Origin of the sequence: Rhizobium sp. BK591 (assembly GCF_014195045.1) — a bacterium.
GTDB classification, from domain to species: Bacteria; Pseudomonadota; Alphaproteobacteria; order Rhizobiales; family Rhizobiaceae; genus Rhizobium; species Rhizobium anhuiense.
On sequence record NZ_JACIAZ010000004.1, the window covers coordinates 387622 to 499440 of the forward strand.

The following is a 111819-nucleotide window of genomic DNA, read 5'->3' on the forward strand; positions in this document are numbered from 1 at the left end:
GGCATCGCAATGTTTACCAAGGGCCTGCGGGCTGAGGCCGAGGCAGAGTTCGAGCTCGCCCTCGAACGAGATCCGACCTCTTTCGAGGCGAACTTCTTCTACGGGCGCAATTGTCACGCGCAGGGCCAGTTCGAAAAGGCGCGCGGCCTCTACGAGCGCACTATCGCCTTGAAGCCAGATGATTATCGGGCCTGGGACCAGCTGCGAGCGGTCCATATATCCCTTGGGCACCATCAAGAAGCAGTTCAGTCGGCGCGAGAGTGCCTTCGGCTGATAGAAGGAGAGATTGCCGCACATCCAGACGAGCCGATCCTTATGTGCTATGGCGGCTGTTTGCTGGCGGATCTGGGCGAGATGGAGCGTGGAGCGTCGTGGGCGTCCCGTGCCGCCGCAATCGCTGGGGACGACCTCAGAGTGCTCTATAATCTCGCTTGTTGCTATGCGAAGCTCGGCAAACCTGCTGAGGCCATTGCCTGCCTTGAACGGCAGGCGTCCGGATCGCCTACCTATGTCGCGTCGGTCGTGGCGTGGATGAAGAAGGACAGCGATCTAGATCCTCTCCGGAACCATCCGCGCTACCTGGCTCTCGCCGACCGGATGGAAGCTCAGCTAGCAGAGCCTCCTGGCCTCATTCCTTGATCGGGATTCCGGCTTCGATCGCAGCGTCGATAAACGCCTGTCGCGCCTCCTGATCGATTGGCTTTCGCTGGCCGCTGCCACCGTGAAGGTCAGGCTGCGGATTCATTCCAACGTTTTCATCGACCATCTCTGCTTCGTGAAAGGCATCGAGGGCTGGCGGATCGTCGCCAAGGTCTGGCATCTGGAAACGGTGAGGGTATCGTTGCCCGCTTCACAAGATCAGGCCTTGCCGGGAAGCTGATGGCGCCCCGGCGACGCCTAGAATTCCTGAACGAATTCACACGCCAGCAAGGTTTTGCCTGGCAGGGCATTGCCTTGGCGGGCAACGATGGAGACCTTTCCGGGTCCGGCCATTCCCGGTTCCGGCTGCAGATCTGCCGGCAGTTCGCGCGAATAGCCCTTGGTAGATGCACCCAGCAGGTCCGAGGTCTCCCGCTTCAAGCCGTATTTTGCGGCCAGATCGTCGGCGCGTTCGCCTTCGACCAAAATTCCAACCGCGTTGCTTGCAAAGAAAACCTCGTTCGATTTGAAGCCGTCGCGGCCGATTTGGTTCGGGAGTTTGTAGATCGCCGCACCCAGAGACGACGTGTCTGGTTTGGCCAAAGCCTCCACGACGTCATAGATCTTCATTGCCGATGTCATCGTATAGGGTGGCTTGCAAAGGGCTGCGTCAAAGAACTTGTCATTGGCCGACTCGGCCAGAACCTGTCCGGCCTGAAATGCCGCAAAAGCGACGCACACAGAGAAGGCGGCGGAGCGAATGAATTGAGCGTTGGGCATGGAATATTCCTGAGAGCGCTATGGCGGTTAGCATTCGTTGTAATGCATCGGGATGCTTAGGGGATTCGAAGCAATTGTGCTACCTTAAGTTTAGCCCCTCGACATTTTCTGAAGGGCTGCCAAATGTTGAGCGAAAGGGCGCTGTCGATGGCGAACGGACAATTCGGCTTGCCCGGCTCGGAGTCCGGACAGTTTGGTAGGGCGAAAATGTAAATGACGTCACGAATGCAGGAGCACGTCGTCGAATTTCAGAGCCTCGCCGGCAGTGTGTCATCGATTTCATCAGGCAATCCAAACTCTCTTCTCAAGGCCACGGCCGGCCTGCTGGATGACGCCGATCTGCAGAGCATTGCGCGCGCCGACTACGGCAATGACAGCGAAGAACATCTCGCCCGGCTCGTCGATATCGCCCGGCTGTGCGAATTGCCGTCGCCATTGCAATGGCATCCCCGCGAGGTTCTGGAACTGACCCGGTGGTCTGAACCCGGGCAGCAGGGTCCCGGCATGGTGGCGAACCTATCCAGGCAATGCGCGTTTGCGTGCACGGTTCTGCTCGTCTCCTATGGCGACCCGCGCAACGCGGGTGCTTCTTATGGCGGCAACCAGACACTCATAAACTTGATCGGCAGCCTGGAAGCCCTCGGCTTGGATGTCGAGGATGACGTTCTGTCGCTGTTATTCTGGCTGATTCCGCGCCTGCCGGAACATGAAGCGGGAGAGATCCCCTTCTTCGGCTGGCCATGCTGTGGTTCGCGCTTGGCCGTCCGCACCAATGGAACGACGCAGCGCTTCTCGGTCTCTGCGAGTGGATCATGGTCGCCGAAGAGGCCGCCAGGCGCCGCAGATCCCCCGGCATGGATGCAAGCGGAGCGTGGCTGGTTTCGGGAACCGGCTATGACACCCATTGCGACCGGTGGCGGAAATTGGGGCGGAGGCTGGCGGATCGGCTCGACATGCGTCACGGCCCTGAGGTCAGAGAGGCTGTCCAATTGATCGGAGCAATGCTGGCATGACTGCGTCTAATGAGGAACTGGCCCAGCAATTGTACAAACAGAAGCGTTATAAGGAAGCCTTGCCTCTGCTGGAGGAGGCGGCAAATGCCGGATCTGCCTGGGCTCATGGAGTGTTGGGTTGGATGTATTGGTATGGCCATGCTGTTCGAAAGGATAAAGATCAATCGCTTCACCACTACCAGCTGGCCTATGACGGTGGAAACGAGTCCGCTGCTCATCCTCTTGGGCTCAACCATTTCGACGCTGGACGCGCCGAACTCGCGCTGGAATGGTTCCGGAGAGACCGGCATCACCCGATATCGTCGCTCTATTGGCAATACAGGACGATCGAGGCGCATCCCCATTTGGCGCGGCATGCCGACGAAGCCGATGACATTCTGTTGGCTGCAGCCAATAGCGGCCACCTGTTCGCGAAACGTGATGTGGCTTTTCGAATGATGAAAGGGCACAAGCGTTTTGGCACACGACGCCAGGGTGTGTTTCTATGGTTGGGTCTCTATCCCGATCTGTTCCGTCTGGCCCGTGCCGATTCCTATGATGAACGGCTCCGCTAAAGCATGTCGCACAAAACTGCGGAGAGAGAGATTGTAGTGACGTCTTTCGAAGACAGGAGAACCCATGATCGCAGCCTATATCGATGAAATCATCATGTTTTGCGCCGGCTTGTGGATGGCGTCCGTCGGCTTTGGTTATCTGCCCTTTCCCGGCAATCCGGCCAGCCGGCTGCCGGTGGTTCGTCACTTCAAGTGGATGGGTCCTTTGCTACTCGCGATCGCCATCATTCTAGCCGCAGCCTCATAGTCTCACCCGCAATGAACAATATGTTGGCCTGCCCGTCCTGCGGATTGGATGAAACCGAATCGATCGTCCATGGCGGTTCGTACATTCTTCGATGCGCCGCCTGCGGCGAAGCAATCGTCGCGACATCGTTCATGGCGATGCTCGACTCGGATCACCGGTGTTCAGCCTTTGTCGATCCGGGTCCGGGAAAACACCCTGCGCCAGATATGCTCGTCGCCGATGGACCGCTCCGGCAGATCGCAACGGCAATCAGCGCTGCGGCGAGGGATGGAACTTTGATACGTCTGATCCCCGAAGCAAAGGATTGAAGCCCCGCGTCGTTCCCCCGTTCATTTTGCCATCGGCGATTGACCCGGCGGCTGAAGTGAGGGGCAGCTGACCAGGGCGCGGCCGATGATGCCGCCGGGAAGGCAGACTGCACAGGTGGCGCCTTCATGGGCGTAGCCGGACGACAATCTTGGCGCCGGGAGCCTTCAGCTGTTCCGCCAGCGCTTCCAAATCTTTCCGATCCGTTCCCGACAGAACAATGCGGCCATCCATGATCGGCTCCCTCATCCAGGGTTCCATGACGACATTGTCGTTGATCAGCATCTGCGTTTGTCGCCCCAATGCCGCCTGGGTGAAATCGCGGAATGCGGCAGCGCTTTCCGGGGTGAGCATGATATTCAGTCCGTGGTCGTAGGACACGGGGGACAGAGCTACCTCCGCACTCTTCACCGCAAGCGAGACAGGTGCGATTGCCTTGGCCCCGTCATCATCTGCGGCAGCGGCCGTATCTTGTGATGCCGTTGGCGGCGCAGGAGGTGTCGAAAGCTCATCCAGGATGCCCGGCCCGGTCTTGGCCGATGGCAGCGGCTCGATGCCCAAATCAGGCGTCTGCAAGTCTTTTGCCGTCAGCACGGCAGGCAGCGGCAGCTTGGCCGGCATGTCCTCGCGTTGGATATGGGTGTATGTGCGAAACGTTGCGTCTCCCGTGGTAACGGTCACGATCTCCGACGCTTCGAGCGTCGAGCCATCGTTCAGGGACACCACGAGTTCGACGCTTCGGTTCTTGCTGGCGCGTTTGACGGAAGCCAGCTGATCGGCCGTCAGGCTCTTTGCCCGCTCGGCAAAGCTGCTCATCAAATTTGCGATCACCGGCTGCTGCGACTGGCTGAACGCTGCGGCATCGGCTTCCTCCGACAGCGAAAGGGTTGCCGTGCCTGCGGTTGCGTCGGTCGATTTCAGGGTCCAGGTCGAGGTCACCGGGACATTGACGCCGCCATAGTCCTCGTCTCGGGATGCCACCGAGGCCTGTCCCATTTCCATCGTCTCCGCCTGGTAGGATTGCCCTGTGGCAAGCAGTTGCGCTTCCGGCGCCAGGGCGGCAACGATCTGCAGAGGGTTCGCCTCCAGCTTGGCGATAATGTCATAGACCCCGCTTTCCCGCGCCGCGGAGGCGCCGGCTGAGGGAGCGCCGCCAGCAGCCATCTCCCGCATATGCGCCACGATCTGATCGGCATCGGAGAGAGTGCGCGGGTTGCCGTTCAGGTCGGTTTCGAATTCGAGCGTGGCGGTGCCATAGGCTGTCAGAGAATTCCGATAGAGCAGGTTCATCTGATAGCTATCGGCAAGGCCAGCGGTGCCTGCCGGCAAATCGGCGCTGAGGGACCAGCGGACCCGCATGCCGTCTTCATCCCGCGACAGCACCGTCATACGCTGGCGAAACGCGCCGCGCATCGTCATGGCCGAGGCGCCTGGCTTGTCGAACCAGAACGACATATCGGTCTCAGTCGCTTTTTGAACGCGGTAGCTGCGCTCGACGCCCGTCGCCGGCGCGTAGCCCGGGATCTCGATGCCGCCGGCGGACCAGGCCGGATGGGAGAGTGTGAGGCACAGGCAAAACCAGGCAAATCTCTTCCAATGCAGTGATGTCATGCGGGCAGGGCCTCTGAACATTAAAGGTTGTGGGGCGCCGTTCGGCCGCCGACCGCGAGCATATTTGCTGATGAAGAGGACGGGTAGTGCCGAGGCTGCGATAATCGTCCTGCGCGAAACTGCTTGAGGTTTTCAAGATCGAGATCGGGAGAAGGTCAAGTACTTCTCATCGGCCGTTCCAGTCTCTGCCCCAAGACAGCGAAGCGAAAGGCCCCCAAGACAGCGAATCGAAAAACTATTGCTCGTCCGGATGGTCTTTCATATAGGCTTCCCTTTCTTCGTTCCCGAACAAGGATGAGTAATAGCCGCTGCAAACCAGGTATGAGCACTCATCCGGGTTGCCCGTTTGCCATCCCGGCTGGCAGAGGACGACGCGACGGAATTTGGCGTTGCAAAGCCCGTGGTTTGCCAGGAGCCGTGGATCGTTTCCGAAATACGCGCTTATGGCGTCCTGGTGAGTCCATGCGGGAACGATTTTCCAATCAGCGGCGCCGCCCTCAGCGCTCACATTGCCGGTCGCACAGAACGACCAATTCGAGATCACGACCGGCTGATCGCAGGGAAAGGCCTGGACGGCGCTTGCCAGCAAGATCGAAAACAAGACCAGCAATCGCTTGCCGCAAACCACCACGCTCTTTTTTCCCATGCCGATCATTCGCATCGCGCTCCTACCCTTCGAGATTCAGCGCCCTGATCCTAGCAGACGCAACCGAACGATGTAAGACCGAAACTAAGAATATTTTCCTAGTTCATGGATCGTTCTTGCGCTAGGTTGCCGTGATTGCAACCATGGAATGCCGGATGTCGAGCAAATTTTTCCTTATCGGCGAGTTGGTCGCCGGGACGAGCCTGGGCCGTCGCCCGCTTTATGAACAGAATTCCCGGTCTCGCAGGGTGAGTAGATTGCCGAAGGATCGACCGGCAACGCGGGCGAGGGGCTGATGGTCAAATTCAACCCTCGCGACAAAAGCCGAACCAGTCAGGGAAAGACGCGGGCGATGGTGCGCAAGCATACTGCTCCGCCAAGCGGCACGGATAACGGGTGCCTTCGCTGGCAATGGTTCACCATTCAGTTGCTGGAATCTGCGGCCTTCACGACACTGAGTGCGAATGCCTGCCGCGCCTTCTTCCGCATCGTCATCGAGCACACGTCGCACGCCGCCTTGGAAAACGGCAAGCTTGTCGTGACGCATCCGCAGTTCGTTTCCTACGGCGTGACCGGCGAATATGTGGCCGATGCGCTCGACGAGCTCGAATATAAGGGGCTGATAAAAGTTCGCCGCGGCCGGGCGGGCAGCGGGGTCGCGCATCCCAACCGGTTCACGCTCACCTTTGTCGGTGATCATGAAGGCGCGCCGCCCACAGACGAGTGGAAGCGGTGCACGGCCGAAAGATGCCGGAAATGGTCCGAGACCGACCGCAAGATTGCCGCTGACAAACGCGGTCGCGTCGGCAGGAAGAAAAAAACGCCACTTCGGGATCCCGAAATTCCCCCGCTTCGGGATTCCGAAATTCCCCCGCTTCGGGATTCCGAAATTCGCCGCGCTTCGTGAGCTGTCGGCATCAGGAAATATGGAATGATTTCAATAGCGCAGCCAATTTCGGGATTCCGCAGTGCTATATAGATTTTGGTGGGGAGTTACTGTCGAAGGCACTTGGCGACGATCAGGAACTCCGTCTCCCGTCCCCCGATCCTTCCGGCCGAAACTGCGCGCAGCAGAAGGCCGAAAGCCTCATAGAGCCAATAAAGCGGGGGAATTCTGTCCTTGAGCGCATGCACCTGGGTCGACACATATTCGCCGACGAAGACGATATCCATGCCGAGTTCCTTCAATGTCTGGGCAATCTCCGAATGGGATGCCTCGGCGGCGTGCTCGACGCGAAACGGCGCATAGCCCGGCTTCCCCGCGTTTTTCTGCCGCAGCACGTAGCGATAGAACAGGACATGGCTCCACCAGGGTGTGAGGTCGGTGAAGATCCCCTTGGCGGAACTGAGGATCGGACCTTTGACGAACACCAGACCGCCGGGAGACAAGGTATCATGGGCTCTCAACAAGGCGGAGCGCGGGTTTTCCAAATGCTCGAGAACGTCCCAGAACACGCAGGCGTCGAAGCGGCGATCTCCATAGTCGATGGTTTGAGCATCGCCGAGGATCCTTTCCGCGGCGTCCTTGTTCTTCTCGAGCTGCTCCTTGGAGATGTCCAGGACCGTATATCGCGCGCCTTTTAGTGGGATATGCGTGCGAGAGCCGCCCCCAACCTCAAGGATATCCGTGTTGATCTTGCTGGAAAACGCTGATTGTGCATGTGACAGTGCGTCGTTTACCCACGGCGAAGCCATAATCTTCCTCCCCCGGAGAGATTAGTGTCTACTATTGTAAGTAAGCATCAATGTAATAATTTAGCAATATTTTAAACATATTCGGGGCGCCCGCCATTCTTGGCCCGCATGCCCGAAATAGACAAGCGGCGGCTTTTGTCTGAAAGGGTGATTTGCCTAGTTTCGCGCAACCTTCCTGATGTATCCGCAGCTCTGATGATCTCAGAGGCGCTTCGGCCGGAGGAATGCATGATGGTGGGAATTTTTCGGGCTCTGGCTGCCCTGGCGATGATGACGGCGCTTGCCGGCTGTGTCGACCATGCCAATGATCCCGTGCTCCTGGCAGTCGGCGTGCCGGTCAACCCGCCTTCTGTTGCGCACGGCATTTGCATGACCGACGGCAACGCCATGTATGACGAGGCGCGGAAGCAGTATCAGCTGCGCGCCCAGCTGACCGGTTATGCCGGGGCCGATGAACTTGAGGCGGAAACCACGGCGCGCGCCGCCGCCCATCGTCAATATGTCGCCTGCCTCTCCGGCCAGGGCTACCGGACATTATACGCGAATTGAGAACAGAGAATTCACGGTGCAGCCCGGCTGCTCTTTGAGCTCCTCTTCTGATCGCGACTTTTCACGTTTTTCGGCGATTTAGTCACGCCGGATCGCCTGCAATCACGAGTTTTGGAATTGCATGTGAGCCACGGAACTCCGCCGGTGGGGAAGGCATTCTCCCGAGATAAATCCAGTAAGGAGGGTTTATCATGAAAATGCTCAGACTTGCCCCTTCCACCGCCGCGCTCGCCACCCTTCTCGCCATCGCCTCGATTGCATCAGTGCAGGCGGCTCCCGTCCAGACGGCTTTCCCGCCCGGTATTTCGGAGGTAAAAACGGTGCAATATAAACCACATGCCGGATCCTGGCATGGTTATCAGGGCTTCCGCACCGAACGCCCCGGCACCCGCCGCCATTCCGATGGCTATTGGTATCCGCTGGCCGCCTTCGGCGTCGAAGCCGGCACCACGGGCTCCATTATCCGCGAGCCGGTGAACAGGCCGGCAGCACCGGAAATGTGCAACCCTACGTTTTCTGGATCGATCGGCCCCGGCAGCATGCCGTGTGATAACGGCTATTGAGCCGGCACAGGAAAGAGGCGGCGACGAGCCGCCTTTTTCTTGCTCGGCGTGCCGCTCACATATCCGTGACCTCTGTTTCGGCGTCGCCGCTCGCGGGGCGAGGGGACGTGCCCCGCGAAAGGTTAGTGGGAACGGAGAGGTCGCGGCATGGTCCCTTCGCCCCGTTTGCGGGGGTCCGAAGGACGGGTCGAGACCCGTGGCTCGACCCCGGTCGGCGCCGGCAGGCGGATGAGGGGCGGGACCCCAGCCCACGACATGGCCTTCCGCAACGGTCACGCCCATACCTTGCATCAAATGCAAAAATGCAATAAGTACAGAATCAAACAATATTGGATGCTGGCGCTGCAATAAGCCGCATCGAAGAGCGATTGACCTGTCTGCCTTGGAATTGCCATGCTCGCCGCGATGGTCGCTTTTCATAATCAATCGAATTTCAGACAGGTGGGATAGTCATGACCGCAAAGGCCGCATGCTCCGATTTCCTGCATTTTTTCCGCTCATGGATCAGCAACCCGCTTCGCGTCGCGGCCATCGCGCCGTCGGGCGATTCGCTGGCCAGGATCATGACCAGTGAAATTGCCGCACTTGACGGGCCGATCATCGAGCTCGGCCCGGGCACCGGCGTCTTCACCCGCGCGCTTTTGGCGCGCGGCGTCAGTGAGGCGGATCTGACGCTGATTGAATACGGTCCGGAGTTCATAAACTCTCTGCAGGCGCGTTTCCCCACGGCGCGTGTGTTGCAGATGGACGCGGCCCAGCTCGCTCATGCCGATATTTTCGACGGCGAACCGGTTGGCGCTGTCGTCAGCGGCCTGCCGCTGCTCTCCATGTCGCCGCGCAAGATCGCCTCGATCATGGCGGGCGCCTTCGCCTATATGCGGCCGGGCGGGGCGGTCTATCAATTTACCTACGGTCCGCGCTGCCCGGTGCCGCGGCCGATCCTCGACCGTCTCGGCCTGAAGGCGGTGCGCATCGGCGGCACGGTCCGCAACCTGCCGCCGGCCTCCGTTTACAGGATTTCGCGCCGTAAGCCGCTGGAACTATCGCGCGAGCGCTTCAACTATCGCAACAGCGAGACCGAAATCGACGATGTCGCCGCTTTTTCCAACGAAACCGGCGGCTGAATTGTGATGCCGGGCAGGAATGGCTGAGAGCAAGCGGACGGAGACGGGGGAGGGCCGGCGGGTACGCAAGCGGCGGCAGACGCGCGAGCGCATCGAAAACGCGGCGATGGCCCTCTTTCTCCAGCGCGGCTTCGACGCCACGACGATCGAAGACATCACCGAGGCGGCTGATGTCTCCAAGCGCAGTTTCTTCGACTATTTCCCCTCCAAGGAAGAGGTGGTTTTCGCCTGGCAGGATAGCTTTGCCGATCGGCTGATGGCGGAAATCGCCGCAAGGCCTGTAGAGGAATCCTCCGTCGAGGCGGTCGAGGCCGCGATCACCACAACCGTCATCGCTTCCGTCGACGAGCGTGGCCTGGCGCTCGGCGAACTCATCCGTTGCACGCCGGCGCTGAAAGCCCGCGACCAGCTGAAATACGCCAAGCTCGAACAGAAGCTCGCCGAGGCGCTGCTGCTGCGCAGGGGAAATGACTCGGAGCAGCGGTCGCGGATGCGCGTCCTGGCGGCAATCGTCATCGGCGCGCTGCGCGTCGGCGGCGAACTCTGGCAGCAGCGCCCGGCAGGCGCCTCGCCGCAGGATTTCGCGCATGAGATCTTCGCCGAGCTTTGGAAAATGCTGGCGGAGTTCGGCGACCAGGCGAAGACCAGGCTTTGACGTAGGGCGCCTCGCAGTCGCCTGTACGCGCTGCGCGTCCGTCCGACGGCAATGTTTTCATCGCCGTCACTGTTATCCCTGCAGTGCCATCCTATATGTGCAAGCGTCGCAGCGACCACATTCTCATTCATCATCTCGATGGGCGGGTCATCACCATGCCGGCATTCCTTTCGATCAGGGCGCATTCGCGCTCGAAGGCATCCCAAAAGCCCAGGCATCTCCGACCGTTTCATCGACTTTCAGTGATCTATTGACCCAAGAGAGGAAAGACCATGTCCAGTTACAACGCAGCCAAGTCAGGCACCTTCAAGATCGGCGGCGAGATCGAGGTCAACCGTCTCGGATACGGCGCCATGCGCGTGACCGGTGACGGAATCTGGGGCGAGCCCGCCGATCATGCCGAATCTATCCGCACGCTGAAGCGGCTGCCGGAGCTTGGCGTCAACTTCATCGATACGGCCGATTCCTACGGCCCCGATATTTCCGAATGGCTGATCAAGGAGGCACTGCATCCCTATGCCGCCAAGTCCGTCGTCGCCACCAAGGGCGGGCTCACCCGCCACGGCCCGAACATCTGGCTGCCCGTCGGACGTCCGGAATATCTGATCCAGCAGGCGCATAAGAGCCTGCGTAATCTCGGTGTCGAGCAGATCGATCTCTGGCAGTTGCACCGCATCGATCCGAAAGTGCCGGCCAAGGAACAGTTCGACGCGATCAAATCGCTGCTCGATGCCGGCCTCATCCGCCATGCGGGGCTGAGCGAAGTGTCGGTTGCCGACATCGAAGCGGCGTCGAAGCACTTCAAGGTCGCGACCGTCCAGAACCGCTACAATCTCGTCGACCGCACCAGCGAGGACGTGCTCGATTATTGCGCCAAGCACAATATCGGTTTCATCCCGTGGTATCCGCTCGCCGCCGGCGATCTCGCCAAGCCGGGTTCGCTGCTCGATACGATCGCCAGAAAGCACAATGCCGCCCCCAGCCAGATCGCGCTCGCCTGGGTGCTGAAGCGCAGCCCGGTCATGCTGCCGATCCCCGGCACCTCAAAGGTCAAGCATCTCGAGGAAAACGTTGCGGCGGTTGATATCACGCTGTCGGACGAGGAATTCGCGGCTCTCGATGCCGAGGGTCGGAGGGTGTTCAAGGCGGCTTGATTTGCACCCGGTGGCTGCCCCTCACCGTAACCCTCTCCCCGTAAAAACGGGGCGAGGGGACCTGCCATGCGAGAGCCGAGGTGGGAATGGAGAGGGCGCGGCATATCCCCTTCGCCCCGTTTGCGGAGGTCCGAAGGACGGGTCGAGACCAGTGGCTCGAACCCGGTCGGTGCCGGCAGGCGGATGAGGGTCCAGCCTCGCCGATCTCCCAGGCCGCAATTTTCGGCAGAATTTTGACCACATGGTCAAACATGCCGTAAAATGAGGCGTTGGCCTGTTATTTTAGAGGCAAGCCATGCGCTGATTGCATTGCTGCATTGCGGTATTTTCGCTATTCCCGATCAAAAGAATTGGGTATTACTATCTTCGTAAGCAGCGCACTCCTCCTCCCAGCGCTCTTACATCGGACTGACAACACTCCTCCTCCCAGTTGTCAGTCAGGATCAAGAGCCCGGCGCACCTCCTCCCGCGTCGGGCTTTTTTCGTTTCCCCATCGAAATCGATCAATTGCCGATCCGTGCCACGCCGGTCCTGCCGTTATCCCGGGTCCATTTGACCTTGTTGGCGCCAGTGCGTTCGAGTGCGAAGCACATCGGCCTGCCCTTGTTCCAGCTCTGGAATTTCTGGCAGAGGCGGTTGGCGTCGATCCACCATCTGCCGCTATCGCTGGGCTTGAAATAGCGGCCGAGACCGATCGCCTTGCCGTTGCCGTCGACCTTGCCGGAGGAGCGGAAGATCAGCGGCAGTTCGCCGCCGAGCGGGGTGGAGAGGTAGACCGTCCTGCCGATGATATCGCGGCGGATCTCGGCCTCGCCGAGCGTCTCGGTCGAGCCGAGAGACGGCATCAGCACCAACGTCGATAAGCATGTGATCCCGAGCAATTTCATCACCGTGATCCATCGATTGAATGCGATCGGGAAAAACGCCGTGGACGGCAGAAAGTTCAAGAGCAATCCCGCAAAACTGCGCCGCGGTCCGGGTCCGGGATTGCGCAAACAAAAGGCTTCCAGCCCGCGCGGTTTGACTCGGCAAGCCTCGTCGGACTATTTGAACGGGCGCCGCCTGTCCGGTGCGTGAACCGATTGGAGTTTGGTCATGATCGGCAAAAGGCGCGGCTCGCGTGCGGCTCTGACAGGTCTTCTGGTGGCAATCATGGCGCTTTCCGGCTGCGGCGGCAGGCCGGTCGGTGTCATGCAGGCGGCCGGCAGCGTGCCGCCGGGCACCTCGAAGGTCGATCTGCTCGTCGCGACGACGCGGGCTGCCGATGACAATCCCGCCGTGCTGTTCTCCGGCGAACGCGGCACCGGGCTCGCCGTCAATGCCGTCGACGTCTCCATTCCGCCGGACGTCAATCGCAAGGTCGGCCAGGTGCAATGGCCAAATCGGCTGCCGGCCGATCCGCTGCGCGATTTCGTCACCGTTTCCGTCGATCCGCTGGAAGGCGAGCGGGCAGGCGAGACCTGGCTGAAGAGCCACATGCCGAAGAGCCGGCGGGTGCTGGTCTTCGTCCACGGCTTCAACAATCGTTATGAGGACGCCGTCTACCGCTTCGCACAGATCGTCCATGATTCGCATGCCGACGTCGCGCCGGTCGTCTTCACCTGGCCGTCACGCGCCAGCATCTTCGATTATAATTACGACAAGGAAAGCACCAATTATTCCCGCGACGCGCTGGAGGAGCTGCTGACCCGCACCGCCGCCAATCCCGCTGTCAGCGACGTCACCATCATGGCCCATTCGATGGGCACGTGGCTCACCGTCGAGGCGCTGCGGCAGATGGCGATCCGCAACGGTCACGTCGCTTCGAAGATCAACAATGTCATCCTCGCTTCGCCCGATCTCGATGTCGACGTCTTCGGCCGCCAGTTCGCAAGCCTCGGCAAGGACAAGCCGCACTTCACCATCTTCGTCTCGCAGGACGACAGGGCTCTGGCGCTGTCGCGGCGCATCTCCGGCAATGTCGATCGCCTCGGCCAGATCGATCCCTCCGCCGAGCCCTATCGCAGCAAGCTCGAGGCGGCCGGCATCACCGTGCTCGATCTCACCAAGCTCAAGGGCGGCGACCGGCTGAACCACGGCAAGTTCGCCGAAAGCCCCGAAGTGGTGAAGCTGATCGGCGACCGGCTGATTGCCGGCCAGACGATCACCGATTCCAATGTCGGGCTCGGCGAAGCCGTCGGCGCGGTGGCGATGGGCGCTGCCCAGACCGCCGGAAGTGCCGTCAGCGTCGCCGTCAGCACGCCGATCGCCATCTTCGACCCGCGCACCCGGCGCAACTACGACGCCCAGCTGAAACGTCTCGGCCAGTCGATGAACAATACCGTCGGTTCGGTCGGCGACAGCGTCGGTGCCGGTCTCCCCGAAAGCCAGTAAAAATTCCATAGGCATCATCGAAGATCTGATATATCAGAGTCGCGACGGCAATCCTGTCTGCCGTGCGATGGGTTGATTCATGGCGGATGAGACGAAGAAGAGCGTGGTTGTCGTCGGCGCGGGCGTGATCGGCGCCTCGATCGCCTTCGAGCTGCAGCGGCGTGGTTTGCAGGTGACGCTGATCGACAAGGGCGAGCCGGGACGCGGCACCTCTTTCGGCAATATGGCGAGCATCGCGCTGGATTTTGCCGCCGGTTCCGGCCCCTCGACCTGGAAGAAGATCCCCGGCTGGCTGCTCGATCCGGAAGGCCCGGTCTGGCTGCGGCCCTCCTATGCGGCAAAAATGCTGCCCTGGTTCCTACGCTTCCTCGCCGCCGGCCGGCCGTCGCGGCTCCGAGCGATCGAGGATGCCGGCATGAGCCTGTCGCACCGGGCGCTCGGCGATTTCAAGGAAATGCTGTCGGCGATCGGCGCGCCCGAGCTGATGACCGAAGAGGGCTGCCTGGCGATCTACGAGACCGAGGCGGAATTTACCGCCGATCGCGCGCATCTCGCCATGATGCAGCGCTACGGTCTCGAATTCGAGGTGTTGAGCAACGGCGCCATCCAATATTACGAACCCGCACTATCACCGGCGATCGCCAAAGCCGTGCTGCTCCCCGACAATAAGTCGATCCGCGATCCCTACAGGCTGGTGGTCAAACTGACCGACGCCGCCCTGGCCGCCGGTGCTGCCTTCGTTTCCGGCGGGGTGAGGAATATCGAGCGCCGGGGCGATGGCACATCAGTCATTCTCCTCGAGGATGGCAGGCGCATCGAAGCCGGTTCGGTTGTGCTTGCCGCCGGCGTCCACACCCGTTTCCTCGCCGCAAAGCTCGGCGAGCCGATCCCGCTCGAAACCGAACGCGGCTATCACACCCAGATCATGAAGCCCGGCATCTCCATGCGCTATTCGGTGATCTGGCCGCATCGCGCCTTCATGGTGACGCCGACGGCGGGCGGCATCCGGGTCGGCGGCAATGTCGAACTCGCCGGTCTCGACGCGGCTCCGGATTTCCGCCGCCCCCGGGTGCTGGTGCGCCATGCCCAGCGTGCGCTGCCCGGCCTGAAGGTCGAGGAGGCGACGGAATGGATGGGTCATCGCCCGGCGCTGCCCGATACGATCCCGATCATTTCGCCGTCCTCGAAGATGCCGGGTGTTTTCTATGCGACCGGCCACGGCCATCTCGGCCTGACCCTTTCGGCAACGACAGCGCTTGTGATCGCCGATATGGTGACCGGGGCGAAACCATCCGTCGATTTGACCCCGTTCCGCATAGACCGGTATTAACTTGGAACGATCCGCGTCGATGGCGGCGTCACCCGTCACGTCCGAACTGGAGTTTTCGATATGAGATGGAAGCGCACAATCCAGCTGCTGGATGTCCATGCCGAGGGCGAAATCGGCCGCGTGGCGATCGGCGGCGTGCCGAAAATCCCGGGCGACACCATCGCCGCCCAGCTGCATTGGCTGAACACCGATCCGAAGGGCGATGAGCTTCGCCGCTTCCTCTGCCTGGAGCCGCGCGGCGCGCCGATCGGCTCGGTCAATCTGTTGCTGCCGGCGCGGCATCCTGACGCGGATGCCGCCTTCGTCATCCTGCAGCCCGACCAGGCGCATGCGAGCTCCGGCTCGAATTCGATCTGCGTCACCACCGCCCTGCTCGAATCCGGCATCGTCGAGATGCAGGAGCCGGAAACGATCGTCACGCTCGAAACCGCCGCCGGCCTCGTCAAGGCGACGGCAACCTGCCGCGACGGGCGCTGCGAGAAGGTCAAGCTCACCATGGTGCCCTCCTTCGTGCATGAGCTCGATGTCGGCGTCGACACGCCGCATTGGGGAAGGATCAAGGCCGATATCTGCTATGGCGGCATCTTCTATGCGCTTGTTGATGTCGGCCAGATCGGCCTGACGATCGAAAAGGCCAATGCCGCCGGCCTCGTCCAGGCCGGCATGATCCTCAAGGAACTGATCAACCGCGACATCAAGGTCGTCCATCCCGAGATCCCGGCAATCTCCGGTGTCGCCTATGTCATGTTCCGCGATACCGAAGCCGACGGCACGGTGCGCACCTGCACCACCATGTGGCCCGGCCGGGCCGACCGCTCGCCCTGCGGCACCGGCAATTCCGCCAATCTCGCCACCCTTTATGCCCGCGGCAAAGCCAAGGTCGGCGACACCTTCACCTCGAAATCGATCATCGGCTCGGAATTTGAGGTCGGGCTACAGGCGGTGACCGAGGTGGCTGGCCGCCCGGCCGTCATCCCCACCATCACCGGCCGCGGCTTCACCTTCGGCCTGACCCAGGTGGCCCTCGACCCCTTCGACCCGCATCCGAACGGCTTCGCCCTGACGGATGTGTGGGGACCCTCGGCGGGAGAGATTTGACGCTCAGGCTCGATCCCGCGAAGGCCGGGCCTGGCATCGGCATTAGCCAGATGGGTTGAAAGCGAGCATCGTGTCGGAGAGTTTGTGGCCGGCCGTGGGCGTAGCGTGCAATGCCCGCTGCGAGTACGCGTGCAGCAATGCGGGATCATCGATCACATGGGCCGGGACTGCGTAGTAGCGGCGAACCGTCACCTCTCTGCCGGCCGCTCGGTAGCTGAACGGTTCGGAACCATCGGCCTCGAACTCCGCGCGCATCGCATCGTCGACGCGGAGATACAACATGCCCTTCATGACGAATCCGAATTGCGCGCCGTTTCGGACCAGAGCGGATCCGCCGAAGAAGCGTCGGACATCGATGGAGCCGGCTGGAGCGATCTGGCCCGCAAAGTCGAGCGCCAGCCTGCGTGTCGCCTCGCTACTCATGCGGCTGTGGCGCCAGAGGATCGAAGAAGCCGGTGATCGCGCCGAGCCGGCCATCGGAAATCACTCCGAAGCTGGTGCCCGTCTGCAAGACCATGTCGTCTTCCCGGCGCAGTGCCCAGCGTGCCAGCGAACGTTCATTATGATGGAGAACGCTCAATATCTTGAACCGGCCTCCCGGTACGCTCTCCTGAAATCCGGCCATGTAAGCCGAGAGACCGGTTCGTCCCGCGATCGCTCCATTCGGATCGCAATAGGTCACATCGTCAGCGAGGCAAGCCAGCATTTCCGGCTCGCGAGCGGCAGCATCCAGCGACCAGATGGCTGCATATCGATTCCATAGCGCCTCAGGTGTCATGACAGCGTCTCCAGTTGATTGAATTCGTCTTCTATTGCCTGCCGCAGGCCGGTCTTGTCTTCGCCGCCGCGAATGAGCACGAGGAGGCCCTGATAGAGGGCAAGAAGGCGGATGGCTGTCCTCGTCGCCTTGGCGCCATCGGCATCCCGAGCGAAGGTCGACGCCTCGGTAAGCCTCGCGCCGAATGTGGTGCGGAGGAGTCCGAGCGCGGCCTCGACACGGGGATGCGGTTGGACACCACCGCCGAATTCCACCGCCGTGTTTGTGATCAGGCAGCCGAGGGAGCCGTCGTCGGGCTCATGCAGGAGTGAAAGGAACAGTTGGCGCAAGCCTTGAAGTCCGCTCCCTGGCGGCGCATATCGCGCGATCCGCCCTTCCAGGACAATCCGGTGGTAGTGTCCGAACGCGGCGTCGAAGAGGCCGGCCTTGTCGCCGAAGGAGTGATAGATGCTGCCGCCTTTGAGGCCCGTCGCCTCCTCGAGGTCCCGGATTGATGCGCCTTGATAGCCCTGCTTGCGAAAGATGTGCATCGCCCCCGTCAGCACCGCCTCCTCATCGAATTCCCGCGTCCGGCCCATAGTCGCTCCGATTCTTTATTGCTCATTCTAGAATGGCTGATAAAGAATGCAAAAGCAACCGCCTCCCGTGACTTTCCGGAAAATCCCGCCAGATCGACCTCGGTCGAGCCAGGCGATTCCGCGGGATTGGAATGTGCCGGGGAGCGGCTCAGGACTTCGTATGAAATTTGGCGTGAGAAGAGACTGCCTCGTCTCAGCCTAGAGCAATTCCGGGAAAAGTGCGAAGCGGTTTTCCGTCCGGAATTGTGTAAAAACAAAAAGTTAGAGCGGTTCTGCGTTTCCATGAGAAGGTGAACCGCTCTAGCGCTGATGAAGTGGTCGCCCGAAGCTTCCGAGACGATTGACCAAGGTGACACATGAGCATCCACGCAGCGATATTTGAAACGCGATCAGCCTTGCCCGCGTTCGGCATCCGCGGTTCGAGTGTCCCAACCCAGCATGGCCAACTCGGCGACTGCCTCCAGTTCGCTACGGCTCGCTCCGTCACGGGCCAGGATCGACATGCCGTTCTGAACGGTCTGGATGAAGCGGGCGAGCGCATGGACGTCGGTCGAGACCGGAATTTCGCCTTCTGATATCGCCTGGTTCAGGCGCAGCTTCAGGCGGTCGAGCGTCACGGTGCGGGCGGCTCGCACGAGTTCGCCGAGTTCCACATAGCCCTCACTGCCGACCGAAGACAGCGTCACCATGCAGCCGCGGGGAATATCCACGACACAGCCGGTCAGGACAGCGGCCGAATCCATCAGAAGCGACTTGACCGCTTCGCGGGCCGTGCCCGCCGAAAAGAAGCCTGCCCAGACCAGCGCCTCGTTGTCCTCGCGATAGTGGCGCAACGCTTCGGCATAGAGCGCCTCCTTCGAGCCGAATGCGGCGTAGAGACTCGGCGATCCGATCCCCATCGCCTCGGTGAGGTCGGCGATTGAGGTCGCCTCGAAGCCCTTGATCCAAAACAGACGGGTCGCCTGGGCGAGGGCTGCTTCCCGATCGAACGCCCGCGGCCGTCCGCGGCTGCGGGCAGGGCTGTCATCGACTTTCCGGTTCTCATCCGATTTCTGCATCGATCATTATATAAACCCGTTGACACCTCGCGGCAATGCGCCTAGCTATTTATGTATCGATCATTACAGAAAGAGAAGATCATGACAGAACTGGCTGGTAAGCGTGCCCTCGTCACTGGTGGTTCGCGTGGGATCGGCGCCGCCATCGCATTGGCGCTTGCCGACAAAGGCGCTGATGTCGCCATCACCTATGAGCGTTCGGCCGATCGCGCCGCCGAAGTCGTCCGGGCGATCGAGCACAAGGGCCGCAAGGCGCTTGCCATCCAGGCCGACAGTGCCGATCCGGCGGCCGTGAAGCGTTCGGTCGACGAGGCCGCCCAGGCGCTTGGCGGTCTCGACATTCTCGTCAACAATGCCGCAATCGCGCTTTACGGTGCGATTGCCGACGTCAGCGTCGAGCACATCGATGCGCTGCTGGATGTCAATGTGCGATCGCCTTTGCTCGCTTCGCAGGCCGCCATTCCCTATCTGCAGGCGGGAGGCCGAGTCATCACGATCGGCTCGGCCGGTGCCGAACGCATCGTCGGTGACACCGGTACGGTCTATTTCATGACAAAATCCGCGCTTCACTCGTTTACCCGCGGCCTCGCTCGGGAACTGGGATCTCGCGATATCACCGTAAACCTGGTCCAGCCGGGCTCGACCGACACCGATATGAATCCCGCCGATGGCGACTTCGCCGACTTCCAGCGTGCGCTGATCCCACTTGGTCGTTACGGCAAGCCGCAAGATGTGGCGGCGGCTGTGGCTTTCCTCGCGAGCCCGGCTGCAAGGCACATCACGGGAACCATTCTCACGGTGGACGGCGGCTTGAACACCTGACCTTGTCGCGGCACTCCAATTGTCTTCATCCTGCGGCGCGCAGCCCGCAGGGCGAAGCCTCGAAGGACACGCCGCGACGCTGCTCCTTGCATAGATTCAACGACGGAATGCCCGACCTCGCATCCGCCAAGAATAGGCACGCGCTTGAAAACTCCCAGGTCCTGTCATAACCTGTTTGAGCAAAGATTGCTGTATTGATCGGCCACATCAGTGGCGACTGCAGCACTGCCAGGCGTATTGCCCTGGTGCCAAGCTTTGCCGATTATCCCAAAATATCCGGAGATTCCGAATGACCCGTGCGCAATGTAGTTGCGGTGGACTCACCGTTACACTCTCGCAGCAGGCAAGATTGGTCGTTGCATGTCATTGTTTCGATTGCCAGCGCAGAACTGGCAGTCCATTCGGCGTCGGTGCGTTTTATCCCTCGGACTCCGTCGCCGTTTCGGGAAGCCAGCGTGAATTTAACCGGACAGCCGCAAGCGGTGGAAAGATCCGCAACTATTTTTGCCCGAACTGCGGGTCTACGGTCTATTGGAGGGCCGACAACCTGCCAGGTTTTACCGGTGTTGCCATCGGTGCGTTGGCAGACCCGCGATCTCCGGCTCCTGCCCTGTCCATCTTTGAACAATCAAAACATCACTGGCTTCATATCGACGGCGCCGTAGAGCATTTCCAACAAAGCAGCGCGACAAAGAATTCCAAGTAAGACCCGTCGACCCGTCAGCGCCGTTGCGAAAGTCTGGCGCTGACATGGTCTGCGGCGAGCATCTCGGCCGGGGCTGGCCTGCCGAGCAGATAACCCTGGCCGATGTCGCAGCCCAAATCCTGAAGCCGCTGAAGCTGGCTCTCCTCTTCGATGCCTTCGGCGGTGATCGTCACGCCAAGCCCGGCGCCGAGAGCGATGATCGCCTTGATCACCTTGTCCTGCTTGTCGTTGGTTTCGAATGAAGCGACGAAACTCCTGTCGATCTTGATCTTGTCGAACCGGTAGTTGGAGAGCTGCGAGAGGCTGGAATAGCCTGTTCCAAAGTCGTCGAGAGCGATCCTGACGCCGGCGTTCACCAGATCGTCGAGCACGATACGTGCCGTGACGGCGTCCTGGATGATGGCGCTTTCGGTCACTTCGAGCTCGACCCTGTGCGCCGGCAGACCGACATCGCCCAATATCTTGAGAATTCGGAGGCCCAGCAACCGGTCGCTCAACTGGATCGGGGAAAGGTTGAACGACAAGACGAGCTCGCTTGGCCAGGAAAGCGCATCGGTGCAGGCGCGGCGAAGCAGTTGGTCGGTCAATTCGACGATCAGTCCGGCTTCCTCCGCCACGGGAATGAATTCGTTCGGCGGGATGAATTCGCCGGAAGCGGTCTTCCAGCGTGCCAGTGCCTCGAAACCGATAATCTTGTTGGTCTTCAGGTCCACGAGCGGTTGATAGTAGGGAACGATCTCAGCCTTCCTGATGGCGGCTCTCAGATCGGCTTCCACCCGAATCCGTTTCGCCAACTCTTCCTGCATCGAAGGCACGAAGGGCTTCACCAGATCGCGCCCCTGCTTTTTGGCGACATACATCGCGCAGTCCGAATGTCGGATGACCTGGCTGAGGTCATCACCGTTCTCCGGATAAAGCGCGAAGCCGACACTGGCGCCGAGGTCGACGGCGACGCCATTGAATGTGAAGGGCTTGCCGATCACGCTCACGATGCGGTTCCCCAAGGCGGCAAGATCGGGATTTCCCGTGCGCCGCGCCAGAACGACAAACTCGTCTCCACCAAGGCGGAAGACATGCTCACGCGGAAAGAGGGAGGAGAGCCGTTGCGCAACGGCCTTCAGCACCGCATCACCGTGATCGTGCCCCAAGAGGTCATTGATCTTCTTGAAGCCGTCGAGATCGATGCTGAACACGGCATAGGTCTCTTGTGCCCTCTGATCGCTCATCGACTGCGCGCAGACGGATTCCAGAAATCTGCGGTTCGGCAGTTCGGTCAGCGTGTCGTGACAGGCAATCCAGTCCACGTTCTTTTCGGCCTGCAGCCTGCGACGAACCTCCCTCGAGAGATCACGGATCCGCAGTGCGGAATAGATCAGCCCGAGAAACCCGGAGATATTCAGGGCAAGGAGCGCGTGGTCCAGCGGATAGTCATGATGCTTCTCGATGAACGCATCCAGCCCCTCATGCCAGTGGAAGAACCACGACAGGCAGAAGAGAAGCAGGAAGACCGCGAGCCAGACAAGGATCTCCACCTGGGGTCTGGTCGGTTGGACGCGAGGCATATGAACAGGCTCCTGTTGTGCGAAGAGCCCTCATGGCCAGTTTGGAGAACCGCATCGTCTCCGACATGTTTCAATCAACAGCCGGCACGGCTGCTGCTCGTGTCACCGGATACCGGCGACCAATGGGCAACTTCACGGCATCGGCGTCCTGTCCGTGATTGAAGACCGCCACAACTCATTCGGGCGGAATTAAGAAAGTCGGGCAATACCGTCGTTGATAAAGCCGCACAGGTCCGTAAGTCGTTTGTGACCCTTGAAAGTTAATGGCGGGTTGCATTGAAGAAGGGGCGGGCGATTCGATGCGTGAAACGGATATTTCTCCCGCAAATCGGATGAGGCTTTACCAGGCCGGGAAACTCCCGCTTGACGACTTTGATTAATCAGCCGCTTCCACGATGCATTACCTCGCTTCAACGGAAACCATGAATTAGACATCGGCGCCTTTTCATAGGCCGGATTGTCAAGGCAATTTCGATTGGTGGAGCGAGGTGAGTTGGGCTTTTGCTTCAGCGAGGACGTTGTTCGTCATTCGAAGGTAGAGTGATGTGCCCGTCTGTTCGAATAGCGGCTTGACGCCTTCAGCTAAATTGACCGCCTCGTCCAACATCGCGATCCTCTCGTTTTTCGGAACCGAAGGAAGCTCTGCCTTTGCATAGTGCTGCAGGGTCCGCGCAAGTTTCATATTCATATAGGCGGAAGCGTCTTGCGAATTCTGCTTTTCCGTTATCGCGTATGCGTCACGATGAAGCTTCAACGCTTTCTGAAATCCAGCTTCCTGCTGGCTCAGTTCGGCTAGGAGTAGCGTGTCATCGCCAAGGTTCGCCATGTTTTCCCAGCTGGGGCCGTCCTTGTCTAATTTTCTGGCTATTTCAAATGCCTGACTATTGAATTTTACAGCCTTTTCAGCGTCTGTGCGCTGCTGGGTATCCGATGCGATGCGTCCGTATGCTGTGCCAAGTTTGCTATAGATGTATCGCAATTCACGTTCATCGGTGCTGTTTTCAAATTTGCTCAGCCACTCCTCCAGCGGCTTCACACCCCGCCTGGCGTGAGCGCTTCCGTTTCCTGGATTGAGCTCATTGGCATAGCCCAGCGTTGCAGAAAAGTCCTCAGCAAAGTCGAGCTCCGCTTCTTTGTCTGGATCTTTGATGCCTTTGTGTTCACGTTCCAATAGTTCTGCAGAACGCAACAGCAGGGTCTCGTTGGATTTCCAGCGCCCAAGCTCTTCCAGAGCCTTGGGCATTCCGCTTGGTACGAACCTATCGCAGTCGGTCCGACCGGCAAGCGGGCACAGGGCCAACAGCGCTTCACCAGATTCAGCTTTCATGGCAGAGCCAAACAGGAAGGGTGGATAATAACCGGTAGAGGCACCGCTCGCATTATTTGCGATCCAAAGGCTATCGAGAGCAGAGAAGGCTTCTTTCGCAGCATCCGGCGCAGCCGCATCCAGTGCGGCTCTCAGCATCGAGATTGCCAGGACAGCGCGCCTGTTTCGATCGGTTTCGTTGTCGGAAAGAGAATAAGTATACTCCTCGTCCGCGTCGCCAAGGATCATGGCCAACCAGATACGTTTTTGGCTTATCTCAGCTGCGCTGCCCGTTGAAATGTTGCCGCAGGCGTCTAGAAGCTCTTCTGCGGCATCCGCATTGGATTTTGTCATTTCCTGTAGTTCGATGCAGAGGTCGGCATCTCCGGCATAGGAGAATTTGTCTAGCAAGGGCGTCGCAATATGCGCCTCGCGCCCTGAAGCATCCTTGTAGATCCTGGAAGGCGGCGTTTCGCTCGCCGGTGGGATGCCGTCTGGCTTGATAGGGGTAGACAATCGAGTTTCTGTCGGGAGCGCCATGTAGGCGGCGGCAACGAGCACGCAAGCAATCACCAGGCGCTCCTTCATTTGATTTTCCCAAACCAGTTCGACGCACACAGATGATCGATCAATCGACACTCCCGGATTCCACATGTCTTACGGCGTTGAGCGCTTGACACCCAACCGCTTCATCACCCGGTAGATCGTCGTCCGCGATAGGGCGCGAGGCGCTGCACGGAAAGAGATCAGACAACACTATTGCAGATCCAGGTTGTGAAAGTCTAACTTTTGTTTGAGGTTTTGCGACTGAGCGACGGCTAATGAAGCCGATCCCGACTGGAATTTCCCATCACCGAACGGCGGTTTTCACCCGACCGTAGAAATCCTCAGGCTTCTTCGGCGCCGATCCTGAGCGGCCTTTGCCAACCGGTCGTTCTAAAGTTCCGCCTCTCGCAGCAGCTCGTCCAGGCGGGTGGCCCATTCCTTGTTGCCATCTCTGAAAGGACCAAGCGCATCGCCGGCAGCTTCGGGAAAGTCGCTGGCCGCCGTAGCAAAGCGGCGAGCCTGCTCACGATGTCCCGCGGCCGCATGGCAACACGCCTGAATGCGCAGAAGCGCCGGCCAGTCAGGCCGCGCCTTTAACGCCGTACGCCCCGTTTCGAGCGCGCTCTCCACGTCGCCCGAAAACAACAATGCAAGCATCAAGAGGCCGAACCAAACCCCATTCTGCGGATCATGGGGGTTGAGTTCGAGGCCGCGAGCCAGGGGCTTGCGCGCACCGGCGGCATCACCCGAAAAAAGACGGGCCATGCCGAGGACGAGATAGCCCAACGCGAAACTCGAACCGAGTTCGATGGACCGTTCCGCTGCGAGGATCGCCTGGTCAGCCCTGCCTGTATAGGCCGACACAATCGCCAGCGCATAGTGCGAATACGGGTTTCGCGCGTCGAGATAGATCGCGCGCAGCGCCGCATCCAAACCCTCCTTCCCGTCCGCGGCGGGGTTATCGGTCCAGCCGTAGGCAATGAGGCCCGCATTGACCCGCGCCCGCCAGATCTGCGCCTCCGGCAGCAGGGGATCGAGCTCCGTGGCCTCGCGGAAAAATCGCCGGGCCATGAGGTGGGTGGACTGCGTGACCTTGTGGAAATGGAATGTGCCTTGCCGGACAAGATCCCAGGCAGTGATGTTGCCGGTGTGCGGAGCGACCTGAAGCCCATGGCGCAACAGCAGCTCGGGCTCGACCGCCGCTGCAATCCGTTCGGCGATGGCGTCTTGCACCGCAAATACCTCGGCCACCTGAAGATCGTAATGTTCGGACCAGACGGTGGCGCCTTTCGCGACGTCGGCGAGGTGCACCGATATTCGTATCCGATCGCCGGCATGCCGAACAGCTCCATCCACCAGAAAATCGACGCCAAGTTCGTGCGCGATAGATTGCTGATCGCTCGAGCCATTCCTCCTTGTGAAACTCGCCCCACGTGACGCGACGCGGAACCATCTGAACCGGACGAGCGCCATGATCAGGTCGTCGGTGATGCCGTCGGCCAGATACTGTCTTTCAGCATCGCCGCCGAGATTCTCGAACGGCAGTACCGCAATCGCCGGGATCGAACTGGTCTGCGCATGCCATCCGCTATCGGCTGCATCGGTCCGGCTCTCCACCGGACCGGAGAATCTGTAGCCGACCCGCGGAACCGTGACGATCCATCCGCTGCCGTCTGATGCGGGGCCGAGCAGCTTGCGAAGGGCGGCAATCTGAACGGAAAGATTGCTTTCCTCGACGGCCAATCCCGGCCACGCGGCATCCATCAAGGCCGACTTGGAGACGACACCCCCCTGTGCCGAAAGCAGAACGGCAAGCAGCGAAGCACCTCGGGCGCCGATAGCGACAGGCCTATTGTCGCGAAACAGGCATCCGTTCTCGGCAATGAACTCGAAGTGGCCGAAGGCAAGGTGCTGGGTGTTCATGGCCGGGAATGATACCGCGATTTCGCAGCTTTTCGGAAACTTTTCGGCCCCGCTTCAGGACTTGCGCCGGCTGAACGCGCAGTCTGCTCCAGTGCAGCGGTTGAAGTGGTGAAAGCGATGAAGAACGAAGCAACGCAACCGAAAAATCCGCATCTGTTAGCCGCGAAAGTCGTACGCGGGAGCGGCAGCCATGTCGCCGAGCAGGGGTCTGTCTATCGCTCGGGCGTCTCGGCGGAAAGCGTCGGATCAACCATGCTGTGGCTCGGGACGATTTCGCTACCCGCAGGCAGACGAACCAGGGCCCATCGCCATGAGGGACACGAGACGGCCCTTCTCATGACCGCGGGTCACGAGATCGAGATCTGGTCGGGGTCGAGGCTCGAACAGTGCGAATTGGTCCACGCCGGCGACTATCTTTTCATTCCGGCCGGCGTTCCCCATGTGGCCGTCAATCGCTGCACCGAAAACGCCGAGTTCCTCGGTGCCCGCAATGACCCCGCCGCCAACGAGAGCGTCGTTCTGATGCCGGAGCTCGATGACATCCTACCTTGATCATGCCGGGAGGTGCACCATGGCCATCATCGAACAACGTCTGGCCGACATGGGTCTGGAATTGCCCGAGCCTTTGAAAGTTCGCGAAGGGCTGCGAATGCCCTTCGTCTGGGTTCGGGTTCGCGGCAACCGCGCCTACATTTCCGGTCACGTCGCGTGCAACCGCGATGGGACATTGGCAGCCCCGCTTGGCAAGGTCGGAGCGGAGGTCTCGCCAGAGCAGGGTTACGCGTCGGCCCGGCTCGTTGCCCTGGCCCACCTCGCCAGCCTCAAACGTGCTATCGGAGACCTTGATCGGGTCACGGCTTGGCTGCGCGTCTTCGCCATGGTGAATGTTGCTCCGAGTTTTAATGAGACGCCGCTGGTCACAAACGGCTATTCCGATCTGATACTGGAGCTGTACGGGCCAAACATTGGCGCCCACGCCCGCTCGTCCATCGGCATGGCCATCCCTTTAAATGCGCCCGTAAACTGCGAAGCGGAAGTCGAAATTGACGGGTGACCGCTAGAAGACGAACGGATCCACCCCGGCCGCCGCCTTGGCACCCGCCTCCCTCGGATAAATCACCCCCTTGCGCAAGATGATATTGGCATAGAGCCTCGGCTCGCCGGTCTGGATCACCGCATGAGCGGTTTTCACCCGACCGTAGAAATCCTGGCCGATCAGCGGCACCACCTGCCGGTGCGGCTCGTGGTGGGCGCAGCAGTCGATCATCTCCTCATGCACGGGGTCGAGCTTGTCGCGCTCGGCCTTGACGGTCGAGCGGAAGATCGCCTCGGGAACGAAATCGTCGATCGGCAGCACGCTGAGCACGGCGTTGAGCACCGGGATGAGGTGGTGGCCGTCGAGCCGGATCAGCCGGCGTGCATGTTCGACGCCCGGATAATTGCCGTCGACGATGGCGATCTCGTCGCCGTGACCCATGGCGCGAAGCGTAAAAAGCAGCTCCGGGCTCAATAGCGGATCAAGTCCTTTCAGCATGGTCTACCTCCTTGAAGAGTACGTTCTGGTCGGTGAGGTAACGCGCGAAGATCGGCAGGCTGGCGCCGCCGATGGCGCGCGCCTGGGCGCCGACCGCGCCCTCGATGATTTCGGGCATGACGACGCCCTGCAGGTCGAGCTTGGCGGCTTCGTCGATGGTGGCCTGCACCACGCGGCTGCGCACCCAGCCGGGAAAGCCGCCGTCGATGACGGCCGCGCTGAAATCGAGGATCGAGGCGGCCGCGACGATCGCCTGTGCCAGCGCCTTGGCGCTATCCTGGATCCAGCTTTCCATCGGCTCGCCGAAATCCACCCAGTCGTCGGCCGAATACCAGAGCGGCTCGGGATCGATGCCGCGCTCGCGCAGCATGTTTTCGAGCACGAAGATCGAGGCGATCTCGAGCAGCTGCTTGGTCTCGCCATTCTTGCCGCGCACGGGCAGCGGCCCGATCGCGCCCGCCGTGCCGGTGCGGCCGGAAAAGATCGCCGAGTTCAGGACGATGCCGCCGCCGATGAAGGAGCCGATGAAGAAATAGACGAAATCGGGATAGGACGGCCCGACGCCGAAGACGAGTTCGGCGCCGCAGGCGCTGGTCGCATCGTTCTGCATGAAGACAGGGTGGGCGACGCGTTCGGCGATGTCGGCCTGCAGGTCGATATCCCGCCAGACCTCCATGGCACCCGGCGGCGCCCCCACCTCTTCGGCCCAGTTCCAGAGCTCGAAAGGCGCGGCGATGCCGAGGCCGGCAATGCGGCCGCGCTGCTTGTCCTCGAGCCGGTCTTCGAGTTCGCGGATGCCCGATGTGACGAAGGCGAGGATTTCATGCGGCAGCGGATAGGCATAGGTCCTATGCAACTGCATGCGAATGCGGCCGACGAAATCCATCAGCACCAGATCGGCGCTGCGCCGGCCCATCTTCAGGCCGAAGGAATAGACGGCGTCGGGATTGAGATGCATCGGGATCGACGGCTGGCCGACACGGCCGCGCACCGGTTCCCCGCGCGACAGCAGCCCTTCCTTCTCCAGGACCCGCATGATGACGGAGACGGTCTGCGCCGACAGGCCGCTGCGGCGTGCGATATCGGCCTTCGACAGCGCGCCGTAGAGACGCACCAGCGACAGCACGAGCCGTTCGTTATAGGCCCGCACCCTGACCTGGTTCGCACCTCCGGCCGGATTCAGAATTGGTGGCGGGACCGGTATATTCGCCGGTCCATCCAAGGACGACATGGCCGCTCCTCCCGATTGTTGGCCTATGCCCTAATTCGATTGAGCATGCCACATCGAATTAATAATTCAATTGGATTTATTTATTGACAAGCCGATTTCTTTTCGCTCTTAATTGCCGTCGTCAAGGGCACGGGACCGCTGGGAGGCATTAGCGATCCACGGCGAAGTGTCATATCTTAAGATTCCGGCCCCGCAGGGGCGGCGCCGGCAAACTCTGGGAGGAGTTCCATGAAGAAATCTGTTCTCGCTTTCGGCGCGCTCGCGCTTGGTGTCACTTTTTCCGCTCCTGTCATGGCGGCTGACGTTGCTGCCTGCCTGATCACCAAGACCGACACCAACCCCTTCTTCGTCAAGATGAAGGAAGGTGCGACGGCCAAGGCCAAGGAACTCGGCGTGTCGCTGAAGTCCTATGCCGGCAAGATCGACGGTGACAGCGAAAGCCAGGTCGCCGCCATCGAAAGCTGCATCGCCGACGGCGCCAAGGGCATCCTGCTCACCGCTTCCGACACCAAGGGCATCGTCTCGTCGGTCAAGAAGGCGCGTGATGCCGGCCTGCTGGTCATCGCGCTCGACACGCCGCTCGAGCCGGCCGATGCCGCCGACGCCACCTTCGCCACCGACAATCTGCTCGCCGGCAAGCTGATCGGCCAGTGGGCCAAGGAAACGCTGGGCGACAAGGCCAAGGACGCCAAGGTCGGCTTCCTCGACCTGACCCCGTCGCAGCCGACGGTCGACGTTCTGCGCGACCAGGGCTTCATGATCGGCTTCGGCATCGACCCGAAGAACCCGGACAAGATCGGCGACGAAGATGACAAGCGCATCGTCGGCCATGACGTGACCAACGGCAATGAAGAAGGCGGCCGCAAGGCCATGGAAAACCTTCTCCAGAAGGATCCTGGCATCAACGTCATCCACACGATCAACGAACCGGCCGCTGTCGGCGCCTATCAGGCGCTGAAGGCTGTCGGCATGGAAAAGAACGTGCTGATCGTATCGGTCGACGGCGGTTGCCCGGGTGTGAAGTCGGTCAAGGAAGGCGTCATCGGCGCCACCTCGCAGCAATATCCGCTGCTGATGGCGTCGCTCGGTATCGAGGCGATCAAGAAGTTCGCCGATAGCGGTGAAAAGCCGAAGCCGACCGAAGGCAAGTCCTTCTTCGACACCGGCGTTTCGCTCGTCACCGACAAGCCGGTCTCCGGCGTCAAGTCGATCGACACCAAGGAAGGCACCGACAAGTGCTGGGGCTGAGCCCGCTTTATTGAAAGCAGACCGGCCGGGGCTTGATCCCCGGCCGTTTTCGACGGACGATGTGCCGTCGCCTCACGAACCGGCTAAGCAAAGACCGGAAGGATATCGGTGACGGCCCCCGCGCGAGTTCGGCGCGCGGATGCGGAGGAGGAACCATGACCGGAACACAGGAATTCGAACGCGTTCTCGACGGCAGCGACAAGAGCGTTGCCTCCTTCGAGCACCAGGACGTCTCGCTGATCAAGCGCGCCCAGCATTTTCTGCACTCGACGCCGGCCGCCGTGCCGCTGATCGTGCTGGTGCTGGCAATCATCATCTTCGGCATCGCCATCGGCGGACGGTTCTTCTCGTCCTACACGCTGACGCTGATCCTGCAGCAGATCGCCATCGTCGGTATTCTCGGCGCCGCCCAGACGCTGGTGATCCTGACTGCCGGTATCGATCTTTCGATCGGCGTCATCATGGTGATCTCGGCCGTCATCATGGGCAATGTCGCCATCACCTACGGCATACCGACACCGATCGCGGTCGCAGCCGGCATGCTTGTCGGCGGCCTGTGCGGATTGCTGAACGGCTTCCTCGTCGCCTACATGAAACTGCCGCCGTTCATCGTCACGCTCGGCACCTGGAATATCGTCATGGCGACGAATTTCATCTATTCCGCCAATGAGACGATCCGCGACACCGACGTCGACGAACAGGCGCCGCTGCTGCATCTTTTCGCCATGAGCTTCAAAGCCGGCACCGCCGTGCTGACCCTCGGCGTCATCGCCATGGTGCTGCTCGTCCTGCTGCTCTGGTATGTGCTCAATCACACCGCCTGGGGCCGGCATGTCTATGCGGTCGGCGACGATCCGGAAGCGGCCAAGCTCTCCGGCATCCAGACCAAGAAGGTGCTGCTTACCGTCTATACGATTTCGGGCGTCATCGCCGCCTTCGCCGCCTGGGTCTCGATCGGCCGCAACGGCTCGATCTCGCCGTCCTCGGCGGTCACCGACTATAACCTCCAGGCGATCACCGCGACCGTGATCGGCGGCATCTCGCTCTTCGGCGGCCGCGGCTCCATTCTCGGCACGCTGTTCGGCGCGATGATCGTCGGCGTCGTGTCGATGGGCCTCAATATGCTCGGCGCCGACCCGCAATGGAAAGTCCTCTTGACGGGCGTGCTGATCATCGCCGCCGTCGCCATCGATCAGTGGATCAGAAAGGTTTCGGTGTAATCATGGCTCGCGAACCCCTTCTCACCGCCCGCGGTCTCGTCAAGCGCTACGGCCGCGTGACCGCCCTCGACAATGCCGATTTCGACCTCTATCCGGGTGAAATCCTCGCCGTCATCGGCGATAACGGCGCCGGCAAGTCCTCGCTGATCAAGGCGATCTCGGGCGCCGTCACCCCGGACGAGGGGGTGATCACGCTCGAAGGCCGGCAGGTGCAGTTCCGCTCGCCGATGGAAGCGCGCGAGGCCGGCATCGAGACCGTCTATCAGAACCTCGCTCTGTCGCCGGCGCTGTCGATCGCCGACAACATGTTCCTCGGCCGCGAGATCCGCAAACCGGGCATGCTCGGCTCGATGTTCCGCATGCTCGACCGGCCGGCCATGGAGAAGCTCGCGCGCAACAAGCTGTCCGAACTCGGCCTGATGACCATCCAGAACATCAACCAGGCGGTGGAAACGCTCTCCGGCGGCCAGCGCCAGGGTGTCGCGGTCGCCCGCGCCGCCGCCTTCGGCTCGAAGGTCATCATCATGGACGAACCGACGGCAGCCCTTGGCGTCAAGGAAAGCCGCCGCGTGCTGGAACTGATCCTCGACGTCAGAGCCCGCGGCCTGCCGATCGTGCTGATCTCCCACAACATGCCGCATGTGTTCGAGGTGGCCGACCGGATCCATATCCACCGCCTCGGCCGGCGTCTCACGGTGATCGATCCGAAGGAATACACCATGTCCGACGCCGTCGCCTTCATGACCGGCGCCAAGGCGGTGCCGACGGAGACCGTCGCGGCATGACGGCACGCATCGACGAAATCGCCGGCGCAGTTCTTGACCGCGCCGGCAACTCCAGGCGTTTCCTGGTCGCCATCGCCGGGCCGCCGGGTGCCGGCAAATCGACCATGGCCGACAATCTGGCCAACGCCCTGAAGGCGAAAGGCGAGCGTGTCGCGGTGCTGCCCATGGATGGTTTCCACATGGACAATGCCATTCTCATCGAACGCGGCCTGCTTGCCCGCAAGGGCATTCCGGAAACCTTCGATGTGCGCGGCTTCCTGGATATCGTCCGCGCGGTTCGCCCCGCAGATCAGGAAGTCCTCGTCCCGGTCTTCGATCGCTCGCGCGAGCTTGCGATTGCCTCTGCCCGCCCGATCTCTCCCGAGGATCGTTTCATCATCATCGAGGGCAATTATCTGCTCTTCACGCAGGGCAAATGGGCTGAACTCGACGGCATCTTCGACTACACGATCATGCTCGCCCCGCCGATCGAGGTGCTGGAAGAGCGCCTTTGGGATCGCTGGCGCGGTTATAAGCTGACCGAGGAAGCCGCCAGCGCCAAGGTCTACGGCAACGACCTGCCGAACGGCCGGCTGATCCTCGAAAACCGCCGCCCGGCCGATGTGACGCTGGAGATCGCGCTGGCGTGACGCCGTGCGGCATGCATGGAAAAAGAGCGAAAGCGCATCGCATGAATCAATTTCAATGCGAGGCGCTAATGCATGTCGCCCGGAAGTGTGCTGCGGTTCAGGGGTAACGACATGCATGGAAAAAGAGCGAAAGCGCGTCGCATGATTCAATTTCAATGCGACGCGCTTTAGTGCTATCGAGGCCGCAGACGCATCGCTTCGGAGGCCTGCCATGCAATCGATCACCATCCGCCGTCCTGACGACTGGCACCTGCATCTGCGCGATGGCGCCATGCTGGAAGGCGTGATCGCCGATACGAGCCGCACCTTCGCCCGCGCCATCATCATGCCCAATCTCGTGCCGCCCGTTGTCACCACCACTGACGCCAGGGCCTATCGCGAGCGTATCCTCAAGGCGCTGCCGGACGGCCATCGCTTCCAGCCGCTGATGACACTTTACCTCACCGAGCATACCAGTCCCGATGACGTGGAGGAGGGGGCTGCGAGCGGCCTCATCACCGCCGTCAAGCTTTATCCCGCCGGCGCCACGACCAATTCGCATGGCGGCGTGCGCGATATGGAAAAGGCGATGCCGGTGCTGGAACGCATGGCGAAGATCGGCCTGCCGCTCTGCGTCCATGGCGAGGTGACGACGCCTGAGGTCGATATCTTCGATCGTGAGGCTGTCTTCATCGACACCGTGCTCGATCCGCTGCGGAAGCGTCTGCCGGAACTGAAGGTGACGATGGAGCATGTCACGACAGCAGATGGCGTCGATTACATCAAGGCCGCCAAATCAAATCTCGCCGGCTCGATCACCACCCATCACCTGATCATCAACCGCAACGCCATCCTGGTCGGCGGCATCCGCCCGCATTATTACTGCCTGCCGGTCGCCAAGCGCGAGAACCACCGGCTGGCCCTGCGTGCGGCCGCCGTAAGCGGTGACGCCCGCTTCTTCCTCGGCACCGATTCCGCCCCGCATGTCGATCCGCTGAAGGAATGCGCCTGCGGCTGCGCCGGCATTTACACCTCGGTCAATACGATGAGCTGCCTTGCCCATGTCTTCGAGCAGGAGGCCGCGCTGGAGCGGCTCGAAGCCTTCACCTCGCTGAACGGGCCGGCCTGGTACGGGCTTGCGCCGAACGAAGAGCGCATCACGCTCTCACGGCAGGCCGAGCCGGTCGCCTTTCCCGCGAAGATTGAAACCGGCGCCGGTCCGGTGACGGTGTTCGATCCGATGTTTCCCCTGCATTGGCAGGTGGTGTAGCAGGTATAGGTTTTCAGAATTCAATTTTAAATGGAATATTCATCTTAAGTTTCGGCGTGACGTTAAACGCGTAACATTTGCATTGTGCAGTGCATCATTTGTTAACGGATGCATAAGACATTCCTCGCTGCGAACCCCAGAAGCTGCCACATCCGGCACTGGAATAGCTGCGGAGACTGAAGAGCATGATGCTTGACTACAACTCCCTTTTGCTAGCGCTCGGCGTCTCCGCGGCGTGCCTTGCCGTGACACTGATGGGCAGCTGGATTGTCCGCCGGGCGGAAACGGTGCTGCTCACCGCCACCGTCGGCCTGGTCCTCGTCGTCAGCGGCATTTTTGTCTACAGCGCCTATGTCGATACGCCGGAGACATGGTTGGGCGTCGCCAACTTCGTGCTGTTTCATGCCGGTTTTGCTACCATCTGGGGGGCCGGCCGGCAGTTCCTCACCGGCCGTCCGTCCGTTCCGGCCATCGCGATCCGCGCCCTTGCGGCGATGGTCTTCTCCGTCGTGCCGATGCTGTTGGGTTATGACGGTCTCGCCTTCATCGCCGACAATATCGCCATTGCTCTTTTGCTCTTTGCCACCGCCCGGCAATATTGGCTCGCGCGCGCCGAGGCGCCGGCCCCGCTCCTCGGCATCACCGCGCTTTACACGCTGACCGCAATCTCCTTCGTCCTCTGCGCCGCCGTGCTGATCTCCGACGGAAAGCTGGTGCTCGGCAAGGCCCCCAGCAACTGGGCCGAAGATCTGAGTCTCGCCGTCTGCATCGCCGGCATGACCGGGATCGGCGCGCTGTCGCTGGCGCTGCATCAGTGGCGGCTCGCCGCTCGCCATCGCCTCGAGGCGATCACCGATCCGCTGACCGGCCTGCTCAACCGCCGCGCCCTGTTCGACGAGTACGGTACGCGCCCGATGGGCAACACCACCGCCGTCATCGTCTTCGATATCGATCATTTCAAATCCGTCAATGACCGCTTCGGCCATGCCGTGGGCGACAGCGTGATCAGGGCCTTCGCCGCCGAACTCGCCGCCCATTGCCGCGCCGGAGATATCGCCGCCCGGCTCGGCGGCGAGGAATTCGCGCTGGTGTTGAAGGAGATCATGCCCGGCCGGGCGGAATTGGCCGCCGAGCGCATCCGCCGCGCCTTCGAAGCGCGCGAGATCCAGATCGACAACGAAGTGCTGACATGCACGGTCAGCGTCGGCGTTGCGCCCGGCCGCTCGAACAGCCTGGATTTCGACGCCATGCTGAGTGCCGCCGACAAGGCGCTCTACGTCGCCAAGCGCGGCGGCCGCAACCGGGTCGAGCTTGCCGGCCACCTGCAGGCGATTCCCTCGCGCACCGCATCTTGATTCCTGACCGGTGCTTTCATAAAATCGACCTCGGCCGGATGCGGCCAGCCGCCCCGCGACGCTCGACGTTTGACACTTTGGCGTTATGGTGAATGCATCCAGAGAACATCCTTCACATCCCTTGCCGTTTGGCGATCGATGGCGAACGGGTCAGCAGACGCGGGCACTGATCTTCCTGTTTGCCGCCAACGGAAGGATGACATCATGCGCGATTTTCGCGATGCCAAGCTCATGGCAAAAACCTTGCGGCAGGCTCTCGCCGACCGCGACATTTCGCTGACCCACAGCGAGACTCTCGAAATCGTCGCCCGCCAGTTCGGGCTCGACCAATGGAACATCCTCTCGGCCAAGATCGATGCGGCGGGCGCTTCCTCGGCCATCGGCATCGAGCCGCCGATGCCGATCTTCCGGATCTTCTCGGTCGAGAAAGCGATGGAATTCTATTGCGGATTCCTCGGCTTTCATCTCGATTGGGAGCACCGTTTCGGCGAGAACTTCCCGCTCTATTGCCAAGTCTCGCGCGACGGCATGGCGCTGCATTTGAGCGAACATTCCGGCGACGCCAGCCCCGGCGCCAAAGCCTTCGTCCGTGTCGCCAATATCCGGGCCTACCACGCCGAACTCTCGGGCAAGGACTACCGCTACATGAAGCCCGGCGTCGAGGAAGCGCCGTGGGGATTGGAGATGACGGTCATCGATCCTTTCAGCAACCGCATTGCCTTTTGCGAGCAGAAGTAGACGAGGGGCGGCTTGGCTCCCTCCTCTCCCCAGCGGTGAGAAGGTGGCCCGAAGGGTCGGATGAGGGGGCGCACGGCACACCCTATATGTTGCCCTTCGCTTACGCTCCGTGCATTCGCGGCCTTGCCGCTCACCCCCTCAACCGCCTGCCGGCACCGACCGGGGTCGAGCCGCGGGTCTCGACCCGTCCTTCGGACCCCCGCCGGGGAGAAGGGACGTGTGGCAGACGCGCCGCCTAGACAATCATCAGCGCCCGCACGAATGCCACCGAGGCGAGCAGCGAGGCGATCGTCCGCACATGGTTCCACCATGTCCAGTCCCTGAGATAGCTGGTCCAGAGCTGAACCGCCTCCGCCCCGCTGCCGCCGACCTTATCAAGCGCATCGTTCATCGGCACGTTGAAGATGATGGTCGAGAGGAATGAGGCGACGACATAGAGGGTCGCACCTGCGAGCATCAACACGGATGCCCCGCCGCGCCAGTCGATCACCGCCAGCACCGCGATGACGATGCAGAGGATTGCCGTCGGCACGAAAAGGCCCATGAAGGGCGAGCGGACGATCGTGGCGTTGATCGAGTTCATTGCGGCGATGCCCTGTTCCGCCGGGATGCGCGAGAAGGCGGTCATGATGAAGGTCGAGAAGGCGAAGAAGATGCCGGCGACGAGGCCGCTGCCGATTGCCGCGGCGGCGAGGGAGAGGGTGAGAACGATCTGCATGGTCAGGCGCTCCATATTCCGCTTGTCGCGGTTCGGCGGGCATATTGGCTGAATTCGGTGGCGGGGCGGCCGAGGATTTCGGCGACACCGCCCATCACCTTGGAGTTGCGCCCGTCGAGTACCTGGCCGAACAGTTCCTCCAGAAGATCGATCAGGCCTTGGGGCAGGCCGGCTGCCGCAAGCGCGCCGGTGAAATCCGCCATCGACACCTGCTCATATTCGATCGGCCGCCCAGTGGCCGCGGCGATCTCGGCGACCGCCTGTCGGAAGGTCAGTGCCCGCGGGCCGGTCAGTTCGTAAACCTTGTTGCGATGGCGGGGATCGGTCAAGGCGGCGACGGCGGCATCGGCGATGTCGTCGGCATCGATGAACGGTTCGCTGATCTCGCCTGCCGGCAATTGCAGCCGGCTGCCGATGATCTGCTCGACAAAGGCGCCCTCACTGAAGTTCTGGCAGAACCAGGAGGCGCGCAGGATGGTGGTGTCAATGCCGGACGCCTTCAGCGCTGCCTCGCTGCGTTGCGCGCCCTCTTCGCCGCGGCCGGAAAGCAGCACGATATGCGCAAGGCCACAGTCGACCGCGACCTTGGCGAGTGCGCCGATCGCCTCTGCCGCCCAGGCGACGGAAAGATCCGGCTGGAAGGCGACATAGGCGCTCGATGCGCCATCAAGCGCCTCGCGCCAGGTCGACCTGTCCTCCCAATCGAAGGGACGGGCGCTGGAGCGTGACGCTGCCCGAACATTCAGCCTGCGCGCTTCCAGGCGCTTGATGATGCGGCCGCCGGTCTTTCCCGATCCACCGACGAGGACGATTTCGGAATTCTGCATGTCGAAGCTCCTTCCTTGATCAAAACAAGAGAAACTCTCTCATTTGCAAAATGAGATAAACTCTCTTATTTTCTTTGTCAACTTGGAAAGGGAGCAGACGATGTCGGAGCAGCCGGTCGCAACGCGCAGGCGCCAGCAGGAGCATAGCGGCCAGCTGCGCCGGATCCCCAGCCAGCAGCGCGGCCGTGAGCGCTTCGAAAAGATCCTCGCCGTCGCCTCCGAGCTGATCGAAAGCCATGGCAGCGACGGCTTGAAAATGAGCGAGATCGTCGAAAAGGCCGGCCTTTCCTTTGGCGCCCTCTACCAATATTTCCCCGACAAGAGCTCGATCATCCGGACATTGGCCGAGCGTTTCAACGAAGAGGGCAGGCGGTGCGTCGAGGCGGAATTGGCGAAGGTCACCGATGCTGCCGGGCTGCAAGGCGCGCTCGCCACGATCGTTGACGAATATTACGGCTTCTTCCGCCGCGAGCCCGTCATGCGCGACATCTGGCATGCGACCCATACCGACAAGCTGCTGCAGCAGGTCGATGCCGAGGACATGGAATTTCATGCCCAGGCATTTCTCGCCGTGCTCGTCCGCCTATGGCCGGATCGCGACCGCAAGGAACTGCTGGCGATCGCCCGGCTGACGATGCAGCTGCTTGCCGCCGGCGTGCGATATGCGGTTTCGCTCGATGCGGAGGAGGGCGCCCAGGCGATCGCCCTGTTCAAGAAGATGCAGATCGCCGATATCGGTCGTCTGCTGCGGTAATTGGCTCGCCTTTCGTCTGGAAACGTCGGGCTCTTGCTGCTATTCCCCCAAGGACCCAAGCCGAAGGAGAGCCGCATGATCCAGACCACATTTCCCGACCGCGCCGTGATGGCCGAACTGGTGGCCAAGATGCTCTGGGAAATCAAGGCGGTGCATTTCAATGCCGCCCAGCCTTACAAACTCGCCTCCGGCATGGCGAGCCCGGTCTATATCGATTGCCGCAAGCTGCTTTCCTTCCCGCGCATCCGCTCGACGGTGATGGATTTCGCTGCCAGCACCCTGCTGCGCGATGCCGGCTTCGAGCAGTTCGATTGTATCGCCGGCGGCGAGACCGCCGGCATCCCCTTTGCCGCGCTGCTGGCTGACCGCCTCGGCCTGCCGATGATCTATGTCCGCAAGCAGCCGAAGGGCCATGGCCGCAATGCCCAGATCGAAGGCAACATGCCGGAAGGCTCGCGCGTTCTCGTCATCGAAGACCTGACGACAGCCGGCGGCAGCATGTTCAAGTTCATCGACGCGGTTCGTGCCGCCGGCGGCATAGTCGATCATGGCATTGCGCTGTTCTTCTACGGTATCTTCGGCGAACAGCGCTTTACCGACGGCAAGGTCCGGCTGCATCACATCGCCACCTGGCGCAATGTTCTGGCCGTCGCCAGGGCGCAGAAGCTCTTTGACGACAAGACGCTGACGGAGGTCGAGGCCTTCCTTGATGCGCCGCTGGCCTGGTCGGGCAGGAATGGTGGGGTTAGTGAGCTTTCGCTCTAGCCAGTTGACAAAAGCTCACTTAATCGATTGATGGACATATCAGTGCTGTTGGGAGGAATACGATGATTTTGTGCTGCGGCGAAGCCTTGATCGACATGCTGCCGAGGGACACGACGCTCGGCGAAAAGGGCTTTGCGCCCTATGCCGGCGGCGCGATTTTCAACACCGCGATCGCGCTCGGCCGCCTCGGCATCCCCACCGCCTTCTTCACCGGCATTGCCGATGACATGATGGGCGAAGTCCTGCTCGAGACGCTGAAGGCGAGCAATGTCGATTACAGCCCGTGTGCCATCACGCCGCGTCCCTCGACCATCGCCTTCGTCAAGCTGGTCAATGGCCAGGCGACCTATGCCTTTTACGACGAGGGCACGGCCGGCCGGATGATCACCACGGCCGACCTGCCTGTTCTGGGCGATGATTGCGAAGCCTTGCATTTCGGCGCCATCAGCTTGATCCCCAGCCCCTGCGGCGAAACCTACGAGGCGCTTCTCGACCGCGAAGCCGCAAGCCGCGTCATCTCGCTCGATCCGAATATCCGTCCCGGTTTCATCAAGGACAAGCCGTCGCATATGGCCCGCATCAAGCGCATGGCCGCCAAATCAGACATCGTCAAATTCTCCGACGAGGATCTCGAATGGTTCGGCTTGGAAGGCGACCACGATACGCTCGCCGCCCACTGGCTTGCCCACGGCGCCAAGCTCGTCGTCATCACCAAGGGTGCGGAAGGTGCTTCCGGTTATACCAAGGAGCGTAAAGTCACGGTCCCGAGCCAACGCGTCACCGTCGTCGACACGGTCGGCGCCGGCGACACCTTCGATGCCGGCATCCTGGCTTCCTTGAAGATGGATGGTCTGCTGACCAAGCCTCAGGTCGCCTCGCTCGACGAAAAGGCACTCCACAACGCCCTGACCCTCGGCGCCAAAGCCGCCGCCGTCACCGTCTCCCGCGCCGGCGCCAATCCGCCCTGGGCGCATGAGATCGGGCTTTAACCCTCGCGCCGGGGACGGTGCGAGGCTTTTTGCGATGACGGCTGGACGCTGATCGATCAGGCGATTGTCCGGGGAAGTTCGGGAGCGGTCACTAGGTCCCGCAGGAAGTTTTCGCACCAAAGCGAGACATCGTGAGAGAGCAGATGCTCCATCATCATGCTCCAGCGTTCGCGGCGCTCCCCAAGCGACATGGCAAGGCCCTTGGCAATCGCATTGGCAGTGCCTTCGACATCGTAGGGATTGACCAGCAGCGCACCCTTCAGCTCCCGAGCCGCGCCGGCGAAGCGCGATAGCACCAGGACGCCCGGGCGATCCGGGTTCTGGGCGGCGACATATTCCTTGGCGACGAGATTCATGCCGTCGCGCAACGGCGTGACCAGCCCGATCGTCGCCAGGCGGTAGAGGCCGGCGAGCACGGTGCGGTTGATCGAACGGTTGACATAGCGGATCGGCACCCAGTCGACCGTCCCGATGGCGCCGTTGACGCGGCCGGCCTGCTCGGCGACCATCTTCTGCATATGCTCGTATTCGGGAACTTCCGATCGCGACTTCGGCGTGATCTGCAGATAGGTGACCTTGTTCTGATAGGCGGGATTGCCGGTGAGGAAGCGTTCGAACGCTTCCAGCCGCTGAATGATGCCCTTGGAATAATCGAGCCGATCGACCCCGATGATCATGTCGCGGCCCTCGATGCTGCGCCGGGTCTTCTGCACCATGACATTGTCTGCGGCGCTCTCGGCGAAGTCGGCGAAGCCCGCGGTTTCGATCCCGATCGGATAGGCGCCCGCCTTGAATATCCGCCCATGTGAATCGAACGATCCATTTCCGAGGTCGTCGCCAATGCCTTCCCTTCTGAGATACCCGGCGAAGTTCTGGAGGTCGTAGTCCGTCTGGAAGCCGACGAGATCGTAATGCGAGAGCCCGCGCATGATTTCTTCATGGACCGGCATCGTGACGAGAATGTCGGCCGGCGGCCAGGGAATGTGCAGGAAGAAGCCGATCCGGTTCTTCAGCCCCATTTGGCGCAGTTCGGCGGCCAGCGGAATGAGGTGGTAGTCATGAACCCAGATGATGTCGTCCGGCTCGATCATCGGCGCCAGCCGGTGCGCGAAAAACCGGTTGACGCGGAAATAACCGGCCATTTCCTTTCGGCCATATTCGGCGAGGTCGAGGCGGTAGTGACAGATGGGCCAGAGAACACGGTTTGCAAATCCGCGATAATATTCCTCGACGTCGGTGTCGGTGAGATCGGTCAGCGCATAGGTGATGTTACCCTTCTGCAGTTGCGACAGCGGGCCAGGCTCCCTGTCTCCGCTCGACTCTCCCGACCATCCCATCCAGATGCCGCCGCGCGCCTGCAGGGCTGCCTGCAGCGCGACCGCCAGGCCGCCGGCCGGGGCGCTCCCATCCTTGGCCGGCATGGGAACACGATTGGAAACGACGATAAGACGGCTCATGAATTTCCTTTGGTGAAGATGGATCGTGAAAACGCTCTATGGTGAGCGTCTCGGGCAATCTCCCGAGCTGGGCGCGAAAGAGCCGATCCGGACGCGAGTGGTCCGGCGCATACGCCAGCGGAAACAATGAAACGGGGCATCGCCCCCGGCTTGTAGGCCATGTCGTCGGAAGTACCCTGCGCACATATTTTGCTTGAATCTAGGGCGATGGCGGCAGATTGAAAGAATTCTTTCTAAAATTTTCTATTAGAAGAAAGTTCAATCCGGTTTTGCGCGACGGGCCCCATGCTATTCTTTCGCGCGGGCGCGCGCCTGGCTTTCCTTCTTGATCGGCCGACCGACGGGGCAGACCTCCTGTACGAAGCCGTTGAGCGTGTTGACAAGATTGTTCTCGATCAGGGAATAGTGCACGAACTGGCCCTGTTTCTCTCGTCTGATCAGTCCTGCGGTTTCGAGGATGGAAAGATGTTGCGAAACGGCCGGCTTGGACATGCTGAAGCGGTCGGCGATCTCGCCGGCGGTCAGGCCCGAGGCTGAGAGATAGGCGAGGATCTTTCGCCGTGGGGCACTGGAAAGCGCGTGAAATACCCGCTGGGCGGCGCTGACGGAGCTGCCTTCCACAGCGTCATCGAAAGTCTCTTCGTTCAAGTCCGGTCTCCGTGCCTGCGGCATCATCGCAACGATCCACTAACAAATTAAGCAATTAATGTATTGCTTAATTAATGCCGTTCGCGCAAAGTAATTAGGTAATTTCTTAATTAATGAATTGGTGGGCGATGTACAAGTGGAGAATGCGCCCGATAGGAGGGAGTTTGTCATGAGCAGTATTTCCACGGGGCGGATGATCGACAACGGAAGCGATCCCGTGAAGGGCAGGGTCGTCTGGATGCCGGCAAAGTCGATCTGGATCACCGCCATGACTTTGATCGCCATTATTGGCGGGCCGTTGACCCTCACCTGGAGCGCTTTTGCTGTCTTTATCCTCCTGACCGCCCTCACGATCTGCCTCGGTCATTCCGTTGGCATGCACCGGCTGTTGATCCACCGCTCGTTCAGCACCCATATCTGGATCGAGCACTTCCTTGTCTATCTCGGGACGCTGGTCGGCATGGCTGGTCCCTTCGGCATGATCTACGCGCACGATATTCGCGATTGGGCGCAACGGCAGCGAGACTGCCATGACCTCTATGCCCATCGCCGGCCTTTCTTCATCGATGCTTTCTGGCAGATGCATTGCATCGTGGTGCTGGACCGTCCGCCACGTTTCGTCCTCGATGAGCGCGAGCGGCGCAACCGCTTCTACCGCTTCCTGGAGGCGACATGGATGGCGCAGCAGATTCCCTTGGGGCTCGTGCTCTTTGCGCTCGGCGGCCTGCCGTGGATAGTCTGGGGTATTGCCGTGCGGATATCAGCGTCGTTAACCGGACACTGGCTGATCGGCCACTTCGCTCATCGCGACGGCCATCAGAGCTGGAGCGTCGATGGTGTCGCGGTGCAGGGCTATGACCTGCCGCGTTTCGGGCTGGTGACCTTTGGTGAGAGCTTCCATGGCAACCATCACGCCTTTCCGGAATCGGCGCGGCTCGGCATCGAGCCGGGGCAGCTGGATCTCGGTTGGTATTTCATCCGGCTGCTGGCGAGGCTCGGCCTGGCTTCGGCGATCAAGCTCCCGCACACGATCATGCCAAGGCGAGGGTTGAGGCGCGTCAAGGCAGCTGAAACTGTTGAGGATGGCGCCAATCCGCCCTGGGCAAGTGAGATTGGCTTTTGAGGCTTAAGCCAGCGTCCGCCCCTCATCCGGCTGCCGCCACCTTCTCCCCGTAAACGGGGCGAAGGGACAATGCCGCGGCCTCTCGATTCGCTCTTCTCCCCTTATGGCGCAACTTTTCCATCCCTGCCTGCGTCTCGCGTGGCACGTCCCCTCGCCCCGTTTACGGGGAGAGGGTCAGGGTGAGGGGCAAATTACTTCGCCAGCTTTGCCAGCGCCGCAACCAGGCCCTGCGTCGAGGAATCATGGCCTGCCGCACTTTCCTTGCCTTCGACGACCGGCAGCAGGCCGGTTGCCAGTTCCTTGCCGAGCTCGACGCCCCACTGGTCGAAGGAGTTGATGCGGAAAAGCACACCTTCGACGAAGACGCGGTGTTCGTAAAGCGCGATCAGGCGGCCGAGGGCGTAGGGGGTCAGCTTGTCGTAGACAAAGGTGATCGATGGGCGGTTGCCGTTAAAGACGCGGTGCGGCGCGATGAAGTCGGCCTTCTTGTCGTCCATACCCTTGTCGGTCAGCTGCTTCTTGGCTTCCGCGAAGGTGCGGCCCTTCATCAGGGCTTCCGACTGGGCGAGAACGTTGGAGATGAGCAGCTGGTGCTGGTGACGCAGCTCCGGCTCGAAGGCATTGGCGGCGATCATGAATTCGGCCGGGATGATGCTCGTGCCCTGGTGGATGAGCTGGTAGAAGGCGTGCTGGCCGTTGGTGCCGGGTTCGCCCCAGACGACCGGGCCGGAATTGCCCTCGACCGGCGTGCCGTCGATGGTGACGCCCTTGCCGTTCGATTCCATGTCGAGCTGCTGCAGATAGGCCGGGAAGCGCGACAGGCGCTGGTCGTAGGGCAGGATGGCGCGGGTGGGGTAGCCCAGCACATTGCGGTGGTAGAAGCCGATCAGGCCGAGCAGCATCGGCAGGTTTTCGGTAATCGGTGCCTTACGGAAGTGATTGTCGACGGCATGGGCGCCATCGAGGAATTTGCCGAAATTCTCCGGCCCGACGGCGATCATCAGCGGCAGGCCGATCGCCGACCAGATGGAGTAGCGGCCGCCGACCCAGTCCCAGAAGCCGAAGACCCGGGCGCTGTCGATGCCGAAGGCGGCGACCTTGTCGAGCGCCGTCGAGACGGCGGCGAAATGGTGCTGCACGGCCGCTTCGCCGAGCGCCTTGGCGATGAAATTGCGCGCCGTCTGCGCATTGGTCATCGTCTCGACGGTGGTGAAGGTCTTCGAAGCGACGATGAACAGCGTCGTTTCCGGCTGCACCAGCTTCAGGATATCGGCGATATGGGCGCCGTCGATGTTGGAGACGAAATGCGCGCGCGGGCCGTCATGAAAGGGGGCAAGCGCCAGCGTCGCCATGACAGGGCCGAGATCCGAGCCGCCGATACCGATATTGACGACGTCGGTGATCGCCTTGCCGGTGGCGCCCTTCAGCGCGCCGGAGCGGATCTCGTCGGCGAACTTGCCCATGGCGGCAAGCACGGCATTGACGTCGGGCATGACGTCCTTGCCGTCGACCAGAACCGGCGTGTTGGAGCGGTTGCGCAGCGCGGTGTGCAGAACGGCGCGGTCCTCGGTGAAATTGATCGCCTTGCCCGAGAACATTTCCTCGCGCTTCTTTTCGACGCCGCCGTCTTCGGCAAGCTTCACCAGCAGCTTGAGGATATCGTCATTCACCGCCGTCTTGGAAAAATCCATCAGCAGGTCGTCAAGCGAAACGGAAAAACGCGAAAAGCGCTGCTGATCGGCGGCGAAGGCGGCACGAATATCGGTCGCCTTGGTGGCATCAGCGGTGCTTTTCAGCTGTTCGACGATGGCGTTCATGGGAGGCTCCTTTGGAGGCGGAAAGGGTTGCGGAAACTATTCGCTTTATCACCCGCAAATCAAGTTCAGCCACCTGCCGAAATAGAAAAAAGCCACCCGCGGCGAGCGGATGGCCCTCAATTTCATTAGAGCGCCGCGCGTCCGAAAGACGTGCAAAGGACGCTGTAACACTTTGAATTCGTCAAATTCAGCCGCGCAGGTCCTTGCGCAGGATCTTGCCAACCGGCGACTTCGGCAGTTCGGTGCGGAACTCGATGAAGCGTGGCCGTTTGTAGTTGGTAAGATTGGCGATGCAATGGGCTTTCACCTCTGCCTCGGTCAGGTTCGGATCCTTCCTGACGACGAAGAGTTTGACCGCCTCGCCCGAATGTCCGTCCGGCACGCCGATGGCCGCGGCCTCGAGAATGCCGGCATGCATGGCGGCGACCTCCTCGATCTCGTTCGGATAGACATTGAAGCCGGAGACCAGGATCATGTCCTTCTTGCGGTCGACGATCTTGGTATAGCCGCGTTCGTCCATGAAACCCATGTCGCCCGAGCGGAAATAGCCGTCATCGGTCATCACCCGCACCGTTTCCTCCGACTTCTGCCAGTAGCCGGCCATCACCTGCGGCCCGCGGATGCAGATCTCGCCGACCTGGCCGAGTGGTAACGAATTGCCTTCCTCGTCGCGAATATCGAGGTCGGTGGAGGGCAGCGGCAGGCCGATCGTACCGGTGAACTCGGCCGAATCGAAACGGTTGGCGGTGGCGACCGGCGAGGTTTCGGAAAGGCCGTAGCCCTCCGTCACCGGCGTGCCCGTCATCTTGAGCCAGCGGTCGGCGACCGGCCGCTGGACGGCCATGCCGCCGCCGAGCGACATGATCAGCGGGGAGAAGTCGAGCTTGGCGAAATCGGCATTGTTCATCAGCGCATTGAACAGCGTGTTGAGACCGGGGAAGATATGCACGTCGGATTTGCCGAATTCCTTGACGAGACCGGGAATGTCGCGCGGATTGGCGATCAGGATATTGTGGGCGCCGAGTGACATGCCCATCAGCGAATTCACCGTCAGCGCAAAGATGTGGTAGAGCGGCAGGGCGCAGAGGAAATTCAGCACCTCCGGCTGCTTCTTGCGCTCGAAGGCCGAGCGGAGCCAGAGTGACAGCTGCTGCTTGTTGGCGAGCAGGTTCGCATGCGTCAGCACCGCGCCCTTGGCAACGCCCGTCGTGCCGCCGGTATATTGCAGGAAGGCGATATCGCCGCCGGCAAGCGTCACCGGCGCAAGCGTCTTTCCCGCCCCTTCGCGCAGCACCTGGCCGAAGCTCTTGTGCTGCGGGATCGACCAGGAGGGAACGAGCTTCTTCACCCTGCGCACGACGAAATTGACGATCAGCCCCTTGGGTCCCAGCATTTCGCCGAGCGAGGTGACGACGACATGGCGCAGATCCGTCTTGTTGAGCACCTGCTCCACCGTCCGGGCGAAATTCTCCAGCACGAAGATCGCCTTGGCGCCGGAATCCCGCAGCTGATGTTCGAGTTCGCGCGGCGTATAGAGCGGGTTGACGTTCACCACGACGAGGCCGGCGCGCAGGATGGCGTAGGTGGCGATCGGGTTCTGCAGCACGTTCGGCATCATCACGGCGACGCGATCGCCCTTCTCGAGGCCGATGCTCTGCAGCCAGGCGGCGAGTTTGCGCGTCTTGCTCTCCAGTTCACGATAGCGCATCGCCTTGCCCATGCTGGAAAACACCGTCCGGTCGGCGTAACGGGCGCAGGATTTTTCCAGCATTTCGGCAAGCGAGGCATATTCCAGAGGTGGGAGTTCGGCCGGAACGACATCGGGATAGCTGGCAAGCCAGGGCTTGTCGGGTTTGGCTCCGTTCGGATGGACGGAAATGCTGTTCATCGTATCCTCTCTCCCTTGCGGCCGCCGCTGAGCCAGCAATCGTCTGGCCCATATTGACCGGAAAGATCCTCCGTCTTCCAGCCCGGCAGCTTATGCCATTGCCTGAACGGTTCAAGCCGAATGAAGCTATACTAACCTTGACGTAAACGTCAACATTCGGCCATCGCCGGATCGTGGGAAGGCTGGGGAACTTTGAGTCGGCCATGACGTTGATCCTGCAGACTCACCATGAGGAAACACCAAAAGGAGGTGCACAATGTTGAACCAGGATACTGACGCCACCCGCCGCGACCCGAACGTCGAGGGCACGCATGCGATGATCGCCAGCGACCGTGTCGAAGGCACCCGTGTTTATGGTTCGGATGGCAGGCATATCGGCTCGATCGAACGCCTGATCATCGGAAAACTCGACGGCCGCGTCGCCTATGCCGTGCTGAGCTTCGGCGGCTTCCTGGGCATCGGCCACGATCACTATCCGCTTCCCTGGGAAAAGCTGAACTACGACACCCAACTGGACGGCTATCGCATCGACCTGACCAAGGAGCAGATCGAAGGCGCCCCGAGCTATTCGGACGATGACGACACCTGGTACAACGATAATGGCCGCCGGGTCTATGATTACTACGGCGTGCCGCCCTACTGGATGTAACGTCGTCCGATAGGCCGAGCTGGAAGGGCCCCGCGGCATGCGGGGCCTTTTTGGTGTTTGGTGACAAATGTCGTGGCTCGGCAGCCCCTCATCCGGCTGCCGCTACCTTCTCCCCGTAAACGGGGCGAAGGGGATGTACGCGACCGCTCTCGGCTCGTCCCTCTACCCGTTTACGGGCAGAGGGTTAGGGTGAGGGGCAGCTAGCGCGAACCGACAACAAGATCATTGGCCGATCGCAGCACGGTGCCGATGACAATATCCTCTGCCCTGATCGCCTTCGCCGTCTTGACCGCAAAGACATGGCTCTCGCCCGGCAACAGCGTCACCAGCATCGAATCGACGACGGCATCCGGATCCAGCCGATCCGCCATCAGGCAGAGATCCTTGAGGAAATTTTGCGCCGTCACCCGCACTGCATACCCACTCTCGATGCTGGTGACATCGACCGCCAGCCGCGGTGGCGGCAAGGCAAGCTCGATATCCTCGACGAAATAATGGAAGGCGCGCCTGTCCAGCATCTGCACGACGATGAGCTCGTCCTTCGGTAAGCCGGGAGTGACGATATCCTCGGGCAGCGGAAATTCCTTGGCCTCGAAGCGGTCGCAGAGCAGGCGCCAGAATTCGAATGCGGCAAGCACGGTGCCGTCGAGCTTCAGGCGTTTGCCGCTGATCTTCGCCCGCCAGAACAGGGTGCGTTCATTGACCGCCACCGCCGCAAGCCCGCTGCCGCGCGGCTGGATCGTCAGCAGGCGCGGATCATAGGCTGCCTTCAGCGCATACCAGAGCGGCTTGCGGCGGCCGGCCGAATCGAGCGCCGCCCATGAGGTCACCGGCCAGCAATCGTTGAACTGCCAGACCACCGCACCCTTGCAGACATTCCGGTGCGAGCGCATGTGCTCGACGCCGAAGCGGATGGCGCGCGCCTGGTTGAGCTGGGTGGCGAAATGCCAGTCGTCCATCGTCTGCGGCTCCGGCAGATGGCCGGCAAGGCCGCGGATCAGCTTGTCATTGCCCTCGGTTGCCTTCTGATGGTGGAAGACGCCGTTCGATTGCGGCGTCAGCGGCTGGTCATGCACGCTTTCTTCGATCGTTGCCCAGGCGGCCGGCGCCTGCCAGCCGAATTCGGAGCAGAAACGCGGGATATAATTGCGGTAGACCTCGTAGCCGACATCGTTCCATACGTCCCAGATGTGTTTGCAGCCATGGCCGTCGGCATTGGGTTCGATCTCCATCGAGCCGGAGTAAGGACTGCCGGGATAATAGGGCCGGTCGGGATCGAGTTCGCCGCAGAGCTTCGGCAGCAGGCCGAGATAATAGCCGAGCCCCCAGCTTTCGCCGGCCTGGATGATCGGCCGCCAGCCCCATTCGTCGAAGCCCCAGATGTTCTCGTTATTGCCGTTCCAGAGGATCAGCGAGGCATGCGGCATCAGCCGCACGACATTGTCGCGCACCTCCGCCTCGACCTCGCTTCTGAGCGGCTCCTCTTCCGGATAGGCGGCGCAGGCAAAGAGGAAATCCTGCCAGACCAGCATGCCCATGCGGTCGCAAGCCGCGTAGAATTCATCCCGCTCGAAGATGCCGCCGCCCCAGACGCGCAGCAGGTGGATGTTGGCGGCCTTTGCCTCCTCGATCCGCGCCGCATAGCGCTCGTCCGTCACCCGCGGGGGGAAACAATCGTCCGGAATCCAGTTCGCCCCGCAGATGAACAGCGGCACGTCGTTGATGACGAAGGTGAAGGCCGAGCCGTGTTCGTCGGCCGAGGTGTCGAGCCTGAGCGAGCGGAAGCCGAGTTCGCGTTCAAAGCTGTCGAGCAGATCGCCGCTGGCCTCGTCGACCAGCCTCAGCGTCATCGGATAGAGCGGTTGCGCGCCGAGATGATGCGGCCACCACAGCTGCGGCGAGGGGAGGGCAAGCTCGAAGACGATCTCGTCTTCATCAGCATCGATCGCCACCGTCTGGGTCACGTCGCCGATTGCGGCGACGAGCTGGCACGGCTCATGATCGCCATGCCGCGCCAGCTTCGCATGGACCTTCACCAACCCATCGCCGCCGGCAAGCGTTGCCGATACGCGCGTTTCGGCAAGCCGCGCCCGATCCCAGCTTTCCAGCCGGACCGGCTTCCAGAGCCCCGCCGTCACCAGCGTCGGCCCCCAGTCCCAGCCGAAATTGCAGGCCATCTTGCGCATCAGATTGCCCGGTCCCGGATAGTTGTTGGGGCGGTAGCCGTAATGCCTTTCCATCTCCGCGCCATAGGCGTAGGCCGAGCGGAAGGCGACCGTGAGTTCGTTGCTCCCGGCCTTCAGCAGCCCCGACACATCGAAGCGATAGGTGCGGTGCATGTTGAAGGTGCGGCCGATCTCTTCGTCGTTGAGGGAGAGCACCGCGACCGTATCGAGCCCGTCGAAGACGAGTTCCCATACCCTGCCATCATCAGGCATTGCCTCGAAGCTGCAGCGATAGGTCCAGTCGGTTTTGCCGATCCAGTCATTGGTGATCTCGTTGACGTCGATATAGGGATCGGGGATCAGCCGGTTGGCGAGCAGGTCGAGATGCACGCAGCCCGGCACCGTTGCGGGTATCGCGGCCGGCAGGCCGGATCTTCCTGTATCGTTACAGGTAAGCGTCCAGCCGGAATTGAGCGCGGTCTTCTCGATCATGGGCGGGCTCCTGATTCATGCCGCTCGAAGCTGTGGGATTAGGTGTGGAGTGGAACTATGTCGCCGCAAGAAGCGTCAGAGAAACCGGCCGTGGCGCTGCAGCACCTCGATCTTGTAGCCGTCGGGATCGCTGATGAAGAAGAACAGGCCGAAGAGCTTGCCGTCGCGGTTGAGCTCCACCAGTTCGCCGGGATGAAGCCCGAGCTTCGACAGCCGTTTGCGTTCGACCGCCACCTCTTCGACCGAGACGGCGAGATGACCATAGGCATTGCCGAGCTCATAGGGCGCGGTCCGGCCCTTGTTGACGGTCAGCTCCAGCTCGAAGCCGGTCTCGGCATTGCTCAGATAGATCAGCGTGAAGGTTTCGAAATCGACGCGGTCGGCGACCGAAAGGCCGAAGGCCTTGCCGTAGAAGTCGACGGAGCGCGCCTCGTCGAGAACGCGGATCATCGAGTGGATCATCTTCGCCAATTCTGCCTCCCATTCCACGACGGCGCCGCGCGTCTTTTCAGACGCGCAAAGGACGCTGTGGCACTTGGTACCCGTCCCTTTACGCCGGGCGCAAGCCGATTCTTCGGGTGATCGCCGCTTCGACGAGGCCCATGGCGTCATAGATCAGCACCGCCATCAGGCCGACGATCAGGCCGCCCTGCAGAATGAAGGCGGTATTGTCTGAAATCAGCCCGGCGATGATCACCTCGCCGAGACCCTTTGCCGCAACCGTCGAGCCGATCGTCGCCGTGCCGATATTGATGACGGTCGCAACCTTCAGCCCTTCGAGGATCAGCGGCAGGGCAAGCGGCAGCTCGACGCGAAACAGCCGCTGCATGCCGTTCATGCCCATGCCGTCGGCGGCATCGAGCACCTGCGGCGAAACCTGTTTCAAGCCGGCGACGGTGTTTTCGAAGATCGGCAGCAGGCCGTAAAGAAAGAGCGCAATCAGCGTCGGCATGGCGCCGAAGCCGGTGGCGGGAACGGCGAGCGCCAGCACCGCGACCGGCGGAAAGGTCTGCCCGGCATTGGCGATGGCGCGCGACAGCGGCAGGAAGTCAGCCCCGCTTTCCCGCGTCACGAAAATGCCGCCGACAACGGCAAGCACGGCGCTGCAGACAATCGAGCCGATCACCAGTTGCAGATGGCCGACGGCCAGCGAGGCAAGGCTGTTCTGCGTATAGACGGCGGGCGCATTGTTGTTGGTCAACGGCGTGAGCAGGAAGGAAAGCCACTCCGTCCTGAACAGCAGGATCAACAGCAGGGCGAGCGCCGCCAGGCGGAAGAGATTGGCGACGAGGAGTTTCATGCCTTGCGGCCCAGTTCGAGAAGCCGGCTCATCGAAATCGACCCGACAGGCGCCTTCTCGCCGTTCTCAACGGCCGCCTCGTCGACCCCCTGCCAGATCATTTCGGCCAGCGCATCGCGCAGGCTGAGCGACTGCGGCAGGGCATAGGCGAGACCGCTTTTCGCCGGCGCCATGCTTTCCTTGAGCGGCAGCAGCGACATCAGCTTCAGCGCCCGGTCGGAGGTGCCGGTCAATTGCTGCACGAAGGGATCGGCCGGCTCGGTGAGGATCTTTTCCGGGGTCGAGCATTGCAGCAGTCGGCCCTGGCTCATGACAGCGATCTGGTTGCCGAGATGGAAGGCCTCGTCCATGTCGTGGGTGACGAGAATGATCGTCGTGCCGAACTGCTTCTGGATCGCCAGCAGATCGTCCTGCGCCTTGCCGCGGATGACCGGGTCGAGCGCCCCGAAGGGTTCGTCCATCAACAGCAGTTCCGGCTCGGCCGCCAGCGCCCGGGCGACGCCGACACGCTGCTGCTGGCCGCCGGAAAGCTGGTGCGGGTATTTGTCGGCAAAGGTCGCCGGATCGAGGTTGAAAAGCCCGAGCAGTTCCTCGACCCGTTTGGCGATGCGGGCGGAATCCCAATCGAGAAGCTGCGGGACGGTGGCGATATTCTGCGCCACGGTGCGGTGCGGAAACAGGCCGTGGCCCTGGATGGCATAGCCGATCTTGCGGCGCAGCTCGGTCACCTCAACGTCCATGACATTCTGCCCGCCGACGAAGATCTGACCTTCGGTGATCGGCACCAACCGGTTGATCATGCGCATCAGCGTCGATTTGCCCGAGCCCGAGGTGCCGACGATGACGGTGATCTCACCCTTCTCGACGCTCATCGAGACGTCGTCGACGACGGTGGCCGTGCCGTAGCGCTTGGTGACGTTCCTGATCTCGATCATGCTCATGCGGCGGATCCCCGGATGCTGTCGATGACCGCATCGAGGATGACGGCCGATGAGAAGGCGAAGAAGACGGTCGGCACGGCGCCGAGCAGGACGAGGTCCATGGCCGTCTGGCCGAGCCCCTGGAAGATGAAGATGCCGAAGCCGCCGCCGCCGATCAGTGCGGCGATCGTCACCATGCCGATCGCCTGCACCAGCACGATGCGGATGCCGGTGAGGATGACGGGGAAGGCGAGCGGCATGTCGATGCGGGTCAGGATCTGCAAGCGCGTCAGTCCCATGCCGGCGGCCGCGTCGCGCACCGCGGGGTCGACGCCCTGTAGGCCGACGACGGTGTTGGCGACGATCGGCAGCAGCGAATAGAGTACCAGTGCGATCAATGCCGGCGCCGTGCCGATGCCGCGGATGCCGATGGCAGCGGCCAGCGGCACATGGGTGGCGAGATAGCCGAGCGGCAGCATCAGCAGGCCGAAGAGCGCCAGACTCGGGATCGTCTGGATGAGGCTCAAGCCCTGCAGCACGATGGCCCGCAGCTTCGGCACCCAGAAGCAGAGGATGCCGAGCGGCAGGCCGAGAGTGATAGCGATGGCAAGCGAGCCGAAGGCCAGCAGCAGATGCGAAATCGCCTCGGTCTCGAATTGCGCAGCCCGTGTGGAAAATTCCTTCATGATCGAAAGGCTGTCGAGCAGGCCTGACGTGAGCGAGAGGAACAGCAGCGCCGTATAGGCCGCAAGGGCTGCGACCCGCATCCACGGCGCCAGCCGGATTTTGACAAGCGCATCTGATATCACGAGCCCGATCACGGCAAACAGCACCCAGAAACCGCCGCCGGGCGTCATCCGCGCCACCGTGCTGCCGGGCGGCGTCGCTGCCGCCGAGACGAGCCCGATCGCAACGATCAGCGCCGCAAGGCAGAGCGTCGCGACCGTAAGCCGGGCAAGGGCGTTGGTGAGCAGCAGCGCGGCGAAAGCGGTGAGAAGGAAAAGCACGGTCAGGATGATGACGGAAGGCTGGGGAAGAAGCTGCGTGAGCAGCATCGGCTTGCCGGCGGCGATACGGTTGGCCTTCACATAGATGAAGGGCATCAGGGCCGTCGCCGCAATGCCGCCGGCCACCAGAACCACGCCGAGCCGGTCCAGCCTGCGGACCGCTGAGGTTTCTTCCATCAATTCAACCCTGTCTGCCAACCTGTCCGCTCAATCCTATCAGCAAAGGGAGGCTCCGCCCGAACGTCGGGCGGAGCGAGCGATGACTATTTCAGGAAGCCTTTTTCCTTGAGATAGGCTTCGGCGACGGACTTTGCCGGCTCGCCGTCGACCTGGATCTTGGCGTTGAGCTTGCGCAATTCGTCGGCGGTCAGGCTCTTGAAGATCGGCGAGAGCACTTCCTCGATCTTCGGATTGGCCTTCAGCACCTCTTCGCGGATGATCGGCGTCGGCGCATAGACCTGCTGCACGTTCTTGTCGTCTTCGAGAACGGTTAGTTCGGCCGCTTCGATCGCGCCGTCGGTGCCGTAGACCATCGCGGTATTGACGCCGTTCGTCTGGTCGGCGGCCGCCTTGATCGTCGCCGCCGTATCGCCGCCGGAGAGAACGACGGTCTGGTCGGGCTTCAGCTGGAAGCCATAGGTCGTCTGGAAGGCGGGAAGCGCACCGGCCGAATTGACGAATTCGGCGGAGGCGGCAAGTTTGGCGGCACCGCCGCCGGCAACCCATTTGCCGAAGTCCGTCAGGCTCTTCAGCTTGTTCGGTTGGGCGACATCATTGCGCACAGCGAGCGCCCAGGTGTTGTTGGCAGGAGACGGCGTCAGCCAGACGATCTTGTTGGCGTCGTAATCGAGCTTCTTCGCCAGCTCATAGCCCTGGTCGATGTTCTTCCAGGCGGCGTCATCCGCCTTGTTGAAGAAGAAGCCGGCATTGCCGGTATATTCCGGATAGATGTCGATTTCGCCGGCGGTGATCGCCTTGCGCACGACCGGTGTCGCGCCGAGCGCGATGCGGTCCTGCGTCTTGATGCCGTTGGCTTCGAGCGCGAGCGCGATGACGTTGCCGAGCAGCGTGCCTTCGGTGTCGATCTTCGACGAGACGACGACGTCGGCGGCCTGGGCCGCACCCACCGCGAAGGCGGAGAGCGAGACGGCAAGTGCGAGTTTCTTCAGCATGGAATATCCCCTGTGTTAACACCGTTGAATGAGGCTCAAGCCCTTGGCGGAAGGCTTGTGCGCAGAAAATCCGCCGGCGAGGGCGACGAGGCCGCCATCATGCCGGAATTGCGTGCGTCATGGAAATAGCGTGCCCACCCGAAAAATCGATGCAAGCCCCCTCCAGTATTTGCGGTCGCGGCACGATTATGGCGGCGAATGCACCTCCACGCGCGGAAACGCATTCCCTTTTCCAAGGCCGGCGCGATTTGTTTTTGTCCCCTTGCGTGTTTCCACGATGCTCCGGTGCTCTTTCACGGTTTCCCGGCGCCCGGATTTTTTATGACGGAAACGATAGCCCGCCTATTCTGAGGCAGGGATATCTTTTTTCATGAACACATCATATCGTCCGGTTTTTCCAGCGCTTTCCGGAGGTGGCCATTGCATCTTGGTGCCCTGTTCATTGCAAGCCATGTCCTGACATCCGGCTCGGTGCGCGAGACCGCGCGCCGCTTCCAGCTGTCACCCTCCACTGTCTCCACCGCAATCCATAATCTCGAGACCGAACTGGCGATAAAACTGACCGAGCGCGCCTCCGGCGAGCTGGTGACGCTGATTGCGAGCGGCAGGGTGCTGGACGGGCTGGAGCCGATCATGGCTGCGATTGCCGAGCTCGGCCAACTGACCGGCCATGACGGCGCCGCCGAGGCCTACGAGACCTGGGCATCCCGCATCCCCGTCAAGATCGTCACCATGGAGCGTTTTTTGGAAGTGGCCGACCAGGGCAGCATCAACCGGGCCGCCCGCCGGCTTCGCTTGGGTCAGCCACAGCTTTCACTGCAGCTTGCCAATCTTGAGAAATTTCTGGGTGCTCGGCTGTTCGAGCGGCAGGCGCAGGGCTCGGTGCTGACGGAAGAGGGCAGGCGCGCCTATCAGATTTTCATGGCGATCAGCCAGGCATGGAACGACCTGAAATCGTCCGCCGACGAGCGTTACCGACGCACCGCCCGATCGCTGCGCATCGGCTCGATCATCCCGACCGGCTCGGAAAGCTGGGTGGCGCGCTGCCTGGGCGTGCTGGTCTCCGAATGGAATGCCCGTCGCAACAACAATGCGATCTCGCTGGTGTCGATGACCGCCGACGATTTGCGCGAGGCGCTGAAGAACGGTCGCATCGACGTGGCGATCCTGGACTCGGTCTTCGGCCTCGAAAGCTTCCGGCATCGCGAATTGCTGCAGACCGACATGGTGGTGATCGCGCCACCTGACAGCACCGAGATGAGCGTCGCCGATCTCGTCGCCGGCCATGCGATCTGCATGCCGAGCCCACGCACCGGCCTCGGCCATGCGGCCATGGCCTTCAGCTACGAGCGCGCGCCCAACCGGCGCCTGCGCGGCCAGGATATCACCGCGGCGGATTCGCTGCCTGTGATCGTCGACCTCGTCGCCAATCACGGCTATGTCTCCTTCCTCGGCCGGGTCAGCGCCCTGCCGATCGCCGACAAGGTGCGCATCGTCGATCTCGACGTGCACCTGCCGATGTCCTATCACGTCGCCTTCAACCATCGCAAAGCCGCCGCCGATGCCTGCACCGTCATCATCGAGGCGGCGGCGAGAATTACGTCGGAAACCGTCGCGCAAACCAAAAGGCAGGCGGACGCCGGAGCCAGGGAGACTGCAGCGTGACCATCTTGCTCGAAGTGTGCGTCGACAGCGCCGAAGGCCTTGCCAGCGCCATCGAAGGCGGCGCCGGCCGCATCGAACTCTGCTCGGCGTTGGAACTCGGCGGGCTGACGCCGCTACCGAGCCTGATGCGGATCGCCGCCCGCGCGCCCATTCCGGTCTATGCGATGATCCGCCCGCATGCCGGTCCCTTCATCTTCGACAAGGCGGACGAAGAAGCGATGATGATCGATATCGACGCGGTGCGCACCGCAGGCCTCGCCGGCGTCGTCATCGGCGCCAACCGGCCGGACGGGACGCTCGACATGCCGCTGATCCACCGCTTGAAGGCGCATGCGGCCGGCCTCGGCTCGACGCTGCATCGCGCTTTCGATCTGGTGCCGGATGCCGATCAGGCGCTGGAGCAGGCGGTCGAGCTCGGTTGCGAGCGGATATTGACCTCCGGCTGCGCGCTGAAGGCGGCCGACGGCCTCGAGGCGCTGAAGCGCATTTCGGCCAAGGCTGCCGGCCGCATCTCGATCATGCCCGGCAGCGGCATCCGCCCGACAAATGTCGGGGAGATCCTGCAGGCGACCGGCGCTCGCGAGGTCCACGGCTCCTGCAGTTCACCGGTCGAAAGCGCCGATCCGCGCGCGGTGGCCTTCGGGTTTGAGGCGAAAAGCACGAACAAGACGGATGTCGCGGTTGTGAGGGAGATGCGCAGGGCGATCGAGGCGGTGGGTTAGAAGTTGTAGCCCGCGCCAGCATCGAGACAGCCCCTCATCCCATCGGCGTGAGGGACAGCAAAGACGGCCCATCACTCGCGATCGTGCACGACGCCCATGATATCGCCCCTGCGGGAGACGCTCACCAGGAGATCGTCCCCGTCTCGCCATGCTCGGATCAGATATCGTTCACCCACGTCCTTCACATCTCTGACGCGGTAACCACGTCTCTCAAGGAGGCGAACCGCATCGTCCGGCCCGAAATTGTCCCAACCCGAGCGCCATCCGCTTCGCTGGTCGTGGTGGCGATTCCATCGCTGCAGAAAATCCGTTTCCGTCTGGTTATCGTCGGGATCGGAATAGAACTCCGATCCCTGGCCTTCCTGGATGACCACCTGCGCGCGGGCCGGCACCGCAAGTGGCATTGTCAGCGCCGCAGCCATTGCCAAGGAAGCAATTCGCATTTTCATCGCTCGACCCTTTCCATCACTCAATCGACGAAGATCTGCCGGCTATCCGGCGGCCCCACTTATGGACACTTCCGTATTCGTCTGTGTGCTTTTTGATTGAGAAATGTTGCGCGACATCTTGCGCGCCGGTTGGAGGCGAAGAGTACCAACAAAACGGATGTCGCCGTTGTGAGGGAGATGCGCAGGGCGATCGAGGCGGCCGCGGGATAACGGAGCATGGGGACAGGGGCCCCCATTTTGTCGATTGCACCCCGTTTCGTCATCCTCCGCTCAAGGCCGAGGATGACGAGTGTGGGGGGAACCTAAGCAGCAAGGACCGCGAACATGACAAAATAAGCGCCTAACTCTGCAGGACTTTTCCGACGCTGCCTAACCCCCGATACTGATGACAGCCTTGATCAACCCATTCTTCTCATGCGCCCAGCGGGCGAGATCGCGCGGCGCGTCGGCAAGCGTCGTGCGGTGGGTGATGAGTTTCTCCACCGGCACCAGGCCTTTGGCGATCGCATCCGCGACATGCTCGAAATCGACGCGAGTGGCGTTGCGGCTGCCGATCACCATCATCTCGCGCTTGTGGAATTCGGGATCGGAGAAGCGGATATCGTCCTTGACGACGCTGACCAGCACCAGCGCGCCGCCATGAGCGACGAAGGAGAAGGCCTTTTCCATCGAAGGGCCGTAACCCGTTGCATCGAAGACCACGTCGAAACCGTCGCCGTTGGTTTTGGCGCGAACGCTCTCCGCTGTCGCCTCGTTGGCAACGATGCCGGAGGTGAAGCCGAAGCGCTCCGAGGCCATCTGCAGCCGCTCGGTGCTGGTATCGAGCAGCGTCACCTCATGGCCTGCGATGCGCGAGAAGATCGCCGCCCCGAGCCCGATCGGCCCGGCGCCGATGACGAGCGCCCGCGCACCGGGGCCGGTCATCGAACGGCGCACCGCATGGGCGCCAATCGCCAGGAACTCGGTCGTTGCCGCCGCCTCGAGGCTCAGGCCCTTGGCGGGATAGAGATTGCCCGATGGAACCGAAATCTCCTCGCAGAAGGCGCCGTCGGTATGGACGCCGAGCACCTTGATGTTGGTGCAGCAATTCGGCTTGCCCTGACGGCAGGCGACACATTGCCCGCAGGAGAGATAGGGATTGACGATGACGGGCGTGCCGACCGCGATCGCCACACCGTCGCCCGCTTCCAGCACCGTCGCCGAGATCTCATGCCCCATCACCCGGGGATATTCGAGGAAGGGATGTTTGCCCTCGAAAATATGGTAGTCGGTGCCGCAGATGCCGACATGGCTGACGGCAAGCCGCACCCAGCCGGCGGCGGGAGCCGCTGGCGAAGGACGCTCGACGATATCGAGCACGCCGGGCTCCCGGCAAAGAACTGCTTTCATGACGGGTCTCGCATTCCTTGAATGGAAGAAGCCGGCTCGTTCAAGCCGGCTGTCTCATGTCGCTCAATTGCTCCGGCGGCGGCGCAGCTGGTCGAAGAACACGATCACGATGATCAGCAGACCGGTGATGATGCGCTGCCAGAAGGAGTTGACGTTCAGAAGGTTCGCGCCGTTGTTGATGGTGGCGAGAATGAAGGCGCCGATCAGCGGGCCGTGCACCGAGCCGACCGCGCCGAACAGGCTGGTGCCGCCGATGACGGACGAGGCAATCGCCTGCAGTTCCCAGCCGTCGGCCTGCGTTGCATTGCCGATGGCGATGCGCGAGGCGAGCAGCACGCCGACGAAGGCGGCGAAGGAGGCCGAGAGGATATAGGCAAGATAGATCATGCCCTTGACGTTGACGCCGGAAAGGCGCGCCGCCTCGGCGTTCGAACCGACCGCGAAGAGATAGCGGCCCCAACGGCTCAGATGCAGGAAGATGAAGGAGGGGACCGCCACTAGGATGACCATCCAGAACAGGCTCGGAATGCTGAGCAGATCGGCGCGGGCGAAATTGCTGAAGCCCTCATTGGTGATGTTGATCGTCGAACCGTTGGTGATCAGCAGGCCGATGCCGCGCAGCGATGTCAGGGTTGCCAGCGTGATGATGAACGGCGGCAGGCCCATATGGACGATGCCGAAGCCATGGAAGGCGCCGATCGCCACGCCGATGGCGAGCGTCAGCGCGATCGCCCCCCAGAGCGGCACGCCGGCCTGCAGCAGCCAGGCGATGATGACGGTGCAAAAGCCGACGATGGCGCCGACGGAAAGATCGATGCCGGCGGTGATGATGACGAAGGTCTGTCCGAGTGCGAGGATCGCCGTCATCGCGCCCTGACGCAGCAGGTTCGAAATGTTGAGCGGCGTCCAGAAGCTCGGGGTGACGACGCCGAGCACGATCCAGAGGAAGATCAGCAGGCCGATCAGCGTCAGGCCGAACAGGATGTTCATTTTCCGGCGCGGCGGCGGTGCGACGATCTCAGTAGGGGTGGCAGTCATGAATTTTCTCCCTCTTATTCTTTTGGCTCAGACGCCGATCGCTTCGCTGAGCACTTCTTCATGCGTCGCCGCGTGGAAATCATGGCTGGCGACGATCTTGCCGGCGCGGAAGACGTGCAGCCGGTCGGCCAGTTCGTAGACTTCGGGCAGGTAGGAGGAGATCAGGATGATGCCCGCGCCGTCCTTCAGAAGCTTGGCGAAGAGCCGGTAGATTTCCGCCTTGGTGCCGACGTCGACGCCGACAGTCGGTTCGTCGAAGATGAAGAGCCGGGCGCCATGGCTCAGCCATTTGCCGATGACGATCTTCTGCTGGTTGCCGCCCGACATGCTGGAGGCCGGAACGCGCCGGCTCGGCGTCTTGATGCTGAGATCGCGAATCTGCTTGTCGGCATTGGCCGACTCGCGCGCATGGTTGATCACAGGTCCGTGGCTCAGCCGTCCGAACACCGGCAGATTGATGTTGAGGCCGATCGGCAGGTTGAGGCAAAGCCCTTGGTCGCGCCGGCTTTCCGGCGCCAGCGCAATGCCGAGCTCCATCGCGGTGCGTTCGTTCTTGATGTCGACGCGCTTGCCCATCCACTGGATATCGCCTGATGTCGTCGGCTGGCGTCCATAGAGCCCGAGCGCGAATTCGCTGCGCCCGGCGCCGATCAGGCCGTAGAGCCCGACGATCTGGCCCGCCTTGACGCTGAGCGACACATCTTCGAAGCCCGGACCGGAAAGGCCGTTGACGGCAAGGATCGTCTCGCCGATCGCAATCTCTTCCTTGTGGTAGATCTGTTCGATCGAGCGGTTGATCATCAGCGCGATCAGCTCGGCATCGTTGGTCTCGCCGATCAGGCGCGTGCCGACATGCGTGCCGTCGCGCAGCACCGAGACACGGTCGGCAAGTTCGAAGACTTCCTCCATGCGGTGGCTGATATAGACGATGGTGACGCCTTCGCCCTGCAGGCGGCGGATCAGCTTGAAGAGCTGCGCCGATTCCTGGCGGGTGAGATAGGCGGTGGGTTCGTCGAAGATCAGGAACTGCGTGCCGCGCATCGCCGCGCGCGCCGTTGCCACCAGCTGCTGCTGGCCGATCGTCAGCGAGCTCAGCAGCGCACCGGCCGGCAGGCCGAAACCGAGATCGTCGAGCACGGCCTGCGCCATCTTCTCCATCTGCTTCTTGCGCATCAGGCCGTAGCGGTTGACCTCGTCGCCGAGGAAGAGATTGGCGGCGACCGTCAGGTGCCGGCAGAGCACGACTTCCTGGTGGACGGCGTTGATGCCGCGGGCGATCGCCTCGTTCGGCGTCGAAAGCCCCACCGGCTGGCCGCACCACAGCACTTCGCCGGCCGTGCGGGTGATGACGCCGGTGAGCAATTTGATCAGGGTGGATTTGCCGGCGCCGTTTTCGCCGACGATGGCGTGGATTTCACCGGCGAGGAAGGTCAGCGTCGCTGGCTTCAGCGCCTGCACATGACCGTAATTCTTCTGCAGGCCCTTGAGTTCGAGGATAGGCGATCCGGCGGGAATTCGATTGGCTTCTTTCAGCGTCGCGCTGTCATCATGGCGATGACTGACCTCTTCCAGTCCGATCATGGACCTCTCCTCCTTGTGTCACGTCTGCTCCACCCCCGGTAAGCATACCATGGATGGAAAAGGCCGCGCCGGTTTTTGAAGCCGGCGCGGCCTGTCTGTCTTTGTTACTTGATCTTCGGGTTCAGCAGCGCGTCGATCTTCGGATCGGCCATATTCGCCTTGGTGACGAGGTTTGCGCCGGTGTCGACATTGGCTTCGACCTTCTCGCCCTTGGAGACGGCAAGAGCGGTCTTCACGCCGTCATAACCCATGCGGTAGGGGTCCTGAACGACGAGGCCGGCAATCGCACCATCCTTGAGGAAGCCGACCGTCTTGTCGTCGCTGTCGAAGCCGATGACCTTGATCTTGTCGCCGAGCTTGTTTTCAGCAATCGCCTGGCCGACGCCCTGCGCCATGATCAGGTTCGAGGCGAAGATGCCGACGAGGTTCGGGTTTGCCGTGATCAGGTCGGTCATCATGTTGAGGCCGGTCGTTGCCTGGCCGTCGCCGTACTTGTCGGCAATCACCTTCAGGCCGGGATACTTGGTCTTCACCTGATCCAGGAAGCCTTCGCGGCGCTGTTCCAGCGAGCCGACGCCCGGAAGATTGGTGAGGATGACGATTTCGCCCTCTTCCTTGCCGGTGGCGCCCTTGATGGCGGCGGCAAGACCGTCGGCGGCGATGCGGCCGCCCTGAACGTTGTCGGTCGTCAGGAACGACTTGAACGCCTTGGAGTCGGCAGCGGAGTCAATGCCGATGATCGGAACCGACTTGGCGGCTTCATCGATCGGCTTGCCGAGCGCCTTGAATTCGGTCGGCGAAATGACGACGGCGGCGGGCTTGCCGGCAACAGCATTCTCCAGAATGCTGATCTGGCCGTTGACGTCGGATTCGGCCTGTGCGCCGAGTTCCGGCACGTTGACGCCGAGATCCTTGCCAGCCTTGCGCGCGCCGGCCAGAACGATCTGCCAGTAGAAGGACGTCGTGTCCTTGACGATGATCGGGATCGTCACGTCGGCGGCAAACGACGTTGCCGGCATCGCCGTGGCGATGACCGCGGCACCCGCAAGCGCCGTAAAGGCGCGACGGGACAGAAGGGATTTCACGATACTCATAAGGGTTCTCCTCTCAGGGTGCGTTCTCCTCCGAATAAATCGGCCGCTGAACGCAGGCGGACGATTTTTATCGATAAAAAACATTTGCAGGGAGAAGCTAGCCGAGGCGCAATCAAATTGCAAGTGCGTCAATCTGGCTTTTTTGCTTTGCTAAACTCCACCCAAGCAACTGATTTTATTCCAATAGTACGATACCCTAAAATAGGGTTCAGGCCAGATCAACCTCATGCGGATGGACGACACCCTTTTTCAAAATCAGGTTACCGTACAGCCGGAATTCCGTCGTCGCGACGATATAGGTGGCCTTGCGGGCCATCGCGTAGAAGGCAAAGCGCTCCACCGGCACGATGCGGAAATCGCCGGCACGCCTGGACACGATCTGCTGGAACTCGGCGCAGACTTCGGGCATCGCATCGGGATCGCCCACCACTTCCATCCGCCACGCCGTTTCCGGCACGAAAGTATCGAGCGGCATATGGGTGAGGATCGCCTCGGCCATGTCAGTGGCGCTGACGCCGTCGGCGCGAATGACGGGCGGGCCCATCGAGCCCGAGGGAAAATTGGCGTCCGCTATGACGATGTCGTCACCATGTCCCATCGTCTTCAGCGCATGAAGCAGGTCGGGGCCGAGCAATGGATGAATACCCTTGAGCATAATGTCTCCTCAGACCCGCACCGCTTCGGCGCCGAGCGGCGGCGCGACCAGCGTATAGGGCTCGAATTCCCCGTAGATCTCGTCGGCAAGCCGCGGCTCGACGATCTCCATGTTGCGCTTCAGGCTCGAAGCCTTGGCCGTGCCGATCAGCACCGATGCGACGACCGGATCGCGTAGCGGAAACTGCAGGGCGGGAGCCGCGAGCGGCACCCCATGGCTTTTGGCGATCGCCTCCATGGCGCCGACCTTGGCAAGCACATCGTCGGTTGCCGGCATATAATCGAAATGCGAGCCCGGCACCGGGCCGGTGGCGAGAATGCCGGAATTGAAGACGCCGCCGACGACGAGCGACGTGCCCTTCTGCCGGCAGAGCGGCAGGAGTTCGGCAACGGCCGAACGGTCGAGCAGCGTATAACGGCCGGCAAGCAGGATGCAGTCGAGATCGGCATGGTGCATGACGTCGAGGCAGACGGGCACTTCGTTGACGCCGAGGCCGAAGGCGGAGATCGCGCCCGAGGATTTGAGTTCCTCCAGCGCCTTCACGCCGGAATCGAGAAACTGCTTCTGGTGGACCGCATTCTTCGCCGCGCCATGCGTGTAGACGCCGATATCGTGCACATAGAGAATGTCGATGCGGTTGAGGCCGAGGCGTGCATAGCTGAATTCGACCGAGCGCATGATGCCGTCATAGGAATAGTCGTAATCGGCGTCGAAGGAGAGCGGATCGACATAGCTGTAATCGGGCACGGTGCCGGTCGGCACCGGCCGCAGCAGCCGGCCGACCTTGGTGGAAAGCATGTAGCTGCCATCCGGCTGGTCGCGCAGGAAATCGCCGACCCGCCGTTCGGCGAGACCCAGCCCATACCAGGGCGCGACGTCGAAATAGCGGATGCCGCTATCCCAGGCCGCCTGCAGCGTGTCCATCGCCTGCTCGCGCGGGCAGGCACGGTAGAGACCGCCGAGAGCTGCCGCGCCGAAGCTGATTTCGGTCACCTCCAGCTTGGTCTTGCCGATCTTTCTCGTCTTCATCATTCCTCCTCGCGAAGAAGCTGAAACTGTCTATCCGGAGCAATCCCGGGAAAAGTGTGAAGCTGTTTTCCAAGGGCTTGCGTAAAACAAAAAGCTAGAGCGTTGCGCCCAGATGCCAGGGCACGAATTCGTTATCGCCGTAGCCGAAGAGCTCGCTCTTGGTCTTCTTGCCCGAAGCCGTATCGACGATAAGGTCGAAGATTTCGCGGCCCTTGCCGCTGATCGTCGCGTCGCCGGTGGCGATGGTGCCGCAATCGATGTCCATGTCCTCTTCCATCGACGCATAGAGCGCCGAATTGCTGGAAAGCTTCAGGGACGGTGCCGGCCGGCAGCCGAAGCAGCTGCCGCGGCCCGTGGTAAAGGCGATCATATTCGCCCCGCCGGCCACCTGGCCGGTCGCCGAGACCGGGTCGTAGCCGGGGGTGTCCATGAAGACGAGCCCGGGGGCCGTGACCCGCTCGGCATAACCATAGACCGCCGTCAGCGGCGAGCGCCCACCCTTGGCAACCGCGCCGAGTGACTTCTCCAGAATGGTGGTCAACCCGCCGCGCTTGTTGCCGGGCGACGGGTTGTTGTCGAGCGAGGCGCCGTGCAGAGCGACATAATCCTCCCACCAGGCGATTTTCTCGTCGAGCTTCTTTGCCACCTCGTCGCTGACGGCGCGGCTGCGCAAAAGGTGCTCCGCACCATAGATTTCCGAAGTCTCCGACAGGATCGCCGTGCCGCCGGCCGCCGCCAGGAGGTCGGCTGCGACACCCAGCGCCGGATTGGCGGTGATGCCGGAAAAGCCGTCCGAGCCGCCGCATTGCAGGCCGATGATGATCTCGCTCACCGACATCGGCACGCGCTTTTCCTTGCCGACATCGGCAGCGATCTCGCGCAGCATACCCATGGCCCGCTCGACCGCGCGGCGGGAACCGCCGGCATCCTGAATATTGAAATGCCGCTTCGAAGCGCCCGCACCGCTCTGGCCGTACAGCGTCAGCTGGTTGACCTCGCAGCCGAGGCCGATCATCAGCACGCCGCCGAAATTCACATGCCTGGTATAGCCGGCGAGCGTCCGGTGCAGCACGTTCATGCCGTCGCCGGTCGAACTCATGCCGCAGCCCTGGTCATGCACGATCGGCACGAAACCGTCGATGCCCTCATAATGCGGCAAGATCGTCCGGTTCGCCTCGTCGGCGATCGCCCGGCAGACCGTGGTGGAACAGTTCACGCTGGCGATGATGCCGATATAGTTGCGGGTCGCTGCCCGCCCGTCGGCGCGGCGGTAACCCATGAAGGTGCGCGCCTTGTCGTCGGCCGTCGCCGTCTCCGGCGCCGAATTGGCGGTCGCCGCCAGCCGGTCGTTTTCGAAATGCAGGTTGTGGCTGTGCACATGGTCGCCGGCCTTGACCTCTTCAGTGGTGCGGCCGATCGCCTGTCCGTATTTCACGACCGGCGACCCGAGCGGAATATCGGCAATCGCCACCTTGTGGCCGGGGTCGATCTTCTGACGGGCTTCGATGCCGGCAACCGTCGAACCCGGCGCGATTGCCGCCGTTGCGACCGCGACATTGTCTCCGGCCGAAAGGATGATCCAAGGCAGTTTGTCCAATTTATTCTCCCTGGGAAACACTCGCTGCATCGGCGAATGCGCATTGATTTTGTTTTTTATCTACAATAAACATTTTCAAGTCAACGGGAATATTGATCCTGTGGACGAGGGAGGCAATGAGCCGCAGGCGACCGGAAATAAGCTAAAGGTCGTTTGAACAAGCCCCGGTCCGCTCTGTCCTGCTGTGAAGCGGGAAGGCGCTCACGAGGGCGGAAAGCGGGGTCTGGTGGCACGGCAGAATACGGTCTTCAAGGAAGCCTACAACAGGTATGCTGCAGCCTTGCGCACGGATACCGCACTGCCCTCGGAGCCGGAGATCGCCGCCCAGCTCGGCGTCAGCCGCTCGACGGCGCGCGCCATCCTGACGCGGCTCAGCGAAGAAGGCATCATCCGCTGGAACAAGCGCCAGAAGATCGTGCTGCGCCAGCCGACGGACCGCGACCTCTTTCCCTCGGAAGAAACCGATTCCCTGCACGACATCATCGAGCGCAGCTTCATGCAGCGCATCCTTGCCGATGATGCAGCCCCCGGCATGCAGATCAACGAATTGGAGCTAGCCCGCGAGATCGGCACCGGCACAACAAGCGTGCGCGAATTCCTGATCCGCTTCTCCCGCTTCGGCCTCATCGAGAAACGGCCGAACAGCCACTGGACGCTCAAGGGCTTCACCCGTGAATTCGCCCTCGAGCTCGCCGATGTGCGCGAGATGTTCGAGCTGCACTCCGCCGCCGAATTCGGCCGGCTTCCGCGCGACCACCAGGCCTGGATCGATCTCGCCGCCATGCGCGACGAACATCACGCCATGCTTGCCGACATCAACCAGCGTTTCAAGGACTTCTCCGTCCTCGACGAGCGCTTCCACCTGTTGATCCATCGCGCCTCGAAAAACCGCTTCATCGCCGATTTCTACGACGCCATCGCCATCGTTTTCCACTATCACTACCAGTGGAACAAGACCGCCGCCCGCCAGCGCAACGAACGCGCCATCCACGAACATCTGGATTATATCGCAGCCCTGGAATCCGGCGACCAGGCGGCAATCGAAACCGCCTGCCGCGCGCATCTGCACTCCGCCCGCCAGACCCTGCTGCAATCCCTGCCGCAGATTGCCAGTGAAACTGCGTGAGGTGGGGAGAGTTATTCCGGGAAAAGTGCCGCATTGGGTGCCTGCAAAAACCGGCCGGCGTCTTCAGCTGCTCAATTCCCTTTCAAATATCTCCCGGCAATTGCGACAATATCTTCTCGCGCGCGGCGCGCGATGCGGAAAGGCGCTGCCTCGTATCTCCCAGCACTTTTGCTGAGGCTTCCTTCGGCGTGCCGGAAGAAAATGGTGGTGCGGGAGCATATTCCAGAGCGAGCTGGACCGTTTCGGCTTCTGTCTGCCCCAGAAGCTCGCCAATCACGGATAGTCCGAAATCGATGCCCGAGGTGACACCGCCTGCGGTGATCAGGTTGCCATCCTGTACGACTCGCTCCTCGACGGGCGTGGCGCCAAAGCGCGGCAGGAAATCGAGCGCATTCCAGTGGGTCGTCGCGCGTTTTCCCTTGAGCAACCCCGCCGCCCCCAGCACCAGCGCGCCCGTGCAGACAGACGTGACGTAGCGCGCCTTCGCCGCCCGCTCCCGAACAAAAGCGAGCACCATCTCGTCGAGCAACAATGCGTTGATACCGCTTCCGCCCGGAATGCAGAGAACGTCGAGTGGCGGGCATTCCGCAAAGGTCGTGGTCGGCGTCAAAGACAGCCGGGTAGAGGCCGGAACGGGCCGCAAATCCTTCCAGATCAGATGAACCTCTGTGCCTTCAGCCGAGGCGAAAACCTCGTAAGGGCCGGTGAGGTCGAGTTGCTGAACATCGGGGAAGACGAGGATTCCGAAAGAAAGAGGCATGGGGAAACTCCTGATTGACTTTCCCAATCCTAGTGGAGCAATGATTGGCGTGTTTGCCAATCATCCCTCCGTTCATGCCAAATAACCCTCGCCGTATCGAAATCCTGACCTTCCCCGACAGCCAGCTTCTTGATGTGGCAGGCCCTTTGCAGGTCTTTGCAACGGCAAACGATCTGGCTGCGCTTGCTGACAAAGCGAGGCCCTATGAGACTGTCGTGGTGGCGCAATGCGCTCAGGTGAGAACATCGTCGGGTCTCGCCTTGGCAGCCTCCCCGTTGCCGTCGCCGGATGCGCCGCTGGACACGCTCGTCGTGGCGGGAGGCTGGGGTGTCAATGCGGCTTGTGAAAACCGCGATCTGGTGGAATGGGTCAGAGGCCGCTCAAAGGCGGCGCGGCGCACCGCTTCCGTTTGCAGCGGTGCATTTTTGCTGGCGACAGCAGGATTGCTCGACGGACGGCGTGTCGTCACGCACTGGCAGCGTTGCGCTGAATTCACAAAACGCTTTCCGTTGGTGCGCCTCGATCCTGACCCCATTTTTGTTAGTGATGGCGACATGTGGACATCCGCCGGCGTGACAGCGGGCATCGACCTTGCCTTGGCGCTCATCGAGATCGACCTGGGTCGGAAGGCGGCGCTCGCTGTCGGGAGGCAGTTGGTGGTTTTTCTGAAGCGGCCGGGCGGACAGTCGCAATTCAGCACGGCCCTCTCACTGCAGGAAAATGACGGGCGTTTCGACCAACTGCACGCATGGATCATGGAAAACTTGAGCCGCCCATTGCCGCTGGCGGCTCTTGCCGCACGGGTCAACATGAGCTCGCGCAGTTTTTCGCGGCATTATCGGCAGGTAACAGGGCTGACGCCGGCCCGGGCGATCGAAGACATCAGGATCGAAACCGCCCGACGCTTGCTGGATGAAGGCCAGTCTGTTGCCCGGGTCTCCAGGCGTTGTGGCTTCGGATCGGAGGAAACCATGAGAAGGGCCTTCCTGCGCCACTTCGGTACCAGTCCGAAAGCCTACCGCGAGCGGTTTGCCGGGTAGACGCCGGATGCCATCCTCGGTACCGGCATCATGAAACCTTTTGATTTGTAAGCCGTTATCGCTGACATGACCGACGCTAAATTGAAACCGAAATCGGTCGACGGCACCGAGCCGGACGGTGCCGAGAAGTCGCGCCAGGAGAAGGCATCGACTGTCGAAGTTGCGCTGCCGCCAGATGCCATCCAACCCGATCCGGAGCTAACGCCTGAAGAGACCGAGCAGGCGCGAAAGCGCTATTTGCTGAAACGTTTCTGGATCAGCGCGCGCCGTTACTGGAGCCGCGATGGCGACAAGTTCGCTTGGCCCTTCTCGATCGGGCTATTGGCCCTGATCGGCATGAATGTCGGCTTCCAGTACGGAATCAATCTGTGGAACCGCGGGATATTCGACGCCATAGAGCGGCACGATGCGGGCACCGTCTATTTCCTGAGCGCTGTATTCGTGCCGCTCGTGCTTGGAACTGTGGCTATTGTCACTGTACAAGTCGCCGTTCGCATGATGATCCAGCGTCGGTGGCGTTCCTGGCTGACAAGCGCAGTCATCGCGCGCTGGCTCGCAAACGGCCGTTACTATCAGTTGAATCTCATCGGCGGCGACCACAAGAACCCCGAAGCGCGCATTTCCGAGGATTTGCGGATTGCCACCGAAGCACCCGTCGATTTCATCGCCGGTGTCATTTCCGCATTTCTGGCGGCCTCGACCTTCATCGTCGTGCTCTGGACGATCGGCGGGGCTCTCACTCTGCCGATCGCAGGTTGGACCGTCACCATTCCCGGCTTTCTCGTCATCACTGCGGTCCTTTACGCCGCGATCACCTCCAGCTCGATGGCGGTCATCGGCCGCTATTTCGTCCACGTCTCCGAGGCGAAAAATCAAGCAGAAGCCGAGTTTCGCTACACGCTGACGCATGTGCGGGAAAACGGCGAGAGCATCGCCTTGCTCGGCGGCGAAGAGGAGGAGCGTAATGACCTCGATAAGACCTTCGCCAATGTGCTCAGGCAATGGGCGCTCCTTGCCCGCCAGCACATGCGCACGACGCTTGTGTCGCATGGATCTATGCTGATTGCGCCAGTCGTCCCGGTCCTGCTGTGCGCGCCAAAATTTCTCGAAGGCAGCATGACGCTGGGACAGGTCATGCAGGCTGCCTCTGCCTTCGCCATCGTTCAGGGCGCGTTCGGCTGGCTTGTTGATAACTATCCGCGTCTTGCCGATTGGAACGCCTGTGCACGGCGCATCGCCTCGCTGATGATGTCGCTCGACGGGCTGGAGCGCGCCGAGCAGAGCGACTCGCTCGGGCGCATCAAGCATGGTGAAACCGAAGGCGAGGCGATGCTCAGCCTCAACGATCTCTCCGTATCGCTTGACGATGGCACCGCCGTGGTCACGGAAACGCGCGTCGAGATCGAGCCCGGCGAACGGGTGCTTGTGGCCGGCGAATCCGGGTCCGGCAAGAGCACGCTGGTGCGGGCGATCTCAGGTCTCTGGCCGTGGGGAAGCGGCAGCGTCAATTTCCACGCCGACAGACGATTGTTCATGTTGCCGCAACGACCCTATATCCCGTCCGGCACGCTTCGCCGCGCCGTCGCCTATCCCGGCGCCGCCGACAGCTGGACGCTGGATCAGGTCAAGGCTGCCCTCGACAAGGTCGGGCTCGATTATCTCAACGACAAGATCGAGGAAGAGGCGCCCTGGGACCAGACGCTGTCGGGCGGCGAAAAGCAGCGTCTCGCCTTTGCGCGCCTGCTGCTCCACCATCCCGATATCATCGTGCTGGATGAAGCAACCTCGGCACTCGATGAGAAGAGCCAGGATAAGATGATGCATATGGTGATCGATGAATTGCCCGACGTGACCATCATCAGCGTCGCGCATCGGGCTGAGCTGGAAGCCTTCCATAGCCGCAAGATCACGCTCGAGCGGCGCAAGGGCGGCGCAAAGCTTGTCAGCGATATCGATCTCATCCCGCGCAGGCGAAAACCGAATCTGCTTGTGCGGGTTTTGAAGAACCCCTCCGTGCTGAAAGACGGCACGAGTTCGAATAAGGACAGCACCGTCCCAGAATAGAAATTCTCCGCCTGGCCAAAACTCAGCAATCGCTTGACGCCGACTCCGCGTTGGCAATCTGATCCAGATTGTCGATCAGCCGCTTGAGCAGACCGACAAGTTGTGCTGCTTCCGCATCCGTGAACCCGGCCAATGCCTCTTCATTCCCCTGGAACAAGGCCGCAATCGCCTCCGGCATGCCGTCCCGGGCAGCCTTGGCCAGCACGATGCGGCTGCTGCGGCCATCAGCCGGGTCGCGTGTCCGCTCGATCAAGCCATCCCGCTCCATGCGGGCGAGCATCTGCGCCATCGGCGGTTGCTCGACCCTGGCAAAGCGCGCGAGATCGCGCTGCGTGCTTGCCTTGCCATCTTGCAGCGCCACCAGCACAGGCAATTGGCCGACACCGAAGCCGAGCGGTTTGAGGCGTGTTTCGCTCAAGCGCGCAAATCCGCGCGCCGCAAGACTGATGAGATGCCCCGGCGTCGAAAGCACGTCTTCATCCATTCCGCTTGACCTCTTGCCTGCGCTTGACCATAAGATATATATGTACGTATGTATATTGATGCGCGGCATTCGGCAATATCGTTTGATGCCGCCGAGCTGATCTTTCAATCTCCATTGAGGAAATGACATGTCCAACAATGACGTCGAAATGCTCAAGCGCGTCTATGCCGGCTTCAACGCCAGGGACATCGACGCTGTCCTCGCCGTCCTTTCCGACGATGTCGCCTGGGCCAACGGCATGGATGGCGGCCATGTTCATGGTCGTGAGGCCGTGCGCGACTATTGGACACGCCAATGGGCTGTCATCAGTCCACATGTCGAGCCGGTCGCCTTTGCGGAAACGGACGATGGCACTGTGGCTGTCGAGGTGATCCAGTCGGTCTTTGACCTCGATGGCCGGCCGCTGGAAGGGCAAAGCCATGGCCTGAAGGACAAGACCGTCACGCATATCTTCCGCATCGAAGGCGACAAGATCGTCCGCTTCGATATCCGGGATGCCCTGTAAGGAAATATGCCGGAGGTGGTGACCGCTCCGGGCGCGTTGCTGCCGACATGTCCGGAAAATCACCTCTGCATTTCGAGACAATCTCGTCGACAACGAGATTCAGGAGACGTGCGAAGCGGTTTGCCCGGAGCGCGTCCGTAAGCCGAACCGCTCAATGCGAAGCCGCCTCGCTTGCGACGGCCGCCCCCTCGCGCTTCCGGCCGGCCCCGACCGGGATCAGCCAGGTGGTGAAGAAGGTCAGTACCGCGACGACGACCACGCCCCAGAAGCTCCAGTGCAGGGCCGCATTGAAGACCGAGCGGATGGCAGGATCGGCGGCGAGCGCCGAAAGCCCGGTCGGCTGGTTCAGCGCCTCATGCAGGCCCGCCGCCGCCTCGCCGCTCGCATAGTGATTGATGCCGGCATTGAGGATGGCACCGAGCACGGTGGCGCCGAGCGTATTGCCGAGGCTGCGGGCAAAGATGATCGAGGCGGTGGCGCTGCCGCGCATCGCCCATTCGACGCTGTCCTGCACCAGCACGATGCTGGTGAGGCTGATGAGGCCCATGCCGAAGCCCATGAAGAAGGAACCGGCGCCGGCAATAACAGGCGAACTCTCCGGTGTCAGGAACAGAAGAAAACAGGCGCCGAAGGGAAACAGCAGGCTGCCGACGCGCAAGGTGCGGCGGATGCCGAAGGCCTTGTAGAAGCGGCTGGAGAGCATCACCGACAGGGGCCAGCCGACGACCAGCATGGTGAGTGTGAAGCCTGCCACGATCGGCGAGCGGCCGAGCACGCCCTGTACATAGATCGGCAGGATGGTCGAAAGCCCGATCAGCGCCATGCCGGCGAGCAGCGTCGCCGCATTGCTGGTTGCGATCAGCCTTCGGCTCCAGAGCGGGATCGAAATGATCGGCTCCGGCGCCCGCTTCTCCTGGGCGAGAAAGAGAAGGCCCGTGACCACGAAGACGGAAAAAAGCGAAATCAGAATCCAGGCGCTGGCATCGGTTTCCGTCAGCATGACGAGCAGTGCGACAATCGATATCGAAAACAGCACCGATCCGAGGTAGTCGATCTTTGCCTGCTTGTGCGCCACATCCTCCTTCAGGAAGATCATGAAGGCGATGATCGAGATGATGCCGATCGGCAGGTTGATCCAGAAGATCCAGGCCCAGGAGATGTTGTCGACGATGATGCCGCCGGCCAGCGGCCCGACGACGGCCGAGGTCGCCCAGACGGTCGCCATCGCGCCCTGCACGCGGCCGCGTTCCTCGAGCTTGAAGAGATCGCCGATGATCGTCATCGTCACCGGTTGGATGGCGCCGGCGCCGAGCCCCTGCAGCAGCCGGAACAGCACCAGCGACATCATCGACCAGGCAAACCCGCAAAGCAGCGAGCCGACGAGGAAGATCAGGATGCCGCCGATCAGCACCGGCTTGCGCCCGAAAATGTCGGAAAGCTTGCCGTAGATAACAGTGGTCGTCGACTGCGCCAGCAGGAAGGCCGAAAACACCCAGCTGTAATAGGAAAAGCCGCCGAGCTGCCCGACGATGCGCGGCATCGCCGTCGCCACAATCGTCGCCTCGATCGCCACCATGAAGGTCGCGAGCATGATGGTGGCGACGATAAGCACGCGGTTCGAGCGTTGCGCTGCATTCGACATGACGATCCTCTTCGGGTGCTCCGCATGGCCGGAAATGTCGGCGGGCTGGCTGGGTGTGGGGCGATGCGCCGCTTGCGGAGTGACGGGTAGTTTTACGTCCGCAGTCGCGAGTCGTAAAGCCGTTCCCGCGGCAGCTGTTGTTTTCGTCCGAGGTGGGAGCGGCCGAAGCGAAGGCCCCGGTGCCACTTCGATCGGAGTGCCACCTCGCCCGGAGCCCTTCATTCTATCAGGCAGTCAGGCGGCAATCGGCCCGATCTTCATTGCGGGCAGGCCTCGCCGGTCGTCCCGCTCTCCGCGGAACCGGCGGGGCAACCCGGCGTCGGCTGTCCGGATTTTGGCCCGCCCGATAGCTGACCAGTCTGTTGGCGGTTGAAACAGCCCTCCTGTCATTCGTCATCCATCAAATGAAACTCCCGCGCCGCCTGAGGGCAGAGAAGGCTGAACTGCTCGATCAGCGGCGGCATCCCCGAAGCGCACGATATGTCTGAATTCTCTGGTAGTGGGAAAGTGACACTCTGCGGTGTTCCGGCAGAAGGTTCGAAGGACAGGGTGCCTTCGCTACAATTGGCGGTGGAACGGAAAGTGTCTTTCCCATTCTCTTTTGTGTACATCGCTACGCACTGCTTGACGGTCAGTTTGCCGCCATGGGCTGTTGTCTCCCATCCTGGGTCTCGCTTGCAATATTCCTGGAAGTCGGCCCGAGTGAGCTTGCCTTCCATCACTGCTGTGCTTGAATCGATGCCGGTCTTGCTGACGAGCGTTCCGTTCCATCCAGCACATGAGGCGAGCGGGAAGTCTTTTGCTTGCGCAGCGGACAAACCAAATGTGAAAAGCGCGATGCTTAAAAGCGATGTCCTCATGGATCCTCCTAATCGCCAACCTGCTCTCGTTCGATCGATATCGGTCGCGTATAGTTAGATGAATGGCAGCACAGCCGCCATGAGTGAAGAGGCTCCAATTGCTGAAATTTTGCCTGCAGAGCGGCCAAATGCAGCTCAAGGCAAACGCAGGATTTTAAGAGAGGCTTATAAAGAAATGGTGCCGCTTGCAGGACTCGAACCTGCGACCCCATCATTACGAATGATGTGCTCTACCACCTGAGCTAAAGCGGCATTTCACGGCCGAAGCATGCGGCCCGCGATTTGCATGGCGCTGATACAGCCATTGTTGGAAGATTTCAAGCGCCCTGTCATGGCTTTGGCAAAAAAGAGGGGAGGGGCCGAGTAGGCGCGGCTCAGAGCGCCAGCCGGGCACGCGCCGCCTTGTATTCGGCCTCCAGCCGGTCGACGAGGTTCGCCACCGGCTCGACGGCCTTGATGGCGCTGATGCCCTGGCCGCTGCCCCAGATGTCCTTCCAGGCCTTGGCGCCGCCGGTCGCCTGCTCGAAATCCATCTTCGAGGGATCGGCCAGCGGCAGGTTGTCGGGGTCCATGCCGGCCGCCACGATCGAGGGCTTGAGGTAATTGCCGTGTATGCCGGTGAAATAGTTGGAATAGACGATGTCGCCAGCGGCGCCTTCGACGATCGCCTGCTTGTAGGCGTCGGCGGCGCGCGCCTCTTGCGTGGCGATGAAAGGCGAGCCGATATAGGCCATGTCGGCGCCCATCGCTTCTGCGGCAAGGATGGCGCCGCCGGTGGAAATCGCGCCGGCGAGCAGCAGCGGCCCGTCGAACCATTCGCGGATTTCCTGGATCAGCGCAAAGGGCGACAGCGTGCCGGCATGGCCGCCGGCGCCGGCCGCCACCGCAATCAGCCCGTCGGCCCCCTTGCGGATTGCCGAATGGGCGTGGCGGTTGTTGATGATGTCATGCAGCACGATGCCGCCATAGGAATGGACGGCGGCGTTGACCTCGGGCACGGCGCCGAGCGAAGAGATGACGATCGGCACCTTGTATTTGACGCAGAGCGAGAGGTCATGCTCCAGCCGCTTGTTCGACATGTGGACGATCTGGTTGACGGCAAAGGGGGCGGCCGGCCGCTCCGGATGGGCGGCGTCGTGGCGGGCAAGCTCCTCGGTGATCTCGGCCAGCCATTCGTCGAGCTGGCTTTCCGGCCGGGCGTTCAGCGCCGGAAAGGCGCCGACGACACCTGCCTTGCATTGCGCCAGCGTCAGCGCCGGATGCGAGATGATGAACAGCGGCGAGCCGATGACCGGCAGTCTCAGTTTATCCCTCAGGATCGCGGGCAGGGCCATGGTTCATCACTTCCATTGACGTTTACGAAAACGTCAATCTCATAACAGAGATGAAAAGGCGATAAAAGAGCGGCTGCCATGCCTTCGTCGATTTCACCCCGAATATATAGGTCTGAGAAGGCTGATAGAATAAGGTCCGCATGTGCTGAAAGCTGCCGATTATCCTCGCCGATCAACCGCGGCCAGGCCTGCAAGGCTTGCGGTTTGCCGCACTTGACGCTACCGAATTTTGAGAGAGAACGGCGGGGATTGCAGTCCGATGCCGAGTTCATGGTGAAGGACTGGATGTGAGCGGATTAGAAACGGCCATCAGAACAGCGCTCGAAAACTCCGATCGCGACAATCCGGAGGTTCGAGCGAGGATCTACCAGTCGGCCCGCCAGGCGCTCGAAGCCGGTCTGCGCAAGCAGGATATCACCGACACCGAGGTTGTTGCCCATCATCGCCATCGCCTGGAAAGCACCATCCACGCCATCGAAAGCGAGGAGCGTGACCGCCTTCACCCCCGCCAGAGGCCGCCTGAGGTGCCCGTGCCGCCGGTCGTGGAAATGCCGGCACCTCCAGTCCACCGCGACGAGGTGGATGATATCGACAGTCCCGCCGTGTCGGGCGAGACCCGCGCCCCCGAAGTGAGCTTCGGCCGCCGCGATGAAGCGAGCCTCGACGACGTGCATGCCGGCAGTGGCGATCATCTGGCCGCCGCGCCGGTCGGCGAGGAGCGCCTTGCCCGCGGCCAGCGCGCCACCAACATGGATTTCCGCCCGGAGCGGGCGGCCGGCCGCCGCAAGCCGCGCAAATTCTTTTCGCGGCTGCTCGTCTGGTGCGTGCTGCTGGCCTTTATCGGCATCGGCGCCTGGTGGGCGCACACGTCGGGCCTGCTGTTGACCGCAGCCGAGCGCGACACCAGCGTTGCCAATCCGCCGGCAAGCACCCAGCCCGAGGATTTCACCGGCAATGACGACAGCGCCGGCAATACGGCCTCTCCCACCGACCAGCCGGTGACCATCGATCCGCAGAACAGCTTTTCGGCCGATTGGATCCCGCTGTTCAAGCCTGAGGACGCCGACAAGATTAAGAGCGGTCCCAGGGCGCGCACCGAAAAGATCGCCGAGAATGACGGCCCCGCCATCCGCCTGATTTCCGAGAGCGGTGCAGCCGATGGCAATATCTCGATCAGCGTGCCGTCATCGGTGCTGCAGCAGCTTGCCGGCAAATCCTCGACGATCGCGCTGACGCTGCAATCGACCACCGACGAGCCGACCCAGGTCACCGTCGAATGCAATTTCCAGTCGCTCGGCAATTGCGCCCGCCATCGCTTCAACGTCACCCGGGAAAAGTCGGATGCGCTGCTGCAGGTGAAGTTCGACCGCTCGCTGGCGCCGAATGCGCCGGGCACGCTGACGATCAACAGCGATCTCGACGGCAAGGCGCGCGGCATCAACCTCTTTGCCATCCGCATCCTGCCGGGGCAGTGAACTCCTATTTCGGAAAGCCTTATTTCAGAAACCCGGACCCCGAGCCGATGATCTCTTCGTCGACCGTGCCGAGCGCCTTTTTATCCTTGCCGTCATAATCCATCGCGTTCAGCATGTGGCGGATCAGTTCGAGGCGGGCGCGCCGCTTGTCGTTGGCGCGGATCACCGTCCAGGGCGCAAAATCCGTATGGGTTTCCTTCAGCATCCGGTTGCGCTTATCGCTGTAATCGCCCCATTTGGTCAGCGCCGCGATGTCCATCGACGACAGTTTCCAGACTTTCAGCGGATCATGGCGGCGGTCGTGGAAGCGCTTGAGCTGCATCTCGCGGCCGATATCGAGATAAAATTTGAAGAAGAAGATGCCCTCATGGGCGATGATCTTTTCGAGCTGCGGCGTCTGCTTGAGAAAATCCTCATATTGCTGCGGCGTGCAGAAACCCATGACCGGCTCGACGCCGGCCCGGTTGTACCAGGAGCGGTCGAACAGCACGAATTCGCCAGCCGTCGGAAACTGTGCGACATAACGCTGGAAATACCATTGCCCCTGCTCGCGCTCGGTGGGCTTGGTCAGCGCCACGACGCGCGCAAGGCGCGGATTCATATGCGCCGAAGAGGCCGAGATCGCACCGCCCTTGCCGGCAGCATCGCGTCCCTCGAACAGCGCCATCACCCGCTTGCCGGTCGCCTGCAGCCAGAACTGCACCTTGACGAGTTCAATCTGCAGCTTTTCCAGCTGCTCCAGATAGTCCTCTTCCTTGAGCTTCTTCTTGTAGGGAAAATCGCCGGATTCCAGTGCGTTTTCCTCCACCCAGTCCGGCAGGACGGGATCGTCGACATCGAAGATGCGTTTCTTTCCGCGGATCTCCAGCTCGACGGCCCTGTTTTCGACGTCCTCGTCCATATGTTCCTCCTCAGCCTGATTGTTCTCTTCCCGCAGGCGAACATAGTTGCCGTTGAAAATCAAATCTTTCGCGGATGGCCGGCACTTTTTCGTCGGTTTCGGTGGCGGCCTTTCGCTTCGGGGCGGCAGCCCGAAAACTTCTGTCATGAATTGCCGCTATCAGGCAGAGTTCCAATATAAAGAAAAACGAATCGACGCCGCGAGGGCACTTGCCAGACGAAACTCCATGGAGAAAAAGCCTGTTGGCGCGCATAAGGCGCGAACGGCCGGTGCTGCTTGCGGCGATCCTCAGCGCGCTGATCGCGCTTGCCGCCGGCATGAACAAGTGGGTTGTGCTTGTCCTTCTGCTGGTGATGATCCTCACCGCGCTTTTCAACGAGGCGCCCATCATCGAGGCCGAACCCGCCCCGCCGGTGGAGATGAAGCCGGAGCTGCCGCCAAGCCGCCTGCCGGAGGTTTCCGCCACGCTCTCCGGCCTCGATTTCCCCGTCATGCTGCTGTCGGACGATGCCTCGGTGCTCTTCCAGAACCGCGCCGCCGAAAAGGCCTTCGGCGAGGTGGCGCTCGGAGCCCATATATCGGCCCGCCTGCGCTCGCCCGGCGTGCTCGACATGGTGCGTGAGACGATCGCCACCAACGCGCCGAACCAGATCGAGCATTCCGAGCGGCTGCCCTCCGAGCGCGTCTATATCGTCCGCAGCGCGCCCATTGAATTCGCGGCCGGGGACGGGCCGCATGAGCGCTATTTCATCCTCTCCTTCCGCGATATTTCCGAGGTCCGCCGCATCGACCGCATGCGCTCGGATTTCGTCGCCAATGCCAGCCATGAGCTGCGCACGCCGCTTGCCTCGCTGCGCGGCTTCATCGAGACCATCCAGGGGCCGGCGAAGAACGATCTGAAGGCGCAGGCGCGCTTCCTCAACATCATGCTCGACCAGGCGACGCGGATGAGCAGGCTGGTCGACGACCTGCTGTCGCTCTCCCGCCTGGAGCTGAAATCGCACATCGCGCCGGACGAGAAGATCGACCTGGTGCCGCTGCTCGGCCATGTCAGGGATTCCCTGGCGCCACTGGCAAGGGATGTCGGCGTCGACATCAACCTGCATCTGCCCGAGGGCAAGGTCGAGGTGCTGGGAGACCGCGACGAGCTTGTCCAAGTCTTCGAGAACCTGATGGAAAACGCCTGCAAATACGGCCAGGAGGGCGAGATCGTCGACGTCTGGTTGAAGAATGGCACCGGCCAGCCGGTCGAGGTCAGTATCGTCGACAAGGGTCCGGGCATTCCGGCCGAGCATGTGCCGCGCCTGACCGAGCGCTTCTATCGCGTCAGCATCGAGGATAGCCGCTCGAAGAAGGGCACCGGCCTCGGCCTGGCCATCGTCAAACACATCCTCACCCGCCACCGCGCACGGCTGATCGTCAAATCCGAAGTCGGCAAGGGCACCGATTTCACCGTGCGCTTTTGACAGGGCATGTCCCCTCGCCACGTTTACGGGGAGAGGGTTAGGGTGAGGGGCAAATCACACGGAACAACCTTGGTGAAAGGATGTAGTGCGGAAAGCCGCCGTCTCCCCATCAGGATATGAAGCCGATTTCTACAACGTAAGGTGGATTGGTCGCCGGACTTTGCCGTTCGCCGACACGATGGATCGGCGTCTTCAAAATTTTCCATTATAAATCAGCATCTTAAGCTGTCACAAATGTTTCATCGCTTTGACATAAAAGGACGGTGCTTAAACCGCTAAGAGAGTCTCGCCGATGAAAAAAGGCACTGCGAGGGCCTCTCTACAGGCCGCACTCACACAAGCCCAATGCCGGGAGATTTACATGAACACCTTCAAGCTCACCGTTGCCGCGCTCGCTGCAACTGCTGCTTTCGCTGGCGCTGCCGTCGCCCGCGACCAGATTCAGGTTGCTGGTTCGTCCACCGTCCTGCCTTACGCAAAGATCGTTGCCGAGTCCTTCGGCGAAACCTTCACCAACTTCAAGACGCCGGTCGTTGAATCCGGCGGCACGGGCGCTGGCCTGAAGGAGTTCTGCAAGGGCGTTGGCGAAGACACCATCGACATTGCAAACGCCTCGCGTCCGATCAACAAGAACGAAGCCGAAGCCTGCAAGGCTGCCGGCGTGACGGATATCCAGGAAGTCAGGATCGGCTACGACGGCATCGTCTTCGCAACCGACGCTTCCAACCCTGACGTTGCCTACGTTCCTGCCGACATCTACAAGGCCCTCGCAGCCCAGGTCGTCGTCGACGGCAAGCTCGTCGCCAACCCCTATAAGAAGTGGTCGGAAGTCAACCCGAAGCTTCCCGCTGTTGATATCGCTGCCTATATCCCGGGCGAAAAGCACGGCACGCGCGAAGTCTTCGAACAGAACGTTCTCGCCGCCGGCTGCAAGGCTTCTGGCGCAACCGACGTCATCGCCAAGGAAATCTCCGACAAGGCGGCCCAGGGCAAGGCCTGCGTCGCAGTCCGCAAGGACGGCGTTGCTGTCGACATCGACGGCGACTATCCGGAAACCCTGGCACGCATCGCCGCCAACAAGACCGGCGTCGGCGTATTCGGCCTTTCCTTCTATGAAAACAACGCCGACAAGCTCAAGGTTGCCAGCGTAAACGGCATCGTTCCCTCGACGGAAACGATCGCGAACGGCACCTACCCGGTTTCCCGCCCGCTGTTCTTCTACGTCAAGAAGGCACATCTCGGCGCCGTTCCGGGCCTGAAGGAATACGTCAACTTCTTCGTATCCGACCAGATGATCGGCCCTGACGGCCCGCTCGTCGAATACGGCCTGGTTGCCGCTCCGGATGCCGAGCGCGAAGCGATCCGCAAGGACGTCGAAGCCGGCAAGTCCATGTAATCACTTTGCCGGCGCGGTGCCTTCAGGCCCGCGCCGGCATTGCCTTATCCCTCGCGCCGGCGTTTTCGGTGCTGCGGGTTAAATTCATTCCGCATGATTGGAAGCTGAAGGCAGGCTGTGAAGCTGCCGGGCTTTGGGGCCACGGGCTTGGGGACGTAACGAATGAGCACATCCATCATACTTTTGTGCCTTGTGGTGATCGGTGCCGCCGCCTATCTGGTCGCGCGAAGCCGGGCCACGGCGCTTGCCGGAGGCAGATCCTCCGCATTGCATTCACGGCCGGCCTATTACGGCGCCTATGCCGCGATCTGGGCTGTTCTTCCCGCCCTCATCGTCCTCTGCGTCTGGCTCTCCGTCAGCCCCGGCATCATCCAGTCCTCGGTTCGCAGCGCCTTCCCTGCCGACGTCAAGGCTCAGGCCTCGGTCGAGCAGGATCTTGGTTATTCGATGGTGGCGACGGTCGCCCGCGGCCTGACGATGCTGACTTCGGATGAAGCCGCGGCAGTCGCCAACGATCCGGCCGCCCTGCAGGCCAAGCTCCTCGAAAAGGGCGTGCCGCTCGCCGGCCAGCCGCAGCCCTACATGGTCGATGCCGCCAAGACGCTGAACGCCAAGAGCATGACGAGCCGCCTCGCCATGACCGCGATCGTCTTCATTCTGGCTGTATCAGGCGCCTTCTATGCGCTGCGTTCCATCGCCCCGCGCTTCCGCGCCCGCAACCGGGTCGAGCGCGTCATGCTCTGGGGCCTGCTGCTCGCCTCCTCGATCGCCATCCTGACGACGATTGGCATCGTGCTTTCGATGCTGTCGGAAGCCGCCCGCTTCTTTGCCGTGGTTCCCGCCGCCGACTTTTTCTTCGGCACCGTCTGGGATCCGCGCTTTGCCGGCGCCGGCAGCTCCTCCTTCGGTCAGTTCGGCCTGATCCCGCTGCTGCTCGGCACGGTTTACATCGGCCTGGTCGCCATGCTGGTCGCCGTGCCGGTCGGCCTCTTTGCCGCCATCTACATGGCCGAATACGCCTCGCCGAAGGTGCGCGGGGTCGCCAAGCCGCTTCTCGAAGTGCTCGCCGGCATTCCGACGATCGTCTACGGCTTCTTCGCGCTCGTCACCGTCGGCCCGTTCCTGCGCGATTTCTCCGCCCAGATCAGCGGTCTTTTGTCCGGCAGCTATTCGAATTTCATCCAGGCGCAGAGCGTTCTGACGGCCGGCATCGTCATGGGCATCATGCTGATCCCCTACGTCTCCTCGCTGTCAGACGACATCATCACCGCCGTGCCGCGGGCCCTGCGTGACGGTTCGCTCGGTCTTGGCGCCACCCGCTCCGAAACCATCAAGAAAGTCGTCTTGCCGGCAGCCCTTCCCGGCATCGTCGGCGCATTGCTGATGACCGCCTCGCGCGCCATCGGCGAAACCATGATCGTCGTGCTGGCCGCCGGTGTTGCCGCCCGCATCCAGATCAACCCCTTCGAGCCGATGACGACGGTGACCGTCAAGATCGTCAACCAGCTGACCGGCGACCTCGAGTTCACTTCGCCGCAGACCCTGGTTGCCTTTGCCCTTGGCATCACGCTGTTCTGCATCACGCTTTGCCTCAACATCTATGCGCTCTACATCGTGCGCAAATACCGGGAGCAGTACGAATGACGGATATTGTTTCTCCCGCCGGCGTCACCGTTTCCAAGGCGCCACCGCGCCGCGATATCGGCATCAAGCGCCGCTATGCCGCCGAGCGCCGGTTCCAGGCCTATGGCATCGCCGCCATCACCTTCGGTCTCGTCTTCCTCTTCATCCTGCTGTGGACGGTGATCGGCAAGGGCTACACCGCCTTCCAGCAGACGGCGATCACCCTGCCGATCGAATTCTCGGAGAAGACGATCGACCCGAACAACAAGCGTGCGACCGACCCTTCGGTGCTGATCGCCGCCAACTATCCGGTTCTCCTGCGCGACGCGATCGTCAAGCAACTGAACATCAATGCCGCAAGCCGCCCTGATGTGCGCGATGCCTCGGCCATGCTGTCGAAGAGCGCCCCGATCCAGCTGCGCGACATGGTCATGTCAGACCCGTCGATCATCGGCAAGACGGTCAATGTCACGGTGCTTGCCGACGCCAATGTCGACAGCGCCAACAAGGGCCAGATCGATCTTTCGGTCGATGAGAAGAACCGCAAGGTCAACGACAAGCAGGTTGGCTGGATGAACGAGCTGAAGGCGAGCGGCGCTCTTCACAAGCAGTTCAACACCGGCCTCTTCGTCAACGGCAACTCCAGCCGTCCGGAGGCCGCAGGCCTTGGCGTCGCCCTCATCGGCTCGCTCTACCTGATGCTGATCGTGCTGGTGCTGTCGCTGCCGATCGGCGTCGCCGCCTCGATCTATCTCGAGGAGTTTGCGCCGAAGAACAAGCTGACGGACCTGATCGAGGTCAACATCAACAACCTCGCCGCGGTTCCCTCGATCGTCTACGGTCTGCTCGGTCTGTCCGTCTTCATCAACTTCATCGGCCTGCCGCGCTCGGCGTCGCTGGTCGGCGGCCTGGTGCTGACGCTGATGACCCTGCCGACGATCATCATCGCCACGCGTGCCGCTCTTCGCGCCGTGCCGCCGTCGATCCGCGCCGCAGCCCTCGGCCTCGGCGCTTCCAAGATGCAGATGGTGTTCCACCACGTTCTGCCGCTCGCCATGCCCGGCATCCTCACCGGCACGATCATCGGCCTGGCGCATGCGCTCGGCGAAACCGCGCCGCTGCTCCTGATCGGCATGGTCGCCTTCGTCGCCAACGCGCCGACGACGCCGCTCGATCCCTCGACGGCTCTGCCCGTACAGGTCTATATGTGGGCCAACGAGGCCGAACGTGCCTTCGTCGAGCGTACTTCGGGTGCCATCATCGTTCTGCTCCTGTTCCTGATCGTCATGAACATGGGCGCCATCCTCTTGCGTCGTCGCTTCGAGCGCCGCTGGTAAACGGAGTTAAACATCATGAACATGTTGACGGAAGCTGCAGTTGAAAAGGCGCTGGATCACAAGATGAGCAACGTCCCGTATAAGATGATCGGAAAGGATGTCTCGGTTTACTACGGCGAAAAGCGCGCGCTTTTCGATGTGAACCTGAACATCCGCGAAAACACCGTAACCGCCCTGATCGGCCCGTCCGGCTGCGGCAAGTCGACCTTCCTGCGGAGCCTCAACCGCATGAACGACACGATCGACGGCTGCCGCGTCACCGGCAAGATCACGCTCGACACCGACGATATCTATGATCCGGATATCGACGTCGTCGAACTTCGCGCCCGCGTCGGCATGGTCTTCCAGAAGCCGAACCCATTCCCGAAGACGATCTACGAAAACGTCTCCTACGGCCCGCGCATCCACGGCCTGGCCAAGTCGAAGGCCGATCTCGACCAGATCGTCGAGACCAGCCTGCAGCGCGCCGGCCTCTGGAACGAGGTCAAGGACCGCGTGCATGAATCCGGCACCGGCCTGTCCGGCGGTCAGCAGCAGCGCCTCTGCATTGCCCGTGCCGTCGCCGTCAGCCCTGAGGTCATCCTGATGGACGAGCCCTGCTCGGCGCTCGACCCGATCGCCACCGCCAAGGTCGAGGAACTGATCCACGAGCTGCGCGAGAACTACACGATCGTCATCGTCACCCACTCCATGCAGCAGGCCGCGCGCGTCTCGCAGCGCACCGCCATGTTCCACCTCGGCAATCTCGTCGAGGAGAACGACACCGACAAGATGTTCACCAATCCCGACGATCCGCGCACCCAGGACTACATCATGGGTCGCTTCGGCTGATCCTGGCGTCACCAAGCCTTTCCGTTATTCGAGGATAAAGCCCCATGGCATCGACACATATTTATTCTGCCTATGATGATGATCTGAAGTTCCTGTCCAGGCGGATTTCCGAAATGGGCGGCCTGGCCGAGCAGATGGTCGCCGAAGCCGTGCGGGCGCTGGTCAACGGCGATACCGCGCTGGCGCAGAAGGTCATCTCCGACGATGTGATCCTCGATCACGCCGAACGCGAAATCGGCGACAAGGCGATCGTCACCATCGCCCGCCGTCAGCCGATGGCCGCGGACCTGCGCGAAATCATGGGTTCGATCCGCATCGCCGCCGATCTCGAACGCGTCGGCGACCTCGGCAAGAACACCGCCAAACGCGTCATCGCCGTCCAAAGCACCGGCGTTCCCCGCAAGCTCGCCCGCGGCCTCGAGCATCTCTCCGAGCTGGCGCTCGTCCAGCTCAAGGAAGTGCTCGACGTCTACACCAATCGCTCCGCCGACAAGGCGAACGCGATCCGCGAACGCGACAACGAGATCGACGCGATGTACACCTCGCTGTTTCGCGAGCTCCTGACCTACATGATGGAAGATCCGCGCAACATCACCAGCTGCACGCATCTTCTCTTCTGCGCCAAGAACATCGAGCGCATCGGCGACCACGCCACCAACATCGCCGAGACGATCTTTTACATGGCGACAGGTGCGCAGCCGGAAGGCGATCGTCCGAAAGACGACAGCGCCAACACCGTCGGCGCGGTAACCGAATAACCGCCCGGGCCGGACGGCCGGGCTAGAAGCTTGCGTGCGCGCCCATCCGGGGCGCGCAAAGAGGTCGCAGCCAATTCTGAATTTGCGCAGGGTGCATTGCTTGAACCATCCCCGGTTCAAGGATCATGCGCGAGGAGACCGACACGCATGATCCCGAGAGTTGCAGTTGTTGAAGACGAGGAAGCCCTGAGCGTGCTTCTTCGCTACAATCTCGAAGCGGAAGGCTTCGAGGTCGATACTATCCTTCGTGGCGACGAAGCCGAAATGCGGCTTCAGGAGCGCACGCCCGATCTGCTCATCCTCGATTGGATGCTGCCTGGCGTCTCCGGCATCGAACTCTGCCGGCGCCTGCGCATGCGGCCGGAAACCGAGCGCCTGCCGATCATCATGCTGACGGCGCGCGGCGAAGAGAGCGAGCGCGTCCGCGGGCTTTCGACGGGGGCCGACGATTATGTCGTCAAGCCCTTCTCGACCCCCGAGCTCGTTGCCCGCGTCAAGGCGATGCTGCGCCGCGCCCGTCCCGAGGTGCTGTCGACGGTGCTGAAATGCGGCGATATCGAACTCGACCGCGAAACCCACCGGGTCCATCGCAAGACCCGCGAAGTCCGCCTCGGCCCCACCGAATTCCGCCTGCTGGAATTCCTGATGTCGTCGCCGGGCCGCGTCTTCTCCCGCTCGCAGCTTCTCGACGGTGTCTGGGGCCACGATATCTATGTCGACGAACGCACCGTCGACGTCCATGTCGGCCGCCTGCGCAAGGCGCTGAATTTCTCCAACATGCAGGACGTCATCCGCACCGTCCGCGGCGCCGGTTATTCGATGGAAGCCTGAGGGCCTCCATTCTGATTGCTGACAACGTCGCTCGAGCTAGCGTCTGCCCCTCACCCTAACCCTCTCCCCGTAAAACGGGGCGAGGGCACGTGCCCTGCGAGAGGTCAGCGGGGAACGGAGAGGTCGGGCATATCCCCTTTGCCCTGCAAGCGGGGAGAAGGTGCCGGCAGGTGGATGAGGGGCAGCCATCCGCGCGAACCAATAACTACAAAAAAACGGGCCAGTCGGCCCGTTTCTCATGTGCGGCGATGTTACCCGCTCAGCTGGCCCGCGCTGCTGCCCGGCGGCGTTCGTTGACCGGCTGGTAGGCAAGCTTCTGGTGATAGCTGCAATAGGGCGAATTGTCGGGGGATTCGCAGCCGCAGAAGTGGAAGTCGTCCTTCAGCGGATCGCCGACCGGCCACTTGCAGGTGCGTTCGGTCAGTTCCGTCAGGCCGAGGCGTCGGGAAATCGGAACGACCACGTTGCCTCTCGGCACGTATTCCATTTCCTCGATCGTTTCGATCTCGATCTCTTCCTTCAGCATCGTCGCGCCCTGCTGGCGGGTAACGGTGCGAGTGGCGACCCGTGAGGCGTAGTTCGGCGCGCGCGGCGCAGAAGTATTGCGTTTCGGCGTTCGGGCGGCATTGGCGGTACCGCCGGCCTTGGCACGGCCGGGGAGGCTCAGCCGATGCACCTTGCCGATGACCGCGTTTCTGCTGACGCCACCAAGTTGTGCCGCGATCTGGCTGGCGCTCAGTCCTTCGGCCCAGAGCTTCTTGAGTTTCTCGACCCGCTCGTCTGTCCAGTTCATGCCCTGTCTCCACCTTTTGCGTTGGTGATGGCAGAATCCCTCACCGTTGTCCCGGAAGGCTCCGAAACAAGAAACGCTTGATCAATTTTGGTGACTAGTTCCGCCGCATGCAGTCTAGTAATTGAACTTTAACCTAGTGTGAGGCTGACTCCGTGACAAGAGTCGCATGAATCCGGATGAATCGAATTTCAAGTTTTCCCCAACTTGCTGCCCCGGCGTGGCATTTCTGCAATAATGCCTGTTGAGGACGGATAATGCTGCTGTACAAGCTTGCTGCATGCGCTAAGGGCGCAGTTTTGTTGACATTGCAGCGCGAAAAGGAAATAGTGCCAGTCGCCGCCGCAAGGCGGCATTTTTGATTTTTCGGGCCTGGTTTTCTTAGCCGGAGTCCGGAGCTTGATAACATCGATGGGAGATCGCGCTATGGCTGAAGCCGCGCCGCTTTATGACACCTATTCTCGTGCCCCGTTGCGGTTCGAGCGAGGCGAGGGCGTGTGGCTGATCACCGAAAGCGGCGAGCGATATCTCGATTTCGGCGCCGGCGTCGCCGTCACTTCGGTCGGCCACAGCAATCCGCATGTGGTCGGCGCGCTGAAGGAGCAGGCCGACAAGGTCTGGCATCTCTCCAACATCTATGAGATCCCCGGCCAGGAGCGCCTGGCCAAACGGCTGACCGACGCCACCTTTGCCGACAAGGTGTTCTTCACCAATTCGGGCGCCGAGGCGCTCGAATGCGCGATCAAGACGGCGCGCCGTTATCAGTATTCCAAGGGTCATCCCGAGCGCTTCCGTATCATCACCTTCGAGGGCGCCTTTCACGGCCGGACGCTGGCGACGATCGCCGCCGGCGGCCAGGAGAAATATCTTGAGGGCTTCGGCCCCAAGGCGCCCGGTTTCGATCAGGTGGCTTTCGGCGACATCGAAGCGGTGCGCGCCGCGATCACCGATGCCACGGCCGGAATTCTCATCGAGCCGGTGCAGGGCGAGGGCGGCGTGCGTCCGGCCACCCCCGAATTCATGAAGGCGCTTCGCCAGATCTGCGACGAAAATGGCCTGCTGCTGATCCTCGACGAGGTCCAGACCGGGGTCGGGCGCACCGGCAGGCTCTTCGCCCATGAATGGTCGGGCGTCACCCCCGACATCATGGCGGTCGCCAAGGGCATCGGCGGCGGTTTCCCCCTCGGCGCCTGCCTTGCCACGGCAGAGGCTGCCTCCGGCATGAAGGCCGGCACGCACGGCTCGACCTATGGCGGCAATCCGCTCGCCATGGCCGTCGGCAGCGCCGTGCTCGACATCATTCTCGCCGATGGCTTCCTCCAGCAGGTGCGCGACGTCGCGCTTGTCTTCCGCCAAGGCCTGGCCTCGCTGAAGGACCGTTATCCCGATGTGATCGAGGATATCCGAGGCGAGGGGCTGTTGCTCGGCGTCAAGGCCGCCATTCCCTCAGCCGAACTGCTGCAGGCGATCCGCGCCGCCCATCTGCTCGGCGTGCCCGCCGGCGACAATGTCATCCGCCTTCTTCCGCCCCTCGTGGTCACCGCCGAGGAAGCCCGCGAGGGCCTTGCCCGCATCGAGCGCGCTGCCGAGAGCATTCGCGCCTCCAAGGTCAAGAAGACGGCTTGAAGGGATTGCCGCCTGCGGGCGCAGCACAGGTAACAAGACTATGGCTCCTAAACATTTCCTCGATCTTTCGGCGGTCACGTCAGCCGATCTCAGAACCATCATGAACGATGCGCTCGCCCGCAAGCAGGCCTTCAAGGCCGGCACGGGCGATAAGCCGCTCGCCGGCAAGATGCTGGCGATGATCTTCGAGAAGCCGTCGACGCGCACCCGCGTTTCCTTCGATGTCGGCATGCGCCAGCTCGGCGGCGAAACGCTGTTCCTGTCCGGCACCGAGATGCAGCTCGGCCGCGCCGAGACGATCGGCGACACCGCCAAGGTGCTGTCGCGTTATGTCGATGCGATCATGATCCGCACCACCGAGCATTCCAGGTTGCTGGAGCTTGCCGAGCATGCGACCGTGCCCGTGATCAATGCGCTGACGGATGACACCCATCCCTGCCAGATCATGGCCGATATCATGACCTTCGAAGAGCATCGCGGCCCGATCAAGGGCAAGACCATCGCCTGGACCGGCGACGGCAACAATGTGCTGCATTCGCTGGTCGAAGGGGCGGCGCGCTTCGGCTATCGCATGAACATGGCCGTGCCCCTTGGCTCGGAGCCCAAGGATCACTATCTGAACTGGGCCCGCAATGAGGGCGCCGAAATCATGCTCTGCCATGATGCCGACCGTGCGGTCGCCGGCGTCGATTGCGTGGTGACCGATACCTGGGTCTCCATGAATCAGGAACATCGGGCCCGGGGTCACAATGTCTTCCAGCCTTATCAGGTCAACGCGGCTTTGATGGCGAAGGCCGGCAATGATGCATTGTTCATGCATTGCCTGCCTGCTCATCGTGGTGAGGAAGTGACGGACGAAGTGATCGACGGTCCGCAATCCGTAGTCTTCGATGAGGCGGAAAACCGCCTTCATGCGCAGAAGTCGATTCTTGCTTGGTGCCTGGGCGCGATCTGAACCATAATCTGGTGTCGCGAGTCACACACTCGCGACCGCGCGAGCGAAGGCCACGCTGGGCTGTCGCTTGAAAACTAGGAGTGAAAGCCATGGCAGAAGCTGCAGCCGCCCTCGGCCAGTTTGATTTCGCCGGCGATGATCATGTCGTCCCTTTTCAGGTGGAGGGTCTGGATGTGCGCGGTCGCGCCGTCCAGCTCGGCCCGATGCTCGATGCGATCCTCGAGCGCCATCATTACCCCGCTCCCGTCGCCCGGCTGCTTGCCGAAGTCGTCGTGCTGACGGTGCTGCTCGGCACCTCGCTGAAATTCGACGGCAAGTTCACGGTGCAGACCAAGGGCGATGGCCCGGTCGATCTTCTCGTCGCCGATTTCTCGACGCCGGAAAATGTCCGCGCCTATGCCCGTTTCGATCAGGCGCTGCTCAACAAGGCGATTGAAGCAGGTGAAACCGAGCCGGAGCAATTGCTCGGCAAGGGCGTGCTCGCCTTCACCATCGACCAGGGCAAGTTCGGCCAGCCCTATCAGGGCATCGTCGCGCTCGACGGCACTTCGCTGGAGGAGATCGCCGGCGTCTATTTCCGCCAGTCGGAGCAGATCCCGACGCGCGTGCGCCTGGCCGCGGCCGAACTCTTCGATCGTGACGAGGCGGGCAAGCCGCGCCATCGCTGGCGGGCAGGCGGCCTTGTCGCCCAGTTCCTGCCGGAGGCGCCGGAGCGCATGCGCCAGCCGGATCTCCACGGCGGCGACGGCGACACCGGCAACCGCCCGCATGGCGAGGACGATGCCTGGGTCGAAGCCCGTTCGCTGGTCGAGACCATCGATGCGGATGAACTGACGGATCCGCTGGTCGGGACCGAACGGCTGCTGTTCCGCCTGTTCCATGAGCGCGGCGTCCGCGTCTACGAACCGCGCGCCGTCTTCGACCGCTGCAGCTGCTCGCGGGAGAAGATCAAGGGCGTGCTGAAGGGCTTTTCGGCCGAGGAGATCGAAGCCAGCCAGGAAAACGGCGAGATCGCCGTGACCTGCGAATTCTGCTCGACCACCTACCGCTTCGAGCCGGCCGAGCTTCAGCCAGCGGAGTAGGCACGGTTAAGGACACGCACAGCGAACAATAAAAGATTAGCGATGATGCAGCACGGTGACTCGACTTTGCGTAGTCACTGTGCACCTATTCTGTTTCTTGGTTGTGGCCTAAGAAAGCGGGATGGGGCGTTGATGCGACTTTTGTTTTTTGTACTCGCACTCATAGCTGCGATGCCCCGAATGAGCTTGGCTGATGACGAGACAGTCCCATGGAAAGAGGTCGGGGGCTGGAGCGTGGCTGTCGACCCGACTTTAGACAATGGCTGTTTTGTTCTGACTTCCTTTGATGACTACACCATTTTTCGTCTTGGCTTCAATTTCCGCAAAAAGGACAACCCTCTTTACATTCTGCTCGGAAATCCAAACTGGAAATCCTTGGAGAAAGGTAAGCATTATCCCATCGAATTCTCGTTCGACCAGTCTAAACGGACGGCTGATGCGAGAGGTCTGGATCTCCCCGGCTTCAAATCATTATGGATTGATTTCAATGATCCCGACTTGATTGAAGAGTTCGCTGGTAAACTGAGTTTCCGCGCCAGCCTTAGAGGAAAGCAGATTGTTGCCCTCGGTTTGAAAGATTCCGCCAGGGCAGCGGATGAGTTGCTCGCCTGCCAAAAGGCGGTAAACGATGCCGTCGCAAAACATCCGGCGCCGCCACAATCAAAAGATCCGTTCGAAGCAAAGCCAGGCACCCAGGCATTGGATCCTTTTGACCTTTAGTAGATTGATGACTGGGCAAGGCCGAGGATCTACGACCGAGGGTACGGCGTCCATGTTGGTACTGACTGGAAGGCTGCAGCCGGCCGGATCCACGCGCAGTGCTTGCACTGACGAAACGACCGCGAACCTACGCTCTCAATTGAGCACGCGCAGCAGCCCAGGCGAATCCAGCGAGAAGGCGGGGATTTCGACATCGAACATCTCGCCTTCGTCCGTTTCCATCTGGTAATGGCCGAACATCAGCCCGGAGGGGGTGTCGAGCGGGCAGCCGGAGGAATATTCGTAGGTGTCGCCGGGGCTGAGCCGTGGCTGTTCGCCGACGACGCCCGGGCCCGTCACTTCGTCCACCAGTCCGTTCTGGTCGGTGATATTCCAGTAACGGTTGACCAGGCGAACGGCTACGCCGGAATTGTTGCTGATGACAATCCGGTAACCCCAAACATAGCGGTCGTCATCCGGATCGGATTGCTCCTCCAGATAGAATGGTTCGACCACAACTTCGATATCTCTTGTGAGGGCGCGATACATGCCTTGCACCTTAGTCAAGATATGTTACCCGTATCTTATAAGAGGCCCTGTCCGTCAAGAAACGGAACGTTGATCGTCACTGAAACAGTCATGATCGAAGGGTTTTTCGATCGTTAAGCCTAATTGTCAGTGTTAATTCCAGTTCGGAACGCCGGCACGGCCGTAGTTGTTCCCCCGGCCGAACTCCAGTGAGATCCGGCGAGCCGAACCCCAGTGAGATCCGGCGAGCCGAACCCCGAGTGAGGTCCGGCTGCCATTGTCGTCGATCAGGCCGAAACCTTGGCAAGCGCCCGCGCGAAATCCTCGATCAGATCGTCGGTATCCTCGATGCCGGCCGAAAGCCGCACCGTGCCCGGAGAAATGCCGAGTTCGGCGCGCGCCTCCTCCGTCAGGTTCTTGTGCGTCGTCGTTGCCGGATGGGTGATCAGGCTCTTGCTGTCGCCGAGATTGTTGGAGATCTTGACGATCTCCAACGCGTTCTGCAGGGCAAAGGCCGCTTCCTTGCCGCCCTTGAGCTCGAAGGCGACCAGCGTCGAGCCGCCGGTCATCTGCTTGGCGATGATATCGGCCTGCGGATGGTCCTTGCGGCCGGGATAGATCACCTTGGCGACCTTGCCCTGCTCGGCGAGGAAATCGGCGATCTTTGCCGCATTCTGCGTCTGCTGGCGCACGCGCAGCGGCAGCGTCTCGATGCCCTTCAGCAAAGTCCAGGCATTGAACGGCGACATGGCCGGGCCGGTATGGCGGAAATAGTCGTGCAGGTTCTCGTCGATCCATTCCTTGTCGGCAAGCACGACGCCGCCGAGGCAGCGGCCCTGGCCGTCAATATGCTTGGTGGCGGAATAGACGACGATATGGGCGCCGAGCTCCAGCGGCTTCTGGAACAGCGGCGTGGCGAAGACGTTGTCGACGACGACCTTGGCGCCGATCTGGTTGGCGAGCTTGGCCACGCCTGCGATATCGATCACTTCGAGCGTCGGGTTGGTCGGGCTTTCCAGGAAGAACACCTTGGTCTTCGGCGTGATCGCCTTTTCCCAGTTGGCCAGATCCCGGCCGTCGATCAGCGTGCAGTCGATGCCGTATTTCGGCGCCAGCGTCTCGACCACCCAGCGGCAGGAGCCGAACAGGGCGCGCGCGGCGACGATATGATCGCCGGCCTTCAGCTGGCAGAGGATCGCCGCGGTGACGGCCGCCATGCCGGAAGCGGTGGCGCGGGCATCCTCCGCGCCTTCGAGCATGCACATGCGCTTTTCGAACATGTCGTTGGTGGGGCTGCCGTAGCGGGCGTAGATGAAGCCCTCCGTCTCGCCCTTGAAGCGGGCTTCGGCCGCTTCCGAGGTCTCATAGACGAAACCCTGCGTGAGATAGATTGCCTCGGACGTTTCGCCATATTGCGAACGCAGCGTGCCGCCGTGAACGAGTTGGGTTGCGGGGCGCCAGGACTTGCTCATGCCATCACCTTCACATAACAAAAAAACCGGTCGCAAAAGCAGACCGGTTTCAACCCGGTCTTTTTAGCCACTTGTTTAACGTGGCTGCAAGCCGACCGGCCAAATCACCACGGGATAATTCTGCAATACTGCTGTTAGCTGCTTGCGTCAATTCCCCGAGTTTGGTTTTGTCGGCGGCAAATGATGGATGAGGCATGATGGCTCGTGAAACGGGAATTCTGGCGGATCGCGCGATCTCCGCGCTGTTCGAAACGGAGCGTCTGATCTCCGAACGGGAGCTGGACCGCGACCAGATCCAGCCGGCAAGTCTCGACCTGCGCTTGGGCGCCAAGGCCTTTCGCGTTCGCGCCAGCTTCATGCCCGGCCCCTCGCATCTGGTGTCGGACAAGCTCGACCGGCTGAGCCTGCATGTGATCGACCTTTCCGAGGGCGCGGTGCTCGAGACCGGCTGCGTCTACATCGTGCCGCTGATGGAGAGCCTGGCGCTGCCGGCCGACATGTCGGCCTCGGCCAACCCGAAGAGCTCGACCGGCAGGCTCGATATCTTCACCCGCGTCATCACCGATTACGCCCAGGAATTCGACAAGATCCCGGCCGGTTATTCCGGCCCGCTCTATCTCGAAATCAGCCCGCGCACCTTCCCGATCGTGGTGCGCCGCGGCTCGCGCCTGTCGCAGATCCGCTTCCGCGTTGGCCATTCCCTGCTCGGCGAGCCGGAACTCTTGAAGCTGCATGAAAGCGAGACGCTGGTCGCCAGCAAGCGGCCGAACGTATCGGGCGGCGGCATCGCGCTGTCGATCGATCTGGCCGGCGACAAGGACGGCCTGATCGGCTATCGCGGCAAACATCACACCGCCGTTGTCGATGTCGACAAGAAGGCCCAGCATGACATCTATGATTTCTGGGAGCCGCTCTACAGCCGCGGCCGCAACGAGCTGATCCTCGATCCCGACGAGTTCTATATCCTCGTCTCGCGCGAGGCCGTGCATGTGCCGCCGGATTATGCTGCCGAGATGACCCCCTTCGATCCGCTGGTCGGCGAATTCCGCGTCCATTATGCCGGCTTCTTCGATCCGGGCTTCGGCCATGCGCCCGCCGGCGGGCGCGGCAGCCGCGCCGTGCTCGAAGTACGCAGCCACGAAGTGCCCTTCATCCTCGAAGACGGCCAGATCGTCGGCCGCCTCGTCTACGAACACATGCAGGAAAAGCCCGCAAGCCTCTACGGCTCCGGCCTCGGCTCGAACTACCAGGCCCAGGGCCTCAAGCTCTCGAAGCACTTCCGCATCTGAGCCTTCCCGGCGGCCACGACTTGACAGCGGCCCCTATCTGTTGGAAATCTCGCTTCATCGCGGGTGTAGCTCAATGGTAGAGCAGCAGCTTCCCAAGCTGAATACGAGGGTTCGATTCCCTTCACCCGCTCCAGCTACATCCATCCCACCGTCATCGATAGAAATGCGAAGACCCAGAAGTCGGCTTAGAGCCTGCCTCGCCTTATATCGGCTGCTGCGGAGCGAGATGAGACGACCTCAGATTTCCGCCTGAGGGTTTCCCGAGGACTTTCCCCGTAAACGGACCCGTACAGCGCAGAAAAACGGCCGGCGTGCAAGAATCCCCACTTCAGGCAGATATCCCGGATGCTCTGTTGGTTCGACCGATCCAGAAGGTCCAATCGAGCGGCGCGTAGTCGTAGAGTTCTCAAGTAACTTGCTGGTGTAGCTTCCTTGAAGGTCCGGAAGCCGTTTTCCAAGGTGCGAACTGAGACGTTGGCAGATTGAGCGATCATCGAGATGGTGATCGGCTTAGCGATATTCGCCTGCATGAAATCTATAGCCCGACGAACGTGCCGTGGAGCGGGCATAAACGGACTCCGTTCCAGTCGCTGAGAGTAACGATGGGGTATCAATCGAATGAGCAAATGAGTGAGTGCTTGATTGAGATTGACCATTGCTATCGGCGAATGAAGCAAGATGGCGTGCTCCAAGCATACCATCCATTATAGTCTCGACGAGATTCTTGATGAGATGTGCGGAGGCGCTTGATCCATCAACGAGGGGGGACAGGTCTAACGATCCGACAAGAGGGGCTTCAAACAGCTCCCCGAACGCTTGGCAGATCTGGCCCCAATGTAAAAAGAGTTTCTGCGATCGATGGAGCGTTCCCCGCACGAGGAAGCGATCCGCCTCGCGGCTTTGCCCAAGTAGCATCTGGCCCGGTGACGCTGTTGTCGTGGTTTGCCGTCGCGTCATGCCGGAAATGCCGTCTCGCGGCACATGGATGGTAAGCCATTCCGGTGTGTCCGAGGTAGCCCAAAGGTTCCACTCTCCATTGCATGCGAGATCGACAACCGTCATCGCACCGTGAGAACGTGCATCAGCGGACCAATTAAAGCCTAGAAGCGTATGAACCGGCGATGCGTCAAAGGGAGCAGATCCGAGGAATGTTTCTAACATTCCGTCGAAGTCTGCGCCGGTCCATCGTGAGGTCAATGCGGAATTATGAATCATGCGAGCCTGCTGAATTCGCGGGTGGCAGTGTGATGACGATGCGACGCACGCGTTCTCCGGCGGTGAATCGTTCCATACGCCCGAGCGAGGGTGAGGCTAATGGTCAACTCCAGGATGCGGCGATCTGCGAGGTGGAAGAGACATCCCACCGACGGAGCCGAGATCTCATTCTTCGTCTGTGCCGCTCGCAATGTGCTTGACCGCATCGGACGCGGCTTCGAGGAGGCGCTCCGACATGCCCCGGTCAGTCATGATGCGGGAGATCGTCACCGCGCCTACCATGAGGGAGAGGATGACCATGGCCCTGTCATAAGGTTCCGTGCCGTCCGATGCCGGGATCAATTCGTCGAGAATCTGGAGGTGAGCCTCTATGCCGTGCTGGAATGGAGCCCGCACCTCCTCGCTCTGACGCGCCGCGTCGGCCCCAAGTGCGGCGAGGGGGCAACCATCGCCTTTCTCTTCCCGGTGCCCGGCCGAGAGATACATGCCGACAACCGCGTCGAAGGGATCGGCGCTTCCGGCGGCAACCCTAGACCATCTGCGGATGGCGTTCTCCATCGCTCGCCCGGATGCCAGTGCCACAAGATCATCCTTCGATTCGAACTGCTTGTAGAACCCGCCTTGGGTGAGACCGGCGCCTTTCATCAAATCCTTCAGCCCGATGCCGTCGAAGCCATGCTCCCGGAAGAGCCGGCTTGCGACATTGATCACCGTTTCACGATTGGCCTCGGCCTGAGCGCGACTGACTCTCATAGCGATCTCCAGTTAGATTTCATTTGACATCTATATCAGAATTAGAGTTAGATCGCAATCTAATTTAAATGCTGCGCCCGTCAAGAAGGCTTACTGACATGAACCGCAAAATCCTCCTCGCCTCATTCGGCCTCCTGGCAGCCGCCGGCGCCACGGCATTCTTCTTTGTCGGGGTGTCCTCGGAAGGAAGCGCACAAGCCGCCGATCCCCGCACTACACCGCCATTCGTCAAACTGGTTGAGGCAAAGAGGCCGGAGACCGCCGAGCGCAGCTTCACCGGCACCATCGCCGCCCGGGTGCAAAGCAATCTCGGTTTTCGTGTGCCCGGCAAGATCGTGCAGCGTTATGTCGACGTCGGCGTGCAGGTCAAGGCCGGTCAGCCGCTGATGCGCATCGACGAAACCGATCTGCGTCTCGCCCTGACGGCGAAACGAAACGCCGTCGCCGCAGCCGAGGCTGTGCTGACCCAGGCGCAAGCAGACGAGACACGCTACGCCGCTCTGGTGAAAAACGGATTGGCCGCGACGCCGCAGCGCTATGAGCAGGCAAAGGCAGCGCTTGACACCGCTACCGCGCAGCTTGCCGCGGCGCAAGCGGACGCCAAGGTCGCGGAAAACGAGGCCGCCTATTCCGTCCTGGTTGCCGACACCGATGGAACGGTTGTCGAAACGCTGGGCGAGCCGGGGCAGGTCGTGACCGCGGGACAAACCGTGGTCCGGCTCGCACAGGCCGGCCCGCGTGAAGCGCTGGTCTGGCTTCCGGAATTTCTCAGGCCGCAGCTCGGCGAGATCGCCGATGCCAGCATCTACGGCAACGAAAGCCGGCAGGACAAGGCCCGGCTTCGCCAGATCTCCGACGCTGCCGATCCGCAAACCCGCACCTATGAGGCACGCTGGGTTCTGGATGGCGCCGCAGCGTCGGCGCCGCTGGGCGCGACGGTGACGATCAGAATCGCCAACGGCGGTAGTCAATCGCATGCCGCGGTGCCGGTCGGCGCCGTATTGGACGATGGCAGGCGCACCGGCGTCTGGGTCTTCGACCAGGCATCGTCGATCGTCCACTTCCGGCAAGTGAAAATCGAACAGATGGGTGAGGAGGTTGCGGTGGTTTCCAGCGTCAATGCAGGCGAGCCGGTCGTCGCTCTCGGCGCCCATCTGCTGCAGGACGGCGCCAGCGTGCGCGCCACGGTAGAACAGGCAGAGGCGGCAAACTGATGAACTTCAATCTATCCGCGCTCGCCGTTCGCGAGCGGGCCGTCACCCTGTTCTTCATCGTTCTGCTGGCCGCCGCCGGCGCCTATGCCTTCGTCAAGCTCGGGCGCGCCGAGGACCCGTCCTTCACCATCAAGACCCTGACCGTGACAACGGTGTGGCCGGGCGCGACAGCGCGCGAAATGCAGGATCTGGTCGCCGAGCCGCTCGAAAAGCGCCTCCAGGAACTCACCTGGTACGATCGTGTCGAGACGACGACGCGGCCCGGTTATGCCTTTTTGACCGTCACCTTGAAGGACAGCACGCCGGCCACGGCCGTCGAGGAGGAATTCTATCAGGCTCGAAAGAAGCTTGGAGACGAGGCCCGCAACCTGCCCGGGGGCGTGCTCGGTCCCTTTGTCAACGACGAGTACGCCGATGTCAGCTTCGGGCTTTATGCGCTGAAGGCCAAGGGCATGCCGATGCGCGAGCTTGTGCGCCAGGCCGAGGTGATCCGCCAGGATCTTCTGCATGTGCCCGGCGTCAAGAAGATCAACATCCTCGGAGAGCGGCCCGAACAGATCTTCGTCGAATTCTCCTATGCCAAGCTCGCCACCCTCGGCATTTCGTCACAGGACATCGCGGCCGCCTTGCAGCGGCAAAACACCGTGACGCCGGCCGGATCGATCGATACGCGTGGGCCCCAGGTGTTCATTCGCTTCGATGGCGCCTACGACAGCATCCAGGCGATCGCCGACACGCCGATCGTCGCCGCCGGACGCACCTTGAAGCTCTCGGATTTTGCCGAAGTGCGGCGCGGTTATCAAGATCCGGCCACCTATCTCATTCGCCATGACGGCGAGCCCGCCATCATGCTTGCCGCGGTGATGCAACAGGGCTGGAACGGTCTGGAACTCGGCAAGGCGCTGGAAGAAAGATCCGCCGCGATCGCAAAGACCTTGCCGCTCGGCATGACCCTCGCCAAGGTCAGCGACCAGGCCGTCAACATCGACGAAGCCGTCGGCGAGTTCATGCTGAAATTCGCCATGGCGCTCGGCGTCGTGTTGTTCGTCAGTCTCGTCAGCCTCGGTTGGCGTGTCGGCATCGTCGTGGCTCTGGCCGTTCCGCTTACCCTTGCCGTCGTCTTCCTCATCATGCTGGAAACCGGCCGGTTCTTCGATCGCATCACCCTTGGTGCGCTCATCCTGGCGCTCGGCCTTCTGGTCGACGACGCCATCATCGCCATCGAGGTGATGGTGGTGAAGATGGAAGAGGGGATGGATCGCATCAAGGCGGCCGCCTATGCCTGGAGCCACACGGCAGCACCGATGCTGTCGGGCACCCTCGTGACGATCATCGGGCTGATGCCGGTCGGCTTTGCCCGGTCGACCGCCGGCGAATATGCCGGCAACATCTTCTGGGTCGTCGGCTTTGCCCTGATCGTCTCGTGGATTGTCGCGGTGATCTTCACGCCCTATCTCGGCGTCAAGATGCTGCCGGCGATCAAGCCGGTCGAAGGTGGCCATCACGCCATTTACAACACCCCGAACTACCGGCGCCTGCGGCGGGTTATCGAATTCACAGTGCGCCACAAGTTCGTCACCTGTGCGGTGGTCGCCATCGTCATGGGGATCTCCGTCGTTGGAATGGGCGGGGTGAAAAAGCAGTTCTTCCCGACGTCGGACCGTCCCGAAGTCCTCGTCGAAGTCCGCCTGCCCGAAGGCACCAGCATCGAGACGACGACGGCAACGGTCGAGAAGCTCGAAGGTTGGCTGCAGAAACAGCCGGAGGCAAAGACCGTCACCAGCTATGTCGGGCAGGGCGCTCCCCGCTTCTTCTTTGCCATGGCGCCGGAATTGCCGGACCCGTCTTTCGCCAAGATCGTCGTGCTGACCCCTGACGCTCACACACGCGAGGTACTGAAGCTTCGGCTGCGCGCGGCCATTTCGGATGGGCTCGCCCCTGAAGCCTATGTCCGCGTCACCCAGCTCGTCTTCGGTCCTTACACGCCGTTTCCGGTCGAGTTCCGGATCACGGGCCCGGATCAGGAGCAACTGTACCAGATTTCCGACAAAGCTCTCGCTATCATGAAGAGCGTGCCGGATGTTCGCCAGGCAAACCGCGATTGGGGCAACCGCACGCCCGTGCTGCGTTTCGTTCCCGACCAGGATCGGCTGAACCTGATCGGTCTGTCGCCGGCCGAGGCAGCCCAGCAGATGCAATTGCTGCTGAGCGGAATTCCGATCACCGAGGTTCGCGAAAATATCCGCAACGTGCCTGTCGTTGCACGCAGTGCCGGCGGCAACCGGCTTGATCCCTCACGATTGGCAGATTTCTCGCTGATGAGCCGGGATGGGCGACAGGTTCCGCTCGATCAGATCGGCCACTCGGAAATCCGGTTTGAAGAGCCGATCCTGAAACGCCGCGATCGAATGCCTGTCATTACGATCCGGTCCGATATCAACGAAGCGACACAGCCGCCGGAGGTCTCAGCGCAGGTTATGAAGGCGCTTCAGCCGCTGATTGCCTCGCTTCCCCTGGGATATCGCATCGAGATGGGCGGAAACATCGAGGAATCACTGAAGGCCAACAACGCCCTCGTCAAGATCTTCCCGGCGATGATTGCCGCCATGCTGATCGTAATCGTTTTGCAGGTCCGTAGCCTGTCGACGATGACCATGGTCATGCTGACAGGGCCGCTCGGTCTTGCCGGGGCGGTTCCGGTCTTGCTGCTCTTCGATAAGCCTTTCGGCTTCAATGCCATTCTCGGATTGATCGGGCTGGCGGGAATTCTGATGCGCAACACTTTGATTCTGACGGAACAGATCAAGGAGAATAAGGCAGCCGGACTCGACGATTATCATGCCGTCATCGAGGCGACGGTGCAGCGGACGCGTCCGGTTATTCTGACAGCCCTTGCCGCTGTGCTTGCCTTCATTCCTCTCACGCACTCGGTGTTCTGGGGGTCGATGGCTTACACGCTGATCGGCGGAACGGCGGTCGGCACGGTGATGATCCTGCTCTTCCTTCCGGCCCTCTACGCTACCTGGTTCCGCATCAAGCCGACGAAAAACGAAAGCCATGAAAATTCTCCGAAGGAGGTAGAGTTACCCAAGGAGGTGGAGTTGCCGACGTCAATGGCTGCCGAGTGATGTTCTCCGGCGGCGGCGACGACTTTTGCGGGTCCGGAAGTGACCTTGAGCAGGCGCGGACGCGGATACTCGAGGTGGCGGAAAGGTATTTTCGGCGGATCGGCTATCATAAGACGTCGGTCGCCGACATCGCCTCCGAACTCGGCATGAGCCGCGCCAATATCTATCGCTTCTTTCCCTCGAGGACGGCGATCAACAGTTCGGTCTGCGGACTGGTTGTCAAAGACGTTGCTGAAATCGCTCTGGCGATCGCGCGAACGGATGCGCCGGCGAGCAAAAAGCTGGCGGATCTTTTGACCGCCATCCACCGGCACAGCACGAGAATGCTGGTGGAGGACAGACCGATGCACCAGTTGCTCGTCGCCGCCACGGACGGAAGTTGGGCGACCATCAACGCGCATAATGAGCAGATCCTGGCAATCCTCAAAGCGCTTGTCCGCGAGGGTCTGCAGACAGGCGAGTTCAAGGTCGAAGACGCCGATGAAGCCGCGCGCGGTATCATCACTGCGTTCCTGCCGTTCTTCCGTCCGGTTCTGGTCGAGCAGCGGGTTCAGGAGGGAGGGGCCACCGCAGTCGGCCTCCATGCCCAAATCCGCTTCATCATGAAAGCGCTCGGCACGTCGGACCGCGAGACCTCCCTGAACGCGATAAGCGCCTAATTTAGCGCTGCCGACCTTGTTCTCTTCGACAAAGGCATTATCTAGTGCACTAGATAAAAGCACACTAGATGAAACCATGTCGAACAACGAAATCGCATCCCGCCGCGCGGTCGGCACCCAACTTTCGTTTGCGCTCTATGGCGCGGCCAACCGGATGGCGCGCCTTCACAAGCCATTTTTGCAGCCGCTCGGTCTAACATTCCCGCAATACCTGGTGATGCTTGAACTTTACGGCGGTACGCCCCGCGCCGTTGGAGAGTTGGGTTTGAAGCTCGATATGGACACCGGCACGATCACGCCGCTGCTGAAGCGCCTGGAATCGGCCGGCATGGTGACCCGGACGCGCGATCGTAACGACGAGCGGCGGGTGCTCATCCATCTTACCAAAGCCGGTGAATCCCTGCGTGAGGCGCTTTGGGCCGTCACCGACAAAATCAAAACCGCCTGTCAGCTCACGGACGAGGGGCTGGCCGATCTGCGCGACACGCTGCACGCATTCGCGCGTCCCGCCCGCGATTGAGGCGGGCTTAGTTCCACATCAGAGAAAGGACATCCCATGAAGATCGGAATCATCGGCGCCGGAAATATCGGCGCGACGCTGGCGAGAAAACTTGCCGCCGGCGGCCATGAGGTCAAGCTTGCCAATTCGAAGGGGCCGGACACCATCCGCGATCTTGCCGGCGATATCGGAGCGACCGCCGTTTCGAAAGAGGAAGCCGTCCGGGTCGTCGAGGCGATCGTTCTTTCGATCCCGTTCGCAAACTGTCGCGATCTCGGTCGGCTCTTCAATGGCGTGCCTGAAGACGTCGTGGTGATCGATACGTCGAATTATTATCCGTTTCGCGACGGCGCGATCGCCGACGTCGATGGCGGCATGCCCGAAAGCGTTTGGGTGAGCGGGCAGATCGGCCGACCCGTCGTCAAGGCGTGGAATGCCGTGCTGGCGGCAACGCTGGCGGAGAAGGGGCGGCCTGACGACACGGATGGACGCATCGCCATCCCGGTTGCAGGCGATGCTCCGCAAGCAAAGGCGATTGCCATAGATCTGGTCGAGGCCACCGGTTTTGATGCTCTGGATGCAGGAGGGCTGGCGGCGTCCTGGCGTCAGCAGCCCGGCACCCCGGCCTATTGCACCGAGCTTGCAGCAGATGAGCTGGAAGAAGCGCTGCGATCGGCGGATCGATCCCGCGCAGCCGATAATCGCGACGCGCTGATCAAGGAATTCTTCGCGGCAGGCACCAGCCTGACCCACGACGAAATCGTCGCTCGAAACCGAGCGGGGACTGTCGCTCCGAAATCCTGAACCCGTTGAGGCTCATGCCGCTCCCTGCCGACATGCCCCGGCACGTTTGCAGGCGCGATCATCGAAAAAATCGCCGTAAAGCAAAAAGTGCTTGATTTTATATTTCGATTGACATCTAAAGCAAGGATAGATGTTGATCGAAATCTTACGTGCTTGGATGCCAGGTTCTGAGACACTGTCCTTTGGCGACAGGGTGAAAAGTCTGACCCTATAATTGAAGCACGTATTCAACCACTCGCGCCCAGCCAGGAGCCTCCATGTCTCAAAATAAAGTCGTCGTCATCACCGGAGCATCCTCCGGAATCGGCGAAGCGTCGGCCCGCCTTCTTGCACAAAACGGTTTTCAGGTCTTTGGCGGCGTGCGTAGCCCGCAGCGTGTCAATGCCATTCCCGGCGTGCGCTATGGGACTGCCGACGTCACCGATGACGCCTCGGTCTCCGATTTTGTTCAATGGGTTTTGTCCGAGGCAGGCAGAATCGACATCCTGATCAACAATGCCGGCGTTTCGCTGGTCGGCCCGGTCGAGAACACGTCGCCTGCCGAAGCCCAGGCGGTCTTCGATACCAATGTTTTCGGCCCTCTGCGCATGATCCGCGCTGCCTTGCCCTCCATGCGCGCCGCTCGCAGCGGTCTGATCATCAATATCAGCTCGGTCCTCGGCTTCCTGCCGGCGCCGTTCATGGGAATATATGCCAGCAGCAAGCATGCACTCGAAGGACTGTCGGAGTCGCTGGACCATGAGATTCGTGAGTTCAACGTGCGCGTCGTGCTGGTTGAGCCGACCTTCACCAATACCAAGCTCGATGTGAACGCGGCCCAAACCGACGCGCCCCTCGGCGCTTACGCAGCACAGGCAGATGCGACCATCAAGACGGTACAGGCCCAGATCAAAACCGCGCCGTCGCCGCTGGTTGTCGCGGAGAAAATCCTGGCTGCAATCAACGGTCCATACAAAATGCGTCAACCGACCGGTGGCCAGGCGACGCTTCTAAGCCGGTTACGCAGGTTTATGCCGGCAAGCGCGGTCGACAGCAGTCTGCGCAAGACATTCGGCTTCGGAAAGCGTAGCGCAACCTGAGTTTGCCTAAATTTCCAAACGTCGTCGGTTTCACAGCTTCGTTTCCGCGAATCTCGCTGTCGCATTCGTGCCGGCGCATTGCAGAGCATCAGTCGGGATCCTGGCTCGGCGACGTGCTGCTGCCGGCGCCGAAGGCGCTTCGCGATCTTTTATGAAAAGGGTTGCGCGCAGGCACCGGCTCCTACAAGGAAACAGATGGCGCCTCGGCCGCGCGCAACCCCTAGCTTCGCCTTTATTTGGTCTTACTGACGCTCGTCTCAATTCTCCCCAATTGAGACCTCACGTAGTCGCCGTGGCGAAGCTTTGCGAATTCGTCGGTGGCTTGTGTCCGTCTGCTCTTGAACACGTACCATTGACCGTCCGGTTCGCGTTTCTGATAGATCAGGCCGCCCTTCTTGCGGTGGCTGAAGCAGGTGATTGCCGTCGCCGTTCCGGTCTTGGCGTGCCAGTCGGCGTTGAAGCAGAGTTTGCCCGACTCCGTGACGAACCAGCGGCCCATGCCGAAGGATGGCGAGCCATTTTCCCGCGACCAGGCGGTAAAGCGACGCGCCTTCGCGGAGAAGTAGCCGGCGCCGGCTTTCCACATCCAGGAATTCTGGTTGTAGAGCTGATAGATTTCCGCGCTGCTCATCGGCTTTGCCGTCTCGATCCCCGCAGGCTCATTGGTTGCGGCAGCGGACGCAGCCGTAGCGATACCGCTGGTCAGGGCGACGGCCAGGAACATTTTTTGAAGCATGGACATGTTCAGGTTCCTTCTGTTCAATTGATGCTTTCGTGGACGAGCCGCCAGTCGGGGCGGCCATAACCGTCCGGCCACGGATAGACTTCACGGTCGTTGAAGTAGATGACGGCGCTGAGCGCCGGGAACTGCGGATAGCGTTTCGTTACGCTCTCGGCCCAGTTTCGCACGAAGGAATCGTCGCCTTCGTAGCCGAGTTCGGCAACCATGATGGGCTTGCCGTAACCCGCGACACGGGCGTATCCGGGCGCAAGGTGCTCGGCAAACGTCTGGTCACGGCCAGTCTTGTCCCTGTCGTATTGCTCCAGGCCAAAGACCGAGAGGCCGATGATATCGACGACATCACTGCCGGGATAAAAGGCCTGAAGCCCCTCATTGCCCTTCGGTGACCACATGTATTTGGCCGTCTTCAGGTGGACCTTGCAGACCTCCACCATCCGGCGATAGGCCTTGGCATAATCGGCGCCCTGCCAATGCGACCAGGAGAACTGGCTGTCGGTTTCGTCCATTTCCTGTCCCCAGCGAATGATGACCGGACTTTTCAGCGTGGCAGCGGTCGAGCAGACCGCGGCCATGTTCGCATCGCGCGAACCGTCCAGGATGCTGTGCAGTAGTTCCTGCGAGGTCTGGCGCCAATCGCGTGACCAGGTCCAGGGCTCGACCGAGATCAGCAGGGTGCGACCACGCGCTTGCGCATAATTGTCGGCGAGGACGAGCGTGCGCAGATCGACATCTTCCCAGGGCAGGAAGAGGTGTTCGATCTTCGAATCGGGCGAGGCGCCCAAATCTCCGTGCGGATCATAGGCGCCGAACGTGATCGACTCCTTCGTGACAACCGGCATTTTGGTCGGCGGCGCGATGGACGATGTCGTCATGGCAAGCGGCTGCCCTTCGGCAGAACTGCCCAGAGCGGTCGGCAGCACCGCGACTCCCGATAGCAACAGGCCGGTTAACGACAACAGGGCTATTTTGGATGGGCTATGCATTGTGTAGTTCCTCCACGCTCGGCCGCACGTCCGGGTGAGCGGCATCGGTTCTCAGTTGGATCTCCTCCGGATCGGAAATCCATCGTGGTTTGAAAAAGATCGTGCGCAGCGCGGTCCCGCCCCGGCCTGCACCGGAGACGGCATAGCGCTCTTCGAACAGCTGAAGGCGGCCGCTGCCCCAGGCGAGTGCCTCGGTCGCATCCTTTCCGCGCATGATGGTGGCAACCCCCGGCAGCGCGACGAGCGCAACAAGCGCGGTCGCCATCGCCGGACGGTAGAAACGCGGGGCCGCCGCAACCGTATTTTCCTTCGAATGGCGCCCGACGATGACCAACAGCAGCGCGCAGTAGATTGCCGCGTTCAGGACGGTGAAGAAGTAACCCCCCTTGGAGGCGCCGGCATCGTCGATTGCCAGGGCGGGCAATACCGCCATGAGCGCCAGCAAAGCGTAGGGCGCCAGGACACGCACCGGCAGCAGATCGACTTCGGACCGCCCTTTCGGCGTGACGCGGAAATCGACGAAGGAGCCTGTCACAAAATCGTGCACCGCAGCCAGCGTGCCGGCGAGCGCCCAGGGCCAGCGCGCGAAGAGAAAGAGCATGCATTCCCAGCTCAGGATCTTGGCGTCGTAGGGGCGGAACGAGTTGCTGGCGCGCCAGCGATAAGCCATCACCACCAGAGCGATGGAAAGCGGTGCGAAATGCGCCAGGAAATCGGGGTAGGTCACCGTCACGAAGTTCTGGCCGCGCACGAGCGCGATGATCGGCAGCGCAAACATGAGCAACATGAAGAACGCAAAAAGCGGATACCAGAGTTGCGAAAAGAGGAACTGGAACTGGAGCCGCCGCGGCAGCCGGCCGACCAGGCTCGGCGAGTACCGCAACAGCACCATGACCAGGCTGCGCGACCACTGGAATTCCTGCGTCACGAGATCGCTGAAGGTTCTGGGGCCGTCACCATGGGCGATGGCATCCAGCGCATGCACACCCCGCCAGCCGCCGGCATTCATCATCAATGTCGTCGAATGGTCTTCAGCCAACTCCGGACCGAGGCCGCCGATCTGTTTGAGGGCGACGGTACGCACCGCGTAGTGCGAGCCTATGCACAGCGGCGCCAGGCCGCCATTGTAACCGGCTTGGAGCGAGCCATGCATGCTGGCCTCGGCATAGAGCCTTCCACGTGCCGACCAGCTTTCGGAAGCGTTCTTGTCGCAAATGCTGGGGGCCGAGACATAGCCGACTTTTGGATCGGCGAACGGACGCAGCATGTGGAAGAGATAGTCGGGCGCGGGAACATGATCCGCATCGAGTTGCGCCACGAAATCGTAGCGGTTGTAGCCGCATTGGTCGTAGAAGAAGGCGAGGTTGCCCTCCTTGCACCGCGTGCGTCGGGGCCACGACGTCCGATGATAATCGGATCGCCCCTTGCGGGTCGAGACGAAGACCCCGTGCCTGGAGCACCAGTCGAGAGTCTCGGGGGAAGGGTCTTCGTCGGCAAGCCAGGTGTCGTGTTCCACCTCCTGGGCAAGCATTGCCAGCAGGGTTTCACTGACGACCGAGAAGGGTTCCGCCGGCGCCTTGGTCACGACCATGGCCACGCGACTGCCCGCCGGCAGGCGCAAGGGGCCGTTCGGTCTTGCCGCCCGATAGAAAACGACGATGAAATAGGCCGGCAGAGCGGTCACCCAGGCAAGAACGAGGCTCACCGTAATTGTCCCGAAAGCATCGACGTGATGGCGCGGCTCCAGCCACCAGATCCAGAAATAGGCGAAGGCGCAGAGCCATACGGCCGCCGAGAACAGATATTCGGCCCGCCGATGTCCGGTCAGAACCGGGACAAGAAGCGGCTCGTGGGAGAGTTCCGGAGCATGCGTCGCTTGGGTAATCGCAAGTTCGGTCACGCGCGCGCCTCCAGTCCGAAGAACGGAGCCGCTGTCCGCACGATGGTTTGGAGGTCGGAATAACGAGGCTGGAAGCGGAGCGTCTCGCGGGCCAGGCTGGCGTCGGCGTAGAGGCTGGGTGGATCGCCCGGCCGGCGCGGATGGATGACGACCGGGACTGCGCATCCGGTCGTTTCCTGGATCACGCGCAGGACTTCCCTGATGGAAAAACCCCGCCCGGTGCCGAGGTTGACAGCGAGGTTTGCTCCGCCTTTGGCGAGATGGGTGAAGGCCTGAACATGGGCGCGCGCGAGATCTGCGACGCGAATATAGTCCCTTATGCAGGTCCCATCGGGAGTATCGTAATCATCGCCGAATATCTCCAGATGCGGAATCCGGCCGGCCGCGGCCAGCAGCGCCCGCGGAATGAGATGAGTTTCCGGAACGTGCCATTCGCCAAGATCGCCGTCCGGATCGGCGCCACAGGCATTGAAGTAACGCAGGGCAACATACCGCAGGCCGTAGGCCGCCGCATAATCGGCGAGCATATGCTCGCCGATAAGCTTGGTCTTGCCGTAGGGATTGATCGGAGCCTTCGGCAACGTCTCATCGATCGGCAGCACCGAGGGGACGCCGTAGACGGCGCAACTCGATGAGAAGATGACGTTCCGAAGCCCGGTCTGCCGGCAGGCATCGATAAGCGACAACGCACCGCCGACATTGTTGTTGTAATATTTCGCTGGGTTTTGCACGGACTCGCCCACGTAGGCCGAGGCGGCAAAGTGGATGACGGCATCGGGAGCATATTTCTCGATGACCTCGATCAGGCATGACGAGTCGAGGACGTCACCTTCGACGAAAGGGCCCCAGCGCACGGAGGAACGGTTTCCGGTCGTGAGATTGTCGTAGACGACAGGCTCAATCCCCTCCGAGCGGAGGAGCTTGGCGGTGTGGCTGCCGATATAGCCGGCACCGCCCGTGACAAGGACCCGGGGCGCATCCATCAGACCGCCTCCAGTTCGCGTGCCGGACGGGTGAGAAGGCCATCGAAATAGTCGATCGTCTGACGCAGGCCGCTCGACAGCTCGATCTTCGGCCGCCAGTCGAGTTCCTGCATGGCAAGCGAAATATCGGGGCGACGTTGACGCGGATCGTCAACCGGCAGAGCGCGATGGATGATTTGCGACCGCGAGCCGGTCAATCCGATCACCTGCTCGGCCAGCTCCCGGATCGTGAATTCGCCCGGATTGCCGAGATTGACAGGCCCCGTCAGCGACGACGGTGAGGCCATCATGCGGACCATGCCGCCGATGAGATCATCGACGAAACAGAACGAGCGGGTCTGCGAACCGTCGCCATAGATCGTGATGTCTTGCCCCGTCAGGGCCTGAACGATGAAATTCGAGACGACGCGGCCGTCGTCCGGACGCATCCGCGGGCCGTAGGTGTTGAAGATGCGGATGATCTTGATCTCGACGCCGTGCGTGTTGTGGAAGTCGAAGAACAGCGTCTCGGCGCACCGCTTGCCCTCGTCATAGCAGGAGCGCGGCCCGAACGAATTGACGTTGCCCCAGTAGCTTTCGACTTGCGGGTGGACGTTCGGGTCGCCGTAGACTTCGGAGGTGGATGCCTGAAGGATGCGTGCGCCGGTGCGCGCGGCCAGCTCCAGAAGGTTGAGGGAGCCCAGCACGCAGGTCTTTGTCGTATGGATCGGATCGGCCTGATAATGCGGCGGCGATGCCGGGCAGGCGAGGTTATAGATCTCGTCGACTTCCAGATCGAGCGGGTGGACGATATCGTGGGCAATGACATTGAAGCGATCGACCCCCTTCAGATGGGCGATATTGCGCCGCATGCCGGTGGAAAAGTTGTCGAGGCAGATCACCTGGTGTCCGGCGGCCAAAAGCGTCTCGCACAGATGGGATCCGAGGAAACCTGCACCACCGGTGACAAGAATTCTCTTGAGAGTACGAGATGTTCCGGATGGGTACTTTGCATCACGAGCCGAAGTTAGAACAGAGCGCGCACGAATCTTACCAAGATAGTTCACGACCACCTCCCGTGTTTTCAGATTTTGCTATGAAATCTTCGATCTTTACTTCGACATGCCGCGACACTAAGTCGTTCGATCAGGCGAATATTTTATTCATCCGGTTTTTCTTTTGGAAAGAACCGATGTTTATTTAGATACAGCTAAGGGAGGCAATTGTCGTTATCCTCACGTCCTGGAAATTATCGCTCCGTACATTTCAGAGCGAAAAGGAATATGGTAAACAACTTATGGAGGATACTTTTCGAGCACTTCCGCGTTTTCAGACGTAGTTCTGCGGAGATTTCAGCCGCAAAAACAATTGCTTTTCTCAATTTTCATGGCTCGGGTCGGGTTATGCGCTGGAGGAATTGGATGGCTACAGGGTCTGAATCCGACGATGATGCTGCCGCCGAACAGGAACGGCCGGCGCATATGGAGCGGCGGCGATGGCCGCGTGAACCGGCCATGCGCAAGGAACGCCCACTCCATGCCTCCCCTGCACTCGTGCCGCTGCGATTCTCGACGCAGGACCTGCCGCCGGCAGAACAATTCGAGGCTTGGCGGGCACATATGGCGCCGCTCGTGGATGTTCATCTGCCGGAGGGAAAATCACCGGAAGACGGGTTCCTCGCAGAGCAGATCGGCTGGCATCTCGGCGATATCCTGGTCGTCCAGCAGCGTGCGCATGCCCACAGATATATCCGCGATCAGGCCATGCTTCGATCGAGCCCCATCGACCATTGGAACGTCGGCCTGCAGCGCAGCGGCCAGGCCTGGACCGAGGTCAACCGTCGTGTCACCGAGACCGGTGCCGGCGAGATATTTTTCATGTCTCTCGGCAGCCCCTATCGCGGACGGATGACCGATACCGAAGCTTTGCTCGTGTTCCTGCCGTATGAGCTGCTGGCTCGCGATGCGGGCCTTCTCCAGAGCGCCGGCAACACGGTTCTTTCGGGCAGCCACGCCGAGTTGCTCACGGGCTATCTCACGGGCCTCGAAACGAACCTCGGCAATCTGACGATAGAGGAAGTGCCCCGGATCATCCAAACCATCGGCGATATGGTCGTTGCGGGCGCCGCATCGTCCACAAGGACTGATACCGGTCAAAACCAGGCCAACATGGGACTGATGGAGCGGGCGCACCGCTACATTCACGTCAATCTCCATTCGGAAAACTTGACACCGGACATGATGTGCCGCGCGTTGGGGATTTCGCGTACGCGGCTTTACCAGCTGTTTGAGGCGAACGGAGGCGTGCTCAATTATATTCGCAAGCGGCGATTGCTGCAGGCCTATGCGGATCTCAGCAATCCGGCCGACCACAGGCCGATTTCAGAAATCGCGGAAGCCGCCGGTTTCGAGGTCGCCGCCAATTTTACGCGCGCCTTCATCCACGAATTCAAGCTGAGCCCGCGTGAAATCCGAAGGACGGTGGCAACCCAACAGCGGCCGGCTCCGGCCATCCGCTCCACGCGGCGTTACGGAAAAACGATCGGTGATTGGCTGGCCCTGACGGGTTGATCCGGCTCGGACTGAAATCCAGACTCGAAGTCCGTCAAGCGGCGGTCGGCGCGCTTGCCGAAGACACCCCGGACTTGATCCAGACCCATGGCCTCTAAACCGTCTGGGCGATGTATCTAAACCACGCCGACCAAGGCCTAATCCCCGAAAAAGCGGATCGGCTTATATTGCCGGTGCGCGATGATCAGGCTCCGGTCGGACTGGATGATGTACGTTTCCTCCACCTGCCGGCCGTATTGGTCGATGAAATCATGCGGAAAGGCGGAACCAACCGGCGATTTGGTGAGTTTGGTCCGCGGCTGGCCGCTATAGGTAATGCTGCCGGGGATGGGTTCGAGGCCCGGTCCGTTGTAGCTGACGGTGTTGCATCCTGCCAGAACGAGCGTGCCGACAAGGCCGATGATTGCAGGTTTCATGTCCATCCCTCCCAATGCCGTGAATAGTGTCACTCTACCCCTTGCCGGAGAGAGTTCCCGACACGAATGCCCATGCCGCTCTTCAATCCTTTGGGAAGCACCCCGGGGGACGTCGTGATCGAGCGGCCGGACGCGACGTCCACCTATGGATAATAGGGTGAGAATCCCGTTCCTCCAGACGCGCCGACCCATCCATTGCCGAAACCGGTGCCGTCTGCTAGATCGGCATCGTCGAAAAAGGCAGGATCGGTTGAGGTAAGCCCGGTCCCTTCCTTTCGAGCGTTAAACGCTCTGGGGAAGCTCTGCTCCGTGCCATGGCACGAGAACCCGCGACGTGATCCGCATCAAGATGCGGGATCCCGGCGGCGTGCGGAGACGGCAAAAAGGCAGTCCCGGGATTTTTTCGAACGGAGACTGTCATGCGCTTGAACCATCTCGATTTCCACGTTCCCGATGTCGCTGCCACGGCGGATTTCTTCATCCGCCATTTCGGTCTGAAGCTTAAG

Annotated in this window: 111 protein-coding genes, 2 tRNA genes, 1 pseudogene and 1 riboswitch (2 of these 115 cut by a window edge); of the genes and pseudogenes, 60 read left to right on the plus strand and 54 right to left on the minus strand. The window is 61.4% G+C overall.

Translation table 11 applies throughout. From position 1 onward, the window contains the following. Nucleotides 1–639, plus strand: partial view of an adenylate/guanylate cyclase domain-containing protein gene (locus FHX10_RS20055; protein ID WP_028755453.1) — the end only. Its footprint begins 1263 nt before the window's first position; the window shows 639 of its 1902 coding nt (coding positions 1264–1902); its start codon lies off the left edge, out of view; the stop codon is at nt 637–639. Here the strand turns inward: FHX10_RS20055 and FHX10_RS35205 are convergent. Continuing rightward, the gene (locus FHX10_RS35205) at nt 629–766 is read right to left on the minus strand and encodes a DUF982 domain-containing protein (protein ID WP_245294564.1); all 138 of its coding nucleotides are present in this window, start codon (nt 764–766) and stop codon (nt 629–631) included. The genes FHX10_RS20055 and FHX10_RS35205 overlap by 11 nt on opposite strands. Between FHX10_RS35205 and FHX10_RS20065 the strand changes: the two genes are divergently transcribed. Next, nucleotides 722–880, plus strand: a complete 159-nt coding sequence (locus FHX10_RS20065) for a nuclear transport factor 2 family protein (RefSeq protein ID WP_245433233.1) — start codon at nt 722–724, stop codon at nt 878–880. The genes FHX10_RS35205 and FHX10_RS20065 overlap by 45 nt on opposite strands. A 17-nt stretch (nt 881–897) precedes the next feature. Here FHX10_RS20065 and FHX10_RS20070 read toward each other — a convergent pair whose 3' ends face one another. Further along, nucleotides 898–1419 (minus strand): hypothetical protein, encoded by a 522-nt coding sequence (locus tag FHX10_RS20070; RefSeq protein WP_028755451.1) that lies wholly within the window; start codon nt 1417–1419, stop codon nt 898–900. 213 nt (nt 1420–1632) lie between these two features. On the opposite strand from FHX10_RS20070, the gene FHX10_RS20075 reads away from it, so the two are divergent. The 4 genes from FHX10_RS20075 (at nt 1633) to FHX10_RS20090 (ending at nt 3541) form a co-directional block, all read left to right on the plus strand. After that, a complete protein-coding gene (locus tag FHX10_RS20075; RefSeq protein ID WP_246712920.1) occupies nt 1633–2412 on the plus strand; it encodes a hypothetical protein in 780 nt (259 codons plus the stop codon). A 16-nt stretch (nt 2413–2428) separates the two neighbouring features. Then, on the plus strand, nt 2429–2986 hold the full coding sequence (locus tag FHX10_RS20080; RefSeq protein WP_028755449.1) for a sel1 repeat family protein: 558 nt from the start codon (nt 2429–2431) through the stop codon (nt 2984–2986). Between the two features lie 64 nt (nt 2987–3050). Then, nucleotides 3051–3233 carry a hypothetical protein gene (locus FHX10_RS20085; protein WP_028755448.1) on the plus strand — a complete coding sequence of 61 codons (183 nt, stop codon included), beginning with the start codon at nt 3051–3053 and terminating at the stop codon, nt 3231–3233. Nucleotides 3234–3244: 11 nt separating this feature from the next. Next, nucleotides 3245–3541: a hypothetical protein gene (locus FHX10_RS20090; protein WP_028755447.1), complete on the plus strand. Its 297-nt coding sequence runs from the start codon at nt 3245–3247 to the stop codon at nt 3539–3541. A gap of 124 nt (nt 3542–3665) precedes the next feature. On the opposite strand, the gene FHX10_RS20095 is transcribed toward FHX10_RS20090, so the two are convergent. After that, nucleotides 3666–5150: a hypothetical protein gene (locus tag FHX10_RS20095; protein ID WP_028755446.1), complete on the minus strand. Its 1485-nt coding sequence runs from the start codon at nt 5148–5150 to the stop codon at nt 3666–3668. Nucleotides 5151–5385: 235 nt separating this feature from the next. Further along, nucleotides 5386–5811, minus strand: coding sequence for a hypothetical protein (locus FHX10_RS20100; RefSeq protein WP_028755445.1), 426 nt, complete (start codon nt 5809–5811; stop codon nt 5386–5388). Nucleotides 5812–6091: 280 nt separating this feature from the next. Here FHX10_RS20100 and FHX10_RS20105 point away from each other — a divergent pair, with 280 nt between their 5' ends. Beyond that, nucleotides 6092–6703: a hypothetical protein gene (locus FHX10_RS20105; protein ID WP_028755444.1), complete on the plus strand. Its 612-nt coding sequence runs from the start codon at nt 6092–6094 to the stop codon at nt 6701–6703. A gap of 86 nt (nt 6704–6789) precedes the next feature. On the opposite strand, the gene FHX10_RS20110 is transcribed toward FHX10_RS20105, so the two are convergent. Continuing rightward, nucleotides 6790–7491, minus strand: coding sequence for a class I SAM-dependent methyltransferase (locus tag FHX10_RS20110; RefSeq protein WP_028755443.1), 702 nt, complete (start codon nt 7489–7491; stop codon nt 6790–6792). A gap of 228 nt (nt 7492–7719) precedes the next feature. On the opposite strand from FHX10_RS20110, the gene FHX10_RS20115 reads away from it, so the two are divergent. The 5 genes from FHX10_RS20115 to FHX10_RS20135 all read left to right on the plus strand — a co-directional run bounded on the left by FHX10_RS20115 (nt 7720) and on the right by FHX10_RS20135 (nt 11536). Beyond that, complete coding sequence (locus tag FHX10_RS20115; protein WP_028755442.1) at nt 7720–8040, plus strand: hypothetical protein; 321 nt, start codon at nt 7720–7722, stop codon at nt 8038–8040. Between the two features lie 191 nt (nt 8041–8231). Continuing rightward, nucleotides 8232–8603, plus strand: a complete 372-nt coding sequence (locus tag FHX10_RS20120; protein WP_028755441.1) for a hypothetical protein — start codon at nt 8232–8234, stop codon at nt 8601–8603. A 452-nt stretch (nt 8604–9055) separates the two neighbouring features. Beyond that, a complete protein-coding gene (locus FHX10_RS20125; protein WP_028755440.1) occupies nt 9056–9727 on the plus strand; it encodes a class I SAM-dependent methyltransferase in 672 nt (223 codons plus the stop codon). Between the two features lie 19 nt (nt 9728–9746). Continuing rightward, nucleotides 9747–10382, plus strand: coding sequence for a TetR family transcriptional regulator (locus FHX10_RS20130; RefSeq protein WP_028755439.1), 636 nt, complete (start codon nt 9747–9749; stop codon nt 10380–10382). Between the two features lie 272 nt (nt 10383–10654). Beyond that, nucleotides 10655–11536 carry an aldo/keto reductase gene (locus FHX10_RS20135; RefSeq protein ID WP_028755438.1) on the plus strand — a complete coding sequence of 294 codons (882 nt, stop codon included), beginning with the start codon at nt 10655–10657 and terminating at the stop codon, nt 11534–11536. A 503-nt stretch (nt 11537–12039) separates the two neighbouring features. Here FHX10_RS20135 and FHX10_RS20140 read toward each other — a convergent pair. Further along, a complete protein-coding gene (locus FHX10_RS20140; protein ID WP_028755437.1) occupies nt 12040–12423 on the minus strand; it encodes a hypothetical protein in 384 nt (127 codons plus the stop codon). Between the two features lie 208 nt (nt 12424–12631). Between FHX10_RS20140 and FHX10_RS20145 the strand changes: the two genes are divergently transcribed. The 3 genes from FHX10_RS20145 to FHX10_RS20155 all read left to right on the plus strand — a co-directional run bounded on the left by FHX10_RS20145 (nt 12632) and on the right by FHX10_RS20155 (nt 16337). Then, on the plus strand, nt 12632–13909 hold the full coding sequence (locus FHX10_RS20145) for an alpha/beta hydrolase (protein ID WP_184390100.1): 1278 nt from the start codon (nt 12632–12634) through the stop codon (nt 13907–13909). 79 nt (nt 13910–13988) lie between these two features. Continuing rightward, nucleotides 13989–15239 carry an NAD(P)/FAD-dependent oxidoreductase gene (locus tag FHX10_RS20150; RefSeq protein WP_063474769.1) on the plus strand — a complete coding sequence of 417 codons (1251 nt, stop codon included), beginning with the start codon at nt 13989–13991 and terminating at the stop codon, nt 15237–15239. Nucleotides 15240–15299: 60 nt separating this feature from the next. Then, nucleotides 15300–16337, plus strand: a complete 1038-nt coding sequence (locus FHX10_RS20155) for a 4-hydroxyproline epimerase (protein WP_028756127.1) — start codon at nt 15300–15302, stop codon at nt 16335–16337. Between the two features lie 42 nt (nt 16338–16379). On the opposite strand, the gene FHX10_RS20160 is transcribed toward FHX10_RS20155, so the two are convergent. From FHX10_RS20160 to FHX10_RS20175, 4 genes are all read right to left on the minus strand, one after another. Then, on the minus strand, nt 16380–16760 hold the full coding sequence (locus FHX10_RS20160; RefSeq protein ID WP_028756128.1) for a TfoX/Sxy family protein: 381 nt from the start codon (nt 16758–16760) through the stop codon (nt 16380–16382). Then, nucleotides 16753–17115 carry a nuclear transport factor 2 family protein gene (locus tag FHX10_RS20165; protein WP_028756129.1) on the minus strand — a complete coding sequence of 121 codons (363 nt, stop codon included), beginning with the start codon at nt 17113–17115 and terminating at the stop codon, nt 16753–16755. Before FHX10_RS20165 ends, FHX10_RS20160 begins: the two co-directional genes overlap by 8 nt. After that, complete coding sequence (locus FHX10_RS20170) at nt 17112–17693, minus strand: TetR/AcrR family transcriptional regulator (RefSeq protein ID WP_028756130.1); 582 nt, start codon at nt 17691–17693, stop codon at nt 17112–17114. The genes FHX10_RS20165 and FHX10_RS20170 overlap by 4 nt, the downstream gene beginning before the upstream one ends. A 389-nt stretch (nt 17694–18082) precedes the next feature. After that, nucleotides 18083–18751, minus strand: a complete 669-nt coding sequence (locus FHX10_RS20175) for a TetR/AcrR family transcriptional regulator (RefSeq protein ID WP_028756131.1) — start codon at nt 18749–18751, stop codon at nt 18083–18085. An 81-nt stretch (nt 18752–18832) separates the two neighbouring features. Between FHX10_RS20175 and FHX10_RS20180 the strand changes: the two genes are divergently transcribed. Then, nucleotides 18833–19573, plus strand: a complete 741-nt coding sequence (locus FHX10_RS20180; RefSeq protein WP_028756132.1) for an SDR family NAD(P)-dependent oxidoreductase — start codon at nt 18833–18835, stop codon at nt 19571–19573. A 289-nt stretch (nt 19574–19862) separates the two neighbouring features. Then, nucleotides 19863–20279 carry a GFA family protein gene (locus tag FHX10_RS20185; protein ID WP_082849692.1) on the plus strand — a complete coding sequence of 139 codons (417 nt, stop codon included), beginning with the start codon at nt 19863–19865 and terminating at the stop codon, nt 20277–20279. A 14-nt stretch (nt 20280–20293) separates the two neighbouring features. Here FHX10_RS20185 and FHX10_RS20190 read toward each other — a convergent pair whose 3' ends face one another. From FHX10_RS20190 to FHX10_RS20200, 3 genes are all read right to left on the minus strand, one after another. Next, nucleotides 20294–21841, minus strand: a complete 1548-nt coding sequence (locus FHX10_RS20190; protein ID WP_028756133.1) for a putative bifunctional diguanylate cyclase/phosphodiesterase — start codon at nt 21839–21841, stop codon at nt 20294–20296. A 460-nt stretch (nt 21842–22301) separates the two neighbouring features. Next, nucleotides 22302–23735 (minus strand): hypothetical protein, encoded by a 1434-nt coding sequence (locus FHX10_RS20195; RefSeq protein WP_028756134.1) that lies wholly within the window; start codon nt 23733–23735, stop codon nt 22302–22304. A gap of 348 nt (nt 23736–24083) precedes the next feature. After that, on the minus strand, nt 24084–25616 hold the full coding sequence (locus tag FHX10_RS20200; RefSeq protein WP_028756135.1) for a winged helix-turn-helix domain-containing protein: 1533 nt from the start codon (nt 25614–25616) through the stop codon (nt 24084–24086). 117 nt (nt 25617–25733) lie between these two features. Between FHX10_RS20200 and FHX10_RS20205 the strand changes: the two genes are divergently transcribed. Both FHX10_RS20205 and FHX10_RS20210 read left to right on the plus strand, forming a co-directional pair. Further along, nucleotides 25734–26168: a cupin domain-containing protein gene (locus FHX10_RS20205; protein ID WP_028756136.1), complete on the plus strand. Its 435-nt coding sequence runs from the start codon at nt 25734–25736 to the stop codon at nt 26166–26168. 19 nt (nt 26169–26187) lie between these two features. Then, the gene (locus FHX10_RS20210; protein WP_028756137.1) at nt 26188–26670 is read left to right on the plus strand and encodes a RidA family protein; all 483 of its coding nucleotides are present in this window, start codon (nt 26188–26190) and stop codon (nt 26668–26670) included. 3 nt (nt 26671–26673) lie between these two features. On the opposite strand, the gene FHX10_RS20215 is transcribed toward FHX10_RS20210, so the two are convergent. Then, a complete protein-coding gene (locus FHX10_RS20215) occupies nt 26674–27150 on the minus strand; it encodes an RbsD/FucU family protein (RefSeq protein WP_028756138.1) in 477 nt (158 codons plus the stop codon). After that, a complete protein-coding gene (locus tag FHX10_RS20220; protein WP_063474768.1) occupies nt 27134–28381 on the minus strand; it encodes an ROK family transcriptional regulator in 1248 nt (415 codons plus the stop codon). The genes FHX10_RS20215 and FHX10_RS20220 overlap by 17 nt, the downstream gene beginning before the upstream one ends. A gap of 228 nt (nt 28382–28609) precedes the next feature. On the opposite strand from FHX10_RS20220, the gene FHX10_RS20225 reads away from it, so the two are divergent. The 7 genes from FHX10_RS20225 (at nt 28610) to FHX10_RS20255 (ending at nt 35605) form a co-directional block, all read left to right on the plus strand. After that, nucleotides 28610–29629, plus strand: coding sequence for a sugar ABC transporter substrate-binding protein (locus FHX10_RS20225; protein ID WP_028756641.1), 1020 nt, complete (start codon nt 28610–28612; stop codon nt 29627–29629). Nucleotides 29630–29784: 155 nt separating this feature from the next. Then, nucleotides 29785–30849, plus strand: coding sequence for an ABC transporter permease (locus FHX10_RS20230; protein WP_028756640.1), 1065 nt, complete (start codon nt 29785–29787; stop codon nt 30847–30849). A 2-nt stretch (nt 30850–30851) separates the two neighbouring features. Next, a complete protein-coding gene (locus FHX10_RS20235; RefSeq protein WP_028756639.1) occupies nt 30852–31634 on the plus strand; it encodes an ATP-binding cassette domain-containing protein in 783 nt (260 codons plus the stop codon). Further along, nucleotides 31631–32263, plus strand: coding sequence for a nucleoside triphosphate hydrolase (locus FHX10_RS20240; protein ID WP_028756638.1), 633 nt, complete (start codon nt 31631–31633; stop codon nt 32261–32263). The genes FHX10_RS20235 and FHX10_RS20240 overlap by 4 nt, the downstream gene beginning before the upstream one ends. A gap of 211 nt (nt 32264–32474) precedes the next feature. Next, nucleotides 32475–33512, plus strand: a complete 1038-nt coding sequence (pyrC, locus tag FHX10_RS20245) for a dihydroorotase (RefSeq protein ID WP_063474766.1) — start codon at nt 32475–32477, stop codon at nt 33510–33512. Nucleotides 33513–33697: 185 nt separating this feature from the next. Then, nucleotides 33698–34867: a GGDEF domain-containing protein gene (locus tag FHX10_RS20250; RefSeq protein ID WP_048338238.1), complete on the plus strand. Its 1170-nt coding sequence runs from the start codon at nt 33698–33700 to the stop codon at nt 34865–34867. Between the two features lie 204 nt (nt 34868–35071). Beyond that, nucleotides 35072–35605: a glyoxalase superfamily protein gene (locus tag FHX10_RS20255; protein ID WP_048338239.1), complete on the plus strand. Its 534-nt coding sequence runs from the start codon at nt 35072–35074 to the stop codon at nt 35603–35605. 235 nt (nt 35606–35840) lie between these two features. Here the strand turns inward: FHX10_RS20255 and FHX10_RS20260 are convergent, their stop codons facing one another. Both FHX10_RS20260 and FHX10_RS20265 read right to left on the minus strand, forming a co-directional pair. Next, a complete protein-coding gene (locus FHX10_RS20260) occupies nt 35841–36323 on the minus strand; it encodes a DUF1772 domain-containing protein (RefSeq protein WP_048338267.1) in 483 nt (160 codons plus the stop codon). Nucleotides 36324–36325: 2 nt separating this feature from the next. Continuing rightward, the gene (locus tag FHX10_RS20265) at nt 36326–37150 is read right to left on the minus strand and encodes an NmrA family NAD(P)-binding protein (protein ID WP_063474765.1); all 825 of its coding nucleotides are present in this window, start codon (nt 37148–37150) and stop codon (nt 36326–36328) included. A gap of 100 nt (nt 37151–37250) precedes the next feature. Between FHX10_RS20265 and FHX10_RS20270 the strand changes: the two genes are divergently transcribed. The 3 genes from FHX10_RS20270 (at nt 37251) to FHX10_RS20280 (ending at nt 39658) form a co-directional block, all read left to right on the plus strand. Then, nucleotides 37251–37904 (plus strand): TetR/AcrR family transcriptional regulator, encoded by a 654-nt coding sequence (locus FHX10_RS20270; RefSeq protein ID WP_028756631.1) that lies wholly within the window; start codon nt 37251–37253, stop codon nt 37902–37904. Between the two features lie 75 nt (nt 37905–37979). Next, nucleotides 37980–38669, plus strand: coding sequence for an orotate phosphoribosyltransferase (locus FHX10_RS20275; RefSeq protein ID WP_063474764.1), 690 nt, complete (start codon nt 37980–37982; stop codon nt 38667–38669). A 62-nt stretch (nt 38670–38731) separates the two neighbouring features. After that, on the plus strand, nt 38732–39658 hold the full coding sequence (locus tag FHX10_RS20280) for a carbohydrate kinase family protein (protein ID WP_063474763.1): 927 nt from the start codon (nt 38732–38734) through the stop codon (nt 39656–39658). A gap of 56 nt (nt 39659–39714) precedes the next feature. Here the strand turns inward: FHX10_RS20280 and otsA are convergent, their stop codons facing one another. Both otsA and FHX10_RS20290 read right to left on the minus strand, forming a co-directional pair. Further along, the gene (gene otsA / locus FHX10_RS20285) at nt 39715–41115 is read right to left on the minus strand and encodes an alpha,alpha-trehalose-phosphate synthase (UDP-forming) (protein WP_183844900.1); all 1401 of its coding nucleotides are present in this window, start codon (nt 41113–41115) and stop codon (nt 39715–39717) included. Between the two features lie 288 nt (nt 41116–41403). After that, nucleotides 41404–41763: a metalloregulator ArsR/SmtB family transcription factor gene (locus FHX10_RS20290; protein WP_127431004.1), complete on the minus strand. Its 360-nt coding sequence runs from the start codon at nt 41761–41763 to the stop codon at nt 41404–41406. Nucleotides 41764–41932: 169 nt separating this feature from the next. On the opposite strand from FHX10_RS20290, the gene FHX10_RS20295 reads away from it, so the two are divergent. Then, nucleotides 41933–42886: an acyl-CoA desaturase gene (locus tag FHX10_RS20295; protein WP_127431003.1), complete on the plus strand. Its 954-nt coding sequence runs from the start codon at nt 41933–41935 to the stop codon at nt 42884–42886. A gap of 191 nt (nt 42887–43077) precedes the next feature. Here the strand turns inward: FHX10_RS20295 and pgi are convergent, their stop codons facing one another. Both pgi and FHX10_RS20305 read right to left on the minus strand, forming a co-directional pair. Then, the gene (gene pgi / locus FHX10_RS20300) at nt 43078–44703 is read right to left on the minus strand and encodes a glucose-6-phosphate isomerase (protein ID WP_127431002.1); all 1626 of its coding nucleotides are present in this window, start codon (nt 44701–44703) and stop codon (nt 43078–43080) included. 187 nt (nt 44704–44890) lie between these two features. Continuing rightward, the gene (locus FHX10_RS20305) at nt 44891–46591 is read right to left on the minus strand and encodes a long-chain fatty acid--CoA ligase (RefSeq protein WP_183844901.1); all 1701 of its coding nucleotides are present in this window, start codon (nt 46589–46591) and stop codon (nt 44891–44893) included. Between the two features lie 256 nt (nt 46592–46847). Between FHX10_RS20305 and FHX10_RS20310 the strand changes: the two genes are divergently transcribed. Beyond that, nucleotides 46848–47240 carry a PRC-barrel domain-containing protein gene (locus FHX10_RS20310; RefSeq protein ID WP_028756625.1) on the plus strand — a complete coding sequence of 131 codons (393 nt, stop codon included), beginning with the start codon at nt 46848–46850 and terminating at the stop codon, nt 47238–47240. A 200-nt stretch (nt 47241–47440) separates the two neighbouring features. On the opposite strand, the gene FHX10_RS20315 is transcribed toward FHX10_RS20310, so the two are convergent. The 6 genes from FHX10_RS20315 to FHX10_RS20340 all read right to left on the minus strand — a co-directional run bounded on the left by FHX10_RS20315 (nt 47441) and on the right by FHX10_RS20340 (nt 54296). After that, the gene (locus FHX10_RS20315; RefSeq protein WP_183844902.1) at nt 47441–49897 is read right to left on the minus strand and encodes a glycoside hydrolase family 2 protein; all 2457 of its coding nucleotides are present in this window, start codon (nt 49895–49897) and stop codon (nt 47441–47443) included. 75 nt (nt 49898–49972) lie between these two features. Beyond that, the gene (locus FHX10_RS20320; RefSeq protein ID WP_047617276.1) at nt 49973–50368 is read right to left on the minus strand and encodes a VOC family protein; all 396 of its coding nucleotides are present in this window, start codon (nt 50366–50368) and stop codon (nt 49973–49975) included. Between the two features lie 79 nt (nt 50369–50447). Next, a complete protein-coding gene (locus tag FHX10_RS20325) occupies nt 50448–51197 on the minus strand; it encodes an ABC transporter permease (protein ID WP_127430999.1) in 750 nt (249 codons plus the stop codon). After that, nucleotides 51194–52138 carry an ABC transporter ATP-binding protein gene (locus FHX10_RS20330; protein WP_183844903.1) on the minus strand — a complete coding sequence of 315 codons (945 nt, stop codon included), beginning with the start codon at nt 52136–52138 and terminating at the stop codon, nt 51194–51196. The genes FHX10_RS20325 and FHX10_RS20330 overlap by 4 nt, the downstream gene beginning before the upstream one ends. Next, nucleotides 52135–53301 (minus strand): ABC transporter permease, encoded by a 1167-nt coding sequence (locus FHX10_RS20335; RefSeq protein WP_184390103.1) that lies wholly within the window; start codon nt 53299–53301, stop codon nt 52135–52137. The genes FHX10_RS20330 and FHX10_RS20335 overlap by 4 nt, the downstream gene beginning before the upstream one ends. 86 nt (nt 53302–53387) lie before the next feature. Beyond that, nucleotides 53388–54296 carry an ABC transporter substrate-binding protein gene (locus FHX10_RS20340; RefSeq protein ID WP_028756619.1) on the minus strand — a complete coding sequence of 303 codons (909 nt, stop codon included), beginning with the start codon at nt 54294–54296 and terminating at the stop codon, nt 53388–53390. A 420-nt stretch (nt 54297–54716) separates the two neighbouring features. On the opposite strand from FHX10_RS20340, the gene FHX10_RS20345 reads away from it, so the two are divergent. Continuing rightward, complete coding sequence (locus FHX10_RS20345) at nt 54717–55961, plus strand: LysR family transcriptional regulator (protein ID WP_063474756.1); 1245 nt, start codon at nt 54717–54719, stop codon at nt 55959–55961. Continuing rightward, nucleotides 55958–56683, plus strand: coding sequence for a copper homeostasis protein CutC (locus tag FHX10_RS20350; protein ID WP_063474755.1), 726 nt, complete (start codon nt 55958–55960; stop codon nt 56681–56683). The genes FHX10_RS20345 and FHX10_RS20350 overlap by 4 nt, the downstream gene beginning before the upstream one ends. A gap of 71 nt (nt 56684–56754) precedes the next feature. Here FHX10_RS20350 and FHX10_RS20355 read toward each other — a convergent pair whose 3' ends face one another. After that, on the minus strand, nt 56755–57132 hold the full coding sequence (locus tag FHX10_RS20355; RefSeq protein ID WP_184390105.1) for a hypothetical protein: 378 nt from the start codon (nt 57130–57132) through the stop codon (nt 56755–56757). Between the two features lie 126 nt (nt 57133–57258). Here FHX10_RS20355 and FHX10_RS35605 point away from each other — a divergent pair. Beyond that, nucleotides 57259–57342, plus strand: a pseudogene (locus FHX10_RS35605) (copper homeostasis protein CutC); the annotation flags it as partial. A gap of 159 nt (nt 57343–57501) precedes the next feature. Here the strand turns inward: FHX10_RS35605 and FHX10_RS20360 are convergent. From FHX10_RS20360 to FHX10_RS20390, 7 genes are all read right to left on the minus strand, one after another. Continuing rightward, nucleotides 57502–58521 carry a zinc-binding alcohol dehydrogenase family protein gene (locus FHX10_RS20360; RefSeq protein ID WP_097543244.1) on the minus strand — a complete coding sequence of 340 codons (1020 nt, stop codon included), beginning with the start codon at nt 58519–58521 and terminating at the stop codon, nt 57502–57504. Between the two features lie 63 nt (nt 58522–58584). Further along, nucleotides 58585–59559 carry an ABC transporter permease gene (locus tag FHX10_RS20365; RefSeq protein ID WP_028757718.1) on the minus strand — a complete coding sequence of 325 codons (975 nt, stop codon included), beginning with the start codon at nt 59557–59559 and terminating at the stop codon, nt 58585–58587. A 27-nt stretch (nt 59560–59586) separates the two neighbouring features. Continuing rightward, nucleotides 59587–61140, minus strand: a complete 1554-nt coding sequence (locus tag FHX10_RS20370; protein ID WP_048338242.1) for a sugar ABC transporter ATP-binding protein — start codon at nt 61138–61140, stop codon at nt 59587–59589. Nucleotides 61141–61244: 104 nt separating this feature from the next. Next, nucleotides 61245–62234, minus strand: coding sequence for an ABC transporter substrate-binding protein (locus tag FHX10_RS20375; RefSeq protein ID WP_048338243.1), 990 nt, complete (start codon nt 62232–62234; stop codon nt 61245–61247). 208 nt (nt 62235–62442) lie between these two features. Then, entirely contained in the window at nt 62443–62889 is a 447-nt protein-coding gene (locus FHX10_RS20380; protein ID WP_048338244.1) for an RbsD/FucU family protein, read from the minus strand. Between the two features lie 9 nt (nt 62890–62898). Then, nucleotides 62899–63918, minus strand: coding sequence for an aldo/keto reductase (locus FHX10_RS20385; RefSeq protein ID WP_097543245.1), 1020 nt, complete (start codon nt 63916–63918; stop codon nt 62899–62901). 94 nt (nt 63919–64012) lie between these two features. Next, on the minus strand, nt 64013–65515 hold the full coding sequence (locus FHX10_RS20390) for a UxaA family hydrolase (protein WP_132573635.1): 1503 nt from the start codon (nt 65513–65515) through the stop codon (nt 64013–64015). Nucleotides 65516–65741: 226 nt separating this feature from the next. On the opposite strand from FHX10_RS20390, the gene FHX10_RS20395 reads away from it, so the two are divergent. Next, nucleotides 65742–66641, plus strand: a complete 900-nt coding sequence (locus tag FHX10_RS20395) for a GntR family transcriptional regulator (protein WP_047617273.1) — start codon at nt 65742–65744, stop codon at nt 66639–66641. An 82-nt stretch (nt 66642–66723) separates the two neighbouring features. Here FHX10_RS20395 and FHX10_RS20400 read toward each other — a convergent pair whose 3' ends face one another. Then, nucleotides 66724–67401 (minus strand): DJ-1/PfpI family protein, encoded by a 678-nt coding sequence (locus FHX10_RS20400; protein ID WP_097543247.1) that lies wholly within the window; start codon nt 67399–67401, stop codon nt 66724–66726. Between the two features lie 74 nt (nt 67402–67475). Between FHX10_RS20400 and FHX10_RS20405 the strand changes: the two genes are divergently transcribed. Then, nucleotides 67476–68441, plus strand: coding sequence for a GlxA family transcriptional regulator (locus tag FHX10_RS20405; protein WP_097543248.1), 966 nt, complete (start codon nt 67476–67478; stop codon nt 68439–68441). Nucleotides 68442–68507: 66 nt separating this feature from the next. Then, nucleotides 68508–70505, plus strand: coding sequence for an ABC transporter ATP-binding protein/permease (locus FHX10_RS20410; RefSeq protein ID WP_097631031.1), 1998 nt, complete (start codon nt 68508–68510; stop codon nt 70503–70505). A gap of 22 nt (nt 70506–70527) precedes the next feature. Here the strand turns inward: FHX10_RS20410 and FHX10_RS20415 are convergent, their stop codons facing one another. Further along, nucleotides 70528–70989: a MarR family winged helix-turn-helix transcriptional regulator gene (locus FHX10_RS20415; RefSeq protein WP_097543250.1), complete on the minus strand. Its 462-nt coding sequence runs from the start codon at nt 70987–70989 to the stop codon at nt 70528–70530. 127 nt (nt 70990–71116) lie between these two features. Between FHX10_RS20415 and FHX10_RS20420 the strand changes: the two genes are divergently transcribed. After that, nucleotides 71117–71494 carry a nuclear transport factor 2 family protein gene (locus FHX10_RS20420; protein WP_097543251.1) on the plus strand — a complete coding sequence of 126 codons (378 nt, stop codon included), beginning with the start codon at nt 71117–71119 and terminating at the stop codon, nt 71492–71494. 151 nt (nt 71495–71645) lie between these two features. Here FHX10_RS20420 and FHX10_RS20425 read toward each other — a convergent pair whose 3' ends face one another. The 4 genes from FHX10_RS20425 to FHX10_RS20440 form a co-directional block, all read right to left on the minus strand. Beyond that, nucleotides 71646–73136 carry an MDR family MFS transporter gene (locus FHX10_RS20425; protein ID WP_097543252.1) on the minus strand — a complete coding sequence of 497 codons (1491 nt, stop codon included), beginning with the start codon at nt 73134–73136 and terminating at the stop codon, nt 71646–71648. Nucleotides 73137–73522: 386 nt separating this feature from the next. Continuing rightward, nucleotides 73523–73996, minus strand: coding sequence for a hypothetical protein (locus tag FHX10_RS20430; protein ID WP_097543253.1), 474 nt, complete (start codon nt 73994–73996; stop codon nt 73523–73525). Nucleotides 73997–74172: 176 nt separating this feature from the next. Then, nucleotides 74173–74248, minus strand: a tRNA-Thr gene (locus FHX10_RS20435). Between the two features lie 122 nt (nt 74249–74370). Continuing rightward, nucleotides 74371–75330, minus strand: coding sequence for an NAD(P)H-dependent flavin oxidoreductase (locus tag FHX10_RS20440; RefSeq protein ID WP_028757465.1), 960 nt, complete (start codon nt 75328–75330; stop codon nt 74371–74373). A 287-nt stretch (nt 75331–75617) separates the two neighbouring features. On the opposite strand from FHX10_RS20440, the gene FHX10_RS20445 reads away from it, so the two are divergent. Next, complete coding sequence (locus tag FHX10_RS20445; protein WP_183844904.1) at nt 75618–76805, plus strand: regulator; 1188 nt, start codon at nt 75618–75620, stop codon at nt 76803–76805. 19 nt (nt 76806–76824) lie between these two features. Here FHX10_RS20445 and ppk2 read toward each other — a convergent pair whose 3' ends face one another. After that, the gene (ppk2, locus tag FHX10_RS20450) at nt 76825–77706 is read right to left on the minus strand and encodes a polyphosphate kinase 2 (protein WP_028756992.1); all 882 of its coding nucleotides are present in this window, start codon (nt 77704–77706) and stop codon (nt 76825–76827) included. Between the two features lie 242 nt (nt 77707–77948). On the opposite strand from ppk2, the gene phoR reads away from it, so the two are divergent. From phoR to phoB, 7 genes are all read left to right on the plus strand, one after another. Further along, complete coding sequence (gene phoR, locus FHX10_RS20455; protein ID WP_028756991.1) at nt 77949–79172, plus strand: phosphate regulon sensor histidine kinase PhoR; 1224 nt, start codon at nt 77949–77951, stop codon at nt 79170–79172. 361 nt (nt 79173–79533) lie between these two features. After that, a complete protein-coding gene (locus tag FHX10_RS20460) occupies nt 79534–80568 on the plus strand; it encodes a substrate-binding domain-containing protein (protein WP_047617056.1) in 1035 nt (344 codons plus the stop codon). 162 nt (nt 80569–80730) lie between these two features. After that, nucleotides 80731–82212, plus strand: coding sequence for a phosphate ABC transporter permease subunit PstC (gene pstC, locus FHX10_RS20465; RefSeq protein WP_097544946.1), 1482 nt, complete (start codon nt 80731–80733; stop codon nt 82210–82212). After that, nucleotides 82209–83528: a phosphate ABC transporter permease PstA gene (gene pstA / locus FHX10_RS20470; protein ID WP_028756988.1), complete on the plus strand. Its 1320-nt coding sequence runs from the start codon at nt 82209–82211 to the stop codon at nt 83526–83528. The genes pstC and pstA overlap by 4 nt, the downstream gene beginning before the upstream one ends. Nucleotides 83529–83543: 15 nt before the next feature. Then, entirely contained in the window at nt 83544–84359 is an 816-nt protein-coding gene (gene pstB / locus FHX10_RS20475; protein WP_003556197.1) for a phosphate ABC transporter ATP-binding protein PstB, read from the plus strand. Nucleotides 84360–84403: 44 nt separating this feature from the next. Continuing rightward, nucleotides 84404–85117 (plus strand): phosphate signaling complex protein PhoU, encoded by a 714-nt coding sequence (gene phoU, locus FHX10_RS20480; RefSeq protein ID WP_028756987.1) that lies wholly within the window; start codon nt 84404–84406, stop codon nt 85115–85117. 147 nt (nt 85118–85264) lie between these two features. Further along, the gene (gene phoB, locus FHX10_RS20485; protein ID WP_003545181.1) at nt 85265–85948 is read left to right on the plus strand and encodes a phosphate regulon transcriptional regulator PhoB; all 684 of its coding nucleotides are present in this window, start codon (nt 85265–85267) and stop codon (nt 85946–85948) included. A 259-nt stretch (nt 85949–86207) separates the two neighbouring features. Here the strand turns inward: phoB and FHX10_RS20490 are convergent, their stop codons facing one another. Beyond that, nucleotides 86208–86741 (minus strand): GcrA family cell cycle regulator, encoded by a 534-nt coding sequence (locus FHX10_RS20490; RefSeq protein ID WP_028756986.1) that lies wholly within the window; start codon nt 86739–86741, stop codon nt 86208–86210. A gap of 423 nt (nt 86742–87164) precedes the next feature. On the opposite strand from FHX10_RS20490, the gene FHX10_RS20495 reads away from it, so the two are divergent. The 4 genes from FHX10_RS20495 (at nt 87165) to FHX10_RS20510 (ending at nt 91121) form a co-directional block, all read left to right on the plus strand. Next, on the plus strand, nt 87165–88364 hold the full coding sequence (locus FHX10_RS20495) for an aspartate aminotransferase family protein (RefSeq protein ID WP_063474742.1): 1200 nt from the start codon (nt 87165–87167) through the stop codon (nt 88362–88364). 40 nt (nt 88365–88404) lie between these two features. Beyond that, nucleotides 88405–89319 (plus strand): ornithine carbamoyltransferase, encoded by a 915-nt coding sequence (gene argF / locus FHX10_RS20500; RefSeq protein ID WP_028756221.1) that lies wholly within the window; start codon nt 88405–88407, stop codon nt 89317–89319. 89 nt (nt 89320–89408) lie between these two features. After that, nucleotides 89409–90401: an Hsp33 family molecular chaperone gene (locus FHX10_RS20505; protein ID WP_028756984.1), complete on the plus strand. Its 993-nt coding sequence runs from the start codon at nt 89409–89411 to the stop codon at nt 90399–90401. Between the two features lie 180 nt (nt 90402–90581). After that, nucleotides 90582–91121, plus strand: coding sequence for a hypothetical protein (locus FHX10_RS20510; RefSeq protein ID WP_409527297.1), 540 nt, complete (start codon nt 90582–90584; stop codon nt 91119–91121). A gap of 135 nt (nt 91122–91256) precedes the next feature. Here FHX10_RS20510 and apaG read toward each other — a convergent pair whose 3' ends face one another. Together apaG and FHX10_RS20520 are read right to left on the minus strand one after the other, a co-directional pair. Next, nucleotides 91257–91649, minus strand: a complete 393-nt coding sequence (apaG, locus tag FHX10_RS20515) for a Co2+/Mg2+ efflux protein ApaG (protein ID WP_184390229.1) — start codon at nt 91647–91649, stop codon at nt 91257–91259. Nucleotides 91650–91915: 266 nt separating this feature from the next. Beyond that, nucleotides 91916–93100: an O-succinylhomoserine sulfhydrylase gene (locus FHX10_RS20520; RefSeq protein WP_132573625.1), complete on the minus strand. Its 1185-nt coding sequence runs from the start codon at nt 93098–93100 to the stop codon at nt 91916–91918. Between the two features lie 42 nt (nt 93101–93142). Then, a riboswitch (SAM riboswitch) is annotated at nt 93143–93221 on the minus strand. A gap of 73 nt (nt 93222–93294) precedes the next feature. Between FHX10_RS20520 and FHX10_RS20525 the strand changes: the two genes are divergently transcribed. Next, the gene (locus tag FHX10_RS20525; RefSeq protein ID WP_183906137.1) at nt 93295–94389 is read left to right on the plus strand and encodes a 2'-deoxycytidine 5'-triphosphate deaminase; all 1095 of its coding nucleotides are present in this window, start codon (nt 93295–93297) and stop codon (nt 94387–94389) included. 59 nt (nt 94390–94448) lie between these two features. Then, a tRNA-Gly gene (locus FHX10_RS20530) sits at nt 94449–94522 on the plus strand. Nucleotides 94523–94574: 52 nt separating this feature from the next. Here FHX10_RS20530 and FHX10_RS35210 read toward each other — a convergent pair. The 3 genes from FHX10_RS35210 to FHX10_RS20540 all read right to left on the minus strand — a co-directional run bounded on the left by FHX10_RS35210 (nt 94575) and on the right by FHX10_RS20540 (nt 96357). Continuing rightward, entirely contained in the window at nt 94575–94958 is a 384-nt protein-coding gene (locus FHX10_RS35210) for a helix-turn-helix domain-containing protein (protein ID WP_312862884.1), read from the minus strand. Further along, a complete protein-coding gene (locus FHX10_RS20535) occupies nt 94900–95604 on the minus strand; it encodes a hypothetical protein (protein WP_246780760.1) in 705 nt (234 codons plus the stop codon). The genes FHX10_RS35210 and FHX10_RS20535 overlap by 59 nt, the downstream gene beginning before the upstream one ends. 165 nt (nt 95605–95769) lie before the next feature. Further along, nucleotides 95770–96357 (minus strand): TetR/AcrR family transcriptional regulator, encoded by a 588-nt coding sequence (locus tag FHX10_RS20540; protein WP_127430984.1) that lies wholly within the window; start codon nt 96355–96357, stop codon nt 95770–95772. A gap of 98 nt (nt 96358–96455) precedes the next feature. Here FHX10_RS20540 and FHX10_RS20545 point away from each other — a divergent pair, with 98 nt between their 5' ends. The 6 genes from FHX10_RS20545 to FHX10_RS20570 all read left to right on the plus strand — a co-directional run bounded on the left by FHX10_RS20545 (nt 96456) and on the right by FHX10_RS20570 (nt 103740). Further along, complete coding sequence (locus tag FHX10_RS20545) at nt 96456–97571, plus strand: efflux RND transporter periplasmic adaptor subunit (protein ID WP_127430983.1); 1116 nt, start codon at nt 96456–96458, stop codon at nt 97569–97571. Next, a complete protein-coding gene (locus FHX10_RS20550; RefSeq protein WP_183906138.1) occupies nt 97571–100699 on the plus strand; it encodes an efflux RND transporter permease subunit in 3129 nt (1042 codons plus the stop codon). The genes FHX10_RS20545 and FHX10_RS20550 overlap by 1 nt, the downstream gene beginning before the upstream one ends. Beyond that, nucleotides 100699–101358, plus strand: a complete 660-nt coding sequence (locus FHX10_RS20555; protein ID WP_028757375.1) for a TetR/AcrR family transcriptional regulator — start codon at nt 100699–100701, stop codon at nt 101356–101358. Before FHX10_RS20550 ends, FHX10_RS20555 begins: the two co-directional genes overlap by 1 nt. 76 nt (nt 101359–101434) lie before the next feature. Further along, the gene (locus tag FHX10_RS20560) at nt 101435–101878 is read left to right on the plus strand and encodes a MarR family winged helix-turn-helix transcriptional regulator (RefSeq protein ID WP_097594934.1); all 444 of its coding nucleotides are present in this window, start codon (nt 101435–101437) and stop codon (nt 101876–101878) included. Between the two features lie 36 nt (nt 101879–101914). Continuing rightward, the gene (locus FHX10_RS20565) at nt 101915–102661 is read left to right on the plus strand and encodes an NADPH-dependent F420 reductase (RefSeq protein WP_183906139.1); all 747 of its coding nucleotides are present in this window, start codon (nt 101915–101917) and stop codon (nt 102659–102661) included. Nucleotides 102662–102918: 257 nt separating this feature from the next. Next, the gene (locus FHX10_RS20570) at nt 102919–103740 is read left to right on the plus strand and encodes an oxidoreductase (RefSeq protein ID WP_097594932.1); all 822 of its coding nucleotides are present in this window, start codon (nt 102919–102921) and stop codon (nt 103738–103740) included. 232 nt (nt 103741–103972) lie between these two features. On the opposite strand, the gene FHX10_RS20575 is transcribed toward FHX10_RS20570, so the two are convergent. From FHX10_RS20575 to FHX10_RS20595, 5 genes are read right to left on the minus strand one after another with little or no spacing between them, the layout of a single operon-like run. After that, entirely contained in the window at nt 103973–104482 is a 510-nt protein-coding gene (locus tag FHX10_RS20575; protein WP_063474739.1) for a DUF995 domain-containing protein, read from the minus strand. A gap of 17 nt (nt 104483–104499) precedes the next feature. Next, nucleotides 104500–105438, minus strand: a complete 939-nt coding sequence (locus tag FHX10_RS20580; protein ID WP_183906165.1) for a glycoside hydrolase family 26 protein — start codon at nt 105436–105438, stop codon at nt 104500–104502. Nucleotides 105439–105457: 19 nt separating this feature from the next. Beyond that, the gene (locus tag FHX10_RS20585; RefSeq protein WP_183906140.1) at nt 105458–107365 is read right to left on the minus strand and encodes a glycosyltransferase family 2 protein; all 1908 of its coding nucleotides are present in this window, start codon (nt 107363–107365) and stop codon (nt 105458–105460) included. After that, nucleotides 107362–108348, minus strand: a complete 987-nt coding sequence (gene galE / locus FHX10_RS20590; protein ID WP_184390110.1) for a UDP-glucose 4-epimerase GalE — start codon at nt 108346–108348, stop codon at nt 107362–107364. Before galE ends, FHX10_RS20585 begins: the two co-directional genes overlap by 4 nt. After that, on the minus strand, nt 108348–109394 hold the full coding sequence (locus FHX10_RS20595) for a UDP-glucuronic acid decarboxylase family protein (RefSeq protein ID WP_047617267.1): 1047 nt from the start codon (nt 109392–109394) through the stop codon (nt 108348–108350). The genes galE and FHX10_RS20595 overlap by 1 nt, the downstream gene beginning before the upstream one ends. Before the next feature lie 354 nt (nt 109395–109748). On the opposite strand from FHX10_RS20595, the gene FHX10_RS20600 reads away from it, so the two are divergent. After that, nucleotides 109749–110897 carry a helix-turn-helix domain-containing protein gene (locus FHX10_RS20600; protein ID WP_097594930.1) on the plus strand — a complete coding sequence of 383 codons (1149 nt, stop codon included), beginning with the start codon at nt 109749–109751 and terminating at the stop codon, nt 110895–110897. Between the two features lie 137 nt (nt 110898–111034). Here the strand turns inward: FHX10_RS20600 and FHX10_RS20605 are convergent, their stop codons facing one another. After that, nucleotides 111035–111313, minus strand: coding sequence for a hypothetical protein (locus tag FHX10_RS20605; protein ID WP_184390113.1), 279 nt, complete (start codon nt 111311–111313; stop codon nt 111035–111037). A gap of 419 nt (nt 111314–111732) precedes the next feature. On the opposite strand from FHX10_RS20605, the gene FHX10_RS20610 reads away from it, so the two are divergent. Further along, nucleotides 111733–111819, plus strand: partial view of a VOC family protein gene (locus tag FHX10_RS20610; protein WP_183844908.1) — the 5' end (the start) only. It continues 294 nt past the right edge of the window; the window shows 87 of its 381 coding nt (coding positions 1–87); it begins with the start codon at nt 111733–111735; its stop codon lies beyond the right edge, outside the window.

Excerpts from the sequence above, each read along its gene's own strand:
- FHX10_RS35205 (WP_245294564.1), bottom strand. The coding sequence starts at position 766 with ATGGTCGATGAAAACGTTGGAATGAATCCGCAGCCTGACCTTCACGGT.
- FHX10_RS20070 (WP_028755451.1), bottom strand. The coding sequence starts at position 1,419 with ATGCCCAACGCTCAATTCATTCGCTCCGCCGCCTTCTCTGTGTGCGTC.
- FHX10_RS20075 (WP_246712920.1), top strand. The coding sequence starts at position 1,633 with ATGACGTCACGAATGCAGGAGCACGTCGTCGAATTTCAGAGCCTCGCC.
- FHX10_RS20080 (WP_028755449.1), top strand. The coding sequence starts at position 2,429 with ATGACTGCGTCTAATGAGGAACTGGCCCAGCAATTGTACAAACAGAAG.
- FHX10_RS20085 (WP_028755448.1), top strand. The coding sequence starts at position 3,051 with ATGATCGCAGCCTATATCGATGAAATCATCATGTTTTGCGCCGGCTTG.
- FHX10_RS20090 (WP_028755447.1), top strand. The coding sequence starts at position 3,245 with ATGAACAATATGTTGGCCTGCCCGTCCTGCGGATTGGATGAAACCGAA.
- FHX10_RS20095 (WP_028755446.1), bottom strand. The coding sequence starts at position 5,150 with ATGACATCACTGCATTGGAAGAGATTTGCCTGGTTTTGCCTGTGCCTC.
- FHX10_RS20100 (WP_028755445.1), bottom strand. The coding sequence starts at position 5,811 with ATGCGAATGATCGGCATGGGAAAAAAGAGCGTGGTGGTTTGCGGCAAG.
- FHX10_RS20105 (WP_028755444.1), top strand. The coding sequence starts at position 6,092 with ATGGTCAAATTCAACCCTCGCGACAAAAGCCGAACCAGTCAGGGAAAG.
- FHX10_RS20110 (WP_028755443.1), bottom strand. The coding sequence starts at position 7,491 with ATGGCTTCGCCGTGGGTAAACGACGCACTGTCACATGCACAATCAGCG.
- FHX10_RS20115 (WP_028755442.1), top strand. The coding sequence starts at position 7,720 with ATGATGGTGGGAATTTTTCGGGCTCTGGCTGCCCTGGCGATGATGACG.
- FHX10_RS20120 (WP_028755441.1), top strand. The coding sequence starts at position 8,232 with ATGAAAATGCTCAGACTTGCCCCTTCCACCGCCGCGCTCGCCACCCTT.
- FHX10_RS20125 (WP_028755440.1), top strand. The coding sequence starts at position 9,056 with ATGACCGCAAAGGCCGCATGCTCCGATTTCCTGCATTTTTTCCGCTCA.
- FHX10_RS20130 (WP_028755439.1), top strand. The coding sequence starts at position 9,747 with ATGGCTGAGAGCAAGCGGACGGAGACGGGGGAGGGCCGGCGGGTACGC.
- FHX10_RS20135 (WP_028755438.1), top strand. The coding sequence starts at position 10,655 with ATGTCCAGTTACAACGCAGCCAAGTCAGGCACCTTCAAGATCGGCGGC.
- FHX10_RS20140 (WP_028755437.1), bottom strand. The coding sequence starts at position 12,423 with ATGAAATTGCTCGGGATCACATGCTTATCGACGTTGGTGCTGATGCCG.
- FHX10_RS20145 (WP_184390100.1), top strand. The coding sequence starts at position 12,632 with ATGATCGGCAAAAGGCGCGGCTCGCGTGCGGCTCTGACAGGTCTTCTG.
- FHX10_RS20150 (WP_063474769.1), top strand. The coding sequence starts at position 13,989 with ATGGCGGATGAGACGAAGAAGAGCGTGGTTGTCGTCGGCGCGGGCGTG.
- FHX10_RS20155 (WP_028756127.1), top strand. The coding sequence starts at position 15,300 with ATGAGATGGAAGCGCACAATCCAGCTGCTGGATGTCCATGCCGAGGGC.
- FHX10_RS20160 (WP_028756128.1), bottom strand. The coding sequence starts at position 16,760 with ATGAGTAGCGAGGCGACACGCAGGCTGGCGCTCGACTTTGCGGGCCAG.
- FHX10_RS20165 (WP_028756129.1), bottom strand. The coding sequence starts at position 17,115 with ATGACACCTGAGGCGCTATGGAATCGATATGCAGCCATCTGGTCGCTG.
- FHX10_RS20170 (WP_028756130.1), bottom strand. The coding sequence starts at position 17,693 with ATGGGCCGGACGCGGGAATTCGATGAGGAGGCGGTGCTGACGGGGGCG.
- FHX10_RS20175 (WP_028756131.1), bottom strand. The coding sequence starts at position 18,751 with ATGCAGAAATCGGATGAGAACCGGAAAGTCGATGACAGCCCTGCCCGC.
- FHX10_RS20180 (WP_028756132.1), top strand. The coding sequence starts at position 18,833 with ATGACAGAACTGGCTGGTAAGCGTGCCCTCGTCACTGGTGGTTCGCGT.
- FHX10_RS20185 (WP_082849692.1), top strand. The coding sequence starts at position 19,863 with ATGACCCGTGCGCAATGTAGTTGCGGTGGACTCACCGTTACACTCTCG.
- FHX10_RS20190 (WP_028756133.1), bottom strand. The coding sequence starts at position 21,841 with ATGCCTCGCGTCCAACCGACCAGACCCCAGGTGGAGATCCTTGTCTGG.
- FHX10_RS20195 (WP_028756134.1), bottom strand. The coding sequence starts at position 23,735 with ATGAAGGAGCGCCTGGTGATTGCTTGCGTGCTCGTTGCCGCCGCCTAC.
- FHX10_RS20200 (WP_028756135.1), bottom strand. The coding sequence starts at position 25,616 with ATGAACACCCAGCACCTTGCCTTCGGCCACTTCGAGTTCATTGCCGAG.
- FHX10_RS20205 (WP_028756136.1), top strand. The coding sequence starts at position 25,734 with ATGAAGAACGAAGCAACGCAACCGAAAAATCCGCATCTGTTAGCCGCG.
- FHX10_RS20210 (WP_028756137.1), top strand. The coding sequence starts at position 26,188 with ATGGCCATCATCGAACAACGTCTGGCCGACATGGGTCTGGAATTGCCC.
- FHX10_RS20215 (WP_028756138.1), bottom strand. The coding sequence starts at position 27,150 with ATGCTGAAAGGACTTGATCCGCTATTGAGCCCGGAGCTGCTTTTTACG.
- FHX10_RS20220 (WP_063474768.1), bottom strand. The coding sequence starts at position 28,381 with ATGTCGTCCTTGGATGGACCGGCGAATATACCGGTCCCGCCACCAATT.
- FHX10_RS20225 (WP_028756641.1), top strand. The coding sequence starts at position 28,610 with ATGAAGAAATCTGTTCTCGCTTTCGGCGCGCTCGCGCTTGGTGTCACT.
- FHX10_RS20230 (WP_028756640.1), top strand. The coding sequence starts at position 29,785 with ATGACCGGAACACAGGAATTCGAACGCGTTCTCGACGGCAGCGACAAG.
- FHX10_RS20235 (WP_028756639.1), top strand. The coding sequence starts at position 30,852 with ATGGCTCGCGAACCCCTTCTCACCGCCCGCGGTCTCGTCAAGCGCTAC.
- FHX10_RS20240 (WP_028756638.1), top strand. The coding sequence starts at position 31,631 with ATGACGGCACGCATCGACGAAATCGCCGGCGCAGTTCTTGACCGCGCC.
- pyrC (WP_063474766.1), top strand. The coding sequence starts at position 32,475 with ATGCAATCGATCACCATCCGCCGTCCTGACGACTGGCACCTGCATCTG.
- FHX10_RS20250 (WP_048338238.1), top strand. The coding sequence starts at position 33,698 with ATGATGCTTGACTACAACTCCCTTTTGCTAGCGCTCGGCGTCTCCGCG.
- FHX10_RS20255 (WP_048338239.1), top strand. The coding sequence starts at position 35,072 with ATGCGCGATTTTCGCGATGCCAAGCTCATGGCAAAAACCTTGCGGCAG.
- FHX10_RS20260 (WP_048338267.1), bottom strand. The coding sequence starts at position 36,323 with ATGCAGATCGTTCTCACCCTCTCCCTCGCCGCCGCGGCAATCGGCAGC.
- FHX10_RS20265 (WP_063474765.1), bottom strand. The coding sequence starts at position 37,150 with ATGCAGAATTCCGAAATCGTCCTCGTCGGTGGATCGGGAAAGACCGGC.
- FHX10_RS20270 (WP_028756631.1), top strand. The coding sequence starts at position 37,251 with ATGTCGGAGCAGCCGGTCGCAACGCGCAGGCGCCAGCAGGAGCATAGC.
- FHX10_RS20275 (WP_063474764.1), top strand. The coding sequence starts at position 37,980 with ATGATCCAGACCACATTTCCCGACCGCGCCGTGATGGCCGAACTGGTG.
- FHX10_RS20280 (WP_063474763.1), top strand. The coding sequence starts at position 38,732 with ATGATTTTGTGCTGCGGCGAAGCCTTGATCGACATGCTGCCGAGGGAC.
- otsA (WP_183844900.1), bottom strand. The coding sequence starts at position 41,115 with ATGAGCCGTCTTATCGTCGTTTCCAATCGTGTTCCCATGCCGGCCAAG.
- FHX10_RS20295 (WP_127431003.1), top strand. The coding sequence starts at position 41,933 with ATGAGCAGTATTTCCACGGGGCGGATGATCGACAACGGAAGCGATCCC.
- pgi (WP_127431002.1), bottom strand. The coding sequence starts at position 44,703 with ATGAACGCCATCGTCGAACAGCTGAAAAGCACCGCTGATGCCACCAAG.
- FHX10_RS20305 (WP_183844901.1), bottom strand. The coding sequence starts at position 46,591 with ATGAACAGCATTTCCGTCCATCCGAACGGAGCCAAACCCGACAAGCCC.
- FHX10_RS20310 (WP_028756625.1), top strand. The coding sequence starts at position 46,848 with ATGTTGAACCAGGATACTGACGCCACCCGCCGCGACCCGAACGTCGAG.
- FHX10_RS20315 (WP_183844902.1), bottom strand. The coding sequence starts at position 49,897 with ATGATCGAGAAGACCGCGCTCAATTCCGGCTGGACGCTTACCTGTAAC.
- FHX10_RS20325 (WP_127430999.1), bottom strand. The coding sequence starts at position 51,197 with ATGAAACTCCTCGTCGCCAATCTCTTCCGCCTGGCGGCGCTCGCCCTG.
- FHX10_RS20330 (WP_183844903.1), bottom strand. The coding sequence starts at position 52,138 with ATGAGCATGATCGAGATCAGGAACGTCACCAAGCGCTACGGCACGGCC.
- FHX10_RS20335 (WP_184390103.1), bottom strand. The coding sequence starts at position 53,301 with ATGGAAGAAACCTCAGCGGTCCGCAGGCTGGACCGGCTCGGCGTGGTT.
- FHX10_RS20340 (WP_028756619.1), bottom strand. The coding sequence starts at position 54,296 with ATGCTGAAGAAACTCGCACTTGCCGTCTCGCTCTCCGCCTTCGCGGTG.
- FHX10_RS20355 (WP_184390105.1), bottom strand. The coding sequence starts at position 57,132 with ATGAAAATGCGAATTGCTTCCTTGGCAATGGCTGCGGCGCTGACAATG.
- FHX10_RS20360 (WP_097543244.1), bottom strand. The coding sequence starts at position 58,521 with ATGAAAGCAGTTCTTTGCCGGGAGCCCGGCGTGCTCGATATCGTCGAG.
- FHX10_RS20365 (WP_028757718.1), bottom strand. The coding sequence starts at position 59,559 with ATGACTGCCACCCCTACTGAGATCGTCGCACCGCCGCCGCGCCGGAAA.
- FHX10_RS20370 (WP_048338242.1), bottom strand. The coding sequence starts at position 61,140 with ATGATCGGACTGGAAGAGGTCAGTCATCGCCATGATGACAGCGCGACG.
- FHX10_RS20375 (WP_048338243.1), bottom strand. The coding sequence starts at position 62,234 with ATGAGTATCGTGAAATCCCTTCTGTCCCGTCGCGCCTTTACGGCGCTT.
- FHX10_RS20380 (WP_048338244.1), bottom strand. The coding sequence starts at position 62,889 with ATGCTCAAGGGTATTCATCCATTGCTCGGCCCCGACCTGCTTCATGCG.
- FHX10_RS20385 (WP_097543245.1), bottom strand. The coding sequence starts at position 63,918 with ATGAAGACGAGAAAGATCGGCAAGACCAAGCTGGAGGTGACCGAAATC.
- FHX10_RS20400 (WP_097543247.1), bottom strand. The coding sequence starts at position 67,401 with ATGCCTCTTTCTTTCGGAATCCTCGTCTTCCCCGATGTTCAGCAACTC.
- FHX10_RS20405 (WP_097543248.1), top strand. The coding sequence starts at position 67,476 with ATGCCAAATAACCCTCGCCGTATCGAAATCCTGACCTTCCCCGACAGC.
- FHX10_RS20410 (WP_097631031.1), top strand. The coding sequence starts at position 68,508 with ATGACCGACGCTAAATTGAAACCGAAATCGGTCGACGGCACCGAGCCG.
- FHX10_RS20415 (WP_097543250.1), bottom strand. The coding sequence starts at position 70,989 with ATGGATGAAGACGTGCTTTCGACGCCGGGGCATCTCATCAGTCTTGCG.
- FHX10_RS20420 (WP_097543251.1), top strand. The coding sequence starts at position 71,117 with ATGTCCAACAATGACGTCGAAATGCTCAAGCGCGTCTATGCCGGCTTC.
- FHX10_RS20425 (WP_097543252.1), bottom strand. The coding sequence starts at position 73,136 with ATGTCGAATGCAGCGCAACGCTCGAACCGCGTGCTTATCGTCGCCACC.
- FHX10_RS20430 (WP_097543253.1), bottom strand. The coding sequence starts at position 73,996 with ATGAGGACATCGCTTTTAAGCATCGCGCTTTTCACATTTGGTTTGTCC.
- FHX10_RS20440 (WP_028757465.1), bottom strand. The coding sequence starts at position 75,330 with ATGGCCCTGCCCGCGATCCTGAGGGATAAACTGAGACTGCCGGTCATC.
- ppk2 (WP_028756992.1), bottom strand. The coding sequence starts at position 77,706 with ATGGACGAGGACGTCGAAAACAGGGCCGTCGAGCTGGAGATCCGCGGA.
- FHX10_RS20460 (WP_047617056.1), top strand. The coding sequence starts at position 79,534 with ATGAACACCTTCAAGCTCACCGTTGCCGCGCTCGCTGCAACTGCTGCT.
- pstC (WP_097544946.1), top strand. The coding sequence starts at position 80,731 with ATGAGCACATCCATCATACTTTTGTGCCTTGTGGTGATCGGTGCCGCC.
- pstA (WP_028756988.1), top strand. The coding sequence starts at position 82,209 with ATGACGGATATTGTTTCTCCCGCCGGCGTCACCGTTTCCAAGGCGCCA.
- pstB (WP_003556197.1), top strand. The coding sequence starts at position 83,544 with ATGAACATGTTGACGGAAGCTGCAGTTGAAAAGGCGCTGGATCACAAG.
- phoU (WP_028756987.1), top strand. The coding sequence starts at position 84,404 with ATGGCATCGACACATATTTATTCTGCCTATGATGATGATCTGAAGTTC.
- phoB (WP_003545181.1), top strand. The coding sequence starts at position 85,265 with ATGATCCCGAGAGTTGCAGTTGTTGAAGACGAGGAAGCCCTGAGCGTG.
- FHX10_RS20490 (WP_028756986.1), bottom strand. The coding sequence starts at position 86,741 with ATGAACTGGACAGACGAGCGGGTCGAGAAACTCAAGAAGCTCTGGGCC.
- FHX10_RS20495 (WP_063474742.1), top strand. The coding sequence starts at position 87,165 with ATGGCTGAAGCCGCGCCGCTTTATGACACCTATTCTCGTGCCCCGTTG.
- argF (WP_028756221.1), top strand. The coding sequence starts at position 88,405 with ATGGCTCCTAAACATTTCCTCGATCTTTCGGCGGTCACGTCAGCCGAT.
- FHX10_RS20505 (WP_028756984.1), top strand. The coding sequence starts at position 89,409 with ATGGCAGAAGCTGCAGCCGCCCTCGGCCAGTTTGATTTCGCCGGCGAT.
- FHX10_RS20510 (WP_409527297.1), top strand. The coding sequence starts at position 90,582 with ATGAGCTTGGCTGATGACGAGACAGTCCCATGGAAAGAGGTCGGGGGC.
- apaG (WP_184390229.1), bottom strand. The coding sequence starts at position 91,649 with ATGTATCGCGCCCTCACAAGAGATATCGAAGTTGTGGTCGAACCATTC.
- FHX10_RS20520 (WP_132573625.1), bottom strand. The coding sequence starts at position 93,100 with ATGAGCAAGTCCTGGCGCCCCGCAACCCAACTCGTTCACGGCGGCACG.
- FHX10_RS20525 (WP_183906137.1), top strand. The coding sequence starts at position 93,295 with ATGATGGCTCGTGAAACGGGAATTCTGGCGGATCGCGCGATCTCCGCG.
- FHX10_RS35210 (WP_312862884.1), bottom strand. The coding sequence starts at position 94,958 with ATGCCCGCTCCACGGCACGTTCGTCGGGCTATAGATTTCATGCAGGCG.
- FHX10_RS20535 (WP_246780760.1), bottom strand. The coding sequence starts at position 95,604 with ATGATTCATAATTCCGCATTGACCTCACGATGGACCGGCGCAGACTTC.
- FHX10_RS20540 (WP_127430984.1), bottom strand. The coding sequence starts at position 96,357 with ATGAGAGTCAGTCGCGCTCAGGCCGAGGCCAATCGTGAAACGGTGATC.
- FHX10_RS20545 (WP_127430983.1), top strand. The coding sequence starts at position 96,456 with ATGAACCGCAAAATCCTCCTCGCCTCATTCGGCCTCCTGGCAGCCGCC.
- FHX10_RS20550 (WP_183906138.1), top strand. The coding sequence starts at position 97,571 with ATGAACTTCAATCTATCCGCGCTCGCCGTTCGCGAGCGGGCCGTCACC.
- FHX10_RS20555 (WP_028757375.1), top strand. The coding sequence starts at position 100,699 with ATGTTCTCCGGCGGCGGCGACGACTTTTGCGGGTCCGGAAGTGACCTT.
- FHX10_RS20560 (WP_097594934.1), top strand. The coding sequence starts at position 101,435 with ATGTCGAACAACGAAATCGCATCCCGCCGCGCGGTCGGCACCCAACTT.
- FHX10_RS20565 (WP_183906139.1), top strand. The coding sequence starts at position 101,915 with ATGAAGATCGGAATCATCGGCGCCGGAAATATCGGCGCGACGCTGGCG.
- FHX10_RS20570 (WP_097594932.1), top strand. The coding sequence starts at position 102,919 with ATGTCTCAAAATAAAGTCGTCGTCATCACCGGAGCATCCTCCGGAATC.
- FHX10_RS20575 (WP_063474739.1), bottom strand. The coding sequence starts at position 104,482 with ATGTCCATGCTTCAAAAAATGTTCCTGGCCGTCGCCCTGACCAGCGGT.
- galE (WP_184390110.1), bottom strand. The coding sequence starts at position 108,348 with ATGGATGCGCCCCGGGTCCTTGTCACGGGCGGTGCCGGCTATATCGGC.
- FHX10_RS20600 (WP_097594930.1), top strand. The coding sequence starts at position 109,749 with ATGGCTACAGGGTCTGAATCCGACGATGATGCTGCCGCCGAACAGGAA.
- FHX10_RS20605 (WP_184390113.1), bottom strand. The coding sequence starts at position 111,313 with ATGAAACCTGCAATCATCGGCCTTGTCGGCACGCTCGTTCTGGCAGGA.